General features: G+C 42.8%; 95 protein-coding genes, 1 tRNA gene and 1 pseudogene (1 of these 97 running past the window's edge). 72 read left to right on the forward strand and 25 right to left on the reverse strand.

All coding sequences use genetic code 11. From position 1 onward, the window contains the following. Nucleotides 1-555: 555 nt before the first annotated feature. The 10 genes from RB160_RS12165 (at nucleotide 556) to RB160_RS12210 (ending at nucleotide 13,188) form a co-directional block, all read left to right on the forward strand. The gene (locus RB160_RS12165; RefSeq protein WP_316570629.1) at nucleotides 556-1,287 is read left to right on the forward strand and encodes a DUF421 domain-containing protein; all 732 of its coding nucleotides are present in this window, start codon (nucleotides 556-558) and stop codon (nucleotides 1,285-1,287) included. 90 nt (nucleotides 1,288-1,377) lie between these two features. After that, entirely contained in the window at nucleotides 1,378-1,563 is a 186-nt protein-coding gene (locus RB160_RS12170; RefSeq protein ID WP_316570630.1) for an NETI motif-containing protein, read from the forward strand. A 163-nt stretch (nucleotides 1,564-1,726) separates the two neighbouring features. Continuing rightward, complete coding sequence (gene purB, locus RB160_RS12175) at nucleotides 1,727-3,019, forward strand: adenylosuccinate lyase (RefSeq protein ID WP_316570632.1); 1,293 nt, start codon at nucleotides 1,727-1,729, stop codon at nucleotides 3,017-3,019. Between the two features lie 244 nt (nucleotides 3,020-3,263). After that, on the forward strand, nucleotides 3,264-5,006 hold the full coding sequence (locus RB160_RS12180) for an adenine deaminase C-terminal domain-containing protein (RefSeq protein ID WP_316570634.1): 1,743 nt from the start codon (nucleotides 3,264-3,266) through the stop codon (nucleotides 5,004-5,006). Between the two features lie 135 nt (nucleotides 5,007-5,141). Then, on the forward strand, nucleotides 5,142-6,188 hold the full coding sequence (locus tag RB160_RS12185; protein ID WP_316570636.1) for a DUF3048 domain-containing protein: 1,047 nt from the start codon (nucleotides 5,142-5,144) through the stop codon (nucleotides 6,186-6,188). Between the two features lie 55 nt (nucleotides 6,189-6,243). After that, the gene (locus tag RB160_RS12190; RefSeq protein WP_316570638.1) at nucleotides 6,244-6,558 is read left to right on the forward strand and encodes a YerC/YecD family TrpR-related protein; all 315 of its coding nucleotides are present in this window, start codon (nucleotides 6,244-6,246) and stop codon (nucleotides 6,556-6,558) included. Nucleotides 6,559-6,945: 387 nt separating this feature from the next. Continuing rightward, on the forward strand, nucleotides 6,946-7,638 hold the full coding sequence (gene pcrB / locus RB160_RS12195) for a heptaprenylglyceryl phosphate synthase (RefSeq protein ID WP_316570639.1): 693 nt from the start codon (nucleotides 6,946-6,948) through the stop codon (nucleotides 7,636-7,638). A gap of 67 nt (nucleotides 7,639-7,705) precedes the next feature. Then, the gene (gene pcrA, locus RB160_RS12200; protein ID WP_316570641.1) at nucleotides 7,706-9,961 is read left to right on the forward strand and encodes a DNA helicase PcrA; all 2,256 of its coding nucleotides are present in this window, start codon (nucleotides 7,706-7,708) and stop codon (nucleotides 9,959-9,961) included. A gap of 41 nt (nucleotides 9,962-10,002) precedes the next feature. After that, nucleotides 10,003-12,006, forward strand: a complete 2,004-nt coding sequence (ligA, locus tag RB160_RS12205; RefSeq protein WP_316570642.1) for an NAD-dependent DNA ligase LigA — start codon at nucleotides 10,003-10,005, stop codon at nucleotides 12,004-12,006. A gap of 18 nt (nucleotides 12,007-12,024) precedes the next feature. After that, on the forward strand, nucleotides 12,025-13,188 hold the full coding sequence (locus tag RB160_RS12210) for a CamS family sex pheromone protein (protein ID WP_316570643.1): 1,164 nt from the start codon (nucleotides 12,025-12,027) through the stop codon (nucleotides 13,186-13,188). Nucleotides 13,189-13,253: 65 nt separating this feature from the next. On the opposite strand, the gene RB160_RS12215 is transcribed toward RB160_RS12210, so the two are convergent. Both RB160_RS12215 and RB160_RS12220 read right to left on the reverse strand, forming a co-directional pair. Then, nucleotides 13,254-15,053 (reverse strand): TolB family protein, encoded by a 1,800-nt coding sequence (locus tag RB160_RS12215; RefSeq protein WP_316570644.1) that lies wholly within the window; start codon nucleotides 15,051-15,053, stop codon nucleotides 13,254-13,256. Further along, nucleotides 15,054-15,551 (reverse strand): RNA polymerase sigma factor, encoded by a 498-nt coding sequence (locus tag RB160_RS12220; protein WP_316570645.1) that lies wholly within the window; start codon nucleotides 15,549-15,551, stop codon nucleotides 15,054-15,056. 684 nt (nucleotides 15,552-16,235) lie between these two features. On the opposite strand from RB160_RS12220, the gene RB160_RS12225 reads away from it, so the two are divergent. The 10 genes from RB160_RS12225 (at nucleotide 16,236) to RB160_RS12270 (ending at nucleotide 24,827) form a co-directional block, all read left to right on the forward strand. Then, nucleotides 16,236-16,682: a YueI family protein gene (locus RB160_RS12225; protein WP_316570646.1), complete on the forward strand. Its 447-nt coding sequence runs from the start codon at nucleotides 16,236-16,238 to the stop codon at nucleotides 16,680-16,682. Nucleotides 16,683-16,858: 176 nt separating this feature from the next. Further along, a complete protein-coding gene (locus RB160_RS12230; protein WP_316570647.1) occupies nucleotides 16,859-17,683 on the forward strand; it encodes a VanW family protein in 825 nt (274 codons plus the stop codon). Nucleotides 17,684-17,835: 152 nt separating this feature from the next. Then, nucleotides 17,836-19,791, forward strand: coding sequence for a S8 family peptidase (locus RB160_RS12235; protein ID WP_316570649.1), 1,956 nt, complete (start codon nucleotides 17,836-17,838; stop codon nucleotides 19,789-19,791). Nucleotides 19,792-19,901: 110 nt separating this feature from the next. Then, the gene (locus RB160_RS12240; RefSeq protein WP_316570650.1) at nucleotides 19,902-20,078 is read left to right on the forward strand and encodes a hypothetical protein; all 177 of its coding nucleotides are present in this window, start codon (nucleotides 19,902-19,904) and stop codon (nucleotides 20,076-20,078) included. A 289-nt stretch (nucleotides 20,079-20,367) separates the two neighbouring features. Continuing rightward, nucleotides 20,368-20,703, forward strand: coding sequence for a hypothetical protein (locus RB160_RS12245; protein ID WP_316570651.1), 336 nt, complete (start codon nucleotides 20,368-20,370; stop codon nucleotides 20,701-20,703). Nucleotides 20,704-20,724: 21 nt separating this feature from the next. Then, nucleotides 20,725-21,090: a hypothetical protein gene (locus RB160_RS12250; protein ID WP_316570652.1), complete on the forward strand. Its 366-nt coding sequence runs from the start codon at nucleotides 20,725-20,727 to the stop codon at nucleotides 21,088-21,090. 93 nt (nucleotides 21,091-21,183) lie between these two features. Next, the gene (gene gatC, locus RB160_RS12255) at nucleotides 21,184-21,477 is read left to right on the forward strand and encodes an Asp-tRNA(Asn)/Glu-tRNA(Gln) amidotransferase subunit GatC (RefSeq protein ID WP_316570653.1); all 294 of its coding nucleotides are present in this window, start codon (nucleotides 21,184-21,186) and stop codon (nucleotides 21,475-21,477) included. A 12-nt stretch (nucleotides 21,478-21,489) separates the two neighbouring features. Beyond that, nucleotides 21,490-22,935, forward strand: a complete 1,446-nt coding sequence (gatA, locus tag RB160_RS12260) for an Asp-tRNA(Asn)/Glu-tRNA(Gln) amidotransferase subunit GatA (protein WP_316570654.1) — start codon at nucleotides 21,490-21,492, stop codon at nucleotides 22,933-22,935. Between the two features lie 14 nt (nucleotides 22,936-22,949). Further along, nucleotides 22,950-24,377 carry an Asp-tRNA(Asn)/Glu-tRNA(Gln) amidotransferase subunit GatB gene (gatB, locus tag RB160_RS12265; RefSeq protein ID WP_316570655.1) on the forward strand — a complete coding sequence of 476 codons (1,428 nt, stop codon included), beginning with the start codon at nucleotides 22,950-22,952 and terminating at the stop codon, nucleotides 24,375-24,377. 376 nt (nucleotides 24,378-24,753) lie between these two features. Next, nucleotides 24,754-24,827: transfer RNA gene (locus tag RB160_RS12270), tRNA-Pro, on the forward strand. Nucleotides 24,828-24,927: 100 nt separating this feature from the next. Here the strand turns inward: RB160_RS12270 and RB160_RS12275 are convergent. From RB160_RS12275 to putP, 3 genes are read right to left on the reverse strand one after another with little or no spacing between them, the layout of a single operon-like run. Beyond that, a complete protein-coding gene (locus RB160_RS12275) occupies nucleotides 24,928-25,614 on the reverse strand; it encodes an NAD-dependent epimerase/dehydratase family protein (protein WP_316570657.1) in 687 nt (228 codons plus the stop codon). Nucleotides 25,615-25,662: 48 nt separating this feature from the next. Then, a complete protein-coding gene (locus RB160_RS12280; RefSeq protein WP_316570659.1) occupies nucleotides 25,663-25,803 on the reverse strand; it encodes a hypothetical protein in 141 nt (46 codons plus the stop codon). A gap of 20 nt (nucleotides 25,804-25,823) precedes the next feature. After that, complete coding sequence (putP, locus tag RB160_RS12285; RefSeq protein WP_316570660.1) at nucleotides 25,824-27,317, reverse strand: sodium/proline symporter PutP; 1,494 nt, start codon at nucleotides 27,315-27,317, stop codon at nucleotides 25,824-25,826. A 233-nt stretch (nucleotides 27,318-27,550) separates the two neighbouring features. On the opposite strand from putP, the gene RB160_RS12290 reads away from it, so the two are divergent. Continuing rightward, nucleotides 27,551-28,102, forward strand: a complete 552-nt coding sequence (locus tag RB160_RS12290; protein ID WP_316570661.1) for a thioredoxin family protein — start codon at nucleotides 27,551-27,553, stop codon at nucleotides 28,100-28,102. Between the two features lie 44 nt (nucleotides 28,103-28,146). Here RB160_RS12290 and plsY read toward each other — a convergent pair whose 3' ends face one another. Beyond that, the gene (plsY, locus tag RB160_RS12295) at nucleotides 28,147-28,767 is read right to left on the reverse strand and encodes a glycerol-3-phosphate 1-O-acyltransferase PlsY (protein WP_316570662.1); all 621 of its coding nucleotides are present in this window, start codon (nucleotides 28,765-28,767) and stop codon (nucleotides 28,147-28,149) included. A 425-nt stretch (nucleotides 28,768-29,192) separates the two neighbouring features. Here plsY and RB160_RS12300 point away from each other — a divergent pair, with 425 nt between their 5' ends. From RB160_RS12300 to RB160_RS12320, 5 genes are all read left to right on the forward strand, one after another. Beyond that, a complete protein-coding gene (locus tag RB160_RS12300) occupies nucleotides 29,193-29,405 on the forward strand; it encodes a hypothetical protein (RefSeq protein WP_316570663.1) in 213 nt (70 codons plus the stop codon). A gap of 219 nt (nucleotides 29,406-29,624) precedes the next feature. Next, nucleotides 29,625-30,566: a diacylglycerol kinase gene (locus tag RB160_RS12305; RefSeq protein ID WP_316570664.1), complete on the forward strand. Its 942-nt coding sequence runs from the start codon at nucleotides 29,625-29,627 to the stop codon at nucleotides 30,564-30,566. 189 nt (nucleotides 30,567-30,755) lie between these two features. Beyond that, a complete protein-coding gene (locus RB160_RS12310) occupies nucleotides 30,756-31,307 on the forward strand; it encodes a cysteine hydrolase family protein (protein ID WP_316570666.1) in 552 nt (183 codons plus the stop codon). 27 nt (nucleotides 31,308-31,334) lie between these two features. Then, nucleotides 31,335-32,810, forward strand: a complete 1,476-nt coding sequence (locus RB160_RS12315) for a nicotinate phosphoribosyltransferase (RefSeq protein WP_316570667.1) — start codon at nucleotides 31,335-31,337, stop codon at nucleotides 32,808-32,810. A 390-nt stretch (nucleotides 32,811-33,200) separates the two neighbouring features. After that, nucleotides 33,201-33,749: a GNAT family N-acetyltransferase gene (locus RB160_RS12320; RefSeq protein WP_316570669.1), complete on the forward strand. Its 549-nt coding sequence runs from the start codon at nucleotides 33,201-33,203 to the stop codon at nucleotides 33,747-33,749. A gap of 45 nt (nucleotides 33,750-33,794) precedes the next feature. Here RB160_RS12320 and RB160_RS12325 read toward each other — a convergent pair whose 3' ends face one another. Next, a complete protein-coding gene (locus tag RB160_RS12325) occupies nucleotides 33,795-34,586 on the reverse strand; it encodes a hypothetical protein (RefSeq protein ID WP_316570670.1) in 792 nt (263 codons plus the stop codon). A 135-nt stretch (nucleotides 34,587-34,721) separates the two neighbouring features. Between RB160_RS12325 and RB160_RS12330 the strand changes: the two genes are divergently transcribed. The 5 genes from RB160_RS12330 (at nucleotide 34,722) to RB160_RS12350 (ending at nucleotide 42,771) form a co-directional block, all read left to right on the forward strand. After that, a complete protein-coding gene (locus RB160_RS12330; RefSeq protein ID WP_316570671.1) occupies nucleotides 34,722-35,315 on the forward strand; it encodes a hypothetical protein in 594 nt (197 codons plus the stop codon). A gap of 93 nt (nucleotides 35,316-35,408) precedes the next feature. After that, nucleotides 35,409-36,779 (forward strand): 23S rRNA (uracil(1939)-C(5))-methyltransferase RlmD, encoded by a 1,371-nt coding sequence (rlmD, locus tag RB160_RS12335; RefSeq protein ID WP_316570673.1) that lies wholly within the window; start codon nucleotides 35,409-35,411, stop codon nucleotides 36,777-36,779. A gap of 275 nt (nucleotides 36,780-37,054) precedes the next feature. After that, complete coding sequence (locus RB160_RS12340) at nucleotides 37,055-38,548, forward strand: type I restriction-modification system subunit M (RefSeq protein WP_316570674.1); 1,494 nt, start codon at nucleotides 37,055-37,057, stop codon at nucleotides 38,546-38,548. Then, nucleotides 38,548-39,795, forward strand: a complete 1,248-nt coding sequence (locus tag RB160_RS12345) for a restriction endonuclease subunit S (RefSeq protein ID WP_316570675.1) — start codon at nucleotides 38,548-38,550, stop codon at nucleotides 39,793-39,795. The genes RB160_RS12340 and RB160_RS12345 overlap by 1 nt, the downstream gene beginning before the upstream one ends. Before the next feature lie 30 nt (nucleotides 39,796-39,825). Then, nucleotides 39,826-42,771 carry an HsdR family type I site-specific deoxyribonuclease gene (locus tag RB160_RS12350; RefSeq protein ID WP_316570676.1) on the forward strand — a complete coding sequence of 982 codons (2,946 nt, stop codon included), beginning with the start codon at nucleotides 39,826-39,828 and terminating at the stop codon, nucleotides 42,769-42,771. 29 nt (nucleotides 42,772-42,800) lie between these two features. On the opposite strand, the gene RB160_RS12355 is transcribed toward RB160_RS12350, so the two are convergent. Further along, nucleotides 42,801-43,523 (reverse strand): M48 family metallopeptidase, encoded by a 723-nt coding sequence (locus RB160_RS12355; protein ID WP_316570677.1) that lies wholly within the window; start codon nucleotides 43,521-43,523, stop codon nucleotides 42,801-42,803. 168 nt (nucleotides 43,524-43,691) lie between these two features. On the opposite strand from RB160_RS12355, the gene RB160_RS12360 reads away from it, so the two are divergent. The 9 genes from RB160_RS12360 (at nucleotide 43,692) to RB160_RS12400 (ending at nucleotide 54,150) form a co-directional block, all read left to right on the forward strand. After that, nucleotides 43,692-44,021, forward strand: coding sequence for a hypothetical protein (locus RB160_RS12360; protein ID WP_316570678.1), 330 nt, complete (start codon nucleotides 43,692-43,694; stop codon nucleotides 44,019-44,021). A gap of 314 nt (nucleotides 44,022-44,335) precedes the next feature. Next, a complete protein-coding gene (locus RB160_RS12365) occupies nucleotides 44,336-45,292 on the forward strand; it encodes an AlbA family DNA-binding domain-containing protein (protein WP_316570679.1) in 957 nt (318 codons plus the stop codon). A gap of 647 nt (nucleotides 45,293-45,939) precedes the next feature. Continuing rightward, nucleotides 45,940-46,521 (forward strand): hypothetical protein, encoded by a 582-nt coding sequence (locus tag RB160_RS12370; protein ID WP_316570680.1) that lies wholly within the window; start codon nucleotides 45,940-45,942, stop codon nucleotides 46,519-46,521. Nucleotides 46,522-46,524: 3 nt separating this feature from the next. Further along, complete coding sequence (locus tag RB160_RS12375) at nucleotides 46,525-46,971, forward strand: hypothetical protein (protein ID WP_316570681.1); 447 nt, start codon at nucleotides 46,525-46,527, stop codon at nucleotides 46,969-46,971. Further along, a complete protein-coding gene (locus RB160_RS12380) occupies nucleotides 46,961-47,314 on the forward strand; it encodes a hypothetical protein (protein ID WP_316570682.1) in 354 nt (117 codons plus the stop codon). Before RB160_RS12375 ends, RB160_RS12380 begins: the two co-directional genes overlap by 11 nt. Continuing rightward, nucleotides 47,307-47,594 carry a hypothetical protein gene (locus RB160_RS12385; protein WP_316570683.1) on the forward strand — a complete coding sequence of 96 codons (288 nt, stop codon included), beginning with the start codon at nucleotides 47,307-47,309 and terminating at the stop codon, nucleotides 47,592-47,594. The genes RB160_RS12380 and RB160_RS12385 overlap by 8 nt, the downstream gene beginning before the upstream one ends. Before the next feature lie 804 nt (nucleotides 47,595-48,398). After that, nucleotides 48,399-50,726, forward strand: a complete 2,328-nt coding sequence (locus RB160_RS12390; RefSeq protein ID WP_316570684.1) for an AAA family ATPase — start codon at nucleotides 48,399-48,401, stop codon at nucleotides 50,724-50,726. 389 nt (nucleotides 50,727-51,115) lie between these two features. After that, entirely contained in the window at nucleotides 51,116-52,435 is a 1,320-nt protein-coding gene (locus tag RB160_RS12395) for a hypothetical protein (RefSeq protein WP_316570685.1), read from the forward strand. 728 nt (nucleotides 52,436-53,163) lie between these two features. Further along, the gene (locus RB160_RS12400) at nucleotides 53,164-54,150 is read left to right on the forward strand and encodes a diaminopimelate dehydrogenase (RefSeq protein WP_316570686.1); all 987 of its coding nucleotides are present in this window, start codon (nucleotides 53,164-53,166) and stop codon (nucleotides 54,148-54,150) included. Nucleotides 54,151-54,663: 513 nt separating this feature from the next. Here the strand turns inward: RB160_RS12400 and fdhD are convergent. Next, on the reverse strand, nucleotides 54,664-55,452 hold the full coding sequence (fdhD, locus tag RB160_RS12405) for a formate dehydrogenase accessory sulfurtransferase FdhD (protein ID WP_316570687.1): 789 nt from the start codon (nucleotides 55,450-55,452) through the stop codon (nucleotides 54,664-54,666). Nucleotides 55,453-55,839: 387 nt separating this feature from the next. On the opposite strand from fdhD, the gene RB160_RS12410 reads away from it, so the two are divergent. From RB160_RS12410 to RB160_RS12420, 3 genes are all read left to right on the forward strand, one after another. Then, nucleotides 55,840-57,096: an L-lactate MFS transporter gene (locus tag RB160_RS12410; protein WP_316570688.1), complete on the forward strand. Its 1,257-nt coding sequence runs from the start codon at nucleotides 55,840-55,842 to the stop codon at nucleotides 57,094-57,096. A 70-nt stretch (nucleotides 57,097-57,166) separates the two neighbouring features. Continuing rightward, the gene (locus tag RB160_RS12415; RefSeq protein ID WP_115452114.1) at nucleotides 57,167-57,526 is read left to right on the forward strand and encodes a Na-translocating system protein MpsC family protein; all 360 of its coding nucleotides are present in this window, start codon (nucleotides 57,167-57,169) and stop codon (nucleotides 57,524-57,526) included. Nucleotides 57,527-57,664: 138 nt separating this feature from the next. After that, on the forward strand, nucleotides 57,665-60,028 hold the full coding sequence (locus tag RB160_RS12420; RefSeq protein ID WP_316570689.1) for an FdhF/YdeP family oxidoreductase: 2,364 nt from the start codon (nucleotides 57,665-57,667) through the stop codon (nucleotides 60,026-60,028). Nucleotides 60,029-60,224: 196 nt separating this feature from the next. Here RB160_RS12420 and RB160_RS12425 read toward each other — a convergent pair whose 3' ends face one another. Together RB160_RS12425 and RB160_RS12430 are read right to left on the reverse strand one after the other, a co-directional pair. Continuing rightward, nucleotides 60,225-61,919, reverse strand: coding sequence for a M3 family oligoendopeptidase (locus tag RB160_RS12425; protein WP_316570690.1), 1,695 nt, complete (start codon nucleotides 61,917-61,919; stop codon nucleotides 60,225-60,227). A gap of 359 nt (nucleotides 61,920-62,278) precedes the next feature. Then, entirely contained in the window at nucleotides 62,279-62,947 is a 669-nt protein-coding gene (locus tag RB160_RS12430) for a Type 1 glutamine amidotransferase-like domain-containing protein (RefSeq protein ID WP_316570691.1), read from the reverse strand. 484 nt (nucleotides 62,948-63,431) lie between these two features. Between RB160_RS12430 and RB160_RS12435 the strand changes: the two genes are divergently transcribed. The 6 genes from RB160_RS12435 to RB160_RS12460 all read left to right on the forward strand — a co-directional run bounded on the left by RB160_RS12435 (nucleotide 63,432) and on the right by RB160_RS12460 (nucleotide 69,386). Continuing rightward, entirely contained in the window at nucleotides 63,432-64,022 is a 591-nt protein-coding gene (locus tag RB160_RS12435; protein WP_316570692.1) for a sigma-70 family RNA polymerase sigma factor, read from the forward strand. Continuing rightward, a complete protein-coding gene (locus RB160_RS12440; RefSeq protein ID WP_316570693.1) occupies nucleotides 63,994-65,055 on the forward strand; it encodes a DUF4030 domain-containing protein in 1,062 nt (353 codons plus the stop codon). The genes RB160_RS12435 and RB160_RS12440 overlap by 29 nt, the downstream gene beginning before the upstream one ends. 299 nt (nucleotides 65,056-65,354) lie before the next feature. After that, nucleotides 65,355-65,879 (forward strand): class I SAM-dependent methyltransferase, encoded by a 525-nt coding sequence (locus RB160_RS12445; RefSeq protein ID WP_316570694.1) that lies wholly within the window; start codon nucleotides 65,355-65,357, stop codon nucleotides 65,877-65,879. 130 nt (nucleotides 65,880-66,009) lie between these two features. Further along, nucleotides 66,010-66,675: a hypothetical protein gene (locus RB160_RS12450; RefSeq protein ID WP_316570696.1), complete on the forward strand. Its 666-nt coding sequence runs from the start codon at nucleotides 66,010-66,012 to the stop codon at nucleotides 66,673-66,675. Nucleotides 66,676-66,724: 49 nt separating this feature from the next. Continuing rightward, a complete protein-coding gene (locus RB160_RS12455; protein WP_316570698.1) occupies nucleotides 66,725-68,767 on the forward strand; it encodes a sensor histidine kinase in 2,043 nt (680 codons plus the stop codon). Beyond that, on the forward strand, nucleotides 68,736-69,386 hold the full coding sequence (locus RB160_RS12460; RefSeq protein ID WP_316570699.1) for a response regulator: 651 nt from the start codon (nucleotides 68,736-68,738) through the stop codon (nucleotides 69,384-69,386). The genes RB160_RS12455 and RB160_RS12460 overlap by 32 nt, the downstream gene beginning before the upstream one ends. A 224-nt stretch (nucleotides 69,387-69,610) precedes the next feature. On the opposite strand, the gene RB160_RS12465 is transcribed toward RB160_RS12460, so the two are convergent. Beyond that, entirely contained in the window at nucleotides 69,611-70,195 is a 585-nt protein-coding gene (locus RB160_RS12465; protein WP_316570880.1) for a Crp/Fnr family transcriptional regulator, read from the reverse strand. Between the two features lie 161 nt (nucleotides 70,196-70,356). Between RB160_RS12465 and RB160_RS12470 the strand changes: the two genes are divergently transcribed. The 7 genes and pseudogenes from RB160_RS12470 to RB160_RS12500 all read left to right on the forward strand — a co-directional run bounded on the left by RB160_RS12470 (nucleotide 70,357) and on the right by RB160_RS12500 (nucleotide 79,065). After that, a complete protein-coding gene (locus RB160_RS12470; RefSeq protein WP_316570700.1) occupies nucleotides 70,357-71,319 on the forward strand; it encodes an NAD(P)-dependent alcohol dehydrogenase in 963 nt (320 codons plus the stop codon). A gap of 393 nt (nucleotides 71,320-71,712) precedes the next feature. Then, nucleotides 71,713-72,252, forward strand: coding sequence for a sigma-70 family RNA polymerase sigma factor (locus RB160_RS12475; protein ID WP_316570702.1), 540 nt, complete (start codon nucleotides 71,713-71,715; stop codon nucleotides 72,250-72,252). Continuing rightward, nucleotides 72,245-73,657, forward strand: a complete 1,413-nt coding sequence (locus RB160_RS12480; protein WP_316570703.1) for a DUF4179 domain-containing protein — start codon at nucleotides 72,245-72,247, stop codon at nucleotides 73,655-73,657. Before RB160_RS12475 ends, RB160_RS12480 begins: the two co-directional genes overlap by 8 nt. 387 nt (nucleotides 73,658-74,044) lie before the next feature. Next, nucleotides 74,045-74,677: pseudogene (locus tag RB160_RS12485) on the forward strand (ABC transporter ATP-binding protein); the annotation flags it as partial. Continuing rightward, a complete protein-coding gene (locus tag RB160_RS12490) occupies nucleotides 74,674-75,423 on the forward strand; it encodes an ABC transporter permease (RefSeq protein WP_316570705.1) in 750 nt (249 codons plus the stop codon). The pseudogene RB160_RS12485 and the gene RB160_RS12490, both read left to right, overlap by 4 nt. Nucleotides 75,424-75,528: 105 nt before the next feature. After that, entirely contained in the window at nucleotides 75,529-77,808 is a 2,280-nt protein-coding gene (locus tag RB160_RS12495; RefSeq protein ID WP_316570706.1) for an ATP-binding cassette domain-containing protein, read from the forward strand. Between the two features lie 291 nt (nucleotides 77,809-78,099). Next, on the forward strand, nucleotides 78,100-79,065 hold the full coding sequence (locus RB160_RS12500; protein ID WP_316570881.1) for a tRNA dihydrouridine synthase: 966 nt from the start codon (nucleotides 78,100-78,102) through the stop codon (nucleotides 79,063-79,065). A 113-nt stretch (nucleotides 79,066-79,178) separates the two neighbouring features. Here the strand turns inward: RB160_RS12500 and RB160_RS12505 are convergent, their stop codons facing one another. After that, entirely contained in the window at nucleotides 79,179-80,159 is a 981-nt protein-coding gene (locus tag RB160_RS12505; protein WP_316570707.1) for an ornithine cyclodeaminase family protein, read from the reverse strand. Nucleotides 80,160-80,229: 70 nt separating this feature from the next. After that, nucleotides 80,230-81,516 (reverse strand): MFS transporter, encoded by a 1,287-nt coding sequence (locus RB160_RS12510; protein WP_316570708.1) that lies wholly within the window; start codon nucleotides 81,514-81,516, stop codon nucleotides 80,230-80,232. A 448-nt stretch (nucleotides 81,517-81,964) separates the two neighbouring features. Here RB160_RS12510 and RB160_RS12515 point away from each other — a divergent pair, with 448 nt between their 5' ends. The 3 genes from RB160_RS12515 (at nucleotide 81,965) to RB160_RS12525 (ending at nucleotide 86,399) form a co-directional block, all read left to right on the forward strand. Then, the gene (locus RB160_RS12515) at nucleotides 81,965-83,434 is read left to right on the forward strand and encodes an amidohydrolase family protein (protein WP_316570709.1); all 1,470 of its coding nucleotides are present in this window, start codon (nucleotides 81,965-81,967) and stop codon (nucleotides 83,432-83,434) included. Nucleotides 83,435-83,449: 15 nt separating this feature from the next. Further along, a complete protein-coding gene (locus tag RB160_RS12520; protein ID WP_316570711.1) occupies nucleotides 83,450-84,673 on the forward strand; it encodes an amidohydrolase in 1,224 nt (407 codons plus the stop codon). A gap of 163 nt (nucleotides 84,674-84,836) precedes the next feature. Beyond that, the gene (locus RB160_RS12525) at nucleotides 84,837-86,399 is read left to right on the forward strand and encodes a glutathione ABC transporter substrate-binding protein (protein WP_316570712.1); all 1,563 of its coding nucleotides are present in this window, start codon (nucleotides 84,837-84,839) and stop codon (nucleotides 86,397-86,399) included. A 51-nt stretch (nucleotides 86,400-86,450) separates the two neighbouring features. On the opposite strand, the gene RB160_RS12530 is transcribed toward RB160_RS12525, so the two are convergent. The 7 genes from RB160_RS12530 to RB160_RS12560 all read right to left on the reverse strand — a co-directional run bounded on the left by RB160_RS12530 (nucleotide 86,451) and on the right by RB160_RS12560 (nucleotide 93,134). Beyond that, nucleotides 86,451-87,764, reverse strand: a complete 1,314-nt coding sequence (locus RB160_RS12530; RefSeq protein WP_316570713.1) for a sodium:solute symporter family transporter — start codon at nucleotides 87,762-87,764, stop codon at nucleotides 86,451-86,453. Next, nucleotides 87,761-88,453: a response regulator transcription factor gene (locus tag RB160_RS12535; RefSeq protein ID WP_316570714.1), complete on the reverse strand. Its 693-nt coding sequence runs from the start codon at nucleotides 88,451-88,453 to the stop codon at nucleotides 87,761-87,763. Before RB160_RS12535 ends, RB160_RS12530 begins: the two co-directional genes overlap by 4 nt. Nucleotides 88,454-88,465: 12 nt before the next feature. Beyond that, nucleotides 88,466-89,215: a sensor histidine kinase gene (locus tag RB160_RS12540; protein WP_316570715.1), complete on the reverse strand. Its 750-nt coding sequence runs from the start codon at nucleotides 89,213-89,215 to the stop codon at nucleotides 88,466-88,468. 99 nt (nucleotides 89,216-89,314) lie between these two features. Next, complete coding sequence (locus RB160_RS12545) at nucleotides 89,315-90,307, reverse strand: ABC transporter ATP-binding protein (RefSeq protein ID WP_316570716.1); 993 nt, start codon at nucleotides 90,305-90,307, stop codon at nucleotides 89,315-89,317. Further along, the gene (locus tag RB160_RS12550) at nucleotides 90,307-91,326 is read right to left on the reverse strand and encodes an ABC transporter ATP-binding protein (RefSeq protein WP_316570717.1); all 1,020 of its coding nucleotides are present in this window, start codon (nucleotides 91,324-91,326) and stop codon (nucleotides 90,307-90,309) included. The genes RB160_RS12545 and RB160_RS12550 overlap by 1 nt, the downstream gene beginning before the upstream one ends. Nucleotides 91,327-91,342: 16 nt before the next feature. Next, nucleotides 91,343-92,263 carry a nickel ABC transporter permease gene (gene nikB / locus RB160_RS12555; protein WP_316570718.1) on the reverse strand — a complete coding sequence of 307 codons (921 nt, stop codon included), beginning with the start codon at nucleotides 92,261-92,263 and terminating at the stop codon, nucleotides 91,343-91,345. A 16-nt stretch (nucleotides 92,264-92,279) separates the two neighbouring features. Continuing rightward, nucleotides 92,280-93,134: an ABC transporter permease gene (locus RB160_RS12560; protein ID WP_316570882.1), complete on the reverse strand. Its 855-nt coding sequence runs from the start codon at nucleotides 93,132-93,134 to the stop codon at nucleotides 92,280-92,282. Nucleotides 93,135-93,455: 321 nt separating this feature from the next. On the opposite strand from RB160_RS12560, the gene RB160_RS12565 reads away from it, so the two are divergent. The 4 genes from RB160_RS12565 to RB160_RS12580 all read left to right on the forward strand — a co-directional run bounded on the left by RB160_RS12565 (nucleotide 93,456) and on the right by RB160_RS12580 (nucleotide 99,033). After that, on the forward strand, nucleotides 93,456-95,033 hold the full coding sequence (locus RB160_RS12565) for a glutathione ABC transporter substrate-binding protein (protein ID WP_316570720.1): 1,578 nt from the start codon (nucleotides 93,456-93,458) through the stop codon (nucleotides 95,031-95,033). A gap of 77 nt (nucleotides 95,034-95,110) precedes the next feature. Then, nucleotides 95,111-96,349, forward strand: a complete 1,239-nt coding sequence (locus tag RB160_RS12570) for an amidohydrolase family protein (RefSeq protein WP_316570721.1) — start codon at nucleotides 95,111-95,113, stop codon at nucleotides 96,347-96,349. Between the two features lie 13 nt (nucleotides 96,350-96,362). Further along, nucleotides 96,363-97,583, forward strand: a complete 1,221-nt coding sequence (locus tag RB160_RS12575; RefSeq protein WP_316570722.1) for an amidohydrolase family protein — start codon at nucleotides 96,363-96,365, stop codon at nucleotides 97,581-97,583. A 238-nt stretch (nucleotides 97,584-97,821) separates the two neighbouring features. Beyond that, nucleotides 97,822-99,033, forward strand: a complete 1,212-nt coding sequence (locus RB160_RS12580) for a CAP domain-containing protein (RefSeq protein WP_316570723.1) — start codon at nucleotides 97,822-97,824, stop codon at nucleotides 99,031-99,033. Between the two features lie 243 nt (nucleotides 99,034-99,276). On the opposite strand, the gene RB160_RS12585 is transcribed toward RB160_RS12580, so the two are convergent. Beyond that, a complete protein-coding gene (locus tag RB160_RS12585; RefSeq protein WP_316570724.1) occupies nucleotides 99,277-99,996 on the reverse strand; it encodes a glycosyltransferase family A protein in 720 nt (239 codons plus the stop codon). A gap of 415 nt (nucleotides 99,997-100,411) precedes the next feature. Between RB160_RS12585 and RB160_RS12590 the strand changes: the two genes are divergently transcribed. The 6 genes from RB160_RS12590 to RB160_RS12615 all read left to right on the forward strand — a co-directional run bounded on the left by RB160_RS12590 (nucleotide 100,412) and on the right by RB160_RS12615 (nucleotide 109,086). Continuing rightward, complete coding sequence (locus RB160_RS12590) at nucleotides 100,412-102,481, forward strand: DUF4179 domain-containing protein (protein WP_316570725.1); 2,070 nt, start codon at nucleotides 100,412-100,414, stop codon at nucleotides 102,479-102,481. 540 nt (nucleotides 102,482-103,021) lie between these two features. Continuing rightward, entirely contained in the window at nucleotides 103,022-104,020 is a 999-nt protein-coding gene (locus RB160_RS12595) for a DMT family transporter (protein WP_316570726.1), read from the forward strand. After that, nucleotides 103,992-104,165 carry a hypothetical protein gene (locus RB160_RS12600; protein WP_316570728.1) on the forward strand — a complete coding sequence of 58 codons (174 nt, stop codon included), beginning with the start codon at nucleotides 103,992-103,994 and terminating at the stop codon, nucleotides 104,163-104,165. The genes RB160_RS12595 and RB160_RS12600 overlap by 29 nt, the downstream gene beginning before the upstream one ends. A gap of 234 nt (nucleotides 104,166-104,399) precedes the next feature. Then, complete coding sequence (gene pruA, locus RB160_RS12605; RefSeq protein WP_316570730.1) at nucleotides 104,400-106,031, forward strand: L-glutamate gamma-semialdehyde dehydrogenase; 1,632 nt, start codon at nucleotides 104,400-104,402, stop codon at nucleotides 106,029-106,031. Nucleotides 106,032-106,285: 254 nt separating this feature from the next. Continuing rightward, nucleotides 106,286-107,728: an HD-GYP domain-containing protein gene (locus RB160_RS12610; RefSeq protein WP_316570731.1), complete on the forward strand. Its 1,443-nt coding sequence runs from the start codon at nucleotides 106,286-106,288 to the stop codon at nucleotides 107,726-107,728. A 113-nt stretch (nucleotides 107,729-107,841) separates the two neighbouring features. Then, a complete protein-coding gene (locus RB160_RS12615) occupies nucleotides 107,842-109,086 on the forward strand; it encodes an MFS transporter (RefSeq protein ID WP_316570733.1) in 1,245 nt (414 codons plus the stop codon). Between the two features lie 133 nt (nucleotides 109,087-109,219). On the opposite strand, the gene RB160_RS12620 is transcribed toward RB160_RS12615, so the two are convergent. Further along, complete coding sequence (locus RB160_RS12620) at nucleotides 109,220-109,804, reverse strand: uracil-DNA glycosylase (RefSeq protein WP_316570735.1); 585 nt, start codon at nucleotides 109,802-109,804, stop codon at nucleotides 109,220-109,222. Nucleotides 109,805-110,016: 212 nt separating this feature from the next. Here RB160_RS12620 and RB160_RS12625 point away from each other — a divergent pair, with 212 nt between their 5' ends. Beyond that, nucleotides 110,017-111,066 (forward strand): LLM class flavin-dependent oxidoreductase, encoded by a 1,050-nt coding sequence (locus RB160_RS12625; RefSeq protein WP_316570737.1) that lies wholly within the window; start codon nucleotides 110,017-110,019, stop codon nucleotides 111,064-111,066. Nucleotides 111,067-111,144: 78 nt separating this feature from the next. Here the strand turns inward: RB160_RS12625 and RB160_RS12630 are convergent, their stop codons facing one another. Both RB160_RS12630 and fabG read right to left on the reverse strand, forming a co-directional pair. Then, a complete protein-coding gene (locus tag RB160_RS12630) occupies nucleotides 111,145-111,972 on the reverse strand; it encodes an alpha/beta fold hydrolase (protein ID WP_316570739.1) in 828 nt (275 codons plus the stop codon). A gap of 121 nt (nucleotides 111,973-112,093) precedes the next feature. Continuing rightward, on the reverse strand, nucleotides 112,094-112,834 hold the full coding sequence (gene fabG, locus RB160_RS12635; protein ID WP_316570741.1) for a 3-oxoacyl-ACP reductase FabG: 741 nt from the start codon (nucleotides 112,832-112,834) through the stop codon (nucleotides 112,094-112,096). Nucleotides 112,835-113,046: 212 nt separating this feature from the next. On the opposite strand from fabG, the gene RB160_RS12640 reads away from it, so the two are divergent. Together RB160_RS12640 and RB160_RS12645 are read left to right on the forward strand one after the other, a co-directional pair. Continuing rightward, a complete protein-coding gene (locus RB160_RS12640; protein WP_316570742.1) occupies nucleotides 113,047-114,477 on the forward strand; it encodes a sigma-54 interaction domain-containing protein in 1,431 nt (476 codons plus the stop codon). Nucleotides 114,478-114,719: 242 nt separating this feature from the next. Then, nucleotides 114,720-115,343, forward strand: partial view of a branched-chain amino acid ABC transporter permease gene (locus RB160_RS12645; RefSeq protein WP_059172343.1) — the 5' portion only. It continues 249 nt past the right edge of the window; only the first 624 of its 873 coding nucleotides appear in the window; the start codon lies at nucleotides 114,720-114,722; its stop codon lies beyond the right edge, outside the window.

Genomic DNA, 115,343 nt, shown 5'->3' on the forward strand with positions numbered 1-115,343 from the left:
AGACTGTAGGCAAACCAGGATATCTCCGAGTTTGTCTACAGTCTGAAGGCAACCTTAGATGGTTGCCTTTTTTGGTGTTCCAAAAACTTTAATATGTCGATATTTGGATAAAAAAGAGAACTTACAAAAAATCAAGTCTGTTGGTTGTAGCCCAGAACTGTCACCGCCTAATATTCAGCCGGGTACTAAAAGAAGATTTAAAGCCCGAACGGCAGTGTGAAGGCGGTCATTCGGGAATTAAAAGAGGATTTAAAGCCCGAACGGCAGTGTGAAGGCGGTCATTCGGGAATTAAAAGAGGATTTAAAGCCCGAATGGCATTGTGTAGCAGCTCATTCGGGCATTAAAAGAGGATTTAACGCCCGAACAGCAGTGTGAAGGCGGTCAATTCCCTCTTTTAGTGCAAATATCTTCGCCAAACCCTATCTGAACCCCCAACACTTATTTTTATCACCAGGTATACCTTATAGCTGTATAAGGCTAGTTTAGTTATCACTCCACAACAAAATTTCCATTTTTTAAAAACTAAAGTTGCCTTCCAAAAGGAGGGAACATGAATGCGGAAAAAAGGGGGTATATGGACTGAAAGAGAGAAGGAGGAACTGTTTATGTATGGCACGATAGCGTTAAAACTGATAGTCGGATATTTCGCCCTCGTTGTGGTAACGAGACTACTTGGGAAAAAAGAGATGTCCCAGTTAACTCCATATGATTTTGTTTTCGCCATTTTGTTAGGAGGAATTATTGAGGAATCCATTTATGATGAAAAGGTCAATATTTTTCATGTCCTTTTTGGAGTTGCGTTATGGGGCGGAATAAGTTTTAGTGTGGAAAAACTCGGGGAGAAATTTGAAAAAATCCGAAAGCCGCTGACGGGAACGGTGTCAGTTTTGGTAAGCAACGGTAAAATCAACCACAAAGAAATGAAAAAGAATCAATTGGAAATGGAACAGCTTCGTGCTCTGCTTCGTACGAAAGGTGTGTTTTCATTAAAAGATGTTAGGTATGTTTTTATGGAAACAGGAGGCCAGATAAGTGTAATGAAAAAGGCTTCAACTGATCCGGTTACGCCCGAAATGCTAAAAATAAATGCCGAAGATGTTGATCCGTCCTTGCTATTGGTTGATGAGGGACAAATTGAGGAAGAGGAATTAAGGAAAGCCGGGAAGGATGAAACATGGCTAAGGGAAGAGTTAAAAAAGGAAGGAATCACAAATATAGAAGAGGTATATTACGCCGAATGGTCTCCTCAGCAAGGGTTTTATATAGAGAAATATGATGAAGAATAAAATCATGAAATGCCGGGATAGTCTACCCGGCATTTCTACGTTTTAAAAGCGTTGGGGTATACTAAGAAAAAGCCAAAGGAGAGATTGTTTGTGGGGAAGAAGCAGCTTTTTGAGGTAAAGGAAAATGAAACAATTGATGATTGCCTTGAACGAATGGAGCAACTCGGTTTCGTTCCAGTTAGAAGAATTGAAAAACCAATTTTCAAGGAAGAAGGAAATGAGGTAATCCCTGCGGGGAGGCAAATACTTTTTGAAGGAAAACAAAAACAACAATAAAAAATAACGAACAATAAGATATTACCATCTAAAAATGTTCGTAATTTGGTTTGACAGTCCCTAAGTATGGCTGATAAGATAAGGATGGATTCGCCTGAATCCTGCTTTTACGGAGCTCGGGCTATTGTGGATAGATAACTAACTAATAAACGGGGGATTAATGATGATTGACCGCTATACCAGGCCGGAAATGGCGAAAATTTGGGAAGAGCATAATCGTTTCGCCGCATGGCTGGAAGTTGAAATACTTGCTTGTGAAGCGTGGGCAGAACTCGGGGATATCCCGCATGAGGATGTCCGGAAAATCCGTGAAAATGCCCGATTTGATGTAGAAAGGATTAAAGAAATCGAAGAAGAAACAAGGCATGATGTTGTTGCGTTTACGAGAGCGGTTTCTGAAACGCTCGGTGAGGAGAAGAAATGGGTACATTACGGCCTGACTTCGACTGACGTTGTCGACACAGCGCTTTCTTATCTGGTAAAGCAGGCAAATGAAATAATCAGGGCCGACATTGAACGTTTCATCTCCATTTTAAAAGAAAAGGCACAAGAGCATAAATATACTGTGATGATGGGGCGGACCCACGGAGTCCATGCCGAGCCGACAACATTTGGCCTAAAGCTTGCCCTTTGGCATGAGGAGATGAAACGGAATCTGGACCGTTTTAATGAAGCGGCAAAAGGCATTGAAGTCGGGAAAATTTCCGGGGCAGTCGGTACATATGCAAATATCGACCCGTATGTTGAAAAGTATGTATGTGAAAAGCTTGGGCTCGAGGCGGCCCCGATTTCAACCCAAACACTGCAGAGGGACAGGCATGCCCACTATATGTCGGTATTGTCGCTTATTGCAACGTCGATTGAAAAATTCGCTGTTGAAGTCCGCGGCCTGCAAAAAAGTGAAACTCGTGAAGTGGAGGAGTTTTTTGCAAAAGGCCAGAAAGGTTCATCTGCGATGCCGCATAAACGGAATCCGATCGGTTCTGAGAATATGACAGGCCTTTCAAGGGTTATCCGCGGCCATATGCTGACAGCGTATGAAAATGTCCCTCTTTGGCATGAACGGGATATTTCGCACTCATCGGCTGAACGAATTATTCTTCCGGACGCGACCAGCCTATTGAATTACATGCTTAACCGGTTTGGGAACATTATTAAAAACCTCACGGTGTATCCAGAAAACATGAAACGAAATATGGACAGGACGCTCGGCTTAATTTATTCGCAGCGGGTATTGCTCGCCCTGATTGAGAAAGGCCTATCCCGTGAGGAGGCGTACGATACGGTGCAGCCCCGGGCCATGGAGGCATGGGAGAAGCAAGTGCCGTTCAGGAGCCTGCTTGACCAGGATGAGAAGATTACAAAGTATCTAAGCCCGAAGGAACTTGATGATTGTTTTGACTACAGCTATCATCTGCAGCATGTTGATACGATTTTTCAAAGGCTTGGCCTGTAAATAGGATAGGAAGCATTCATCCATCATGGGGGGATGCTTTTTTAGTTATGGTAAGGAACACATGACTTTTAGAATAAGCGCAGTGTCACTCCCGAAAAGTTGTTCACTTTTTCACAAAAATATAAAACCAAAGTGATATCCACTGCTTCAATAATGGAAAGATTATGGTAGTATAAAATGTAAGTGCTTTCAATGGTAAAAAACATAGTTTAATAGATATCCTTTATAGAAGGGTGGAGATAGAATGGAGCAGCGCTACAGGTGGAAAAACAAGCATTTGCGCGAGCATATTGATGTTTTGGATGGTAAGCTAGCGCCGACGATCCTTTTGAAAAATTGTACCTATTTGAACCAGGTGTTCCGCAGCTGGATGAAGGCGAATATATGGATATATGATGACAGGATTGTCTATGTTGGTGAAAAACTGCCGGAAAACCTTGTGAACTGCAGTACAATAGATTGTTCGGGCCAATTTATCGTACCGGGCTATATCGAGCCGCATGCCCATCCGTTCCAGTTATACAATCCACACTCGTTTGCAGCCTACGCTTCGGGGAGAGGGACTACGACCATCATCAATGATAACATGGCCCTCGTCCTGCATTTAAATAAAAAGAAGGCCTTTTTGCTAATGAAGGATTTGCGGACCATTCCTGCAAGCATGTTCTGGTGGTGCAGGTTCGATCCTCAAACAGAAATAATGAATGAGGAAGAAAAATTTTCACACACCAATATTAAATCATGGCTTGAGCATGATGCTGTCATTCAGGGCGGAGAGCTGACAGGATGGCCGAAACTGCTTGCAGGCGATGACATGATGCTTCACTGGATTCAGGAAGCAAAGCGGATGAGAAAGCAGATAGAGGGGCACTTTCCCGGTGCATCGGAAAAGACACTCGCAAAGATGATGTTGCTTGGCGCAGATTGCGACCATGAGGCAATGACAGGGGAAGAAGTTTTGGATCGCTTAATGCAGGGATATACCGTTTCCCTCAGGCATTCGTCAATTCGACCGGACTTGCCAAGTTTGCTTGATGATTTAAAACGGCTTGGGATTGCCGCTTATGACCATATGATGTTTACCACGGATGGCTCCTCGTCCGGTTTTTACAGGGACGGGGTCATTGACCAAATGATCCGGATTGCAATTAAGAAAGGTGTTCCAATTATTGATGCCTATAACATGGCGACCATCAACCCCGCCAGATATTATAATCTCAGCCATATTCATGGGAAAATCGCTACAGGAAGGGTCGCGAACATCAACATTCTCTCCAGTGTCGAAGAGCCATGCCCAGTTTCCGTCCTTGCAAAAGGAAAATGGGTGAAGCGGGATGGCGAGATTATCCATGAAACATTTCCTAAACTTGACTGGAATGAATACGGGCTTGAGCCGCTCCGGCCTGATTGGGAGCTAACAATGGATGACCTCCAGTTCTCGATGCCATTTGGCATTAAAATGGAAAACGCCGTCATTACAAAGCCCTATTCCGTTTCGCTCGAAGTATCACGAGAACGCCTTTCCGAGGGCCATGATGAGTGCTTTTTCATGCTGATCGACAGGAATGGGAAGTGGCGGGTCAATACCATCCTGAAAGGGTTTGCCAACAGGCTTCAAGGGATGGCGAGTTCATTTTCCAACACGGGGGACATTATTCTTATTGGTAAAAGCAAGCCCGATCTTCTCCGTGCTTTTAACAGAATGAAAGAGATTGGCGGCGGGATTGTCGTTTCAGAGGGCGGGGAAATAGTATGCGAGCTGCCGCTGCAACTTGGGGGATTAATGACGGAGCTTCCGCTTGAGGAATTGATGGAAAAAGAAAAAAGGCTGCTGGACGTTTTGCGTGAACGAGGGTACAGCTATTCAGACCCAATTTACAGCTTGCTCTTCTTTTCTTCGACGCATTTGCCTTATATCCGGATAACTCAGCAAGGAATGTACGATGTTATGAATAAAATGGTACTCTTTCCGTCTATAATGCGTTAAAATAATAAAGGGAACCTTCCAACAAAGGGAGGCTGAACCCCACTTACGGTGAGCGCTTGCTTCTCCTTACGAGTGGGATAAAAGATAGAAAAAAATAAAGCGAAGACAGATAGATGCACAAACAGGGGTGTGAGAATGAGGAAATGGTCTTTGGCGGTGGCGGCGACGTTTCTTTTGCTATCGGCATGCAGTGACAAGGAGACCTCGAAGGAGCCGGCGAAGCCTGTAAAAAAAGCTGCAGCCGCGGAAAAAGTGGTACAAGCGGTACCTGAGCTTCCTTTTTCGTATCCGCTTACGGGAATCGGCTCGCAAACCGAGCCGGATAACAGGGCGTTCGCAGTTGTGGTGAATAATTTTCCAAAAGCCCGCCCGCAATCGGGCCTGAACCAGGCGGATATTGTCTATGAGTTGCTGGCGGAAGGGGATGTTACGAGGTTCCTTGCTGTGTATCAAAGTGAAAAGCCTGAAAGTATCGGGCCTGTCAGAAGTGCAAGGGATTATTATATTGAAATCGCCAAGGGACTCGACAGCATCTTTATTGCCCACGGCTATAGTGTGGAAGCGAAAAAAATGCTGAATTCCGGTTACATCGACCACCTGAATGGCATGGCATATGACGGAACGCTGTTTAAAAGGGCGAGCTTCCGGAAGGCGCCGCATAATTCATATATTCCTTATGAAAACATCGTAAAGGGTGCCGAAAGAAATGGGTTCAAGTTGTCCCCTGCTCCAAAGCCTTTTAAATTCCTGACGGAAAAGGAAGTCGCACATATCGATGGCAGGATTGCGCTTTCGGCGTTTGTCTCATATGGGACTAAAACGTACTCGCCAACTTATAAATACGATCCTTCGATTGGAAAATATAAGCGATATATTAATGGTGAAATGATGGTTGATTTGGAAACAAAACAGCCGATTTTGCTGGACAATATTTTTATCGCGGAAATGTCCCACACTCCAGCCGGGCCTGGCGGGCTTCGTGACATTGATTTGAAAAGCGGAGGCAAGGGGTATCTTTTCCAAAAAGGAAAGGTAATTGAAGTTGATTGGCTCAATAACAATGGAAGGATTATTCCTGTAAAAGACGGGAATGAAGCTGCCTTTGTCCCCGGAAAAACGTGGGTCAATATCATCCCGGCGAATCCCGGCATCGCAAAGAGCATCACCATTGAAGAGAGCTAACCTGAAATTCAGTGAAAATAAAGAAGACAATAAAGAAAAAGGGGGTAAAAACAATATGCAGATCAATAAGCTTAGAGGAAAAGAACTCGACCAGCTTTTCAATGCCATCCTCACGCTAAAAGACCTGGAGGAATGCTACCGGTTTTTCGATGATCTTTGCACGGTGAATGAAATCCAGTCACTGTCCCAGCGCCTTGAAGTTGCGAGGATGCTGCGCGAAGGGAAGACGTACCATAAGATTGAAAGTGAAACAGGCGCGAGTACTGCGACGATTTCAAGGGTTAAGCGCTGCCTAAACTATGGCAATGATGCCTATGAGATGGTTCTTGAGCGGGTTACTGAGCCCGCGGCTTCAGGAACAGAAGAATAGAAGAGATTGAAGGCCGGGGCAATGCTTCGGCTTCTTTTAATCGTCTAACAAGTTATAAAATTCACCTTGTGATAACTCGAAATAAGTTATTGTAATCCAGCTCCACAAGGAAAGCTACGGCAGCATAGCATCGCACGAAGGAAAAGTGTTTTTCTTTTCCGAGGAGCGCCTAGCCCCTCGAGGTCATAAGCCGGTTCCCTCCGGAGGGCGGGCCCGTCCTGCGGGCCCCGTCTTATGCTGGTCGGGGCTGACCAAGGCGCTTTCGCCTTTTGTTCTCCCCCTATAATGGTTATCATTTCTACTATGACTTTTCCCTCGTTTTCTTTTTTTTCCGTTTTGCCAAATGCTATAATGTACTAATGGAATAGTGAATGGAGGATTTTTTTCATGTACGATTTTCGCGAGTGGCGCCATGTGTTCAAGCTTGACCCGGCCCGGGAGATTACCGATTCGGATTTGGAGGCAGTTTGTGAATCCGGTACGGATGCGGTAATTGTCGGCGGGACGGACGGAGTGACACTGGAAGGGGTCCTGGATTTAATGGCGAGGATCCGCCGCTTTACGGTTCCATGCGTACTGGAGGTCTCGAATCTTGAGTCCGTAACCCCGGGTTTCGATCTTTATTTCGTCCCATCCATTATGAACAGCAAGGACCCAAAGTGGATAAATGGCCTCCATTTTGAGGCCGTGAAGGAATTTGGGGATATTATGGACTGGAACGAGTTTGCGATGGAGGGGTATGTAATCCTCAATGAAGAGTGCAAGGCGGCAAAACTGACCGAAGCGGAAACCAGGTTGTCGAAGGAAGACATCAAAGCTTATGCCATGATGGCCGAGAAAATGTTCGGCATGCCGATATTTTACCTTGAATACAGTGGTACATACGGCGATCCCGAGATCGCTGCGGCTGCGAAAAAAGGCCTTGAGAAAGCAGTTCTCTTTTATGGAGGCGGAATTAAAACGAAAGAACAGGCCGTTGAGATGGCAAGACATGCGGATGTTATTGTCGTTGGAAATGGTATATATGAAGACCTCGGGAAAGCGCTGGAAACAGTCAAAGCAGTAAAAACTGAAAAATAGCTGCATTTTTACGATAAACAGCTTACAATAAAAACAGAACATACGTTTTGTTATGGTGGTGGAGAGAATGCAATACCTGAAAGATAAATTGCTTGGGGGGCTGAATCCCCAGCAGCAGGCAGCGGTGAAGGCGACGGACGGGCCGCTGCTCATAATGGCGGGAGCCGGAAGCGGAAAGACCCGGGTGCTGACCCACCGGATTGGGTACCTTATGCTTGAGAAGCTGGTGAATCCCTATAACATCCTTGCGATCACATTTACAAACAAGGCTGCCCGCGAAATGAGGGACAGGATTTCAAAATTGATGGGCGGCGCCGCGGAGGAAATCTGGATTTCGACGTTCCATTCGATGTGCGTGCGGATTTTGCGCCGCGATATTGATCGGATTGGCTTTAACCGGAATTTTACGATTCTTGACACGACCGACCAGCAATCGGTCATTAAGGGAATTCTGAAGGATTTGAACATGGATCCGAAGCAATTCGACCCACGGGCCATGCTCGGTTCCATCTCTTCCGCGAAAAATGAACTGATTGGGCCGGAGGAATACGAAAATACGGCCGGAAGCTACATAGAGCAAAAGGTCGCCAACGTGTACAAGGAGTACCAAAAAAGGCTGCGCAAAAACCAGGCTTTGGATTTTGACGACTTGATCATGATGACCATCCAGCTGTTCAAACAGGTTCCTGAAGTGCTAGAAAAATATCAGAGAAAGTTCCAGTATATCCATGTCGATGAGTACCAGGACACGAACCGTGCCCAGTATATGCTTGTGAAAATGCTTGCGGCTCGGTTCAAAAACCTTTGCGTCGTTGGGGATTCGGATCAGTCGATTTATAAATGGCGCGGGGCGGATATTGCAAATATCCTATCGTTCGAAAAGGACTACCCAAATGCAAAGGTCATTCTGCTTGAGCAAAACTACCGCTCTACGAAAAGGATACTGTTGGCGGCGAATGAAGTAATCGCCAAAAACATGAACCGTAAGCCGAAAAATCTTTGGACGGAGAACCAGGAAGGGAATAAACTCGTCTATTATAGGGCTGACAGCGAGCAGGGAGAGGCACAATTCGTTGCTGGAAAAATTAAAGAGCTAATTGACTCCGGCACGTATACCGCTTCCGACATCGCCATCCTTTACCGGACGAACGCCCAGTCGCGTGTCATGGAGGAAGTTTTGCTGAAGTCGGTCATTGATTACCAGATTGTCGGCGGCATCAAGTTCTATGACAGGAAAGAAATCAAAGACATTCTTGCCTATCTCAGGCTCATTTCCAACCCGGACGATGATATAAGCCTGAACCGGGTAATCAATGTTCCAAAGAGGGCAATCGGGGCGACATCGGTGGATAAAATCATGGACTTCGCCAACCTTCATGACCTGACACTTTTCCAGGCGCTTGAATCTGTGGAGCTGATTGGCCTCAGCCCGAAAACCGCCAAAGCGGCGGCCGAGTTCCGGGACCTGATCGGAAATTACACGCGGATGCAGGAATTCCTTTCAGTGACGGAAATCGTAGAGGACTTGTTGGATAAGTCCGGGTATATGGAGATGCTTCGCGCCGAAAAATCACTCGAGGCGCAAAGCAGGATGGAGAACCTTGAGGAATTGCTCTCCGTTACCAAAAGCTTTGAGGAGACAAGCGAGGATAAGTCGCTTGTCGCGTTTTTAACTGACCTCGCGCTCGTCGCCGATATCGATTCGATGGATGACGAGCCTGAGAAAAATGAGAAAGTAACACTGATGACCCTTCATTCTGCCAAGGGGCTGGAATTTCCGGTCGTTTTCCTGATTGGCCTTGAGGAAGGAGTGTTCCCTCATAGCCGTTCCCTTATGGATGAAGGGGAAATGGAAGAAGAGCGTCGGCTTGCCTATGTCGGCATTACGAGGGCGGAAGAGTATTTGTTTTTAACAAACGCCCAGTGGAGGACGCTGTTTGGGCGGACGAACATGAATCCTCCATCCAGGTTTATTAAGGAAATTCCCGCCGACCTCATTGAAACAGTTGAACCGGCGGAGAAGAAGTTTGCATCTTCGCCATTTGAACCTTCCGGCAACCGGTTTGGGGCGGGCAGCATGAACCGACAATTTGGCGCGCCACAACAGCCAGCCGTTAGAAAACCGGTCACCCGTCCCGCAGCGTCGGGAGGGGAAACCATTGGCTGGAAAGCCGGCGACAAAGCCGAGCATGGCAAATGGGGCATTGGCACCGTTGTAGGCGTAAAAGGAGAGGGAGACGGGTTGGAGCTTGACATTGCGTTCCCAAGCCCGACCGGGATAAAGCGGCTCCTTGCCAAATTTGCACCAATCAAAAAGGTATAAGCAATATAAACGATGATTTTTACGAAAAGAGGGATTGATGGATGGACCTGCAACAAGCCGAAATGAAAGTCAGGGAGCTGCAGACCTTGCTGCATCAATATGGATACGAATATTATGTTCTCGATAAACCGTCAGTCCCGGATGCGGAATATGACCGGCTCCTTCGTGAATTAATTGAACTGGAGGAAAAGTATCCACAGTTCAAAACGCCTGATTCGCCAACGGTAAGGGTTGGCGGCGCCATTCTTGATATGTTTGAAAAGGTCCGGCACAAAAGTCCGATGCTCAGCCTGGCGAATGCGTTCAATGAAGTGGATCTCCGGGATTTTGACCGGCGTGTCCGGCAGGCGGCGGGGAATGATGTCAGCTATGTTTGCGAGCTGAAAATCGACGGCCTGGCCGTTGCCCTGACTTATGAAGAGGGGCGGTTCGTCCTTGGCTCTACTCGGGGCGATGGCACCACCGGCGAGGACATTACCGCGAATTTGCGGACCATTAAATCAATTCCTCTCAGGTTAAGGGAGAGCGCCTCCCTCGAGGTGCGCGGGGAAGCCTTCATGCCGAGAAAGTCTTTTGAAAAGCTGAACAAGCTGAAGGAAGAACGCGGCGAGGAGCCGTTCGCGAATCCAAGGAACGCGGCGGCCGGCTCACTTAGGCAGCTGGATACAAGCATTGCCGCATCCAGGAATCTTGATACTTTCCTCTATGGGATTTCTGATGCGCAGGACCTTGAAATCCGATCGCATAGCGAAGCCCTTGACTATCTCGACAGGCTTGGGTTTAAAACGAACAAGGAACGGCGGAAATGTGCGTCGATTGAGGAAGTTATCGACTATATAGACGGGTGGGTCGAAAAGCGTGCGAATCTTGATTATGACATTGACGGCATCGTTATCAAAGTCGATTCACTCGAGACGCAGGAGCAGCTTGGAACAACGGCTAAAAGTCCGCGCTGGGCGGTTGCCTACAAATTTCCGGCTGAGGAAGTGGTTACGACCCTTTTGGATATTGAGCTGAGCGTTGGACGGACTGGGGTCGTTACACCTACCGCCATCCTCGAGCCGGTAAGGGTCGCAGGAACGACTGTACAGCGCGCATCCCTGCACAACGAAGATCTAATCAGGGAGAAAGATTTGAAAATTGGCGATAAAGTAGTTGTTAAAAAGGCCGGGGATATTATTCCGGAAGTTGTGAACGTCCTTTTGGAGCAGCGTACCGGCAATGAAACAGATTTCCACATGCCGGAACATTGCCCGGAATGCGGCAGCGACCTTGTCAGGCTTGAGGGTGAGGTAGCCTTAAGGTGCCTGAATCCAAAATGCCCGGCGCAAATAAGGGAAGGCTTGATCCATTTTGTATCGAGGAATGCGATGAATATCGATGGCCTAGGCGAAAAGGTGATTGCCCAGCTGTTTGCCCATAAGCTTGTGGAAGATGTGGCGGACTTATACAAATTAACCGCAGAGGAACTGCTTGCCCTAGAACGGATGGGGGAAAAGAGCGTCACTAATTTGCTCCAGGCAATTGACCGTTCGAAGGAGAACTCGCTTGAGCGACTATTGTTTGGCCTGGGCATCCGCCACGTAGGGGAAAAGGCGGCGAGGACGCTTGCCCAGGAATTCGAAACGATGGACCGGCTTGCGTCGGCAACCGAAAGTGACCTTATGTGCATTAACGAAGTTGGAGAAAAGATGGCCAGCTCAATCGCAGCGTTTTTCGAACAGGAAGAAGCCCGGGAACTGATAAATGAGCTAAAGGCTGCCGGTGTGAACATGGAATACTTAGGGCCGAAACGAGCGGCAATTGAGTCGGCGGATTCAATTTTCGCTGGAAAAACGGTCGTCCTGACTGGGAAAATGGAAAGAATGTCCCGGAATGAAGCGAAAGAAAAGCTGGAAGCTCTCGGCGCGAATGTAGCCGGTAGCGTCAGCAAAAAAACAGACATCCTCATTGCCGGAGAAGATGCAGGCTCCAAGCTTACTAAAGCGCAAGAGCTTGGAATCGAAATTTGGGACGAAGAGAGGCTGCTCGAGGAAATCGAATAGTAAGAAGGTGCAGGAAACGTGAGAAAGCTAACAATCGCGCTTCTTTCCTTATCGCTCCTTTTGGTTGCGTGCGCGCCGAACTTCCAAAACCGGGAGGAGGTCGTGGACCAGCCAAAGAATACGAAGGAAGAGGCGATTATTCCAAAATACAAGATATCGGATAAATATTACCAGGTACTCCTGCCATTTAAGCCGAGCGGGGCACGGGGGCAGACGGTCAATAACCTCAATACCCGCTACGATATTAATGAATTTGAAATGGGATTGATGAGGGTTGCCCAGAATACATTCGATCCGGATAAGTATGTGTTCAGGGAAGGCCAAATCCTGAAAAAGAAGACTGTTGAGGCATGGCTCGCGCGCAAGTATACAAAAAAGCAGCTAGATGAATTGAAAATAAAGGAAGAAGACAACCTTGGCCTGAATCCTATTGACGAAGGCGTAGGCGATATTGAGGCACGGAATAAAAAAAGCCCGATCTACTTGGCCCATCTCCTGGAATACGATTTCCTTGTAAAAGGGGATAACGATAAGTATAAGCTTGGCGGAGTCGCGATAGGCCTCGCCCTGAATTCGGTCCACTATTATCAAAAGGAAAGATATGGCGATACATTCCAGGTTAAGATTGACCAGCAGACGATGGAACGGGAAGGAAAAAAGATTGCCCAGGAAGTACTGAAACGGCTTCGCGCCATGGATGAGTTAAGAAATATCCCGATTACCATTGCTTTGTTTGAGCAGGAAAGCATTGAATCGGTTGTACCGGGGAACTTTTTCGCCTATACGACTGTAAAGCAGGGGGCAGACATTGACAAATGGGAAAAGGTAAGTGAAAAATACTATTTGTTCCCTTCCAAAGATGCCCGGGAAAAATACCGTGAAGATGCGCTTGCATTTGATAACTTCAAACAGGACGTCGAGAAATACTTCCCTAACTTCAATGGGGTGGTAGGCAAAGGCCATTATTTAGACGGCCAACTTAAAGAGTTGAGCATTACGATTCCAATCCAATTTTACGGAAAGGCGGAAGGGATCGGATTTACTCAGTATGTAACCGGGAAAGTGATGGAGCATTTTCCAAAATACATCTCGGTTTCGGTCAGCGTTACATCTGTCAATGGGCCAGAATCGCTCATTGTCAGAAAGGCGGACAAGGACGAACCATTTGTGCATATTTATTAATGGTGGAGTCAACACTCCGAGCAAGAAGAGAGGCTGTCCAATGAAGCTTGGGCAGCCTCTTTAAATTAGTAACCACTTATTTGATTCATTTTTGGATTGTACTCATATAGCACTTCCCCATTGTCTTGGATTTTACTGAGCACTAGCTTTTCACCTTGCCAAAATTTAGAATGTGCATGATCGAACTCTGCAAGCTGGCTCTTTTCCTGTAGATCATAGATGAACACGCGCGGCCTTTCCAAACCAGGGAAGACATCAGCGGCCACATATCGGCCAGATGAATCGATGGAAAGCTGTTTGATCGTCATGTCTTTTCCCGGGGATGATAGTCTGGCAAGCGGGCTGAACGATTTTCTTTTTCGGTCAAAGATTAAAAGCTGGACGGTGGAATTTCGGTCCTCCAAATCATATTCCTGAAGGCTGAATATAATGTTTCCGGTACCCGGAACCTCCGCCAGTGAGCTGATCCGGATGTTCTCCGCTGTCATGTATTCCTTCGGTATGTCCCCCATCGAAAACAGAGTTTCTGATTGTTCTTCCTCAATGGACCGTACTTCATTTCCCGTCCCGGTGATTTGCTTGTTGGAAATTTCGTTAACTTCAGTTATCCGGTAATGTCCATCTTTTTTCGCGAGGATGAACTCATAGGTGGAAATCTGGTAATATGCATCGGCGGTATATGTCCACTGAACTTCAGCCTGTATCGTTACATTGTTGTTGCTTTCTTCCGACTTGATGATTCGGTACCCGATTTGATGCGGGTTTGATATGGTTAGAAATTCAGGCGGACTTTCCAAAAAGGTTTTTGCGTAGTCGTCATCCCTGTTGATCAAAGCCTGGAGGTACTGTTCTACCGTTTTTTCCGGGCTTATTTCCTTCTCGCTCAGCGAAATTTTCATGACTTTCATCGGAAATCCTTCCTGCTGCTTTAAAACAAAAACCGTATGCCGCCCCGAACCCCATTGGGGCAAATGATAGCTGTATTTTCCTTTGGTTGGATCATCCAGTCCCGCCGGATTGGCTGTTACCTTCTTCTTCGTATCCAAATCGAGGTCCGCAATCCAGACGTCTTCAAAGCTGGAAGTTTCTTTTATATACGTAATGTATAAGCCATCCATCGACACGGCAGGGTCTTTTCCCTCATCAATAATGTTCTCTTTGCCGTTTTTAAGGTCTTTGACCAGTATTTTTCCACCGCGGCTAAACGCCAATTTGTTTTCCTCTTTGCTGTAGACAGGCGCTGAACCGTCTGTAATGGAGGTTTCTTTTTTCTTTTGCAAATCAATCTTTACAATTGCATTTTTGGAACCTGTTTGTTTAACAGCGAATATCTCATCGCCGTTTTTCCATTCTGGATGTGAATAGTTTGCATTGGAAGCCTTGGCAGCAATGGTTACCTTCTTATTCGTCTTCAAGTCCAGGCTGTAAATGCTTCCTCCATTTGAAAAGAGAAGTTTTTCCCCGTTTTCGGTAAAACGAAGGCTTTTGGCCGTTACATCGGCAGCCAACTGGAAGCCATCCTCCGTCATTTCGAAAATTCCTTTCTGTTTGATCGATACAAAAAGTTTGTCATTGTGGATAGCGTAGGCTTCGATTTCGCCGCTGCCAATGTCAAAGAATGAAATGGCATTTGAAATATTCAGCGAATCGGCCTTAACCACCTTCACCTCTTCTCCCCGGAAGTTGCCAAAGAACAACGCGATGAGTACGCTTGCGGCAAGGAATCCGTTTATCCATGGGTTATTCCAGCGCAGGAATTTTCGTTTTCTTACATAGTTTTTCCTTAATTTTGCTTTAAAGGATTGATCAACATGAATTTGGTCACGCAAGGCATATAAAGAACGTTCAATTTTTTCCTCTTCCATTTAGAATTCCCCCAAACATTTTTTGACGAGGGCGCCGAGTTTTTTTGTGATTCGAGTGGATTTTACTCGAAGGGATTCTTCTGTCTTTTTTAATATGAGGGCGATTTCCTTAAATTTCAAACCAGCAAAGTATCGTAAGTTTGTAACCTCAAGGTCTTCTTTTGACAGGTGGCTAAGGCTTTTTTTTAGACACTCCAATTCCCTCGACTCATCGAACGGATCTTCAAAGGGAATCGGCGTGAAATATGAATCGATTTCTTCGCCCAAGGGAAGGCTCTTTCTTTTTCGGTAAAAATCAATAACAGTGTTCCGTGCAATGGCCAAAATCCATGCTTTTGGATTGGTGGGATTGCTTCGGTGCCCCCAATTTTCATAAGCTTTACGAAAAACTTCGCTCACAATGTCTTCGGCATCCCATTTGTTGCCTGTCTTGACGAACACATAACGATAAACATCATCAAAATAATCATCATATAAATCGATAAAAGTTTTACTCAATTGAACCCCCCCTTCAATAATAAAAACGGATTGGGCTGCAAAATGTAACAGTTCAGGAAGAGATAAATGGAAGAATGTGATGGAGTGCTAGCGCAAGGAAGGGGTTGGCTCCCGGAATAATTTTATATCCGGCGAAAAAACCAATTCCCTTTCTACGATGTATACAATTTGAGAAAATAATTGATGATAAGAACAGATTATACATAAATAGACCCAAGCGTAAGGTATTCGTTGTAAAAATATCCAATTTACCAAACGCAACTGCAGTTTGGACAAAAAAGGCAGGCAAGCCCTAGCGAAGACAGGAGAATGAATCAATTTCCTGGAATAGTACACTCGCCAAATGCTACTATTGATAGACGAGGTTTCAGTAAGGACCCCACCGAATGAATTCAACCGCAACAATTATATTCCACTCGGTGTCGGGATTATCATTTCCAAATGGAACAAACAACCGTGGAAATACTGTCCTATTTACATCCGAATTGTACGAATACAATAACCCCTGTCCTTTATGGATGGGGGTTTATGAATACACTGCAATCAGGTTGCCGTGTTCGGCAGCATTGCCGAAGTGGGTGCTTGGGAATTGACAAGCTGTTTTGCGTGAGTTGGCAAGAAAGCTCTTCCCGCACAGAAAAGAGGGCATAATCATACATAGTAATAGCGAATGGGGGGATTGAGATGAAAAAGCCAACGGTCGATGATGTTCTTAAGCAGGGGATTCACGGGCCAAAGGAGGTAAAGCCTGAAGAGAGGCGCCGGTTTTTAGGAACAATCCGGGAGCGGATCCTGGCCGCGCTCACGAAGAGCCAGGTTTACGAACCAGGCACATATCCTGAAGTTGGACAGCTCATGAAAGAGTTTCCTGATGCCCACTTGTTTGTGAACGGTACAATCGCCTATGAGGAATTTTCCAAGTATCTTAAAAAGGCGAATGAAAATAAAATCGAGTATACAATTGTGGCAAACCAGGTACACGATACGGATATTGGGCTGGTGCTTGCCTGCAGCTACGCAGTTGATAAAGAAGAAATATTTATCAAGAAAAGCAGCGATGAGCCGGAAAAGGCCCCTGTGGCCACAAAAAAGGGCTTTTTTGCAAAATTGGGCAGCTTCCTCGGTAAGTGAGTTTTTTACATTATAAGAAATGGGAATCCGAATGACTGGGTTCCTTTTTTTTATGGAAAAAATAGTCCCGAAAAAATGGGTCTTTCTTTTTTTATAAAAACGGATTACGATATTGGTTGAAGTTAGAATCGGATGGTATTTTTCTGGAAAGTACATCTGAAAGGGAGCCATTTTTTATGAACCCAGTTGCTTTAAGGCCAAAGGAACGTTCATCGCTAAGGATCAAGCTTGGCAAAATGTATTATACATCTAGGCGCTATATGGAGTGGTTGTTGAACAATAATAAATTCGCGAAGACAAGGCAAAGGGTCCTCCTACCATATTCGGCATTCGGACATCAGACCCCGCTGCTCCGGAAATTGCAGGGAGTCGATATGTCTTATCAATATAACAAAATCAAAAACTTGAAGCTTGCGATTGAACGGCTAAATGGCATCATTATTCAGCCAGGCGAGACATTCTCGTATTGGAAGCTCATTGGGAACCCGACAAAGAGCAAGGGATATGTCGAAGGGATGGTTCTCCATTATGGACGCTTCACGAAAGGGATTGGCGGCGGACTTTGCCAGCTGTCCAACCTTATTTACTGGATGACGCTCCATACGCCGTTGACGGTAACGGAACGCCATCGCCACAGCTTCGATGTATTCCCGGATTCCAACAGGACGCAGCCATTCGGAAGCGGGGCGACATGCGCATACAACTATCTCGATCTGCAGATTAAAAACGAGACAGACGTACCGTATCAGCTGCATGTCCGCCTGACTGAAACACATCTTGTCGGCGAGTGGAGATGCGCCGAGCCGCAGCTTTATAAGTACCATATATACGAAAAAGATCATAGCATCACGCCTGCTTACTGGGGAGGCTACATCCGCCACAATGAACTGTGGCGCAAGGTTTACAACAGGAAACACAAGCTTGTTGAAGAAGAATTTATAACCGAAAACAATGCAATTATGATGTATGAGCCGCTGCTGGAGCAGCAATCGATAAAGTAAAGAAGGTTGCTGGTATCCGTTCTATTTGGAACAAACGATTTAAGTGGGCTTTCATAATGAAGGATTCTATAACCTTATTAAACAATCTTGCCGATACTGTAAATATCTGAAACTGCCAACGGTTATTCTTTATATGAAAGAAGGAAAATTAATTGAGGAAAGATCCCATGCATCAGGAAAATAGGCAGCATACTCCACGTTTGTTTCGAATGGCATTTATAGTTGGAATTGTTTCTGCGGTTTTGTTTGGTTCCTATGCGCAATTCGCCGTTCCTGTAAGGGCCAGCGATTTTGCGGAGAAGGAAGTTGTCATTGTTTACAAGAATGAAGATGGGAAGGAAAAAGTCCTCGATACCAGCCTGGAGGTTGATTACGAATTTAAGAATGTCCCGGCTGTCGCTGTGACAATGGCAAATGCGGATGTAAATGATCTGAAGAATGATAGGGATATCGCCTATATAGAACCGAATGTTTCATTCAGGATTGCAGGTGAAGAAGACCAGTACGGATACCAGCAAGTAACAGGAAGGGCGAAAACCCGGACCGATGGCTTGACGGGAGCGGGAGTTAAAGTCGCGGTAATCGATTCCGGGATTTCCGCCCACGAAGAACTCGTTATCGCTGGAGGCGTCTCTACTGTGGATTATACAGCATCGTACGAGGACGACAACGGGCATGGCACTCATGTCGCGGGTATCATCGCTGCGAAAAGTGATGGCAAAGGCATGGTGGGAATTGCCCCTGATGTAAAACTGTATGCCGTTAAAGTGATGGGAGCCGACGGCAACGGAACACTTGCGGATGTAATTGAGGGCCTAGACTGGGCAATCGCGAACGGCATGGATATCGTTAATATGAGCCTTGGGACCCCATCAAATTCCCGGGTTCTTCAAAGCCTGGTCGATACCGCCCGCCAAAAGAACATCATTGTCGTAGCAGCGGCGGGAAATGAAAGCACATCAGTTTCTTATCCTGCAAAGTCGGCTGTTGATTCCGCCAAACAATTCGCTTCGTTTTCCAATTTCGGTACGGAGATTGATTTTGCAGCACCGGGAGTGGGAATCGTCAGCGCGTATCCAAGCAATCGATTCGCCCGGATGAGCGGTACATCCCAGGCTGCGCCCCATGTTGCCGGATTGCTAGCGGGCCTTAAGCAAAAATATCCGGACCAAACAGCGGGAGAGTTGATTGAAACACTGAAGCTGTACACAGAGGATCTTGGATCCCCTGGGGTGGACAACCTGTATGGAAACGGGTTGATCAACTACGGCGTTTATGTGGCCCCGACTCCTGCTACGAAAGTGGAAACTCCAGCAGTGCCGGAACCAGCACCTCAGCCCGTACCGGCACCATCGGAAGCGCAGGAACCAGTACCAGCCCCGGTTGCAGAACCTGCTCCGGCCCCAGCCCCGGTGGCAGAGCCAATTCCGGCACCAGCGCCAATAGCAGTTCCGGCGCCTGCGCCAGTGGCAGAGCCAATTCCGGCCCCTGCTCCTATACCAGCGCCAGTTTCCGAACCAGGTCCGGTAGCAACACCAGCACCAGTACCAGTACCGGTAACTGAACCTGTACCACCGGTTTCTGCCCCGGCTCCGGCACCTTCGCCAACAGTGCCTGTGCCATCCGCAGAACAGCCTAAGCTTGCACCTGTACCTCCCCCTTCAAAGGGAGATTGGGAAAAGAGGATCGTCGACCTGAACAACCGCCTTGCCAGCGCGCAAAAGGCGATGGATTTAAAAATAAACAGCACCCAGCAGGCAACAAAGGAATTGGCTGCCGTGAATAAATCCCTTTTCTCTTATAAAAAAGGTACGGTATCTCAGCAGGCCACTGTGGAGTTCATTGGCAAATACCAGGCAATCATCAATGAATTTAACAAGGCGAGGAAAAAGCCGTCCACCTTGTCCGTTGTATCGGTATCAGTAAAATTGTTCACGGATAAGGGTGCGGACCAAAATTTGGTGAAGGCGTACATTAAACGAACTGTAAAAACGTCCGCCGACGCCCAGAAGGTAATAGATGAAATGGCTAGAAAGAAGTACAACACAACCTTAATGGTGAAAATAAAAGCAGAGCTTGCAGCAGCTGAAAAGGCAAAAAAGAAATAAGTTTGGCCGCACGGTTTGTAACCGTGCGGTTTTTTAGTTGTGTTGATGTTGGTTGGTTTGTCAGAATGAGTGACATTGATTAGGCAAAACCTGCAAAGGAAGTCACTCAAATGGTGATGAGTGACATTGATGGGGCCAAATCCGGAGAGGAAGTCACTCAAATGGTGATGAGTGACATTGATTGGGGTAAATCCAGAAAGGAAGTCACTCAAATCGTGATGAGTGACTTTGTTTGGGTAAAATCCGGAAAGGAACTCACTCAAATCAGTATAAGTGACATTGATTGAGTTAAATCCGAAAAGGAAGTCACTCAAATCAGTATAAGTGACATTGATCGTGCTAAATCCGGAAAGGAAGTCACTCAAATTCGCATGAGTGACATTGATTTGGCAAAATTTGAAAAGGAAGTCACTCAAATCGTGATGAGTGACTTTGATTGGGTAAAATCCGAAAAGGAAGTCACTCAAATCAGTATAAGTGACATTGATTGATGTAAAATCCGAAAAGGAAGTCACTCAAACCCCGATGAGTGACATTGATTGGGGTAAATAGGGAAAGGAAGTCACTCAAATTCGCATGAGTGACATTGATTTGGCAAAATTTGAAAAGGAAGTCACTCAAATCAGTATAAGTGACATTGATTGTGCTAAATCCGGAAAGGAAGTCACTCAAATCAGTATAAGTGACATTGATTGGGTAAAATCCGAAAAGGAAGTCACTCAAATCAGTATAAGTGACATTGATTGGGCAAAATCCGGAAAGGAAGTCACTCAAATCAGTATAAGTGACATTGATTGGGCCAAATCCGGAAAGGAAGTCACTCAAACCAGTATAAGTGACATTGATTGGGCAAAATCCGAAAAGGAAGTCACTCAAATCCGGATGAGCGACAAAGAATGGGCAGAATCCTAAAAAGGTGTCGCACAAATCCGGATGAGCGACAAAGATTTGGGCAAAAGCCGAAAAGGTGTCGCACAAATCCGGATGAGCGACAAAGAATGGGCAGAATTCCAAAAAGGTGTCGCACAAATCCAGATGAGCGACAAAGACTTGGGCAAAAGCCGAAAAGGTGTCGCACAAATCCAGATGAGCGACAAAGACTTGGGCAAAAGCCGAAAAGGTGTCGCACAAATCCAGATGAGCGACAAAGATTTGGGCAAAAGCCGAAAAGGTGTCACTCAAATCCGGTTGAGCGACAAAGATCGCCCAAATCCCAAAGTGGTGTCGCTCAAACCCCGGTTGATAAGCGCACAGTTTTTAAAATGTGATGTTATCTACCAAAGAAAAGACAGTTTTTAACCTCAAGCCTGTTGTTAACACCTCCTTCCATTGCGGAGCACAAGAAATTTCTGTTATTATCAATAGTATTATGGTTGAACGGGAGGAATAGGAATGTCGAGGATATCACTTGATCAGGTGAGGCATGTCGCTCACTTGGCAAGGCTTGAAATAAGCCAGGACGAGGCTGAAAAATTCGCCCAGCAGCTGGATGCAATCATCGGGTTTGCTGAAGAATTAAATGAACTGGACACGGAAGGCGTTGAGCCAACATCGCATGTTTTGCCGATGACCAACGTACTGAGGGAAGATAAAGCGGGGCAGGGCCTACCACGCGAAGAAGTATTAAAAAATGCTCCTGACCATAAAGATGGCTTTTTCCGTGTGCCGTCCATTTTAGGCGAATAAGGGGGAACGAACGTGAGCTTATTTGATCAATCACTTTCAGATTTACATAAACTTTTACAAAAAAAAGAACTAACGTCCCTCGATTTAGTCGAGGAATCGTATAAACGGATTGGCGAAGTCGATGGAAAGGTACAGGCGTTTCTTACCCTTGATGAGGAAAATGCACGCCAAAAGGCGAAAGAACTTGATGCCCAGGGGCCAGGCACCATCCTTTCCGGGGTGCCGATCGGGATTAAGGACAATATTGTCACAAAAGGACTTAAAACAACTTGTGCGAGCAGGATCCTAGAGAACTTTGACCCAATTTACAATGCAACTGTCGTGGACAAACTTAACCAGGCGGGTGCCATTACAATCGGAAAGCTGAACATGGACGAGTTTGCGATGGGTTCCTCCAACGAGAACTCCCATTTCCAGGTAACACGGAACCCTTGGGACCTTGAAAGAGTGCCGGGCGGTTCATCGGGCGGTTCGGCTGCCGCGGTCGCAGCGGGGGAAGTTTTATTCTCGCTTGGCTCTGATACAGGCGGTTCCATCCGCCAACCGGCATCGTATTGTGGTGTCGTCGGCATGAAACCTACATACGGGCGTGTATCGCGCTTCGGGCTTGTTGCATTCGCATCATCATTCGACCAGATTGGGCCGATTACAAGGAATGTAAAGGACAACGCCCATCTTTTAGGCGCGATTTGCGGCCTCGACCCGATGGATTCCACGTCCGCCAACGTCGAAATACCTGATTTCACCGCCGGTTTGACAGGTGATGTAAAAGGAATGAGGATTGGAGTGCCGAAAGAATACATGGGTGAAGGAATTGGCGAAGGGGTTAAAAGCTCCATCCAGTCCGCGCTCGAGGTTCTTGAAAAGCAGGGAGCTGTTATCGAAGAGGTTTCCTTGCCGCATTCGAAATACGCCCTGGCGGCATATTATCTGCTGTCTTCATCAGAGGCATCGGCGAACCTTGCCCGTTTTGACGGAGTCCGGTACGGATACAGGACGGAAAATGCCGAAGACCTGATTGATTTGTATAAAAAAACACGGGCGGAGGGTTTTGGCGATGAAGTAAAGCGCCGAATCATGCTTGGGACATTCGCGCTTAGCTCCGGCTACTACGATGCCTATTACAAAAAGGCACAGAAGGCCAGGACATTAATCAAAAAGGATTTTGACGATGTATTTGAAAAATACGATCTTATCCTTGGCCCAACCGCTCCGACTCCTGCTTTTAAAATCGGGGAGAATGTCGATGATCCACTCACGATGTATGCGAACGATATCCTGACAATTCCGATTAACCTCGCAGGCGTGCCTGCCCTGTCCGTGCCATGCGGATTCGAAAATGGCTTGCCGCTTGGGCTGCAAATCATCGGCCGTCCTTTTGATGAAAGTTCCGTCTACAGGGCCGCCTACGCGTTCGAGCAGGCAACAGACTATCATAAACAGCGGCCGGCGCTTTAGGGAGGTAATGCAAAATGAACTTTGAAACCGTCATTGGACTTGAAGTCCACGTTGAATTAAAAACAGAGTCAAAGATTTTTTCGGACAGCCCGAACCATTTCGGCGCTGAACCAAACTCGAATACATCCGTTATCGACCTTGCCTATCCAGGCGTCCTGCCGGTTCTAAACAAGAAGGCGGTCGAGTATGCCATCAAGGCTGCAATGGCGCTGAATTGCGAAATTGCGCCCGTAACGAAATTCGACCGGAAGAACTATTTTTACCCAGATAACCCGAAGGCTTTCCAGATATCGCAGTTTGATAAGCCAATTGGCGAAAACGGTTGGATTGATATTGAAGTGAATGGCTACAAGAAGAGAATCGGCATTACAAGGCTGCATTTGGAGGAAGATGCCGGCAAGCTAAACCATGTAAAGGGCGCTTCACTCGTGGATTACAACCGACAGGGAACGCCGCTCGTTGAAATCGTGTCTGAGCCGGACATCCGTACCCCTGATGAGGCGTATGCGTATCTTGAAAAACTGAAGTCGATCATCCTTTATACCGGCGTTTCCGATGTGAAAATGGAAGAAGGTTCGCTCCGCTGCGATGCGAACATCTCCATCCGTCCGGTTGGTCAGAAGGAATTCGGGACAAAAACGGAATTAAAGAACCTGAACTCGTTCAATTTCGTCCGAAGAGGCCTTGAGTTTGAAGAAAAGCGCCAGCGCGAGGTTGTCAGCGCGGGAGGGACCATCCAGCAAGAAACCCGCCGCTATGATGAAGCGACCGGAGAAACGATTCTGATGCGTGTCAAAGAAGGATCTGAAGACTACCGCTACTTCCCTGAGCCAGATTTGCTCGATGTTGTAATCGATGAAGAGTGGAAGGCCCGGATTCGCGCGGAAATTCCGGAACTGCCTGACCAGCGTATTGAAAGGTATGTATCGGAGCTCGGCTTGCCGGAGTACGATGCGAAAGTTTTAACAGCGACCAGGGAAATGGCTGATTTCTTTGAAGCATCGGTCAATGCTGGTGTAGACGCAAAGCAGGCATCGAACTGGCTCATGGGCGAAGTTTCCGCATACTTGAAGGCTGAACAGAAGGAGCTCCATGAAACTGGACTTACTCCAGAGAACCTGACTGGCATGATTAAACTGATTGAAAACGGTACGATATCCTCGAAAATCGCCAAGACCGTGTTCAAGGAACTGATTGAGCATGGCGGCGACGCTGAGCAAATAGTGAAGGAAAAAGGGCTTGTACAGATCTCAGACGAAGGTGCCCTTTTGAAAATTGTTAATGAAACACTCGATGCCAATCCGCAGTCCATCGAGGACTTTAAAGGCGGCAAAAGCAAGGCCACTGGCTACCTCGTTGGCCAGATTATGAAAGCGACAAAGGGCCAGGCAAACCCGCAGCTTGTAAATAAAATATTGGCCGAAGAAATTAGAAAACGATAAATCACAGCCGGTGGGGAAGAATCCGCCGGCTTTCTCTTTTTTTAAAAAAAGGTTCCATGAGCCAATAGAGCGGTAAATGGGCGCCTTTCGTACACATAATGATTGTCGAATAATTCCATAAGCAAGGCGACTCATTACGGCAATTTTTTTAGAATAAATTTGGGCGATTCCCATGTAGGATATGGATTTAGCGAAATTCAATCAAACGTTTGATTGAATTTGGTTTTGCCAAAGGGTGTCGGAACTTCGGAATCAATAGTGTGGAAAACAGCTAGGTAAAAAGTTATAATAAAAGTAGGTAATTTGGTACCCGACAAGCAGCTTTAGAGGCGGGGACACAAGTGCAATAAAGGATTTGGAATGCCATATTAAGTATCGGGATGTAGCTCAGCTTGGTAGAGCACTAGCATGGGGTGCTAGGGGTCGCAGGTTCAATTCCTGTCATCCCGATCGAAAAAAGGAAAGCGTTCAACTCATTGGAATTCAATGTGTTGGACGCTTTTTTAGGTGGTGTTATAGAGGCCTGAGGTGTTCTTCGAATTTGATTGCATTAAAGTGAAGGAGGCAAAGGATTAGATTTTTGGATATCCTCCATATCTCCGACTGAATAGGTTCGGATCCCTTTTGATTCTTTCTGGGCAACGAGATACATGGCAGCCGCAACTGTCTTTGCATCTACTCCCATCCGGCTCCTTAATTGGCTGCCAAATATGGAACTTAAACCGCGAACAACACCAATTGCTATTTTTTCAAAAAAGCGAAACTCATCACGTTTCCCCAATAGTAGGGAAGGTTGGAAAATTGACATAGCTTCATAGGGGATTTTTTTAAGTTTCTCCTCGAGTTCTCCTTTCATCCTTTGATACCAAATACGTGAATTCTTATCAGCATTAAAAGAACTGACGATTAGAAAATGCGTGGCGCCTTTCTTTTTTGCCAATTCCGCCATAGCAATAGGGTATTCCACATCAATCCGATACATGGCTTCCTTTGTCTTAGCCTTCTTGATTATCGTTCCCAATGTGCAAAATACATCATCAACAGTAAAGTATTGTTCTACGTCTTCCAGCCGCTCAAAATCACAAATCACCTCAACAAGGTTTGGATGTTTAACTTCAAGAGGCCTTCTTACTAATGCATAGATTTTTTCGTAATTTTGGCTATGGATAAGGTGCTGAAGCAATTCATTCCCTACCAGGCCAGTAGCTCCTGCTATTAGTGCTGATTTTTTATTCATTTCATAGTCTCCTATTAAAATGTTTGCCTTAAAAGGATCTTCTTTTCCTTAAAGAATAGGCTTTAAGTTGAAGAAAGTAAATATTTGCGCAGTGATGCCGTACGTTTCAAAATAGTTTCCAATTTCATCGATGACGAACTTTGGTTGCGTCCCCTGCTTCACTTTGGCAGAAAAAAGCCGGGCGCCCACAATGGGCCCCGGCCTCCTGCCTATTCGTTTTTTAATAAGTGCATGCTTTGGTCAAATTCGGTTTCAATTTGGTCATTTTTCTTGTATGTTATTAGGCTGACGATATAAATCACGACCAGGTTGAGAATGAAGCCTGGAACGATTTCATAAAGCTTTTCGCCAAAAAAGACTTTGCCAAGGTTATAGTTGGACCATACAATGACTGTGACGGCTCCGACGACCATCCCGGCGATGGCTCCCCAGTTGGTCATTTTCCTCCAGAAGAGGCTCATGAGGATAATCGGGCCGAAGGAAGCGCCGAATCCAGCCCACGCATAGGCGACAAGGTCCAGGATGGTGTTGTCCTGGTCGAATGCCAATGCCGCCGCGACAAGTGAGACAACCAAGACAGACATGCGGCCAAGAAAGACAAGATGCTTGTCTGATGCATCTTTTTTGACGAGGATTTTGTAAAGGTCCTCAACAAGTGCGCTTGATGTAACGATTAGCTGTGAAGAGATCGTACTCATGATGGCCGCAAGAACCGCTGCCAGCATAAAGCCTGCCACAATTGGATGGAACAGGATTTGGCCAAGAACGATAAAGACTGCTTCCGGGTTGTCGAGTTTCACGTTTGTGTTTTGTTGGAAGTAGGCGATACCGACAAGTGCGGTGAAAATAGTTCCAACAAGAGAGAAAATCATCCAGCCCATGCCAATCCTGCGGGCATTTTTAATTTCCTTCACATCCGTAATCGCCATGAAACGGACAATAATGTGCGGCTGGCCAAAATAACCAAGTCCCCATGCCGCAGCTGATATGATGCCAATGAGTGTTGTTCCTTTCAGAAGATCCAGGAAGGCTGGGTTTACAGCTCTTACTGTTTCAAATGTTTCAGAAGGGCCGCCTGTCGCAAAAATTCCGATAGCCGGAACGAGCAGCAAAGCAATCAGCATCATCAAGCCCTGAATAAAGTCTGTATAACTTACGGCAAGGAATCCGCCAAATAATGTGTAAGCAACGGTAACTCCGCCAACAATATACAGCCCTGTCAGATAGCTTGTCCCGAAAGAACTCTCGAAGAAAACGGCTCCGGCAACAAATCCGGAAGAAACATAGAAAGTGAAGAAAACAAGAATAACAATGCCGGAAACGATTCTTAATAGCTTTGTTCCATCTTTGAACCTGCTTTCCAAATAACTTGGAATCGTAATCGAATTGTTCGAAACCTCTGTGTATGCGCGGAGGCGCGGCGCAACCAAAAGCCAGTTGATGTAAGCACCGGTTGTAAGGCCAATCGCGATCCATGCATCGGCTAAACCGGATAAATAGATACCCCCAGGCAACCCCATTAACAGCCATCCGCTCATATCGGCAGCACCGGCACTCAATGCCGTTACCGCAGGGCCGAGAGAGCGTCCCCCAAGCATGTAATCGGTAAGGTTGCTGGTCTTACGATAGGAATACCAGCCGATAAAAAGCATGGCACCCATGTATATCCCAATCGATATGAGTTGAAGCACCCCATCCGTCATACTATTTCCCCCTTTGCAAAGTTGGAAAATATTTTTAAAAATATTGCATATTTAAAAAATATTCTCTCATCTTACTGTATAATATAATTATTTTTCAAGTCAACCCGAAAAATTTTGGTACAATAATAATTTACAAATTTCGGAAAGTAATCCCCTTGTGATTGAACAAGGAATTTGTAAACAGGGGAAAGGATTAGTAAGATAAAAGAAAAAGGATTGAAAGGGTGCGCAATATGGATTTGAATAGCTGGTTTGAAAAAGCGATCCTGGTTGATGAGTACATAGACAATATGAAGACCCACAAGGAAGGGATGCTTGAAGTCTACAGGAATTTTGAGCTGTCAGAGCCTCAAAGGGCGAGCCTAGAAGAAGTAAAGGGAAAGAAACTCCGCGTTATAGGCCTTACGGAGGATTGGTGCGGGGATGCGATGTTGAACAACCCCATCCTTTTGAAAATAGCCGAAGCCGCGGATATGGAAGTCCGCTTTTTGCTGCGGGATTCCAATCTTGAGTTGATGGACCAATATCTTACAAACGGTACATCAAGAGCGATTCCGATTTATATTTTTATCGACGCGGAAGGGCAGGAATACGCTGTCTGGGGACCGAGAGCCCCGAAGGTCCAGGACTTTGTGGATCGTGGGCGGGCCGGGCTGCCTGAAAAGGACGCGCCTGACTTCGAGGAAAAACAAAAAGCGTTTTACAGAGATTTAGTTGAATCGTACCGGACAGATAAGGGGTTCTGGCAAACTGTTTCGGAAAGTATTATCCAGAAAATAGTATAATCACTATACTATAAAAGCAGCTTCGATGTAGAAGCTGCTTTTTATCATTTAAATGGGAAAGTTCCGCCGGGTGGGATCCTGTCTTTTTTAATGTTTTTATCATTAATCTTCGGTTCGATTCCCAAAATCAGATTCCGGATATTCGAACGGTGCAGATAGACAAGTAGCAATGTAAAACATCCGAACAGAAGGCTATACCCCGCTTGAGGGAAGATGAATGAATAGATAAACAGGGAGAGGCCCACAGAGATGGAGCCAAAAAAGACATATTTCGTTATGTAAGTTATGAAAATGAACGATACGTATGCGGCCAAAAACATCGGCAAGCTGGTTGCAAGCAGGACTCCGGCCGTTGTGGCAATCGCCTTCCCGCCCCTGAAACCGGCAAAAATGGGGAAGCAATGCCCTACGACGGCAACCATCCCAAGATAAAGAGGATCTCCTTCAATGGGGAGAAAGACGGGGATTGAGGCGGCGAGGGCCCCTTTTCCGGCATCAACGGCAAGCACAAACAAGGCGGCCTTCTTTCCCATAACCCTTAGTGTGTTTGTTGCACCGGGGTTATTGCTGCCGTGTTCGCGGATATCAACTCCATACACAAGCTTGCCCACAATGAGGGCGGTCGGGATTGACCCTATTAAATAGGCGATCAGGATTGCCAGCATACTATCATTCCTTTTATCATTGTACTGGTTGGATATGGAATATATTGTATCATATGGTTTTGAGGGGAAGAAGTAGTTTGAAAAAGAAGAGACCTATGAAGCTAGTATATTCGCCCTGACTGGGTTTATAACGTTTCATTTTAATAGAAGGAAGAATTTTTTGCGATTTTTGTAGAAAATTGCTTATTTGTTTCGTCTACATATATAGGTGGCATCCAGGGACAAGGATATTGGTGCCAGAGCCGCAGAGGGGGACGGCGGAATGAGACCCCACAAAACAGGTGAGGGACCTTTTTGCCGGTTTGAAAAGAAGGGGGATACAAAGATGAAAAGGATAAATTGGACGAAGGTATGGATTGGAGTGGCTATTGCTTCAACAGCACTGCGAGAGCCCTCTCTTAAAAAAATAGGGAAAGCTGCAAGCAATGTTTAAGTATCTTTCAATCGTGGCTGCCTTGCTTTCCATTGTGTTATTTTATGCAAAGCCGTTGCCTTATGCTGGCTGGTTTGCTGCTGCGGCAGCAGTTTTTGGTTTTGGCTACGGATTGATCAGCCTGTTGAAGGAAAAAGATAATTGGGGAAAAGCTTCAATACGGCTGAATTTGCTGGCTATGGTCATATTGCTGTTTGGACAATGAATCAGAGCATTCCTGCAATGGGTGGATGTTCTATTACTGTGGGTCTACCTGTATCAATCGGCGAACCTTTCCGTAACTTTTGCATTAAGCTTGCGCCAAGCTGTATGATAGGTACTGATTCCCCTTAAATTCCATTGCGGAAGCAAATGCGATACGTTATGATGGAAGATGGCGGATGGATTTAAATGGGAATAGCATTTTGAAATAGGGATGATATGTATGAAAAGAGCGCGAATTATTTATAATCCTACTTCTGGAAGGGAAATATTCAAGCGCAACTTACCCGAAGTTCTTGAGAAACTTGAAAAAGCCGGATATGAAACTTCCTGCCATGCGACATCTGGCGCTGGGGACGCAACCAGGGCGGCGAAAATTGCGGTTGAACGCCGTTATGATATTGTAATTGCGGCAGGGGGAGACGGGACGATTCACGAAGTCGTCAACGGGCTTGCGAATCAGGAGTATCGTCCAAAGCTGGGCATAATCCCGATGGGAACGACAAATGACTTTGCCCGTGCGCTTCATATCCCAAGAGATGTAGAAGCAGCTGTTGACATCATTGTCAAAGGGAACCGTATTCCGGTCGATATCGGAAGAATCAATGATAAATATTTTATAAACATTGCTGGCGGCGGACGCCTCACAGAGCTGACTTATGAGGTGCCGAGCAAGCTGAAGACGATGCTCGGCCAGCTAGCTTACTACCTTAAAGGAGTGGAGATGCTCCCGTCTATCAAGGCGAGCCATGTCTGTATTGAATATGACGGAAAGCTTTTTGAAGGGGAGGCAATGTTCTTCCTCGTCGGGCTGACCAATTCAGTAGGCGGTTTTGAAAAGCTTGCCCCGGACGCATCCCTTAATGATGGCATGTTCACGCTGATTATTTTAAAAAAGCTGAACCTGGCCGAGTTTATAAGGGTTGCGACACTTGCTGTTCGAGGCGAGCATATCCACGATGAACACGTCATTTATACAAAAGCAAACAGGATCAAGGTGCATTCAAACGATAAAGTGCAATTGAATCTTGACGGGGAATTCGGTGGGCTGCTTCCTGCGGAATTCGAAAACCTGTACAGGCATTTCGAAGTATTCGCGCCAATCGAGGACTTGCGCCCGGAAGATATCCCGGCCGATTGGATTCCAGGAAAGAAATACAGCTAATGAGTAGTTCCGTTCCTTTTGGGGCGGAACGTTTTTGTTTTGTAGTTGAGGATGAACAATACCATTCTCCCGCCAACTTGTGGTATTCTAATTTGGAATGTTGCCATTCCTGTGAAAAAGGGAAATGGCGAAAAGGAAATTTAATGGTACAATGGGATTGGTTCTTATTTTGCAAAAAGGGGTGGCAAAATGGGTAAAAGAGCTTTGCTCAATATCGACTATACATATGACTTTGTTGATGATGCTGGCGCATTGACGTGCGGGAAGCCGGGACAGGTTATTGAACAGAAAATAGTGGAATTGACCGAAGAGTTCATCGGGAACGGGGACTATACTGTGTTTGCGATTGACGTCCATGACAAGGGCGACGAGTATCATCCGGAGACGAGGCTGTTTCCTCCGCACAACATCCGCGGGACAAACGGGCGTGACTTGTTTGGGGAACTGCAGAAGGTGTATGATGCGAATAAGCATCTCGAAAATGTATACTATATCGATAAAACCAGGTACTCAGCCTTTGCCGGAACCGATTTGGAAATAAAATTGCGTGAGCGCGGGATTACCGAAGTGCATCTTGTAGGGGTGTGCACGGATATTTGCATCCTGCATACAGCCGTGGATGCTTACAATAAAGGCTTTAAGATTGTTGTTCATAAGGAAGGCGTCGCATCATTTAACCAGGCCGGCCATGAGTGGGCGCTCGGCCATTTTGAAGGGGCGCTTGGGGCCGAGGTTAGGTAGCCGACATAACACAAAGGGGTTAGCAGAATGAAACACATCTATAAGGATGACAGCTATGCATTGCATACCGATCTTTACCAAATTAACATGGTCGAAGCATATTGGAGGGACGGCATCCATAACCGGAAAGCCGTATTCGAGCTTTATTTCCGGAAGCTGCCGTTTGGAAACGGCTATGCTGTGTTTGCCGGCCTAGAGCGGATTATTGAATATGTGAACGGCTTACGGTTTACCGAAGAAGATCTGGACTATTTGCGGCATGAAGTTGGTTATGCCGACGATTTCCTTGAATATTTAAAAGGATTGCGTTTTACCGGCACAATCAGGGGGATGAAGGAAGGCGAACTCGTTTTTGGAAACGAGCCGATTCTTCGTGTCGATACAACCCTCGCCGAGGCGCAGCTTCTCGAAACAGCTCTGCTTAACATTGTGAATTACCAAACACTCATCGCCACAAAGGCTTCTCGGATCATGCATGTCATTGGCAAGAATGAAGTAGCAATGGAATTCGGGACAAGGCGCGCCCATGAATTCGATGCTGCAATCTGGGGGACTCGCGCGGCGTACCTGGCAGGTTTTCATGCAACGAGCAACGTCCGCGCTGGCAAAAAGTTTCATATCCCTGTGGCTGGAACGCATGCGCACGCAATGGTCCAGGCTTACCGGGATGATTACACAGCGTTTGTAAAATACGCGGAGACACATAAGGACTGCACATTCCTTGTCGACACGTACGATACGCTTCGTTCCGGGGTACCCGCGGCCATCAGGGTGGCTAAGGAAATGGGCGACAAAATCAACTTCGTCGGCATCCGCCTCGACAGCGGCGACCTTGCCTACCTGTCCAAAGAGGCCCGGAAAATGCTCGACGACGCGGGTTGCAAGGATGCAAAGATTGTGGCGTCCAGCGATTTGGACGAGTATACCATCCTTCATTTAAAGGCCCAGGGTGCGAAAATCGACAGCTGGGGCGTCGGCACAAAGCTGATAACAGCCTTTGAACAGGCGGCGCTTGGGGCAGTGTATAAAATTGTCTCGATCGAAGATGAAAACGGCAAAATGATGGATACCATCAAAATTTCCTCTAATCCCGAAAAGGTGACAACGCCGGGATTGAAGAGGGTTTATCGTATCATAAATAACCGGACAGGCTACTCCGAAGGGGATTACATCACGCTTGAGACAGAAAATCCCCAAGAGGAAAAGCGGATCAAGATGTTCCATCCGACACATACGTACATCAGCAAGTATGTGTCCAACTTCACAGCTAGGGAGCTTCACGAAGATATTTTCGTCGGCGGCGACCTTGTCTACGAAGTACCATGCCTGGAGGAATCCCGCGAGTTTTTGGAGAAAAATCTCTCCGAAATCTGGGATGAATACAAGCGGACAGCCAACCCAGAGGAATATCCGGTCGATTTGAGCCAGAAGTGCTGGAATAACAAAATGCGCAACATTGAAGAAGTAAAGGAAAAGGTTGCCGCAATGTTCGAAAAAGAATAAAGAGGAGGCCCCGGCTTGTGGAGAGTCAGGGTTGTTCCGCGAAAGGCGTCCGGTTTGCCGGGCGCCTTTTTGAGTGGATAAGAACTTGCATCCGGCATATAGCTTTTCAGAATTTCGTGCTTCCTCGAGTCAGAAGTTGCCCATATGATTCTATAGTAACCTTGTAAAATCCAAACTTCCCCCATTTGAAACATAAACGGTTCGCAAAAATATGGCTTTTCCATTAAAATGAAGTCAAATTAATCCAGGGTTAGCTAGCAAATTAGCTAGTACCTGGATAGTAGTGAATTATGGGAAGTTACTTCGCGCAATTTCAAAATTACTCTCTTTTTCTGCTGTCCTTAAAGCTCTGAAAAACTAAATAAGATCCAATCGAATGGGGGATTTCCTATGGCAAAAATAAGCCCGAAACAGATAAACATGAATGATGGCACGGAACTTATCCTTAGGGAGGCAGCCGCGGTAGATGCGGAAGCGGTCCTGAAATACACACAGGAAATCCTCGCTGATTCCCCGTATTTAATGACTACACCCGAAGAATTTACCCAGACGGCAAGCCAGCAGAAGGAGTGGCTCGTCCGGATGGCGGAAGATCCAAATAAGATCGCAATCATTGCGGAATCGAACGGAATGATTATTGGATTTCTTGATTTCCATAACGGAAACAGGGTCCGGAATATGCATCAAGGTGCATTCGGGATGAGCGTGAAACGGGAATACCGGAACAAGGGAGTCGGTAAAGCACTGCTCAATGCCTTGCTAGAATGGGCCGAGCGTAACCCCTTAATTGAAAAGACCACCCTTGAGGTATTTGCCGATAATGCAAATGCCATCGCCTTATATAAAAAAATGGGCTTTGAAATGGAAGGGATCAAGAGAAAAGCGGCCAAGACGGACGCAGGTTACCATAATCTATTCCTGATGGCCAAGTTTGTATAGGCCAAAAACAAAAAACTTCAGACAGGTACTGTCTGAAGCCAAAAATCATTCGGGGTTTTTAACATCATACTGCAGGTGTTCCGACAAATATGGGTTCTGTCCCTGAATAAAAACATTAGCAAGGTAATAATCCTCGGGGATTTCAAACCTGGTAGCCGTTGTAAAGTGAAGGCCTACGATATCTTTAAGCAATCCGGGCTGTTTCCATGGAACTGAATAGTATAAGGACGGGGAAGAGTTCATGTGGAAAAAAGGATCCGCATTGTTTTCGACTGGCCTGGATGAAGGATGGATCTCTTTAACTTCCCGATTGATTTTTTCGGAACCAATGGTTGATGCGGTCCACCACACTTGCTTTGAGTATTTCTCAAACGCTAGAACTTCTGGTGCCAACTGGATTTCAATCCTCATTGGTTTGAGTGGCCCCGAGGCATAATCGAAGTGATGCTCGGTAATGATGGTGAAGTTCCTGTCTCCTTCATGCACAAGCTTCAGGTTAACCTTTTCAAGACTTGAGAACTTTGGCAGAAAAGAAGTTGAATATGATTTTAGTAGAGATTCATATTTCTTTTTTGTGAGGTTATAACTCCGGTCTGAATTATTAATTTTTCTGAAAAAGTCTATCTCAGAGACAATCTCTCCATCAATCCCCAGGAATGCAGTTCGTTCCGTATTTGTCATGTGGCTAATGGCGATTTTGGAAAAGCCAAGCCGCTCCAAATGCCGCAAGTCATGTTCTGAAATCGATGAATCCGGGTTTTCAAATTTTTCACTATCGGTGATAACCACGGCTTGGGATATGTAATCGAGATAGGTGGCTCCTGTATAAATGAACAAAAGAATCGTCAGGGCGCTTGCAATACGAAGAAAAGATAGTTTATTTTTCAGTTCTGCCCCTCCTTTACACCTATTAATAGTATACTATTACAATATTATACATGTGGAACGGATAGTGCGATAGGGGGAATAAGCGTGGGCTTCGGGACAATGGCGGTTGGTTTCTTCTTCATATTCTTTAATTTCAATATTGGGCCGGTGAATCTCTTTCCGGATATAATTGGTCATATTCTTCTTTTTATAGGCGGGTATCGGCTTGCAGGGCATATGGATAATAAACGGTTTCAAGTACTGGGAAAGACAGCTCTGTTGTTAATTGCGATGTCGGTGCTTGAGCTTTTTGTAAAAAACTCATCCATCCTAAATGGGGCTATAAATGCTACAGATACAATTGAAGGAAGACTGTTTATTGGGATAACCACTCTCCTTTCAGTAGCCCTGGCGGTTTTCTTTTTCCACAATCTTTCAACGGGAATCAGCGAGGAAGCATTGGAAAAAGGAAACTCTGATTTGGCTGAGAGGGCTGCAAACACGAATAAGCTTTTTATCATTTTCCAGGCAGTCGGAGCTTTCGTTTTATTAGGAGGATTAATCTTTGCGGGTGAGGTTGTCCAGTTACAGTTTGGTGGGATAGGCATCCTCCTTATGGTAGGCTTGATTGCCATTATTCTTTATTTATTCATTAGGGTCAGAAAAATGCTGAAGCTAGCCTCGGAAACATTCGAATGAGACAAACAGAAAAGCTGGTGAAAACCGGCTTTTTTCGCATTCGCTTAGCGATTATGATAAAATCCTTTTATTACTAAGAGCGAGGTCGAAACAATGACAAAATCAATTCCAGTCCGGAAAAATGACTATATAGATGTACGATTTGAAGACTTGACCCATGACGGTGCCGGGGTTGCCAAGGTAGAAGGATTTCCGGTCTTCGTCTCAGGCGCCCTACCGGAAGAATCGGGAAAAATAAAAATCATTAAAACACAAAAAAACTATGCAATCGGGAAATTGATTGAAATCAATGAAAAAAGCCCGTACCGGGTTGACATCCCGGCTCGGGACAAACATAAATATGGAGGCTGCCAGCTGCAGCATATGTCTTATGAAGGCCAGTTGAAATATAAGGAAAACCAGGTAAGGCAGGTGCTCGCGCGGATCGGCAAACTTGAAGATGTGGTTGTCCATCCGGTGCTTGGCATGGGAGAGCCATGGCATTACAGGAACAAGGCCCAGGTCCCGGTCGGTGAAAAGGACGGAAAGCTGATTGCGGGCTTTTTTAAACCTAGAAGCCACGAGATTGTCGACACGGATGAGAGCCTGATTCAGCTTCCCGAGGTCAATGAAGCGATCAATGTGGTAAAGGAAACTTGCAGTCGGCTTGGTATCGAAGCCTATGATGAGCAGACCCATAAAGGTGTCCTCCGCCATATCATGGCCCGCTATGGCAAGCAAACTGGCGAACTGATGGTTGTCCTAATTACAAGGACACTGGAGCTCCCTCATAAAAACAAGATTACCGAAGAAATTACCGCCAGGCTTCCGAAGGTAAAATCGATTGTCCATAACGTCAATTCAATGCGCACAAATGTCATCATGGGGCCGCAAACAACGGTTATTTGGGGAAATGAATTCATCTATGACTTTATTGGCGATGTGAAATTCGCCATTTCGGCTATGTCGTTTTACCAGGTCAATCCCGACCAGACAAAGGTGCTGTATGAAAAGGCTTTGGAATATGCGGGGCTGACCGGCGGCGAAACAGTTATTGACGCCTACTGCGGAATCGGAACCATCTCACTGTTCCTCGCACAAAAAGCAGGCCGTGTTTTCGGAGTGGAAGTAGTACCCCAGGCCATTGAAGACGCCAAGCGGAATGCGGAGTTGAACGGCATTTCGAATGCTGAATTCGAAGCAGGGGAAGCGGAAGTTGTAATCCCGAAGTGGTATAAGGATGGCAACAGGGCCGACGTCCTTGTCGTCGACCCGCCGCGCAAAGGCTGCGACGAAGCGCTCCTTCAGACGATCATTGACATGAAGCCAGCAAAAGTCGTCTACGTATCCTGCAATCCTGGAACACTCGCACGAGACCTCCGGATCCTTGAGGACGGGGGATACAAGACCGTGGAAGTACAGCCTGTTGACATGTTTCCGCAGACGACACATGTGGAGTGCTGTGTGTTGCTAAAATTACGTTAAAAATAATAGCAGAAGAAAGCGAGAATCTGTAAAAAATTCTCGCTGTTCCATCTGTCTTTATTTCAATTCGTTCAACAAGACGATGATGTAATTCCGGACTCAAGGTAACGATATTAACGAAGTGATGGAGCTCTCTTTTTAGTTTGTTAATCTGTTCCCTTGCCCAACCTAAAAGTTGGGCATTATATTTTGGTATGCGCTGGATTCCATTAATATGGTAATATAAAAATATTAGCAATAAAGTAACTTTCGGTTTAAAAAGGGAGAGAAACTGGTTGAATAAATTAACACTTCAAGAATTAGAATCTCATTTATGGAAGTCAGCCGATATTCTTCGCGGCTCTGTTGATTCCAGTGACTATAAGAACTACATATTCGGATTACTTTTTTTGAAAAGGCTTAGTGATGTTTTTGAAGAACATAAGCAAGAATTGGTTGAGGAGCATGGGGAAGAAATAGGCCAGTTGCTAGCTGAAGATCCAGAACAGTTTCAGTTTTATGTACCTGAGGCTGCCAGATGGGCAGAAATCCGTAAGCATGCATCTGATATCGGCACAGTTATTAACGTGGCCTTTGAGGCTCTAGAAAATGAAAATGCAACGCTCGAAGGCGTGTTAACTCCAATAGACTTTAACCGCAAAGAGGTACTAACCGATGGGATATTGCAGCGCTTACTCCAACATTTCTCATTGCTTGATTTATCAAATAAAAACCTTTCTGAACCAGATATGCTAGGACGGGCTTACGAATACTTGATAAAAATGTTTGCGGACGATGCGGGTAAAAAGGGCGGAGAGTTTTATACGCCGTCCAAAGTCGTTGAGCTCATTGTGGAGCTAATCAAGCCAGAAGAAGGCATGCGAGTATATGACCCGACATGCGGATCGGGCGGTATGCTTATTCAATCGGTGGACTATGTGAAGAGGCATGGCGGGAATCCTCAATCCTTGTCTTTGTTTGGACAGGAAAAGAACCTAGGTACATGGTCCATTGCGAAAATGAATCTTCTCTTGCATGGTTTGCCGGATCATCGGATTGAAAAAGGAGATACGATTAGGCAGCCTAAACTTCTTGAAGACGGAGAAATCATGCTGTTTGACCGGGTTATCGCCAACCCTCCGTTCTCTTTGAAAGAATGGGGTCGGGAAGAAGCTGAAAATGATCCCTACGGACGTTTCCAATACGGGATTCCCCCGAAAAACGCTGGGGATTACGCTTTTGTACAGCATATGGTAGCTTCGTTAAAATCTAATGGGATGGCAGGAGTAGTCATGCCTCACGGTGTCTTGTTCCGTGGCGGCGCGGAAGGGAGAATTCGTCAGGGATTAATAGAAGCGGATCTACTGGAAGCTGTTATTGGACTTCCTTCAAATCTCTTTTATGGTACTGGGATTCCGGCTTGTATTCTAATCTTTAATCGTAATAAACCGGAGGAACGTAAAGGGAAGGTCTTATTTATTGCAGCTGAAAGCGATTATCAGGAAGGCAAGAATCAAAATACATTACGAGATATTGATATTAAAAAAATTGTAGCCGCGTTTGACACATATGCAGATGTTGAAAAGTATGCTCGTACTGTTGCATTAAGGGAAATAAAAGAAAACGATTATAACTTAAATATTACACGGTATATAGATAAATCAGAAGAAGAAGAGCAATTGGATTTATTAGCTGTAGTAAATGAGATTAAAGACCTTGAAAACAACCAAGCTGCTATAAAAGCGAAGTTAAATGGGTATTTAAGGGATCTTGGGATTGGTGAAGTGTAATGACCATGGTAGCTAACAAAGTAACTAAAGGTTATAGGATGACAGAATTAGGAGAAATCCCCATGGAATGGGAAATTCAAACTCTTGATGATATATCGATAAAAATTTTAGATGGGGTACATTCAACTCCCTCTTATACTAAAGAAGGAATTAAGTTTTTGAGTGTTGAGAATATTACCAATGAAAATTTCACAGCAACAAAATATATCTCTTTAGAAGATCATCTTGAGTACTCTAAACGTTGCAATGTGGAGAAAAACGATATATTAATGACCAGAATTGGTACTCTTGGTATACCAAGATTGGTGGATTGGGACTTTGAATCCAGTATATATGTTAGCTTAGCTTTAATTAAGCTTAAAAACAAGAGACAAGCTAAATTTCTTGCCCAATATATGAGGTCTGATATTTTCTTGAAAGAAGTAATGAAACGGTCGTTGTTAAATGCTACGCCCCAAAAAATTAATTTGGGGGATATAGGGAAAATCCCCGTTATTCTACCTAGTTTTAATGAGCAGCAACAAATAGCGGAAATCCTGTCAGCACTAGACCAGCAAATCGAGATTACCAACCAGCTGATTGAAAAAATAAAAGAACTCAAAAAAGGCTTAATGCAACAATTACTAACCAAAGGAATTGGTCATAGTGAGTTTAAACAGACCGAACTTGGGGAGATACCTGTTGTTTGGGAGTTGAAAACATTAGGACAGTCATGTCATGTGATAATGGGACAGTCACCTAAAGGAGATTCTTATAATACGAACGGGACCGGTATACCATTACTAAATGGTCCCACTGAATTTGGAGATAGGCATCCAAAAGTAATACAATGGACCACTTCTCCAACAAAATTTTGTGAGGCAAACGACATTTTATTCTGTGTTCGTGGTAGTTCAATAGGTCGAATGAATATTGCTAATCAACGTTATTGTATTGGAAGGGGATTGGCAGCTATACGACAAGGTAAGGATACCATCACAAAATATATAGGCTATATTCTAGAACATAAAATTGAACAGGTTTTAAAAAACACATCAGGTTCAACTTTTCCCAATATTACGAAGGATGAACTAAATGGGGTAAGTTTACCAATTCCTTCGATTGAAGAACAGAATAAAATAGTCGATATTCTTTCAACTGTGGACGAACAAATCAAATCCTATGAACAAGAAAAAGAAAAATATACGAAACTCAAAAAAGGTTTAATGCAACAGCTGTTTACAGGTAAACTGCGGGTGACGGTTTAATCTGTCTCCCGCTTCTTATAGGAGGTGAGAATGATGGAACCTTTGGAATATACAGAAGTGGAACTGCCGTTTATTGAACAGCTTCAAAACTACGGTTATGCCTATATAAAAGGCTTGGATTTGGACCCTGAACGGAAGGGACGTGGCAGTTTTGTTTTGGAAGGTCGCTTAACAATAACTATAAGGAAGCTGAATCCCTGGATTAGCGAGGCAAACATTAAAAAGGTCGTAAAGCAACTTGTCTCTTTCCAAGCCGAGGATTTGCTTGACGCCAATAGGACATTGTATAACTGGCTGTTTGGTCAAGGGATATCAGTACTGCAAGATTTGGGCGGCGGCAAGAAGAACCAGACTGTCAGGTTGATTGATTTTGAAAAAATAGCCAACAATGATTTCCTAGTGGTGAACCAGATTTCGTATACCAATGCGAATGGAACAATTCGCCCGGATATCGTCATCTATGTCAACGGCCTGCCATTAATCATAGTGGAGTGTAAAAGCCCCAAGTTGAAATGGGACCAGCAATTACCGGAAGGGGTTCGTCAGTTTGACCGGTATCAGGAGACCCATGAAAAACTGTTCTGGTATAACCAAATCCTCATTGTAACAAGTAGAGACAGGACGCGTATAGGAACAATAATGGCCCACCCGCAACATTATGGTCTTTGGAAGGATCCTTATCCTCTCACCTTGGAGGAAGTGGGAAGTAGCCGCGCTCAAGATATCCTTGTTGCCGGAACACTGAGAAAGGAAGCAGTTCTAGATTTGATGAGGAATTTTATTGTTTTTGACGGGAAGGTAAAAAAGCTAGCCCGTTACCAGCAATATCGAGCTGTCAATAAAGCGCTCGAACGAATCAAGACTGAGGACAAACCTTCGCTTCGAGGCGGGGTTGTTTGGCATACGCAGGGGTCTGGGAAGTCTTTAACCATGGTTTATTTGTCTATGAAACTTCGCCGGGTCGAAAGCCTACAAAACCCGATGCTAGTCATTGTAACTGACCGCCAGGATCTCGATGACCAGATAACGAAGACGTTCCAGAATTGCGGTTTCCCGAATCCGACTCAGGCAATTTCTGTTGCCGACTTGAAACTTCTTTTATCAAAAGGACCTGGAACCACGGTTATGACGTTGATTCAAAAGTTCCAGGGTGCGGAGGATGAAGAAGGTAACGTTATTTTCCCTATCATCTCTGAAGCCGAAAATATTATCGTAATGACGGATGAATCGCACCGGTCTCAATACAAAGGCCTCGCTATGAACATGAGGAAGGCACTTCCAAATGCAACCTTCATTGGCTTTACCGGAACGCCAATTGATAAAAAGACACGTTCGACAACGAAGAAATTTGGTTCCTATATTGATAAATACACGATTGAACAGGCGGTAGAGGATGGGGCCACAGTTCAGATTTTTTATGAATCACGCCTGCCGAAAGTCCATGTAAAAGGCGATTCTCTAGACGAAATTTTCAACCGGGTGTTTTTTGAATACGATGAAGATACACGCGAGAAAATTAAGCAGAAACATGTTAATGAAGAGTTAATCCTAACAGCGCCTGAACGGATGCGGGAAATTGCCCTTGATATTGTCCGCCACTTCGAATCCCATATTCTTGTAAATGGCTATAAGGCCCAGGTGGTAGCGGTGTCCAGGGCTGCAGCTGTGAGATATAAGGAACTGATTGATGAATTTGCTGCCGGGCAGTTTGAGACAGCCGTCATTATTTCTGCTGGCCCCAATGATAAAGAAAAACTCAGAAAGCACCATATTACGAAGGAAGAAGAAAAGGCTTTGATTGAGCGGTTCAAACGGCCTTTTACCGAAGACAAGCTTGCGATGCTCATTATCTGTGATAAGCTGCTGACCGGATTCGATGCACCTATTGAGCAGGTCATGTATTTAGACAAACCGCTTCGCGAGCACAATTTGCTACAGGCCATTGCAAGGACCAACCGGAGGTATGATGAAAACAAAACATACGGGCTGATTGTTGATTACTTTGGGGTTTCTCGATTCCTGGATCAGGCGCTTGAAATTTTTAGTTCGAACGATGTTAAAGGGGCGCTGCAGTCAATTGATGAAGAACTTCCCCGCCTAGAGCAAAGGCATAGGTCCGCGATGCGCTTTTTTGACGGGCTCCAGAGGTCCCAGCGTGAGGAGAGTGTGCTTCGGCTTGCGGACGAGGGTGTAAGAGCTGAGTTTGAAATTTCCTTTAAACGATTTGCACAAAGCATGGATAAAGTGATGCCAAGCCCTAAAGCTGAACCGTTTGTTTCTGACCTGAAACACTTAGGAGTCATTCGTCAGTTGGCTAAGTCGCGGTTTATCGTAGATGACGGTATGGACATTTCCGATTGTGGTGAAAAGGTGCGTAATATCATTTATACCAGCTTGAAGGCGGAAGGCATTGAAGTACGCGAACCCGTTTCGATTCTTTATGCCTCGTTTAAAGAGGAAGTAGAAAAGAACGAATTGCCAGAAACAAAGGCTGCCCAGATTGAGCATGCAATCAAACGTGAGATTTCCGTACGGATGGATGAGGACGAGGTTTTCTATACGTCTTTGAAACAAAAGGTAGAGGACTTGATTGCCAGGTTTAAAGAGCGGCAAATGGATATTTATGAGCTTTTGAATAAGTTTTATGATGCTAGGGAAGAGCTTGTTACCAAGGTTCAAGGGAAAACTTCTAGCGGCTTAAGCTCATATGAGGAACCGTACTACAACAAGTTCCTTGAAGTGTATGAAGGTGCCAGACCTGTTGATGAACTGAAGGACTATGCAGTCGAGGTCCACAAGTTTATTGAGGAACGAGTAACAAAGATTCCTGATTGGACAAGCAAGAACGACTTCAAACGCAGATTGAACGCTGATTTGAAAATTCTCCTTTTGAAGAAAAAGATGTCTATGAGTGATGCCTCCATGCTTGTAGGTTATTTTTCGGCTTTGGCCGAAGTACAATACAGTAACAAATAAGGACCAGTCTCCCTTAGGATTCTGGTCCTTTATATGTCTAACGTTCCTCCGTTCATCCGTAACCATTCTTTCCGTTTCTCATAGTCAGGGAGCAGCATCCTTAACGTTTCCCAATACTCCTTTGAGTGGTTCATGATTTTGAGATGTACAAGTTCATGCGCCAAGACGTAATCAATAGCAGATGCGGGTGCCAGGAAAATCCTCCAATTTAAAAGGATATTTCCAGCAGGGGTACAACTGCCCCATCGTTGTTCCTGGTCTTTAATGGTTATTCCTATTGGTTCGGCCTGAAGCTTTATAGTGAATCTTTTTATCCTCTCTCTTGTATACAGCAAAGCTCGTTCTTTTATCCAATTAATATAAAGCGGTAGTAAAACCTCCCGATGATTTTGAACGGATATTTCCTTAGGAAGTTCAGCTAGAAATTGACCTTGGTAAAACCGAAAGCTAGATGTATAAGTATCGGCCTTTATTACTTTAAGCCGATAATTACGTCCTAGATAAGGCAGTTTTTCCCCTGATACAAAACGCCTCACCTGAACAGCAGTCTTCATTTCATCGAGATCCGTAAGCTGACGAACAATCCATCCAGCTTTTTTATACAAAGTAGATTCGATTTTATCAAAAGGAACATTGGGAGGTGAAACAACCGACACCCCATACTGGCCGACGGAAATACCTAAGGTCTTACGACGATTACTTCTTGTTAGTGTATATGGTATTTCTTGATTACCAAATCGTATAAAAAGCATTTTCATCTTCCCTTCGTTGACAATTATACAAGAAAGCTGACCTCAATACATAACTATCAAAGATTTCAATAAAATAATTAGTTTATTTATGTAATTTATCTTTTTAAGGAAAACATTTAAGAGGATAGTAGCCCTTTTTGCCGAATTAATAGGAAGAAAGGAGGGTTAATGCGAAATTATATTCCAATCATAAGCGTGACAATAACAGCAATAGTTGCTGTCATAACTTTGTTCTTGTCACCAGTATTAGCGAACCTAAAAGATAAGAAAGAATTCAAAAGAAAACACAATTATGAGCAGTTAAAGGAACTTTATTTTGAGGTCTATGGGATTGTTATTCAATCTGAATACTTTAGATACTATTTTCGGACCTTTAAGGATTTTAATATAGGAATAATCGAAGCCCCGTTCTTAGAGATACACTTAAAAAGAGTAACAATGATTAACCTTCACTCGATTGAAGAGGAAGTCATGAATGATTTTAGCGAAAATAATTAAGAAAAGATTGTTAAAACAATTATTGAAAAACAAATATTTGCATCGCAAAGGCTTTTGAAATTGGCAGTTGCCTACAGATATATCCATAAAAAATATTAAAAACCAGATATAAGTAACCGGGATAAAGAAGTTCTTCAAAAGGAAGAAATCAAACTCTTATACCTTTTAATTACAACCATTGTAAAGGAAACTAATGAGCTTCTAGCCGAATGCAATATGCCTTTCGACGGAAAAGAAATTTCATATGAATACATCAACCATGATTTGTATGCAGAAGCGGATAAAACCTATAAGGAGTTGGGAGGCGATTAACATTGAGTAAAAACCCTTGGGAATGGACCACTGTAGATGATATACAAGAGTTGATTGATAATCAAGTTAAAGAGAGTATAAGCCTGGACTATAAACAAAGTGGTGCACTTCAGAAAAATGAAGAAAGCAAAAAAGGAATTAGCAAACACGTTTCAGCATTTGCCAATTCAGCTGGAGGCACATTAATTTATGGGGTTAAAGAGGATAAATGCTACCCTACAGATATTGATAATGGCAGTGACCCGAAAGTAATAACCAAAGAATGGCTTGAAGATGTAATTTCAGGAACAATAGAAAGACGCATACCAAATATATTAATTAATCAGATTCCATTACCTAATGGAAATGTGATTTATGTAGTATATATCCCACAGAGTACACTCGCACCTCATATGGCCAACATTGAAAAAAAATACTTCAAACGCTATAATTTTAAGTCAGAACCCATGGAAGAATATGAAGTTAGGGATGTAATGAATCGACATACGTCAGCCAACCTTAAACTCAATATTAAGTTGGATTGTCAAGACCCACTCTTTCCGGAGCTAGGATCTTTTTCTAATCCAGTTAGCGTACAAATACTTATGAGTAACGACTCCATTATTCCTGCTGAATATACGTCAATTAGAATGTTCTTTGACTCAAGGCTTAATCTTCCTAGCGGTTTTTCGAGCTTTACTGAAAAACCGGAAACTCAATTACCCCTTGAGGGGCAAACTGTAACCATGAAAACATTTGACAGATACCTTTGTGCACCCAGAGATGTTCCACTTCTTAAAGGGATTTGCTTTCCCTTCTTCGGTGGGATTGGCCAAATGATAAAGGTTCCAAAACAAACTGGTTCTTTTTATATTGTAGTTAATTTACATACTGCTAGGGCTGAACCTAAGAGAATTGTTTTCATACTTTCCCACGATGGCAAGAGTTTAACTGTTATGGAGTTTACAGAAATACTTTAGGAAAAAAACAAAAGAAATGATATTTTTAATCAAGCCTATAAAGCCTTTTAGGTGGCAAGTTTACTCTCTTTTAGTATATCAATATAATACTCCGACTGAAGACACAGACAATTATGTTTGTGTCCTTTTTTGGTTATCCAGTTTCATTACTCAAAAGTTTTGAAACTGTTTAGTACATCCTCTTTAGCTTAGGTTTAATTCGGTGTAATATTATAGAACCAAAAAAGGTGGACAGAGGCTGTGGAAATGAAATTCGGATATGCACTCGTATCAACTACCGGTCAGGACTTACAAGTGTATATGGAAGCCTTACACCCAGAATAATGAGTGGGTTTGCTTTTGAATTTGTAAGGTCCCTATAAAATACATTTAATGCCCAAGATGATGAAGCTACCTTGCTTTTAGCTTCTTTGGCTTCTCTTCTTCTCCCTATTCTGCATCTTCTGTGGCTTCATAAAATGTGATAACTGAATTTAGGGATGGCTTTTGTCGTAAATTGTCGACAAAAAGTCAAGTCTGTATGAAAGGATTTCAACATTAAAATGTGGAATGTTGTTACAATTAATGGTGTTATTCCGAATGGATATTATTTTATAACATTGAGTTAAATACAACAAATGAAAAAATTTAGGATTGGAGAAAGAAAATTGGAAACTTTAGAAAAACAAGTTTTAGAGGCCCTAGATGTATTAAGACAAAAAAAAGGATCATTATCTCTACTTACTGAGATATTGGAATTACATCTAAAATACAATGTTACTCGTGACTTTCATCTGAATCAACTTCATAGCCATTTGAGGGATGTCTTCAAAATCGACACTAACCCATTATTAAATTATTTGGCTGATGACAATTCATTTTTACATTCAGATGATAAATTTATCAAGGAAATAAATATTTTAAAAATGAAGTATGGCTACTTCTTGAAAAACAACATCCAAAAAATGAAAAATCCTTTTATGCTTAATTTTGCTGAGACTAATATTGAACCGGGAGGTGCTGAACATAAGCTATCCTTTCAAAGGGCTGATGGCAAAAGACTAGATGTTATGTTCACTCCTGGAACACTGCTACCCATTATATCCCTTTTATCTACTGCAGCAATAAAATCCATAAACGAAGGTGTCTACCAGCTAAATGAAGAAATAATTGATTTTTACTTAAACGAATCTGATAAATTAATATCCATCTTAACTGCCATAAAATTAGGACACATTGAAGAGGATTAAGTAATGATTTTAATTTTAGCGGCAGCAAATACAGTTCAATCTACTCCATGGTACGATTCAAAAATTGTTCATACTCTGTTCGGAGCACTTATAACTGTAATAGTGTTGGTGGTAAATCAGATTTTAACTGAGAAAAGAGAAAGAATTAAGTACAGGCAATCGGTTCTAAGCTGGTTAACACTAAACAATTCAAGCTTATTTGTACTTATTTATGAATATTCTTTAGATGAAAATAATATTAATTACGAGAAGCTGCGCTCTGAATTACAAAGGGTAGGAAGTTTTATATATGTTTTACCGGAAGACCTTAAATCTGATTTTCAAGAATTAGTAAGGATCCACCAAAGAGAACCAAAGGGGTACGATGAAGAGCGTAACAAAATTTATCCCTTGTTAGTATCAGTTGTAACCAAATTGAATAAATATGGGGTAGATGCGTTTGGCTACTGACAAATTTGACCATTTTGATAAAAAAATGGATTTCCACCAAAACTTGGGTAATTATAATGTATATAGTAGTGGTTTAGCAAAACTGGGGGAAAAGACTAAAGTATTTTCAAATATTAGTTACATGAGAAAAGAATTTAGTGACCTAAAAGCATCCGGGCGAATATCAAAAGACGACTTTAAACATGATATTCTTGAGAAATACATAAATGATGCGACCGGCTATTTGTACATAAAATCCCCAAGTATACATGATGTCTCCCTCCATTATGCATGTTGCGAAGATTTCAATACCTTGGTTAACGAAATAAAAGGTGAAGGAAAAGGAGATGGTGGAAATGTTTAAGGAACAACTTTCATTCACTCCCAAATCAATATATATAGATTTAAATTTTGAAGATGTAAAGGAAGAACTCAAAAATAAATATTCAAACCTTCAAGATTTAGGAGGTTTGGTTATTACACAAAGTAATGATTATGTCATTACAATCAATAAAATTGGAAAAGTTGTAATCCTATACAACCACCTGCCTGATATTGAGTTGTATGAGTTAGTAAGACAAATTGAGCAGAGTTTTCGGACTACCGTGGATACTTTTTCTTTAGAAAAATCCATAATTAATTAATTGCGAAAGCCCTTTCCCTTTTTGGAGGGCTTTCGCATTTTGTCCTATCTGAAATAGTATTTCAGTCTTGGTTGGTTATATTTGGGCTTTTTTGTTAAAGGAGATTTTTCCTTTTTATGGTCATGCCTTTTGTATTCCTTTTTACCACTGTGTGTCCACAAAGCATATAGAACCATGCATTAGGGGTTTTTCATTAATTAAAGAAAAGTCAGTAAAAACAGGCTCTTCATGGATGTTTTTGCTCCTGATAGTTCTCGAAGGGATTAAGACATTATGCGACCGGTAGGTGAGTTTCAATCTCTTGTTTTTGTCCTCCTCCTCTTTAAAAACCATTAGAGTCCATTTCATGAACAAACCATAAAAGCCATATGATAAAAGAGAATTTTAATCGAATTTTTTCCTGTTTTAAGCCAAAATGAATGGGCGGCATGATGTAATAAGGGTGAACACGGCTACATCAATCCATTAAGTTTTTTCTACAATCAGCAGTCCAGACATGTCGAGTGCGTTTCAAGGTTAAGTTTAAAAGGTAAATAAACTGATTGGTGCATGACAACAGTGTTAGAAAGGATTGCTACACTAGTTGCCATGCATTTTTTGTGTTTGTGGAACATTCTTTGAAAGAAGAAAACTCGGGGAGTGCCAGGCCCACTTTTTTTTCTGTGGTAAGTTTGAGGAAATACAAATAAAGGATACCGTCCCGGCTCTTAAAATCGAGTTCATGTTCCTTTTAACCCCAGCCTTTCGTAACCCCGTGTCTGATATGGTACGATAGTAAAAAACAGTAAACAGAAGTGAGGAACTATGCAGGAGCAAACAAAATGGAAAAATGAACTGGACCAAAAAGGGTACATCGATGACGAGGTAGAAATCCTCGCTTATATAATGGAGCATGAGCAAACACTAAGCGCAAAGGAAATTGGCCGGCTGCTCGTGATGGCTGCGAAGTCGCGCTTCCAAAAAGACAAAAGGGAACGGCTTGGAATGGTCTGGATGAAGCATGCTGCTGAGCTTGACCCAGCTAATCCTGAAGCACAGGAATTTTTGAACAAATCTACCTGGCGGACGGCAGCACCATTTTTGGACTCATTGGATTTTCCACTTATCAGGGAAACGGATAATCGGACGACAAAGAAGAAAATCGCTGAGGAATATATAATGATCTGCCGTAATTTCCTTGAACAGGCTGATGATCAGCTTGATCAACTGGACAACTGGCATCATGGCGTAGTGGACCCAATACAGGCAAAGCTTTATAACTTGATGCTGGATGCAATCAAATCAACTAGCCAACTTTTAAAAGCTGCTGAGGAATACGACCAATCGATTACAGGGGTTTTTCACACAGCGGCATATATGGAAGAACTGTCCGCTAGACTTGAGCAGGTAGAGGCAATAAAAAAAGAATGGGCCAGCCTATTCGCTGAAACGTCAGAGCAAGAAAATGAAGCTAAAGTAAATGCGATTGATGAATTAAATCAGATGATAGGCCTTGAAACTGTCAAAGGCCGCGTCAAGGATTATTATCAGTACCTTAAGTTTCAAAAAAAGCGTAAGGACATGGGCTTCCAGATGAAAGATGAGCTTAGCCTGAATTTTGTCCTAACCGGGAACCCGGGTACGGGAAAAACAACCTTGTCCAGGCTTTTGGCAAGAATTTTCCATGAGCTTGGCATTTTGCCAAGGGAAGAGGTCATTGAAACAAATAGATCACAGCTGGTAGGATCATATGTTGGCCAAACGGAGGAAAATGTTCGTGCAATTGTCAGTAAGGCTGTTGGAGGAGTGTTGTTCATTGATGAAGCCTATAGCCTTAAACGGGAGGGCCAAACCGGCAATGATTATGGACAAGCCGCAATTGATACACTCGTTACATTGATGACCGGTGAGGAATTTGGTGGAAAGTTCGCAGTTATCCTGGCCGGATATCCTGAAGAAATGAGGATTTTCCTTGATGCGAATCCGGGCCTTCGAAGCCGATTCCCCCAATCAAACCATATTTTTCTTCGCGATTATACAAATAAGGAACTTGTTACAATTGGTGAGAAAATTGCTGAGGACAATGACTATCTTTTAACAAGATCCGCAAAGAACGCATTAGAGGAACGGCTTGAACGTGAAAGAGTAGACGAAACATTCGGGAACGCAAGAACTGTTCATAACCTCGTTCTAGAGGCGATTTTTCGAAAAGGAGCAGCGAAAGATGACAATGTGTTAGACATTCTTCGTTTCTCTATTCTAGACGGAAACGACTTCAAGCTGCCAGTCCAGGAAAACCGCAACCGGCCTCTTGAAAAACTGGACCGCCTGATTGGGTTGGATTCCTTAAAGGGTGAAATGAAAACCCTGGCAGCCTTCGTCAAGCTCCAGCAAATGAGGAGGGACAGCGGCCTGCCCACGGTCCCCGTACAGCTGCATTCAGTGTTTACCGGAAACCCTGGTACAGGAAAGACAACGGTAGCAAAAATATATGCGGAAATTTTAAAAGAAAACGGCTTTCTAAAGCGCGGCCATTTGGTGATTGCCAGCAGAGCGGACCTTGTCGCCAGCTATGTCGGCCAGACAGCTGAGAAAACGAGAAAGAAAGTCCGCGATGCACTCGGAGGGGTCCTGTTCATTGATGAAGCCTATTCATTGCTTAGCACATCTGGAGGGGACTTCGGCAAGGAGGCTATTGAAACACTAGTCGATGAAATGACTAGGCATAATGAAAATCTCGTTATTGTCCTTGCAGGATACCCGAAACAAATGGAAGCACTGCTTGAATTTAACCCTGGGTTAAGGTCCCGCTTTAAAAAATTCTTCCATTTTCCTGATTACAATCCAGAGGAACTCCTTCAAATAATGATTAACTATGCAGAAACTTATCAGTACAGGCTTTCACCGGACTCTGGGAACTATATCCTTGAATCTCTTCAGGATAAGCAGGTTTCAGGAAATGGCAGGTTTGCGGCGAATCTAATTGAAGAGGCAATCCAGGCCCAGTCATTGAGGCTCTCCATGATGGAGGATATTACTCTGGCCGATGACGATACGCTATCAAAACTTGAACTGGCTGATATAAAGAAGGCTCTGCAGAAAATACGAAATGGAGAAAAAGAAAGCAAAGGCAAATCAGAATTTGGAGTCTGATATGTGGTAACGCTTGTGATTATGTTAATAAAAAAATTGAATTGGATAAATAACAAAGAAGGCAACTAACCATTATGGCAGTTGCCTTCTTTGATGAAATTTTCCTGTTCATTTGCCAAACATATAGTAAAGAAGAAATAATTACACCGGAACTAAAAGCCGATGGAACCGTCCCTTTGGTCTCATTTTGATCGTCCGTCCCTAAAGTACCTTTAACATCTTATTGGGTTAACTTGGCTTCAACGACTAGGGGAATAGAGTCTTGAATTAAAATAATTTTATCACCCAATAGCGTATCGAATTTTACAAAAAAGCCCTAATTTTGACACTAAACCCATAACTCCCCTTTAGAAAAACAATTACACTAAACGTAGAAGGGGAGGAAAGAGATGAGCAGAAAACTGTTCGTAATTGTAGCACTGTTCCTTTTGTTGTCAGGATGCAGTCAAGGGAAAGTCGTTGAGGAAGCAGAAGATGGCATTAGCAAGGCTGAGAAGTTGAATGAAAAGCTGAAGGTCGAATTGGACTATAACAAACGTGTCGAAACCTTGAGTGAAAAAGCCTACTCCGTACCTGACGAGATACTGTTCAGCGAGGTACAAACCGCTTATGAAAAAGGCGGGAAATTAATTAAAGAAGTAAAAGATAAGGATAAGGTTGCCGAGTTCCAGAAACGCCTTGATAAAGTTAATATTGTCCTAACGGAAGCGGAAACCATCCTCTTGGCTGTGAAAGAAGGATACAAGCTGAACCAATCAGCTGACGAGTTCCGTTCCTTCCTAACTGCCAATCCACTATCAATGGATTTGGAAAGTAAGTTCGTAGAGTTCAAATCACTGACGGAGAAAAAAGCAACGGTCATGTCATCCCTGCCTACTGGCTGGAAAGAAGGCTTTGGTAAGAATGTTATTAAAGATGACGTTACTCTTATTGGAGGTGTAGAAAATTCCCTCACGTTAAACGAGGAAATCTCTACTCTTGCTAACCTTATCGGCAAGAAAGCAACTTCCAAAGAAATCGATGTGAAAATTAAGGAGATCGAACAGATTTTATCCGCAATTTCGATAAAAGAAGTCAACACAGCCCTAACAAATAACCTGAATGCTGTGAAAAAACCTTATCTTGATCGTTTAGCCGAAGAAAAACGTGTTGCTGAAGCAAAGGCTAAATCCGAAGCAAAAGCAAAAGCAGAAGCGGAAGTGGAAGCAAAACTAGTGGCTAGCAACTCTACTGGCACAGGTTCTAAATCGGCGACTGGTACTGGTAGCAAACCTTCCAGTGGAAGCAAAACCCCGTCAACACCAGCATCGAAGCCTACTTCGGGTTCAACAACTAGCGGTGGCTCAGGCGGTTCATCAGGCGGAATAACACCGTCTAATCCTTGGGGAAACAACGCTCTGTACCAAAAGGTAGCCCCTGTTTGTTCTAAATATGGATATAATGTCGAAATGCCCGCACCTACAGTAGCAGCTTGTTCCAATGGTGGTCGTTTCCCTGTTGATATCGCTATGGCAGGAACGGTTTCAAGTGAAGTAAGCGGCGAATACAAGGTTGTTGTGGATGTTGCCATCGCTCTAGGGGTTCCTCTTAGCAGGAATGAACTTATGGCTATGGCGGAGGATGCCTTATCAAAACCCCGAAATGGGTCCAACAAAAATGGAGTAAGAGTCTACGGTGATAAAGGACACCATCTAAGTATAACTTGGTAGGTTCTTCATCCCCCCTCACTCTTTTGGTAACGGGTTCGGTTTTCGAGTTCAAAAACTTAATTCGCACACAAGTTAGCAGTCCAATTCACAACTGAATTAGACTGCCTTTTTTTGTTTTTTTCCTTATTTCTCAATCATTACTCCTCTCCACTATCCTTTTCCTGGTTTCTCTACTCTCCTATGTCGAAGACGTTAACTTCCAAAAAAATATGAAGAAATACGGAAAAATAAACGGTCATTCTTGAAACGAGTAAGGTATAAAGTGGGGGTTCAATTGAAAATCTGGTTCTTCACCGTAAGTGCTGGTTTAGGATTAAATGCCTCAATTATATGTTGATTGGAGCGGAAGGCGCGCAGACTCCTGCGGGAAAAGCTGGCCAGGGGAGACCCCGCAGGCGTGGGTTTGGCCGAGGAGGCTCCCGGACTGCCCGCGGAAAGCGAAGCGCCTGTAGTGTAAATCAACATATTTGCGAAAACCACTTTTTGTGGTGAAGAACCGAAAATCTTTATTTAATTCGAACGGAAGAATGCTGGTTTGAGGTGGATGTTTTGAGAAGAGTTGATTTATGTTATACAAAAATAAATAACTATTTTTCCAATAATTTAGTGAATTTACTAGGACGATACGATTGAAAAGTATATTAAAATAGAATAAGATTCTACTTATTAGATGTTAGAAAGTGAACCTATAATAACAAATAAAGAAAAGATAGAAATGGAGAAAGAGTATGAGCAATCAAATTAAAGTAGGAATTGTAGGCTATGGTAATCTTGGCAGAGGAACGATTGAAGCAATCAAGCTGTGTTCAGATATGGAGCTTGTGGCTATTTTTACAAGAAGAGCACCTGAAACCCTTTCAGTAAATGAACCAAATGTAGAGGTTTTGCCTATTTCGAGTGCAGAGGAATATAAGGACAAAATCGATGTGATGATCTTATGTGGTGGTTCAGCAACGGATCTTCCAGACCAAGGTCCATATTTTGCTAGAATGTTTAACACAATCGATAGCTATGATACACATGCAAAGATTCCTGAATATTTTAGTGTAGTTAATGAAGCGGCTAAGGAAAGCGGAAAGACTAGCATTATTTCTGTTGGCTGGGATCCAGGTTTATTTTCACTGAATCGTTTAATGGCTGAAGCCATTTTGCCAAATGGTGAAACGTACACGTTCTGGGGGAAAGGACTGAGCCAAGGGCATTCTGACGCTATTCGCAGAGTTGAGGGTGTAGCAGGTGGTGTTCAGTATACAGTACCGATTGATGAAGCGATCATGAAGGTCAAAAGTGGAGTTAATCCTCATTTATCTACAGGTGAAAAACACCGACGTGTCTGTTATGTCGTAGCACTAGAAGGATATGACAAGGCAAAAATTGAACACGATATTAAAACAATGCCGAACTACTTTGCTGACTATGAGACAGAAGTAAACTTTATTACAGCAGAAGAATTAAAAGAAAATCACTCAAAATTACCACATGGCGGTTTTGTGATTCGAAGCGGAAAAACAGGAAACGACAATAATCAAATTATCGAATACTTCCTTAACTTAGATAGTAACCCTGAATTTACAGCTAGTGTACTAGTGGCATATGCTAGAGCCGCTTATCGATTAAATAAAGAAGGACAAACTGGTGCAAAAACTGTTTTTGATGTTGCACCCGGTTATCTGTCTCCAAGGTCCGCGGAGGATTTGAGAAGAGACCTCTTGTAATAGAGGTTCCTGTCCCCCCAGACGTTAATGATTTGGTTTAATGCCTCGGGGGTCCAGCTCCATAGATATAGATTGATAATTTTAATGAAAAAAATCACCAAAATGCCCCGAGGGTTGTCACATACACTCGGGGCATTTTTAAGAAGTTGATTTAATGTTAAATGTAACTCTAATAAGTTTTGAATAGATAAAATTGTAGATCTATCGAAAAAAATACTATATTAGAATACAAAAAGACGGAAAGAAAATTAATTGACGAGAACTATATTGGTTGAAATAAATACTTTACAAATTTAGTTTGGAATGTAAGTTGATTGGAGCGGAGGGCACCGACTCCTGCGGGATGCAGCGGCAAGGTGGAGACCCCACAGGCGCTAGCGCCGAGGAGGCTCCACTGACGCCCCGCGGAAAGCGTGTGCCTGGAGCGGAAATCAACCGCAAGGTTACTGTAAGTTTAAATTTTTGATTCAACCTATATAGTTGCTATAAAAAAGATGATCCACCAAGATTAAATTAATCTACTATTCTTTCCGGACAGGAATAGACATTGAATGACTCGCCACGAATGAAGCCAACAGCTGTAATGTTTAAATCCTGGGCAAGCTTGATTGCCAAATCAGTCGGCGCTGATTTGGATAATACGATTCCTACCCCAATTTTCGCTGCTTTCAATAACACTTCAGAAGAGATTCTTCCGCTGAATACAATAATTTTATCCCTTACAGAAATATTGTTTAAAATACTATATCCGAATAATTTATCCAGTGCGTTATGCCTGCCAATATCGGTACGAACAGCAATGATCTCATCCGGTGTGCACAGTGCGGCATTATGGACTCCTCCGGTTTCTTGAAACACCTCTGAGCTGTTTTGCATTTCATTCATGAGATAAATACTTTGGGATGCACTTATTTTTGTTTTTGACATGGACGTTCTAGCTGTCCGGGCGTCATTGTGGAAATAGAACTGGCGGCTTTTCCCGCAGCAAGAGCCAATGAACCGCTTAGAATAATACTGCTGATTCGTAGTTGAATTCACCTTCAATTCAACATAGGCATATCCACGATCTTCATCAATGTTGAGCGATAGTATGTCACTGTAAGTGCGTATCACCCCTTCCGATGCAAGAAAACCGATAACCATTTCTTCAAAATGGGTAGGAGTAACGACCATTGTGGCAAACTCGACTTCATTGACGAACACTGTCAAAGGGAATTCGTTTACGATCACATCTTCAACATTTAGAAAACGTCCATCGGCATATTTGGTTATTTGATATTTTTGGCTCATACTTTCCAGCATTATCATCACCCCAATCTATGACAAATTTTTGAATTATTAAAATCTAATCACATTCTATTCATTTTCACAAGAAAAATAATTACTATGCACATAGTGATAAATCAATAGCATAAGAGTTGCGCTTGACTTTGTGAAATGGTAATATTTTTGTAAAGTTCACAAAAATGTCACATTTTGATTCGGAATAGCGACCCTGTTCTCGGTTAAGGTGTGAACATTTGAAAGCGATTACTGTTAGTCTGAAAGTAGCGAACCTGCTGGAACCTAACCGTCAGTCTTTTTCTGCATGCGACCTCTCGCATGCATGACAGATTGGCGGTTTTTTTGCTGCAATTTGCCCTAAAGACAAACAGTCCATACAGAAAAAAATCAACGAGGAGGTAAGAAATGAAAACGAAAAACCGATGGCTCATTGCTGCATCGGCTGTGGGAATTCATATTTCCATTGGCTCTGTCTATGCTTGGAGCAACTTTACAAATCCCTTAATGGAGCAATTTGGCTGGAATTCAAAGCAAGTCCAATTCACCTTCAGCCTAGCGATCTTGTTCCTTGGCTTGTCTGCTGCTTTCCTTGGCCACTTTGTCGAGAAGCATGGACCGAGAAAGGCTGGGCTTCTTGCAGCCGCGTTCTTCGGCGCAGGCATTATAGGTTCAGGAATCGCAGTAAATCTTGGTTCCCTGCCGTTACTGTACATAACCTATGGAGTACTGGGAGGCATTGGCCTGGGAGTCGGTTATATCGCTCCGGTTTCGACTCTTGTAAAATGGTTTCCTGACAGGCGCGGCCTTGCAACAGGACTTGCGATCATGGGATTTGGTTTCGCGGCTGCAATCAGTAGTCCAATCATGGATTCATTGATTAAATCTGTTGGCACTGCTAATACCTTTTTTATCTTGGGAGTTGCTTATCTTGCAATTATGACATTATCTTCTCTTTATTTGGAAAAGCCTCCAGTGAATTGGCTTCCTGAAGGATTCAAGGAAAAGGTCGAGTCCGGAAAAGCCAAAGTTAAGCAGGATCTATCTCAGTTAACGGCTAATGAAGCTGTCAAAACGAAGCGTTTTTATTATCTATGGATGATGCTATTCATTAACGTAACGTGCGGAATTGCAATCCTGTCTGCTGCAAAGCCACTGTCGCAAGAAAGTATTGGATTGACAACCGCCGGAGCAGCTGCGCTTGTCGGAGTAATGGGGCTATTCAACGGTTTCGGCCGCCTTGGCTGGGCATCCATTTCTGATTATATCGGCCGTCCTAATACGTATACCATTTTCTTTGCAACTCAAATTGTTTTGTTTGCGTTGTTGCCACATACAACAAATGCATTGTTGTTCCAAATCATGCTGGCGATTGTCTACACGATGTACGGTGGCGGTTTCGCTTCCATTCCTGCCTACATAGGAGATTTGTTTGGAACGAAACAGCTTGGTGCGATTCATGGTTATATTCTTACAGCATGGGCGGCGGCAGGGTTGGCTGGCCCGATGTTTGCAGCATGGATGTTTGATAAAACGCAAAGCTATGCAGCGAGCCTTACCTATTTCGCAGGGCTGTTTGTCGTTGCACTTGTCGTATCAATCGTGATCCGCTTTGACATACGCAAGTTGCGTAAACAAATCGAGCAAAAGAAGCTTGCATCTTGATTTCTTTTTTAATCGAGCTCCGTATGGTAAAATACCAATCATTATGAGCCTCTGGGAGTAGGGGGAAATTATGAATAAATACGAAGCTGAGTTTAGTAATCTGGTCCGTTCCTTTCGGAAGAAGCATATGGGAAAAGGACCAAGCAGAATTACCACGACATTTTGCAAAAATTGGGCAATTTGTGAAATGGAGGGGAATCTTTCGCCGGTAGAGAAATTCATCGCTTCTGCAAACGAGGGTAAACAGGCATTGCGGGCAGCCAGGACCGAAATGGTAAAGGAAATGTACCGAAAAAACCCTCCTGTGGAAATGGAAGAATTTCTTGGCTGTAAGTTTGTTGAGGTTTTCGTCGATATTGATATCGACCGTGACTTTGGAATGTCAGTTTTTGTTTTTGATCAAGACATAGAAAAAAAGTTTTGTAATTAACTTGAAGGTATGGCACTTGGCAGCGTTCCTGCTAAAGACTAACCACCGTTTACCCGGAATTCTTTGTAATTCCAGTGTTTGCGGTGGTTTTTTCTTTACAGAAAGCTTTTATTTATGATTTAAATAGGAGTGTTTTAAATGGGAAAAACGAAGCATCCAGGACCTCAGAAAAAAGCGGCTATGCCAGCTCCGGAACATTGGGTCAGTCCAATTCCTTTCGGGCTTGGCAAGGTAAAGCCGAAACATATACGTGATACTGTTAAAACACTATGGGAGAACCGCGACAATTTCGGGTATGCCACCAATATCCTGACAAAGGGTGTGTGTGACGGCTGTGCACTCGGAGTGTCGGGGCTTCAGGATCAGACATTGACAGGCCCTCACATTTGCACGACTAGATTGAACGTTCTCCGCTTGAATACAGTCGGAGCAATTAAACCTGAAATCCTTCATGCCGATATTGATGAACTAAGGAAATACAGCAGTTCGGAGCTCCGCAAGCTCGGCAGGATTCCTTATCCGATGATTCGGAGGAAAGGTGAGCGTAGGTTCTCACGGATAACCTGGGACGATGCGATGAATATGATTGCTGGGAAGATGAAGAAGCTGGATCCGAAACAATTTGCGTTTTACATGACCGCGCGCGGAATTACGAATGAAACCTATTATGTCGCGGGGAAGGTATCTCGTTTCCTCGGCACGAACAATATCGACAATGCCAGCCGGATTTGCCATTCCCCTTCAAAGACGGCAATGAAGCGTTCTATTGGTGTCGGAGCTTCGACCGCCAACTACCTTGACTGGATTGGTACGGATGTACTTCTGTTCTGGGGAAGCGTTGCGTCCAACAGTTCGCCAGTTTCCTCAAAATACATGCTCGAAGCAAAGAAAAAAGGCACAAAAATAATCGTCGTTAATCCATATCGGGAACCGGCCATGGATAAATACTGGATCCCTTCGAACATAGAATCTGCTTTGTTCGGAACAAAGCTTGCCGATGATTTTTACCAAGTGAATATCGGGGGCGACATCGCCTTTATGCATGGAATTATGAAGCATTGGTTTGAAATGGAGGAAATCAGGCAAGGTTCGGCAATTAACCACGAATTCGTCAAAGAGCACGTAAATGGCTACTCCGAGTTAGTGGCACATGTCCAGCAACAATCATGGGAAGAAATTGAAAAGTCTTCGGGAGTTACAAAGGAGCGGATCGTTGAATTGGCCGTGTTGCTTGCGAATAGCAAAAACGCTGTTTATGCATGGGCTATGGGTTTAACGATGCATTCCTTTGCCACGGATAATATCTCCCAGGTAGTCAACCTTGCTTTATTGCGTGGGCATCTAGGTAGAAAACATACGGGTTTAATGCCTTTCCGGGGCCATTCTTCTGTACAAGGCTCGGGAGAAATGGGTGCAGACCCCTTTGTGTTGCCAGGGGGAGATTTCTATGGTGAAAATATAGAACGGATTGAAAAACTGTGGGGATTCAAGCTGCCTGAATGGCAAGGAGATATAGTTGGTGTCACCCTGGAAAATATAGTTCTCCCAGAAAATCATGAGCGGAAAATTAAACTTTACTATATGTCAGGCGGCAATTTCCTGGAGACGATGCCGGATCCCGAGTTTGTGGAAAAAGCACTGTCCGAACTTGAAGTTCGTGTCCACCAAGATATCATCCTCAACACGTCTACCCTGCTCGATGCCAAGGAGGCTGTCATAGTCCTTCCGGCGAAGACACGTTACGAGCAGGAAGGCGGAGGTACATCCACTTCAACTGAACGTATGGTTTATTTCAGCCCGGAAATTCCGGGAAACAAGAATCAGATCGAGGAAGCGCGTGAAGAATGGAAAATTTACCTCGATCTTGCTAAGCGAGTGAAACCGGAAACTGCAGATGCAGTCGATTTCAAAAACGCCCAGGAAATCCGCAACGAAATTGCGTTAGCCAACCCTAACTATGACGGTATCCAGCACTTAAAAAATGCAGGCGATGTATTTCAGTGGGGCGGCGCCTGGTTGTGCGAGGATGGTATTTGCCCTACCCCGGATGGACGAGGAAATCTCATTCCTGTTGATATCCCTGACATCGGTAGTAAAAAGGAAGGCCAATTCGTTGTTACATCCCGACGTGGCAAGCAGTTCAACTCCATGGTTTATAATGAAGTGGATCCATTGACGGGCGCTGGCCGCTATGATGTATTAATGAACGCTGAAGATGCCCGGGAACTGAGCATAGCTGAAGGTGAAGGAGTCGTTCTTTACAATGGATTCGGTGTTTTCCAGGGAAGGGCAAAGTTTGTTGAGATCTCGCGCGGCAATGTTCAAGTTCACTTCCCGGAAGGCAACTTCCTCTTGCCACGCGGCCGTTATGAAAAATATGCCGGCATACCGGATTACAATATCATTGTCACCCTTGAAAAGGCAGACCGCTTTAACGCGAGGAAAGACGTTCAATATGTAGAAAAACGCATTGAAGAAGACGAAATAGACGCGCCAGCATAAACAGTTTAAAAAATAGCGGTTCCCTAAAATTCACCTTTGGTAACAAAGTGGAGCTGGGGCGAGAAACACACGGCCCAAATCCCCATCTTTTTACTAAAATACAAAAGGTACAACTAGAAAACCGCCTAGTGGTACCTTTTTGTGTTGAAAACTTCGGATTGTCTTCTACTAAGCTCGGTCTCCGTGCTCCACTTTGTTAAATATCCTGAATCGTATTTTCCAGGAATTCACCCATACGCTTAACAGCCGGCTCTGAAAAATCAAATCTGACTCCAGTTTCTTCAAAAACGGATGCAATGGATAGATTGTAGTCCGCACTTGCCCCTTTTTTATAGGATTCGACAGCTTGATCTGGATTTTTCTGATAGTTTTCAAGTAATTGAAGAGCCCCCAGCATAGCGATGGCGTATTCAATAGTATAAAAAGGATAATGGAAATAGTGAATGGTGTCTGCCCAGCTCATCCCAATTTCCTCCTCAAACCCAGAAGTATCCACAGGGTTTAAGCCATAACGTTTTGAGATTTCAAAGTACTTCTCATCACGCTCTTTGGCAGTGTGCGCAGGATTCGTATACATCCAATGCTGGAATATATCTCCGGTTAATGGTTTTAATAACATTGAAAATGCCCATCTTAGCTCTTCACGCTGTGCGCTCTTAAATTCCTCTTTTTCTGGGTAAAAATGATCTAACTTATCCAATAAGAGTAATTCCATCCCAAAAGAATACAGTTCAGCAACTTCCGCTCGTAGTTGATATTCTTCAAAAGGCCCGTGTTCTGAAAACCCTAGATACCCATTCACCGCATGGCCCATTTCATGAATCAATCCGCTTAGTGAATCAAAGGATGGACTGAAATTCGCGAAGACAAAGGTATCACCGGAAACAGGTAAGAATGTACAGAAAGCACCTGGCCCTTTTCCTTTCCGATCTCCAAGATCTAGTAACCCATGCTTCCTCATGTATTCGAAACGCTCTCCAAAATAGGGGTCGGCCTTCCCTAACATTTCGGAAACGCCATCCAAAAGAGTCGATACTTCGGAGTATGGTGGGTTTTTCAATAATTTAGCGGTATTATCCCAAGGGCGATACGTATCAACATCAAGTTTGGTCTTAAAGACATCTGCTAACCTATTCCAAGCTGGGACAATATGCTTTTCTACATTATCATGAAAGTCATAACAATCTTGAACAGTATACTCGCGATTTTTGACCACAAACATATAATCACGATAATTTTCAAATCCTGCATTCAAGGCAATTTGATGGCGCAGTTGAACAAGTTCATCCATAATGGCATCTATATCGGGCTTAATCCCTCGATGGGCTGACATCATGGCGTGATAAGCCTTTTCTCGTACCCCTCTGTCAAGCAGATCGAGCTTGGATTGGATGGTCGGATAAGGCTTTTCCTCTCCTTCCCATTCAACTGTTAATCCTCCCATAATTTCACTATACTTCGTACAGAGCTCTTGTTCTTTTACCATTAAGGAAATGTTTTCTTCTCTGAACAATTTTACTTTGGATTCGCGAAAGCGTCGCATTAAGCCGTAACGGTTTTCATCTAATTGAAAAAAGTAAGGAGATTCACAGCATTTCTCATTCATTTTTGCTTCATATTTCATTAAGATTGGCTGGATGACTTGCTGATCATGAAGATAAGTTGACTTGATATCCGCATCTTCTGTGTTTCGGTAAAAATCAACTTGGTGGCCTGTCATCGCCTCCGTGATTTTCATTATTAAATCCTTTTCATCTTTTAACCACTTTTCCAGGTCAGAAATGGATTCAATCGGAACCTCAAGCAAACTTCGAAATTGAGCTTCGACCCCTTCTGCATCTTGTAAATTAATTAATTCTTTATAATATTTATGTCCTATATCTTGTGTCATGGATAACTCTCCTTCCCCCTTGAATTATTTTGATTATCCCAATATTCATATTGTAAATTTCTTAAATTAAAACTAGCTTTTTCAAAAATATCAACATCGGATGTTTTCATGGAAGATGATAGAATCTGTTTTTCAACGAGATAAAGTTTTAGAAAACGAGTGTAGACACACCTACACCCTATGAGTTGACCCTAATATTAACGAAGTCAAAGTTGTTGTGAAAAAAACTTTTAAAAAGGCAACCACCCCGGTTGTAAGTGGGGCGTTGCCATATTGCGTTTCTTGTAATGGATTTACAAAGCTGTGATTATAAACAGTTCCTCCGAGACCGCACCCAAGAAGCTAGCTGCATAGTAAGATTATGGCGTAAACAGTTTCCATTTCCCTTCGGATACAACTTCGACCTCTCCATAGATTACTTTCATGGCAGTTTGATCATCAATTGCGTACGCCGGCCCCTGCATCCCGGTGGCCCATTTCTCTGCATTAGCCATCGTGTTATACGGCAGCATCTCGTGATCCAGATGCGGGAACATTGCAAAATCGACCAGACCAAGCGTTTCATCACCACCATTGGGTGGAGTCCAGCCCACGAAAAATTCCCCGATGCTAGGTGCCATCACCATGCTCCCAGCACTCATTCCCACATAAACTGCGTTCAGCGACGGCAAGAGGTCTGCCAGCCCGGATTGCCGCATCCAGTGGCATAGGTAAAGGGCGTCACCTCCCGATACCAGCAGGACGTCTGTCTCCCGGACCAGCGGCACCCAGCGGGCTTCATCGATGCTTGGCAGCGCTGTGAGCTCTAGCACGCCGACGGACTTCCAACCCAGATTTACCATGGGACTCTGTTCTTTCCCGCTGATGAACTCCCAGGTTTTAACGCCTGGGCCGACCCAAGGATGTCCGTACATCGCGGTGGGGATGCACAGTGCGCTAGACTCGGCGATCGGTTTGCCCAGCATGTCAACCAGTGCGTCGTGTATGCTTTTGTTAGTGACACCTCCGGATGTAAGCAGTAGTTTCATAACTCAACTCCTCGTCTTTGTATAAGTTTGACGTTCTCAGACTTCCCAATGCGGTTGCGGGTGTCTATTGGGACAGCTTATGCTGGTATAGCTAAACTGACCCATATTGTTGTCGATCAAATTAGAACCTTTATCTTTATGGCTATGTAGTTACATGCTGTAGTTAAATGTTAAAATCAGGGTGTAGGAGAGTCAAGATAGAAGTCTAAATATTTTGTAATTTTTATAGGGGAAAATAAGACTATTACGTTATCCTTCCTGCTCTTGATATTCGGAACTACATTGTTATGGGTTTTTAAAATAGCAAATATGCATGTTAGGCAATTTTGAAAGAAGGCAACTACCCCTTAAGGCGCTGCCTTTTTTGTGTTTTTAACCAATCGGATTTTTGCGGGAAATCAAATGTTTTAAAAGTGATGAAATAAAAATGAAACCAATGAAACGCTTCCGATGTCTAAAAGGTGAAGAGAAAGGAGGTTCCATATTGGAAAGCAAAGAAGTGCATTCAATTTACCGAAACAACATTGATTGCCTGGATACAGCAAAACTGTTCAAGCAGTTAATGGGTCTCTATACCGAGAAGGTCTACCTACTTGCTTATTCTTTTGTTAAGGATAGAGGGCTGGCCGAGGATATTTCGCAGGAAGTTTTCCTGAAAGTTTATAAGTATTTGGATCGGTATAGGGGAGAGGCGGAGCTTGGTACATGGATATACCGAATCACTGTTAATACGTCCAAAGACTTTTTAAAGAAGAAAAGCTTGAAGCAGCTGTTATTACAGAACAGCTTTTTTGAAGGTTTGAAAAGAACAGAGAGCACGAAAACCTCGTTCTTTAAGGCTGACCAAAATGAACAACTCTTACAAACTGTTTTAACGTTGCCGGTGAAGTATCGTGAAGTAATCGTCCTCTTTTATTTTTATGATGTAACAATCCATGAGCTTGCCGAGACGCTTGATTTGAATACAAATACTGTGAAAACTAGGCTTTCCAGAGGCCGGGATACGCTGAAACGGAAATTAAAAGCTAAGGGAGGGGTTGAATTTTATGGAGAAAGAGTTGAAAAAGGTCTATGAGCATTACCGGAAACATTACATCAATGACCAAATAACAACAAGGATTCAAAATAAAGTTCATCAAGAAATGGAAAATAATAATATGAGCCAGTTTAAGAAGCAGCGCCCCGGTTTTGTAAAAAAAGTATTCTATACCGCTGCTTTTTGTGTAGTGGTAATGGGTTTATTTATTGGTTCCGCATTCTTTTCACCAGCGATGGCGGAAGTAGCTTCTAAAATTCCGTTTTTAAGCAAAATTTTTGAGCAAAAACCGATTAGTGAATTGGTGCGGGAAAGCCTGATGGATAAAGGCTATAAAGTCAGCGGGGTAGGATATAGTGTCCAAGGGAAGATTTTTCATGTAACGGTAGAAGGGCCAGAGGACTATTATAACCAAGTAAATAAAGAAATTAAAGAAATCACCGAAGAAGTCATTGCTTCGAAGGGATATGATGATTTTAAGGTTGAAGTAGGCCAGGAGCGGAGAATTGAACATAAGGATGATCCCCGTAATCGGGATGTTGAGCTCGTGTTGGATATAGTAAATGAGATTGTCCCGAAATTACAGCAACAAGGCTATAAAATCCATACCTATGGTTCTGGCTATACGGGTCCGGATGCAAAAATGATTAGTGTCCATCTTGATATTGAGGATACGGAAAAACGATCTGATGACATCGAGCAAGCGATCCTTGAAGGCATTCAAAAACTGGATATTAAAAAAGAAGTAAAGGTCAAATTCTATAAATTCAATGTTCTAAAAAGAGAAATCGAGACTAAGTGGGCCAGTAAGGTACTGCCAGTTATTGGGGAAGGCCTGCTGGGCAAAAAAGAGTACAAAACAAAAGGCTTCGGTTACTCCTATAAGAAGGGCATTATGAACATTTATATTACGACCAAAATAGATAAGTCCGACAGCGAAGCGCCTGAACTAGCCAACAAAATTGAAACTGAGATTCACCAATTCCTTCAATCGGATGACCTTAAGGATATCGTTGCCGACACCCCTTATAAAATTGTCGTAAGGGATAAAGAAGGAAAAGATATAAATTAAAGCAAGGCGGTTAACTGATTTACAAAGCAAAATGGCGCTATCCCCTCAGCATGGATAGCGCTTATTTTAATTTTACGGTAGATTGTTTTAAAAAATGTTTATAATTATGAAGGAAAGTCCTTAGGCCAACAGGTTAGCCGAAGAAGGAATTTCCACATTTTGCTTGAATATATCTGTGTAAAGACTAAGATGAAAGGCTATTTAAGCTATTGGTTTCAAACATACTGGCTGGAGATTTTTCTAATTTGAGGGTTCAGGCAAGGCTTTGATTCAAAAAGAAATGTTATTAGGAGGAAGGTATGGGCATTCCAGTTGCGGACAGACTGCGATGGGCAGTGGAACAGCTGGCGGTTGGCCCATCCGATCGGCTTCTTGAAATCGGTTGTGGGAACGGAGCAGCGGTTTCTTTGATTTGCAGCAGCTTGGAGGATGGAACCATTTTGGCCATTGATCAATCGGAAAAGAGGATACTTTCTGCGATGAAAAGGAACACTTCGTATATTTCGGAGGGGAAGGCGAGTTTTCTTGCCTCAGCGTTTGGCGAGGCCGATTTGGGCCAATATATTTTCGATAAAATCTTTGCGGTGAATGTAAATTTGTTCTGGATGGAAGCTGCGCGTGAGCTCGAAATCATAAAAGAGCGATTGTTGCCGGGCGGTACAGTATATTTGTTCAATCAACCGCCCAATTCGAACAAGGTTCGGGATATTACGGAAAGAACCACCTGCAATTTACAGAATGCCGGTTTTGCGGTCAGATCAGTCATAATAGGGGATCAGAAACCGGTGCCTGTCCTATGTGTAATTGGGAATCACAATGGTTAGAACAAAGGTTTGAAATGTCCCTCTCCCAGGACCAAATATAGGACTGTTTATAGTTGTTGCTCCCTTGTGGCGGTACTGTCCTTTTCACTAAACTTATAGTGAAAAACAGTAAAACAAAGGAGTGGTTATTGTGAAGGAGAACATTCAACGGAATTTCGCAAGTACGATAGGAGGAATCTTTTTCATTCTGTCCGCGGTGGTTCAGATCGTGGCTTTATTCGGTCCCCCTTTAGCTGGAGATATTAAATTCCTGGACTGGGTTCTTGAAAGGCCGGGTTATACACTGTTTTTTACATTCGTTGTGTTGGCATTTACACTTTTTAATGTACCGGCACTGATAGGTGCAACCCACCGGGTGATCGGGCGCGGAAAGTGGCTTGCATACATCGGATCCACTTTGGCATTGATTGGAAACTTTTTCTTCATTATACTGGTAACAGAAGCTCTCTCTTACCGGGGGATGGCGACCCTTGATCGCGAACCAATGGTTGAGCTTATGCAATGGACCTTCGATGCACCAATCTACTTTGTACCACATCTCCTCTACCTTTTGATGTTCTATCTTGGAATGATCATCCTCACAATTGGGCTCTACAAAGCAAGACTGGCTTCCTTTTGGCTAGTTGCCGCAGCTATATTCCAAATCGTGGCCGGCATTCTCGAGTTGGGTGCAGCCCAGGAATACGTACAGGCAATCGTCATTCTGGCTGTCTTTGGCGGAATTGGCCACACATTGATAAAGAATCCTCAAAAAGAGAATGTTTCAGCAGAAAGTACAATAAATAATGCGCAATAAATCCCTAGGAACCGCCTTAATCGAATCCTTTTAGTATGGGGGTGCTGCCGTGCAAGTGAACTTGCTTAAAGTATGTAGAATACTTGCTGTCCCTATAATCGCTGCTGCGGCAGCACTCTATATCCTGAATTTCCCTATTGTCTATTCGGAACTTCAACAAATTTGTGATACATGTTCAATGACGATTAGAATGAAAGAGGATTTGTCCTCACTGGGATGGACCTCAAACGGGTATGGACTGTATCTGCTTATGCTGTCTATGTTTTTTTCCATAGGCAGTGTTTTTCTTGGGGGATTGATATTCTTAAAACGCCCCAATGATCCGATGGCCCTTCTTGTGGCCGTCACTCTTGCTGTTTTCGGCCTGGTGTTGACAATCACAGATAGTTTTTATGAAGCTTACCCGGCATTTACCATTCTTGGCAGATTAACAAGTTTTTTTGCAACAGCTCTTTTTGGTGCTATGATTTGTTATTTTCCCGATTTCAAAACTACGCCAAAATGGAGTTACTTTCTTGTCATCCCTTTATTTCTTCTTGAGCTGCTGCGTAATTTTCTTCCTTTTCCTATAGAGGATTTGTTCTGGCAGGATTGGCTGTATCATGTTGAATGGGTATTGCTACTCGCCATGGGAGGCACACAAATCTATAGGTATCGGAAGCTTACCACCCCCCTTCAAAGAGAACAAATTAAACTTCCAGTTATCGCTTTCTTGCTTGCCGTCGTATTAATTATCATATCTGTGCAATTTCCCACCAGCCTCTTATGGGGCAATCTCGTTGGTGAGACTTTGTACTTTGCTGCGCTATCTTTAATTCCTCTTTCATTCTTTTTAGCAATTATTCGTTATCGACTTTGGTTCATTAAGCCACTTATAAACAGGACAATTCTCTATGTGTCGCTTTCAATGGTTTTACTTGGGATTTATGGAGGAGTGGTTTTTGTTCTTAGTTCTGCCCTCCATGTTAGGGGGTCTTCTTTTATATCGCTGATTGGGGCTGTCGCCGTTGCAGTTTTGGTCCAGCCTTTGCATCACAGGCTGCACTGGTTTATTAATAAGCTTATGTATGGAGACCGCCATGACCCCTATGCTGCACTTGTTAAGCTCGGCAACCGTCTGGAGGAGACTTCATCACCTGAGCTTGTTTTGAATGCAATTGTTCATTCGGTGAGGGATGCACTCAGGCTGCCATACGTATCGTTGGTTTGGCCAAATGGGCAAATTGCCGCGGAATCCGGGGTACCCCTGCTTCAATTAAAGGTTGTTGAGGTGGTATACAAGGGGGAACGGGTTGCCGACCTGGTCTATGAGCCTTCCGAAAGAGAGGATGATTTGCCAAAGGAGGACCGTAATATATTGAAGCAACTCGCTCGCCAGGGAGGGGCGGCAATTCATGCAATCCGTCTAACCCAGGAATTGCAGCAATTCAGGCAAACTCTTGTCACGACGCGTGAAGATGAGAGGCGCAGGCTCAGGAGGGATCTCCATGATGGGCTGGGGCCTGAGATTGCTGCCTTTTCCTTTAAAATTGCGACAGCAAGGCATCTTTTAAGGAAAGACCCCAATGAGGCGGACTTGATTTTAAAAGCCTTGCAGGGTGACATTCGAAACGCAGTCGATTTAGTTCGGAGTCTGGTCCATAATTTAAGGCCGCCGGTACTTGATGAGTATGGACTCGGTGGTGCAATAGCAGAAATTGTAAGGGCATATGAAAACAGGGATCTCGTTATAAAATGTGATATCCCTTTTCCCCTTCAAGATTTGGATGCCGCAGTTGAAGTAGCAGCATACAGGCTTATTCAGGAAGGTTTTGCAAATGTTGCCCGGCATTCACATGCTTCCGAAGTTCATCTCCTATTATCTTTACAGAATGAACGACTGATTGTGACTATTGAAGATAATGGGATAGGAATGCCGTCAATAAGGCGACCGGGGGTTGGGCTCACATCTATGAGGGAGCGGGTCGAAGAACTTGGAGGGGCTTTTTCAATTGCAGGGGGAGCGGAAGGCGGAACAGTCATTCGGGCAGAATTGCCAAATCGGAACGGGGGAGAGGAAAATGCGGCAATTGCGGGTATTGCTGGCCGATGATCATCCAACATTCAGGGGAGGGCTTTTGTCTCTGCTAAAAACAGATCCTGATATAATCGTAGTTGGCGAGGTAGGTTCTGGAGATGAAGTCATTCAAATGGCGGATGAGTTGAAACCTGACTTGATCATCATGGATATCAAAATGCCAAACTGCAACGGAGTCGAAGCTACCAGGCGAATATTGGAGAATAACCCTCAGGTTCGGATTCTAATGATGACAATGTTTGAGGATGACCAAACCGTAGCAGCCGCAATGCGGGCAGGTGCAAAAGGCTATATTTTGAAAGGGGCTCTCCCGGACGAAATTATGCGGGCAATCAGGGTGGCAGCGGATGGCGGAGCCATTTTCAGCCCGGATATTGCTATTCGTTTTATAGACTATTTTGACCAAATTCGGCCTGGAGTCCAGGAGGGAGGACTTTCGAATCTAACACCCCGGGAACTGGAAATTCTCAGTTTGATTGCAAATGGCAGCCGGAATGGAGAAATAGCCGAGAAATTATATTTAAGCCCAAGTACCGTACGCAATCATATTACGAATATCTTAAGCAAACTCCAGGTGGCGAACCGGGCAGAGGCAATCCGCAAGGCGAAAGATGCAGGTTTGGGTGATCATTAATTAAAAAGGATAGCTCCAACTGTACAGTAATTATTGATTGATAAATAATCGGGAACACCTAAACCCTATTTCAAAAATCATAACTCAAGGCATACGCAGGTTCCCCAATTTCCAGGCTCGTCTCTTGACTTAAGTCAATGCATGTAAATATCCCCCTAGTTATAATGTAATCATTACATATACTTAGGGGGTTTTTTTATGGTTATTTGAAGATAGGTTATCGATCAGCGAAGGTCTTGGTGGATTCTTTTCTTAATTCTGCTTAGTGACTCAGGAGTAATGCCGAGATAACTGGCCAATTGATGTTGGGGTACCCGATCGATGAGAGATGGACGTTTCATTTGCAGCGTCTTGAAGCGTTCTTCAGGCGAAGAAGCGATAAAAGTGGCGAATTCCTCTTGGACCTGACTAAAGTTCTCCTCTATCATCCTGCGAGTCATCCTCTCCAATTGAGGGTGTTTGTCGTACATGTCTTTTTCCATATCTAGGTCGCCAACGACCATTACGGAGTCTTCAATGCATGTGTAAGTGTAATCGGACGACTTGTCTGGTTTGTGATGATTGAAAATGGCGATGGCTTGCTCTTCGGTGTAGAAATTGGATGTGACCTCTCTCCCCTCCTCATCGATAGAATACTGCCTTACGCAACCTTTCAAGATGAAATAACATTTTGTAGGGGCATCTCCTTGTTTAAAAAGAACGGTTCCCTTTTTAAATTCTTCTACACGAATCTCGTCCACTATGGCTTGCTGATCTTCCTTGTTAAGGGAAGTCCATCTTGACATATACTTGTATAAAATATCTTTCATTACCACGTTCCTTCATCTCCTTCCCTTCCGTTCTGCTCATATTCATTATCTAACGTTAGGGAGACTTTTGTATAGGACCGTTGCAGTGGATAAAAAAAATTTAAGTTACTTGTGATGATATTTTCTATATAGAACGCACTAAAGAATAGGAGGGGAAACCCATGAGAGCCATGGTCCAAATGTCGTATGGCCCACCGGAAGTGATTGTCGCGCAAGAAATCGCCAAACCTTCGCCTGGAAACAAGGAAATACTCATACGTATCCACGCTGCCACAGTAGGGCCGTCGGACTGCGCTTTTCGCAAGGGCGATCCGCTTATGATTAAATTGATATACGGACTGTCCAGACCGAAATTTGCAATTGGAGGATGCGAATTAGCCGGGGAGATCGAAGCGGTCGGCAAAGAAGTAAAACATTTTAAAGCGGGGGATCGTGTTTTGGGGATGAGCGTCAAAAACTTCGGTGCTTATGCCGAATATAAGTGTCTTTCCGAAGAGAGCCCACTTGCAGTTATACCGGACAACATCGCCTTTGAAGAAGCAGTAGGCGTCTGTGACGGGGGTGCCACCGCATTGACGTTTCTAAGAGATAAGGCAAAGTTGCGGAAGGGACAGAAAGTGCTGATAAATGGAGCCTCGGGGGCTGTCGGCATCTACGCTGTGCAATTAGCCAAATACTATGGCGCTGAAGTAACCGGTGTTTGCTCTGCCGGCAACGAAGGTCTGGTAAGAAAAGCAGGGGCAGATTTTATTATTGATTATACCCAGGAGGATTTCACGAAGGCGGACAAAGCCTATGATGTCGTATTTGATGCTGTAGGCAAACGATCCTTCTCGGCATGCAAGGGTGTACTTACGACCAAGGGAATTTATTTAACTACCGTACCCAAGCTCTCTATCATTACACAGATGATGTGGACTTCCCTGTTTAAAGGCAAACGGGCTATTTTTGCAACAGCCGGCCTAATGCAAAACAAAGCGAATTTGGCGTTTCTTATGGAACTCGTAAAAAATGGAACGCTGAATGCCATGATCGATCGGCGATATCCTCTGGAACTCCTGCCGGATGCCCACAAATATGTTGAGACCGAGCGTAAAAAAGGTAACGTGATTATTAATTTCTAAAGTCAGGCGTGACCGTTTCGCTCAGTAACTGTTACTTATGATACGGTTCCCCGTAATTTATCCTACAACTGTTATCAAATGTTCGGTCGGATCAGTGGACAGTTGTCCGATGCCAAATAGAAGTTAGTTGATCTACTTAAGGGACAAGAAACTAACTCCGACAGATATCGCATAGCTCACCTCGTTTGAAAAGTTGGATTGTGAATTGTTGCTCATGTTAGTTATACGTATCATGCAAAATTAGTTTTAAAATAAACAGAGGCCATAATGGTTTCTGTTTCTTTTTTTGGCCGCAGGAGTTTAACTGCATGTTATGCTTTTTAAAAATAATAATAAATTTTTGAAACTTTTCATGAGCATAGATTCCACTAATTAGTAAAGGGGGTCAAAAAGTTGGAGAATGAACACCACCGGCTTGTTAAAAAGGCAATCAAAGGCAATAAGAGAGCCTTTGAAAAGTTGCTTCAACAGCATTATGAGCAAATTTACCGAACTGCCTATCTTTATGTACATAACGAAGAAGATGCGCTGGACGTTGTACAGGAGGCAGCCTATCAAGCGTTAACTTCTATCCATTCGTTAAAGAATCCGGAGTATTTCATGACCTGGCTCACCAGGATTGTTATACGCTGCTCGGGGCAGTTGCTAAAAAGAAAAAGCAATGTTGTACCGCTAAGCGACGAAATAGTAACAAATCTGCCGGACCAGGGAAATCCAAACATCGACGAATCACTGCAGCTGCTTACTGCAATTCAGCAGCTGAAAGAGAATTACCGTACTGTGATTATCTTATTTTATTATTACGATTACTCAATAAAGATGATTAGCAGTTTCATGGAAATTCCCGAGGGTTCCGTAAAAACTTACTTAAGTAGAGCCAAAGTGGAGTTGAAAAAGTCATATAAAAATGAGGAGGGCAAATGCCATGGATAGCAGGGAATTCAAAACAACAATAGAGCAAATACCTGTACCGAAAGAAAAAGTATTTAGCGCCATTTCAAAAGGGATAAACAAGGAAGAGAACAAGGGAAAGGCAAAGAAAAAGAAGGTTCTTGTAGGTGCGGCGACTGCTGCTGCTCTTCTTGGAATCACCGTTTCCTCGGGATTTGTTAACCCCACAATGAATAAAGTTTTAGCGAATACCCCTTTAATAGGCGGTATTTTTCAAGAATTCAATGATTCGACAGGTGTGCAATTGGCTCACCAAGATGCAGTTACAGAATTAAACCAATCACTCACAGAAAATGGGGTGACTGTAAAACTGACAAGCGCCTACTTTGATGGCAGTGTCGTATCCGTTACCGGATTTGTCGATGAAGATGTTGAAAAGGGTGGTAACGAAAACGGGGAAGTAAGCTTTGATCTGAACTTCGAACACTATAAAGGGGATTCAGACCCTTGGCTGCGAGGAAAATCAAATAACATTAAAAAAGTCGAAAATGGCTATAATTTTCAATGGAAAATGGACTATCCATATAAAACATTTAAGGAGAATTCTACTCTTCCTATAACCATTCATAATATCAACGGTATTAAAGGCGAATGGAAATTTGATATTCCAATCCAACAAGAAAAAAATCTTACGTTTGTTATTAATCAGGAACAAGGATACCCGAAAGATGGGGTCAAAATCCATATAAAAGAGATTCTTACCGCAAAAGCGTCATCCTCGCTAACTTACGAAACGGTGCAGAAATACAAAGGTGATTATATATATTTAAAAGCAGTTGATAATAAAGGAAAAGTATATACGTTGGGAAATGAAACGACGCTTGAAGAATCGAAACATGAGGATGGATATCATAGTACCCAGAGAAGGGAAATGCCCAAGCTCGATTCAGGTATCACTTCACTTACCTTTTATCCAACGTTATCCGCGGCAGATCCGAAGGTACAACAGCTCTTGGACAGTAAAACATTTACAATGAAAAGTACACGGTTCAATGTAGGTTTGCAAGTAAATAATGTTACTCAAAAAGACGGGAAATTGGTATTAGATTATCAGCTAACAGGGCTTCCGGAGAATATGATTAAAGGCAAACTTGAGACAATTAACCACAATTTGCAGTATTTTATCTGGTTAGTTGATAAGGATTATTTAACCAGGATTGACCCTGAAAATCCATGGCCACCTAAAAACCACGGTATTCCATTTAATAAAGTAAAAATGATAGATAAGGCAACAGCACACTTCCAATCCACTTTTGACTTAAATGGAGAAGAAAGGATTGAGAATTTTAAGCTGGAAAATACCATGATGCTAGTTGATTTTTCAAGCCTTGTCCCAGCTAAAGATTTAAAACCATTTACTGTTGAAATTCCAGTGGAAAATGAATAATCCCACCAGCATCTCATGTGTTACCACATAAGGCATAGCCGCTTCCCATTTTTGAGGGAGCGGTTTTTGCGTTTTCCATTCTGAAAGGCCTATTCCTTTCAAACTATTGAAATCTGTTTCCGTACCGTATAGCTAATAATCGGAGAATACTATTATTTAAGTAAATTTACTAATTTGATTTTAAACGAAAAGTCTTGTACACCTATAGTGAACGATTATTAAAATACATCCACCTTTTTTAGGTGTCCTGCCTCGTAGGGGAAAACTACATTGAAAGAGGAATAGCATATGAATGCATCAACAGAAAAGGCTATCGAACTTGATCATATCCATTATTCAGTCGAGCCGGTTAAGATTATAAAAGATATTACTGGTTCCATTTCAAAAGGGAAAATTACGGCGCTAGTCGGCCCTTCTGGCGCGGGTAAAACAACATTATTCCGCCTGATTAATGGATTGATTTCACCAACCAAGGGGGAAATCCGTATATATGGGAAAAATATTGATGAGTACGAGCCGACTGAACTTAGAAGAAATGTCGGCCTTGCACTTCAAGATGCAACGATGCTCAGCGGCACTATTTATAAAAACCTGGAATTGCCGCGAATACTGAAAAAGGAAACACTTTCGGAGGATGAAGCTGCTGAACTTATCACATCCGTAGGTTTGGAAAAAGATTTATTGAAAAGGGACGTAAAAGATCTTTCCGGCGGCCAGAGGCAAAAGGTATCCATAGCGAGGACCCTCGTCAACCGGCCAAACATTTTATTGCTCGATGAAATCACCTCCTCCCTTGACCGTGTATCAAAGCAAGATATCGAGGAGCTCATCGTTCGAATCAACAAAGAATTTCACGTAACCATTATGTGGATTACTCATAATTTGGAGCAGGCCATCCAAATCGGGGATGAGGCATGGGTGATGATGGACGGGGAGCTTTTGGAATCTGGTGATAGCAGTTTACTTCTCCAGCCGAAAACTGACCTCGTAAAACAGTTTGTCAAGGGGGACATCAAATGAGCTACCTGGCATTATCCTTGAGCCTTGTCTTCGTTCTCATCCCACTCTTATTGTCGAAGGCATTAAAACTTGAACTTGAAAAAGATATATTGATTGCGACTATACGTTCAATTATTCAACTGCTTATTGTCGGATATATTCTGACGTTTGTATTTGAGTCGGACCATATAATCTATACGGTACTCATGGTTGCGCTCATGATTGGAGCCGCAACTCAAAATGCCAGAAAAAAGGGGGCATCCATTCAAGGGATTACTTGGAAGCTCATCCTCACTTTTGTTTTTGTCGAGCTGCTCACGCAAGGTATTCTGCTAGGATTAAATATTACTCCTGCAGAGCCGCAATATATCATTCCGATAAGCGGGATGGTTGTTGGGAACTCGATGGTTCTTGCCATTTTATTCTTAAACCGTTTTACCGCGGAAATTGAGGCAAGACATGATGAAACAGAGTTGATTTTAACTCTTGGAGGTACACCGAAGCAAGCTATTCATATCCCTTTAATTACGTCCATAAAGGCAAGTTTGATTCCCACAATCGAAAGCCAGAAAACAATCGGGCTCGTCCAGCTTCCAGGTATGATGAGCGGCCAAATTATTGCCGGTGCAGACCCCGTCCAAGCGGTACAATTCCAGTTGTTGGTTCTATTTCTATTACTGGTAACTGCCGCTGTTACTAGCATCCTGCTTGGTTTTCTTTCCTATCCGACATTATTCAATAAACGGATGCAAATGCTCCGGTTTTAAAAGGCGATAAAGCATATGTCTTTTTCTCTGTTTTTTTGTAACCAATTTCATTGGTATACTGGACGATTCAGCAAAATGTATTAACTCCACAGAAAGGAGAATTAGATGTCAGGAATAAGAGACGAAATCATTTTAAGAGGGCTTAAAGAAAATAATCTTAAAAATATAGATTTAAACATTCCGAAAGAAAAAATCATCGTCTTTACTGGTCTTTCGGGTTCAGGGAAGAGCTCAGTGGTTTTCGATACATTGGCAACAGAAAGCAGAAGGCAAATGACGTTGAACTATCCTCACTATGTGAGATATCAAATGCCAAGATACGAAAGGCCCCATGCCGACCTTATGCAAAATTTAAGCCCGGTTGTAGTAGTAGAACAAAGGCCTGCAGGCGGCAATTCTCGTTCAACAGTAGGCACCTATATGGATATTGATCCATTAATCAGGCTTTTGTTCTCGAGAATAGGGAATCCGCCCATAGGTTCTGCTACCGAATTCTCGAGCCAAAGTTCCTTTGGCAGATGCCCTGAATGTGGCGGATATGGGGAAGTCATTACGCCCGATATAAATAAGCTTGTCGATTTCGATAAATCCCTTCGCGAGTATGCTGTCAGATTTAAGCCATTATCTCCTTCAGGCTGGCAAGGCCACTGGATGATGACGTGCGGATTATTTGATCCGGATAAACCCTTGAAGGACTACCCGGAAGAAACACTCCGCTTGTTCCTATATGGTCCCCGGGAAGGCGAAAGAGCCTATGCGCCGTTCCACACAAAAAATGGACCCCATAATGCCGAGTGGGATGGGTTATTGCCGAGATTTACGCGTGTCTATATAAATAGGGATATCTCAAAATTAAAACAAATATCCCAGGAAGATGTATTGGCAGTGTCTTCCCATTCACTGTGTCCGACATGCCTTGGTTCAGGGCTGAACCCAAAGGTGCTGGAATGCAAAATAAATGGGCTGAATATCGCCGAATACGATCAGCTGGAACTTCCAGAATTACTGGATGAACTAAAGAAAATAAAAGACCCTATGGGAGAGTCGATAGGTAAACAGGCAATCCCATATGTAAAACAATTAGTCGACATGGGACTGGGATATTTGAGTCTTTCAAGAAAAATGGGTACCCTTTCCGGTGGTGAAGCACAAAGGGTAAAAATCGCCCGTCACTTGGGGAGCAGTCTAAACAATATTACTTACATTTTTGACGAACCAAGTGCAGGACTACATCCGGAAGAAGTAGATATGTTAATCCAGATGCTAAAAAGGATAAAAGACCAGCATAATACCGTAATCGTAATCGAACACAATTTATCCATCATTAAAGTAGCGGATGAAATCATTGAAATGGGACCGGGAGCAGGGACAAACGGAGGAAATGTTGTCTACCAAGGAAAGATAGAAGGACTAAAAAACTCTCCAACCGCAAAAGCGTTAAATCAGAAGCCGAAAATAAACACAAGTCCAAGGGATATAAAAAGTTACTTTGCAATAAGAAGAGCAAATAACAATAACTTAAAAAATGTGAATATCGATATTCCTAAAAATGTCTTGGTTTCTGTATGCGGAGTATCCGGTTCTGGTAAAAGCTCATTGCTATTGGAAGCATTCACGCAAAAATATCCAGAATCGATAACGGTAGGGCAGGGTGGCATCGGAATCTCCAGCCGTTCAACCATGGCTACATATATGGGAATCATGGATGATATTCGCGCAATATTTTCAAAAGCAACAGGACAACCGCCAGGATTATTCAGTTTTAACTCTTTAGGGGCATGCCCTGTCTGCAAAGGAAAAGGAGTTCTAACGCCGGAAGTAGCATTTGCGGATCCAGTGACAATTCCTTGTGAAGCATGTGGAGGTACGAGATACTCAGACGAAGCACTGTCCTATCGATATCAAGATAAAAATATCGTAGAGATTTTAGATCTAACAATAGATGAATCGATTAACTATTTTAAAACGCCAAAAATCCTAAAAAGGGTGAATGTGCTAAAAGAGGTAGGGTTGGGGTATCTAACCTTGGGGCAGACGACAAGTTCCTTAAGCGGAGGAGAGATCCAGCGGCTAAAACTTGCAAGCCATTTACAAAAGGAAGGCCAAATCTACCTGTTAGACGAACCATCCTTAGGGTTGCACACAGAAGATGTTGAAAAACTCCTGGATGTATTTTATAACCTTGTAAATAGAGGTAACTCTGTCATCATAATCGAACACAATCTAGACTTTATAGCGGCTAGTGACTGGATAATAGAAATGGGCCCTGGCGGTGGAAAACAAGGCGGGCAAATTGTATTTGAAGGCACACCTGTAGAGATGCTAAGCGCAGAGACATTGACAGCGAAATGGTTAAAGGATGGAGTTAGAAAAGATCTCACTTAAGATGTGGGGTTATGTTAGAAAGTTAAAATGGAGCCGGTGTCAGTGATACACTTAATACAGGTTGAAGGTGTGGCGAAAAGTAAGCAGAAACCAAAATGGTTTCTGTTTTTTTTTGCGTGACCAGGAAAGACTTATGAGGGAAAAACTCCTTTTCTCTACTCTACACATCGACAGTTTGATAAAAAGTGGCTAAGCGTGGTATAAGTGTAAAAGAGGCAGGACATCTTGCTCTATGATTTTGGGATAATGGATTGACTTCGTATCCCATACTGAAAGGAAATGAATTTGAACATGAAAGAAAATTTTTGGCGTGATTTACCACGGCCTTTTTTTATACTGGCACCAATGGAAGAAGTGACGGATGTTGTTTTCCGGCATGTAGTGAGTGAAGCAGCAAGGCCTGATGTGTTTTTCACAGAGTTTACAAACAGTGAGAGTTATTGCCACCCAGAGGGGATTCGCAGTGTGCGTGGGCGTTTGACTTTTACAGAGGATGAACAGCCAATTGTTGCTCATATTTGGGGAGACAAGCCTGAAAACTTTCGGCAAATGAGTATTGGTATGGCGGAACTGGGCTTTCGGGGTATAGATATCAATATGGGCTGTCCCGTCCCAAATGTGACACAGCACGGCAAGGGAAGCGGCCTAATCCGTCGCCCGGAAGTTGCAGCTGAATTAATACAAGCGGCAAAAGCAGGAGGATTACCCGTAAGTGTAAAGACAAGGCTTGGTTTTACGGATATAGATGAATGGAGAGCGTGGCTGACACACATATTCGAACAAGACATCGCTAATCTTTCCATTCATCTGCGTACAAGGGAGGAAATGAGCAAAGTACCTGCTCATTGGGAGCTGATCCCGGAGATTAAGAAACTTCGTGACAAGACGGCACCCGATACACTCTTGACGATCAATGGGGATATTCCTGACCGTCAAACCGGTCTTAAGCTTGCTCAACAATATGGTGTGGATGGTGTTATGATTGGGCGTGGTATTTTCCATAATCCATTTGCCTTTGAAAAGGAGCCAAAAGAACATAGCAGTGAGGAATTGCTTGATCTCTTAAGGCTGCATATGGATCTTCATGATAAGTATTCACATTTAGAGCTGCGACCGTTCACGGCTCTTCATCGCTTTTTTAAGATATATGTTAAAGGATTCCGCGGGGCAAGTGAATTAAGAAATCAATTAATGAGCACAAAGTCAACAGATGAAGTGCGCGCAATGCTCCATGAATTTTTATCAAAAGAATCTTGATGGTATGAGGTAACGAAAGAAGTCCAATTCTGGCCTCCAGGCAATTTGTCCATGTGGCGGCAAATTGCCTAGAGGCCTTTCTTTTTCATTCGGTTTACTTTCCGTGAACTGTTTTAAAGGTCAACTTCCGTTCCAATCCCGAGTTCTACTGCTTTTTTATAGACAGCAGCAGCTACTGCCAAGTCGAAGTAGGCTATCCCCACCGATTTAAAGAAGGTTATTTCCCCATCGTTCTCCCGGCCTAGGAGTTTGCCTGTAACCAGCTCGCCCAATTCACCGTGAAGCTTTGAAAAACTCCAACTTCCTTTTTTGGCCGGTATGATAAAATCACCTGCTTCTTCTTCCACTCCCTCAAGGGTATCGGCAACAATCTTTGATGCTCTTTTAATTGTTGTTTCATCAACCTCCTGCATATGGGGAAGATAGGAGCCTACTCCATTTATGTGTGTGCCGGGCTTTACTAATTCTCCTGAAAATACCGGGGTTTCAGAGCGGGTGCTGCAAATGATAATGTCCGCAACGTTGACCCCTTCATTCACATCATCAACGATTGTGATTGATCCACTAAATCCATCTTTAAATTTTTCCTTAAATGCTTCCGCCTTGGCTCTTGTTCGATTGAACAATACGATTTTTTTGATCTGGCGGACTTCCAGCACCCCGGAAAGCTGCTCCTCCGCCATTGCTCCACACCCAATTACCAGGACAGTGGATGCATCTTCCTTTGCCAAATATTTTGTGGCGATTGCACTTGCGGCGCCAGTCCTAAGCCTTGTCAAATAGGAAGCATTCAAAAGTGCCAGGTGCGAGCCGTTTTCCGTATCGGTAAGCAGAATAACTCCTTGGGTTGTCTTCATTCCCCTCGACGGATTTTCAGGAAAAATGGTTACCACCTTTACAGCCGCGGTTGCCGCTGTTTCAATGGCAGAAGGCATGTACAAAGCCGACGCCTTTTTATCAGGGAAATCGAGGACTGTCCTTGAAGGGTTCAGGATCTTTCCTTCGACATAAGCATGAAGGGCATCTTCCATATCCTTAATGGCTAGCTTCATAGGATACAGGCTTCGTATTTGGTTCTCATTCAGGATAAGCATGGGATAACTTCCTTTCTCTTGGTGATGTAAAAAGAACCGCATAAAACCGCGGTCCTCTTTTGCATTGTGATTAAGCTACTTCCGAATCAAGATGCTGATTCTTACGCTCACGGACTGCTGAAACTGCTATCAGTGAAATAACGGATGTAAGGATGATATAAAGAGCTACCGGGACATAGGAATTGTCATACGCTCTCAAAAGGGCAGTCGCAACGAGAGGAGCTGTTCCGCCTGCTAGCGCGGCGCCTATCTGGTAACCAAGTGATACACCTGTGTAACGGACATTGGATTTAAAGATTTCAGAGAACATTGTTCCGAGCACGGCAGTAATCGGCGCCCAGATAATTCCCAGACCCAGCACTGTCGCAGAAATGAGCAGGAATACAGATTCTTGGTGAATCAGCCAAAAATACGGGAATGCGTATAGCATCATTAGAATTGTGCCGCCTACATAAAGCTTCTTGCGCCCAATTTTATCAGATAAATTGCCCATGATTGGGATTAAGATGGTGGTAACGATCGTAGCGATGGTTACCGCATTCAAAGTGGCAGTCCGTGAAAAATCGAGCTGTGTTGTCGCATAGGATACGATAAATGTAGAAAAAATATAGAATGGCGCTGTCTCGACAACTTTTGCCCCGACTGCAATAAGTACTTCCTTCCAATGTGTGCGGATTGTTTCTAAAAATGGGATTTTTGCAATCTCGCCTTTTTCCTGGGCCTGCTTAAAGGATGGCGTTTCGTCAATTCCCTTCCGAATCCACAGCCCAAAAAAGACAAGAAGCGCACTCAATATGAAAGGCACCCGCCAGCCCCATGACAAAAATGCTCCTTCAGGCAAAAGCGTCATCACGGATAATGCGAGCGTGCCGAGCAGCATCCCGATTGTTACACCCATCTGCGGGACGCTTCCAAATAATCCACGCTTTTCCTTTGGCGCATATTCCACTGCCAGGAGAAGCGCACCACCCCACTCGCCCCCAAGGCCGATACCCTGAACTAAACGAAGAGTAACTAACAATATTGGCGCTGCAATTCCGATTGCTTCATATGTAGGAAGCAATCCCATTAAAACTGTCGCTCCTCCCATAATCGATAACGTTAAGACAAGAGTCTTTTTCCTGCCTATCCGGTCACCGATATGGCTGAAAATGATTCCTCCCAATGGCCGTATAAAGAATGCCAATGCAAATGAAGCATACGCAATCATTAATCCTACCGTTGGGTCTTCGTTTCGAAAGAACAACTGGTTAAATACGAGTGCCGACACAGTACCGTACAGGAAATAGTCAAACCACTCAATTGAACTACCTACAAGACTAGCGATAAGGACTCTTTTGTTCAATTTATTATCCATAGTTTTCCCTCCTTGCACATACTATATCAATATGACAATATAGTATTCAAATGAAATGTCAATAAATTCTGTATCTTTGAAAAACAACCTATTATTGGAAATTTATGAAGAGAACTCTAAAAAGACAGAGTAAACCACGCGTAATTTGTAAATTAATGTTATTTTTAAATAGTTATCCAGCGTAGTGAAATAGATTTTTTACAAAATAAAAGTAATGCCCTGGATGGTTCGATGTGGGTCCGATGCAAAAGCCGAAAGATCAAAGCATTAAAATTCCACCGACTGTTCTTTCGTTGAAACTTATCCAAAAGAGTATATTCGGTTAATTACAAGAGAGAGAAGAAGTAGAAATACTTTAAAAAAGAGTAATATTTCTGAAAATAATAACAACTTTTGTTTTTTATAATTAAGCTACCAATATATAACGAGATTAAAAGGAGAATACATAATGAAAACAAAGATAGCGGGAAGATATGTAATTGGCTTCGATGGTGATGATCATGTCATTCTTGAAAATGCAGAAGTTGTCTATGAAAACGATACGATTATATATGTAGGAAAAAATTTTCCGGGGGAAGTTGATGAAGTCATCGATGCTGGGAACGCCGTTATCAGCCCGGGATTTATTGATTTAAATGCATTGGGTGATATTGACCATGATATTTTACATTTAGAAGCCGGTAGTGATAGACAGAAAAACCTGCTCTGGTCAGAGCAATATGTAAAAAACGGATATCATGAAGTCATGACAGCGGAGGAAGAAGCTTTTAAATCACTCTATGCGTATTCTCAATTGATTCTTCATGGTGTTACTACCGCGATGCCGATTACATCTGTTTTTTATAAAAAGTGGGCAGAAACTTATGATGAACTGGCCGCAGCGGCCAACCATGCCGGCAAATTAGGATTGAGGATTTATTTAGGGCCAAGTTATCAATCCGGGATTAGAGTGGTGGAACCGGATGGCAAGATCAAACTTTATTGGGATGAAGACGCTGGGAGAGCGGGTCTCGATAGAGCCGTAAAATTTGTTGAAGAATTTGATGGTGCTTATGATGGATTAATCAAAGGAATGCTGGCGCCAGAACGAGTTGAATGCCAAACGAAAGAAAGCCTAAAGCAGACGAAATATTATAGTGAACAATTAGGTGTACCCATAAAACTGCATGCAGCCCAAGGAAGCTTTGAATATCAAACGATTTTGAAAGAACATGGGGTAACCCCAATCCGGTATCTGTATAATCTCGGTTTTTTAGGGTCAAAAACCGGAATTCCTCACGCTCACTTCATTGCAGGATATAGTGAAGCTCATATAGGGGATGGAGATGATTTAGCACTTCTTAAAGAAACGAATACAACGGTTATACATTGTCCCTTGATTATTGGAAGACATGGGTCTGCATTGGAGTCATTTGCCAAATATAAAAGGACTGGAATCAATCTGGCACTTGGAACTGATACATTTCCACCCGATATGTTCCAAAACATTCGAACAGGCAGCATGCTATCGCGCTTAATGGAAAAGGATGTTGAAGACTCAACCTATGCAGACTTATTTCGGGCGGCAACGATTGGCGGTGCCGACTTCCTGGGCAGAAAAGACTTGGGGAGAATTGCTCCAGGTGCAAAAGCCGACATCATTGCGATCGATTTAGATGGGTTTCATATGGGAGTGCTGGATGATCCAATCCGGACTATGATTGTCAGCGGCAGTGGAAGGGATGTTAAATTGTCCATTATTAATGGGCGCATTGTTATGAAGGACCGACTAATACCAGGCCTAGATTTAGAGGAAACCAAAATCAGAGGGCAAAAGTATTTTAATAAGATGAGAAACGGTTACTTGGAAAGGGATTATCAGCAACTTCCAGAGGAGGATTTGTTTAAACCTTCTTTTAGGACCGTTCACTCTATATAAAGGGGGAAATTGAATATGAATCAAAGTTATTGGTTAAAGAATGTGCGTTTGGAAACAGGATTTAATAAAGAAAATGATAGAGTGGTTGGCACTATTACAGAGAGTGTAAATCTATTTATATCAGATGGAAGGATAACTGAATTGGTAAACTCTAACGATGCTCCAAGCGGGGATTTTCCCGTTATAGATGCAAAAGGGTTGCTTTTAATTCCGTCTTTTATTGAAAAACATGTACACCTGGACAAGACCTATATGGGTGGGGCATGGAGAGCCTGTATTCCAGCATCAGGTGTGATTGAACGATGCGAAATCGAAAAAAATATCCTGGCATCCATATCAACCAGCACACAGGAGCGTGCGGAAGCTTTGCTGGAAATTTTACTATCACATGGGTCCACACACGTGAGGACCCATGTGGACATCTACCCGGAAGTGGGGTTGCAAAACTTGGAAGGTGTCAAGCGGGCACTCGAAACTTACTCGAATAAAATAAGTTCAGAAATGGTTGCCTTTGCTCAGCATGGATTGCTGCGTCCCGGAACGGTGCAGCTTATTAGAGAAGCTGTACGAAATGGTGCGGGAATAGTAGGTGCGGTTGATCCTGCAACAGTTGATAATAATATCGAAGCGTCATTGGTTCAATTAATGGATTTGGCTGTTGAAGGCAATGCAGATATTGATTTGCACTTACATGATCCCGGACATTTAGGAACTTTCACGATGAAACGGCTGGCCTATTTAACAAAGCAGGCTGGATGGGAAGGAAGAGTAGCTGTTAGCCATGCCTTTGGACTTGGTGACGTTTCAAAGGAAGAAGCGATTGAAATGGCACAAATTTTAAGAGATGCCGGTATCTCGATTGTGACCAGTCTCCCAGGCGGCAGATCGATCCCCCCAGTTGACCTGCTTACGGAATGGGGAGTAAACATCGCTATCGGGAATGATAATATTTATGATTCTTGGTGGCCGACAGGTAACGGCGATGTCCTTGAAAGAGCCGGGCGCCTTCTTGAACGATACAGATGGACGGATGAGGTTTCACTTGGGCAATCTCTTAAATATATCACAGGTGGTATCACTCCACTGGATAGGGAGGGGAACCAGACTTGGCCGAAACCTGGAGACACAGCAAATATGATATTGGTAGATGCTAGCTGCTCCGCGGAAGTCATGGCAAGAAGGTCAGCCCGCAAAGCAGTCTTTTATAAAGGAAACATTGTTTCAGGGGCTATTAATTAAATATAGATATAGAGAGGGTGGATAGTCACCCTCTCTTTTTTTGAAAATTAAAAAAGTAGATTTATTGTAAAACATAGTAAAGATATCGAAAACAAAGATACTGAATATTTCTTATAATTAGAAAAACGTCAATCCATTAAAACACTACAGGAGGATATAAGGAATGAGATTACAATCAGGGATAGGGAAATTATTCGCAATTATGTTTATAATCCTCGTCATTACTGGCTGTTCAACCGGCCAGGGTACTAGTAGTACCGCCACTGGAAAAGGGAAGACAGATAATGGCGGAACTCTAGTAATTGCACGGTTATCAGACGCCGAGAACTTAGATCATCAGTTTATGTCGACCATCAATTCAGCTAGCGTTACCCACGGCAAAATTTATGAAGGATTAGTCGGGAGAGATAAAAATGCCGAGATTAAACCTTTGTTAGCGGAAGAGTGGAACCAGCTTGATGATGTAACATGGGAGTTTAAGTTAAGAAAAGGGGTTACTTTTCACGACGGCACCGAATTTAAAGCAGATGCGGTGAAGGCGACCTTCGACCGTCTATTAGATCCAAATGTCGGATCACCAAGAGCGATTGTATTTAAAATGGTAAAAGAAGTGAAAGTTATTGACGACTATACTGTTCAATTTATCTTAGACGAGCCGTTTTCACCATTACTTTCGATTTTGGCAAGCCATGAAGGCGGAATCATTGGTTCAAAAACGATTGAGAAATTTGGAAAAAATATCATCAATGAACCAAATGGTACAGGTCCGTTTGTTTTTGAATCCTGGGCATCAGGTAAAGAAATTGTTTTTAAAAAGAATGACGACTACTGGGGCAAAAAAGCGAACGTAGATAAGGTTATATTTAAAGTTGTCCCTGAAGAGACAACGAGAATCTCAATGCTCGAAACAGGAGAGGCGCATATCGCCGAACCACTATCTGTTCCAATGATGGACACTGTGGAATCATCCCAAGCAAGCAAAGTTTATCGAAGTGAGGGATATGGAACAGAGTTTATCGGTTTTAATGTACAAAAGGCACCATTTAATGATGTTCGTGTTCGGAAAGCCATTTCCCATGCTGTTGAAATGGATTCGATTATAAAAGGTGTATTCAATAACGTTGGAAAAAAAGCCAATTCAACAATGGGTTCACAAGTTTTCGGATATCACCCGGACCTGAAAGCCTATGAGTATAACCTTAACGAAGCGAAAAAATTACTCGCCGAAGCAGGTTATCCAAATGGCCTTGAAATAAGCTTATTAACAATGGATAGTAAAGAAAGAATCAATATGGCGGAAGTCCTTCAATCGCAATTAAAAGGAATTGGGGTCAATATTAAGATTGAGGTTATGGAATATGGCGCATTTGTCCAAAAATTATATGGCGCAGATACCCAAATGTTTTTATTAAGCTGGAGAAATGCTACTGGAGATGGTGATTATAACCAGTACAATCAATTTCACTCGTCCTCTCACGGGGCATCCGGAAATGCATTTTTCTACAGTAATAAAGAGGTTGACAGCTTAATAGAAGCTGCACGCCGAGAAAAAGATCAGGAAAAACGTAAAGAGCTTTATGCTAAGTCACAGGAATTGCAAATGGAAGATGCGGTTTACATTCCAGTCCGTGTAATTGAAAACCTCGCAGCAATTGGTAAAAACGTTAAAGGCTTCTCAATGAGCCCTTCAGGATATTTGGAAATAAATGAGGTTGAAATTAAATAATCTATGATAAAAGGGATACCCATGCTTGGATATCCCTTTTATCATTTCTATTTACTGACTTGCAATTCTTTTATTTATTAGTGATTGATAAAGCAAGACAATCAAACAAATGATGGCCGAAATGGCAAAGCTCAACAAAATCGCTGTAAAATCATCTAGTACCAATAAAAATAGGGATCCACCGGATGCCCCGATAATAGCTGAAAAAGGGACAATGAACGGCTGTACGTTTTTACTAAGAATGATCGTAAGCATGGGACTTATAATAGCCGCATAAATATTCCCAAAGAAAAACAATAATTTAACCGGAGCAGGAGACTGGATGCTGACAATGATAAGTAATAATAAACAGATTGCACCTGAGAATAGAATGGTATATTTCCATTTTTCCTCATTCGTAGGTTTATGAAAAACGCCCACGATATTTTTTACAAATAGGCTTGTCGTTGCGGTTAGCTCCGCGCTAATAGCTGAGGCGATAGCGCTAAAGCAAAATACGACAAATAAGAGAATTAAGACAGTTGATTGTATTTTGTTTACTAGTTCAGGAAATAAAGAATAAATATCCTCGAAGCCTTTTCCAAATAAAACAATCATTAATAAAGAAGAAAATGCCAGAGGAATGGTAGCCCAAATTAATCCTGTTAAGGCAAAGGTTAAGCGAATCTTGCTTTTTTTGAGAATAAATACTCTCTGCCAAGTGGCCGGGTCTATCAAAATTTGACCAAAAAAAACGAATATGGCAATAAAAATAAACCAAAAAGCATCGGTGTTTTTTATATAAAATAAGTAGGGATGATATAATTTTATCCCGTCATATACAGGGTAAATACCTTCCTGGATAAAAAAGTAGACAGGAATAATCAGAACTGCTGCAAATATGACGGTAACATTTATACCTGCCAGCTGATGCAGTCTCTGCATTCCGCCAATTCCTCCGATAAAAAAACAAAAAGTTAAAAAAACTAACATCCCCAGAAAGACTGGAATTGGAAAAATCATGTGGATCACAATTCCTGCTCCTACTGCCTGTATGAATAAGGAGTAGAGACTTGTAATCAACAGCACAGTCACCATGCACCAATAGCCGTTAGCTGTTAATTTTTGCTGCAATACATCCCCAATTGTTTGCTGATTCGGAAAATCCCCATTAATCTTTTTTGCCAACAGGCCGAATAAAATAAGGCAAAAGGCTCCAACTAAAGAATAGCCTATACCACCAATCAATCCATATTGGATCAATGTTTCGGGCGAAGAAAGAATCGTATTTCCTGTTACCCAACGGGCTAACAAACTAACAACCCCGAAACTCACCCCAAGTTTAATCGTACCGCTAATATAATGATGATAATCAATTTTATTCAATGAAAAGACTCCCTTAGGCGATAATCCCTGGGTGATTGTCCAGTGGCTTTCCGGAAAATTTGGCTAAAATAATGCTGGCTGTTAAATCCGCATTTTTCGGCTATCGTACTGATACTTAAATCGGGGTATTCAATAAGCATTTTTTGCGCTTCCCTTAATCGATGTTCATTTAAATATTCAGAGAAGCCCATCCCGACTTCTTCGTGAAATTTTCTGCTTAAATACGCTGGGTTTATATGAATCTTAGAAGCTAAATAATTCAACGATAATTTTTCACTATACTCCTGGTGGATAATTTTTAATGCGTTTACTATTTGTTCTGAATAGCGTCCCAATCTCTCGTATTTGCCTAACACAGAGAGTAGTTCTTCTTCAATAATTGGCTTTGTAATGTAATCGACAACGCCAAGTCTGATGGATGTTTGGGCATATTGAAAATTTTGAAATGCCGTTACGATAATAATGTCCATGGAGTAGGAACCCATTAACTCCTCCGCCAATTCCAAGCCGGTTTTACCTGGCATTTGGATATCAAGGAAGGCAAGAAAAATGTCATACTGCTTAACGATTTGCATTGCGATCGATGCATCTTGAGCCTTGAAGATTTTCCAATTTGGAAATTTCTTTTGTATTAAGTATTCCAGTTGCTCCAATTCCAATGGTTCATCATCTACAAGCAGGATATTCATCGAATCACCTCCTTAAATTTCCAAATTTAACATAAAAGGAAAAATAGCTAAAACCCTTGTCCCATCGGCTTCGTTAATTAATTGTACAGATGTTTCACTGTTTGGGAATAATAGATCAAGCCTTTTCGTAATGTTCTCTAAACCTAATCCGCTTTTGTAAGAAAACTCTTCATGATTTTCAACAGAGTTGTTCCACACCGTTATATGGATTTCTTGATGCTTTTTCTCGATGGATATTTTTAAAAAAGCTTCCCCAATCACTTTTTCAAAGGCATGTTTAAAAGCATTTTCGACAATCGTTTGTATTAAAAAAGGTATCGTTATCGCTTGTGTTATGTTTGCATCGAATGACAAATCATAATGGAGTCTTTCCCTAAAACGGATTTTTTGTATTTCTAAATAATAATTGACGTAGTTAAGTTCATCTTCGATGGTAATATAGGTATTGTTTGTTTGATACTTAAACTTAAGTAACTTTGAAAGTGTTTCAATCGAACGGATTAATTCTGTTTTTCGCTCCAGCCTTGCAAGACTAAGGATCGAATTTAACGTATTAAAAAGGAAATGGGGCTGAATTTCTTGGTTTAATTGATTATAAAGAGCCTTTTGCAGCTCACGTTCTAAAGCAATTTCCCGTTTTTGCTTTTCTAGCAAATCAATTCGCTTTTCAAAAATAAACAAAAATAGTAAGGTGAATGCCCCGAGCAAAGGTGCCAGAACAGCAATCATGATACTAAGGGAGAAGACTTCCACAGTTAACATATACGAGGATCTCCTTTAAATGCAGAAAAGGGAGGCTCGTTCTGCTCCCTTTTTTAATATAATATTTTATAACACTTTTGTATTTTTTGAAAATAATTTTTATACAAACTTTTCTGCATAGTGGCAGCTAACTAGATGATTTTCACCCATTGCCCTTAATGCCGGTTCTTCGTTTCTACACATTTCCGTTGCAAATGGGCAGCGTGTATGGAAGCGACAGCCGCTTGGCGGGTTGATAGGCGAAGGGACATCTCCTTTTAACATAATCCGCTCTCTTTTGATTTTTGGATTTGGGACAGGAATGGACGAAAGCAATGCCTGCGTATAAGGATGGAGTGGCGAATCCAACAAATCTTTTTTGTCCGCAATTTCAACCACTTTACCTAAGTACATGACCATGATGCGATCCGAAATATGTCTTACTACACTTAAATCATGTGAAATGAAAAGAAAAGTTAAGCCAAACTGCTTTTGGAGCTTTTTTAATAGATTAAGAATTTGCGCCTGGATCGATACATCCAAGGCAGAAACAGCTTCGTCACAAATGATTAATTTCGGATTAACGGCCAGGGCTCTGGCAATGCCGATTCTCTGTCGCTGGCCACCGCTGAATTCATGGGGATAGCGGTCAAGCGCTTCTGGCGGCAGACCTACATAGCCAAGCAATTCAAGCATTCTCTCCATCCTTTTAGGTTTTGCAACTACATTCTGAATTGCCATTGCTTCATTTAAAATTTGTTTTACGGTTTGGCGAGGGTTGAGGGAGGCAAAAGGGTCCTGGAAGATGACCTGCAAATCGCCCCTAAGTTTTCTCATTTCAATTTTATTTAAATCGAGAATGTTTTTTCCGGAATAATAGACTTTTCCGCCAGTTGGCTCATCAAGCCTCAAAATTGCCCTGCCAGTCGTTGATTTGCCACAGCCTGATTCACCTACAATACTTAATGTTTCACCCTCGAATAAATGGAAGGATACATCGTCAACTGCTTTTACATATGCCTTTGGCTTAAAGATGGAGTCTGTTTTCACAGAGAAATATTGTTTTAAATGTTCCACCTGCAATAATACTTTTTTTTCCGTGGCAGTCTGCATTATTTAACAGCCTCCATTTCTTCTGCTTGGCCTGTCCATTGATCTGTATACATCCAGCAGCGAACTTTAACTCCATCAGGTTGTTCAATCAACTCAGGCTGTTTCTCCAAACAGATAGGTTGTTGGAAAGGGCACCTGGATGCAAAACGGCAGCCCGCTGGCAGGTTATAGGGACTTGGGACACTGCCTTCAATTGTTTGCAATTCTTCCTGATCCTCATGGATTTTAGGTAATGATGCCAGTAGCCCGCGTGTATAGGGATGCCTTGGGTTTTCAAAAATTTTCTCAGTCGGTGCATGTTCAATGATATTGCCGGAGTACATGACTGCAACCGTGTCACATGTTTCAGCAACAACACCTAAATCGTGAGTGATTAATATGACGCCCATTCCTAATTTGTTTTGCAAGTCTTTAATTAACTCCAGTATTTGTGCTTGAATGGTTACATCAAGCGCTGTTGTTGGTTCATCCGCAATTAAGACTTCGGGCGTACAGGCAAGGGCTATCGCAATCATAACGCGCTGGCGCATTCCGCCGCTTAACTGGAAAGGTTCTTGTTTAGCTCTTTTTTCAGGAGATGGGATCCCCACGAGTTTAAGCATTTCGACTGCTTTTTCCCAGGCTGCTTTCTTACCCAATTTTTGATGCAATCTCAATGCCTCTGCTATTTGCTCTCCAACCGGAATAACAGGGTTTAAAGATGTCATCGGTTCTTGGAAAATCATTGAAATTTCGTTTCCGCGGATTTTTCTCATCTCATCTTCAGACAATGTCACTAAATCCTTGCCTTTAAAAAGAACTTGTCCGCCAGCGATTTTCCCGGGAGGAGTGGGAATTAAGCGCAGAATGGAAAGAGAGGTTATACTTTTTCCGCAGCCGGATTCCCCAACAATTCCTAATGTTTCACCTTGATGCAGCGAAAAATCAATACCATCGACCGCTTTACTCACACCGCGTTTTGTAGAAAAATGTGTTTTTAAACCTTTTACTTCTAAAATAAGTTTGTTTTCCGCACTCATTAGCACTCACCACCTATTAATTTAATTCAATCCGTTTATTAAAAATACGATAAAGAACATCAACAGCTAAATTCACAACCACGAAAACGAGCGAGGCAACTAAAACGCCGCCTTGGACCATAGGAAGGTCACGCATCCGGATTGAGTCAACAATCATTCTTCCTAATCCATTGATTGCAAAAATCGATTCAACTAAAACCGTTCCGCCAAGTAAAGCGCCAAACTGCAAGCCGACTACAGTTATTACCGGGATTAATGCATTGCGCAAGGCGTGCTTATATACAATGACGCGTTCACGGAGTCCTTTAGCACGGGCGGTTCGTATGTAATCCTGTCGAATCACTTCAAGCATACTCGATCGTGTCATCCTGGCAACTATGGCCGCGCCGCCGGCTCCTAATGTAAGAGAGGGAAGGATGACATGAAGGAGGCTATCCCATCCTGCTACCGGAAGGATTTGTAACTTTACAGAAAAGAAATACATCATCATCAACCCAAACCAAAAGCTTGGTAATGAAATCCCTAATAAGGCAACAAGCATGACACTTGTGTCGGTAAGGGAATATGGTTTTATGGCAGAAATGATGCCAGCAGCCATCCCTAAGACAATGGTAATGATGATGCTAAAGAAGGCAAGTTCTATTGTGATAGGCAAACGTACCAGTATTTCATCAAGGACTGGTTGGTTATTTTTTAGGGAAACGCCAAAATCTCCACGAAAAACGTTTATCAAGTAATCAAAATATTGTAGAAAAAGCGGCCTGTTTAATCCCAGTTGCTCCCTAAGTTGTTCAATCGTTTCTTTTGAAGCACCTTCTCCAGCGAGCAATACGGCTGGGTCACCTGGTACAAGCTGCATAATAAAAAACACAACGAACGTTACCCCGATTATGACTGGGATGGTTTGCATTAATCTTCGCACTATAAACATGAACATGGTGGTCAACCTCCCTCTATTTTTTCATTCTTGGATCAAATGCATCTCGTAATCCATCGCCAAAAATATTAAAACCTAAAACTAGTACCGAAATGGCCAGCCCTGGGAAAATAGCAATATAGGGTGCAGAGAATAAAAAATCCCTGCCGCTGCTTAACATCGTCCCCCATTCCGGAGACGGCGGCTGGGCTCCAAGTCCAAGGAAGGAGAGGCCTGCCGCTGAGAGTATGACGGTTGCAAGCCTAAGTGTACCTTGCACAATGATTGGTGAAAGAATATTAGGTAAGATATGTTTGAAAATAATCGTAAAATCATTTGCCCCAAGTGAGCGGATGGCATCAATGTATTCAAGCCGTTTAACTTCCAAAGTAGAGCCGCGGACAATTCGTGCAAATAACGGAATGGAGTATGCACCCACAGCAATCGTTACATTGATTAATCCTGGCCCAAGGGCGCTGATAATGGCCAATGCAAGCAATATTCCAGGGAATGCTAATAAAATATCCATAATCCGCATAATGGTCGAATCAATCCATTTTCCGTAGTAACCTGAAATCAACCCAAAAATAATTCCGAAAAATGCTCCAAAGATTACCGCTGTTATTCCGATACCCATTGAAAGCCTCGACCCATAGAGAATCCTACTTAAAATATCTCTTCCTTTATCGTCGGTTCCCATCCAGTGATCAGCTGATGGAGGCATTAATTTATTTTCCAATTTAATTTCATACGGATCATAAGGAGCAAGTATTGGTGCGAATAGGGCAACAACTATATAAAAAAGAATGATGATAGCCCCGACCATTGCAGCCTTATTTTGAATTAAAATAGATATGGAATCTTTCAATTTAGATTCTTTTGGATGATTCATTGTTTGTGCAACTACTACTGGTTGATCAGTTTTGGATTCCAGTTCCATATAAAACCCTCCTTGTGTTTTTTTTTTGAAAAAATACGCGATAGTCCTTCTCCGCATAAAATTATTTCAATTGAGTTATGTACAAAATTATCAAAATTTAAGTGAAAGTAAATATTTTTCAAATGAGTTGTCAATATACTTTAAAATCTTGTAAATATTCTGTAAATAATCCGAAGAATCTTCTTCTATAATGCAGATAGGGATGTGAAAGATTCATTTTCTTTTAATCCACTACAGTAGGAAAATAACAACATAAAGAAAGGCGAGGCAAAAATGGGGAAAAAAAGACGAACTGTAAAAAAAGGCATACTGTTAGTATTAATTGGTTTAATGTTAGTGATTGCGTCAGCATGTTCAACTAAACCTACTTCTTCAAATGTAGGAGTTGCTAAAAAGGGAGAGGGGAAGCAAGGCGCTACCTTAACGGTTGTTCGGCTCTCTGATGCAACGAAATTGGATCCACATTTTATTACTGATATTCCATCAGCAAATATCATCTACCAAAAAGTCTATCAGGGACTAGTGGTTCCCGATAAGGATTTTAAAATTCAACCTCTTCTAGCAAAAGAATGGACAGTAGTCAATGATACAACATGGGAATTTAAGTTAAGAGATGACGTTACGTTCCATGATGGGGCGCCATTTAATGCTGAAGCTGTTAAAGCAACGTTTGATCGGTTATTAGATCCAAATACAGGATCGCCACAGCGTGAGAAGTTTTCAATGATTACCGAAGTAAAAGTAGTCGATGAGTATACTGTACAATTATTGCTGGCTTACCCTTATGCACCATTGTTATCGATTCTGGCCAGCCAGGAAGGAAGCATTCTCAGTCCAAAAGCTTTAGCTGAAAATCCAGAAGGATTAGCCGATCACCCTGTTGGAACTGGGCCATTTGTATTCGAACAATGGAAGAGCGGCCAGGAAATATCATTAAAGAAAAATGAAAACTATTGGGGCAAGAAGCCTACTATTGATCGTGTCGTATTTAAGGTAGTACCTGAAGATGCTACTCGCCTCGCAATGATTGAAACAGGGGAAGCACACATAAATGACCAAGTTCCTGTCACTGAAATTGAACGAATTGACGCGTCCGATAAGATGGCTCTTTACCGTACAGAAGGACTTGCTGTAGAATATGTTGGTTTTAACACAAAGAAAAAACCACTCGACGATGTAAAAGTACGGAAAGCAATCAGCCATGCAATTGAAAGAGAAGCAATTATTAAAGGTGTCTATAATAACGTTGGAACTCTTGCTAACGTAGCAATGAGCCCTAAGGTGAATGGGCATAGTGATAAGGTTCAGCCATACGGTTATGATTTAAATGAAGCTAAGAAATTACTAAAAGAAGCGGGTTATGAAAAGGGGCTCAAGATTTCATTGCTGACAAGCGATCGGAAAGAACGTATAAACATGGCCGAGGTAATTCAGTCTCAATTAAAAGGAATTGGCGTGACGGTCGATATTCAAGTAATGGAATATGGTGCATATATTGAAATGCTCAATAATGGAGAACACGATTTATTTATTAGCGGCTGGGGGAATGCAACAGGGGATGGAGACTACAATCAGTATAATTTATTCCACTCTGCATCACAGGGCCCTGCAGGAAACCATTTCTACTATAGTAATCCAGAAGTAGACGAAATGATTGAAGCAGCTCGTAAGGAAACAGATGAAACCAAACGTCTAGACATTTATGAAAAAGTTATGCAAAAGGAAATAGACGATGCTGTTTATATTCCAATCCGTAACTATGAACATATGGCTGTACATAGTAAAAACGTAAGTGGTTATTGGTTGAATGCAGCAAATTATCTAATGATTGATGATGTAGTAATTAAGTAAATGATAGATAAATAATCAGTTGGAGGAGTACTTTTGTAAAAAAGTACTTTTCCTATTTCAACAATAGGAGGAGTTTCATGACTACTTTTTGGCTGAAAAATGTCCGCTTAGAAAAAGGCTACAAATATGACCAGAATCGTATTGCAGGAACCGAGACGGAAATTACTCATTTGAAAATTGAGGATGGAATTATAGCTGAAATTACAGATGTTTTGCCGTCCTCAGATGAGAACCAATTCGATGCTAATACTCATCTACTGCTTCCGTCATTGCAAGATATGCATATTCACATCGATAAAACTTATTACGGTGGTCCTTGGAAAGCCTGCACCCCCCCTACAAAAGGAATTTTTACTAGATTGGAAGAGGAAAAGGAATTACTTCCAAAGCTTTTGCCTACAGCCCAAGAAAGGGCAGAGAAAATGATTGAATTGTACTTGAAGAATGGACATACCCATATTCGGACTCATTGTAATGTTGATCCTATAATTGGCCTTAAAAATTTGGAAGCAACAGTAAATGCGTTGAAAAAGTATGAAGATGTGCTTACCTATGAAATTGTGGCCTTCCCGCAGCATGGCTTGTTAAAAAGTGACTCTGTCCAGTTAATTCGCGATGCAATGAAGAATGGAGCAACTTTAGTTGGCGGTGTCGACCCTGCTACCGTTGATCGAAATATTGAAAAATCCTTATATACGATTTTTGAAATTGCAGTTGAAAACAATACAGGCGTCGATATTCATTTACATGACCCTAATACTTTAGGCGCCTTTACTTTTGAACGAATGGCACATTATACGGAAGAGGCTGGGCTGAAGGGAAGAGCCACCATCAGCCATGGAATTGCTTTAGCCGATCTTCAAGGTGAGGCGCTGTGTGAAATGGCGGCTATGCTAAGAGAACTGGAGATTGATGTCACCACCACTGTTCCAGTAAATCGTACAACTATACCAATTCCTGCTCTTGATAAATTAGGTGTTAAAGTTTCCGTCGGACATGACAGTATTACAGACCACTGGTCACCATTTGGGACAGGAAATACGATTCAAAAGCTGGGAACCCTTGCAGAACGCTTCCGTTTATCTGATGAATATTCCTTATCCAAAACACTAAAGCATGGAACTGGGGGAGTTACCCCGCTAAATGAGAACGGAGAGCGTATTTGGCCAAAGATTGGCGATGAAGCAACGATGATGCTTGTGGACGCCTCCTGTTCTGCTGAAGCAGTTGCAAGAAGAGCTTCCGTCCAATCGTTATTTTTTAAAGGGAAAAAGGTTGAAAGTAAGTTAACGGAATCCAACCCGTTGGAGGTATAAAGGAGGTAATAAAATGGCCACTCCCTATTGGTTAACAAATGTAAAACTTGAAACTGGATATATACAGGATGAAAAAGGGGCTTATGAAACAAAAACAGACCTTTTTCACTTGAAAATTGAGAACGGAAGAATTGTTGAGAAGAAGAGTAATGGATTTGCAATTCCACAAGCTGAAAAAATAAAGGATGGAAAAGGATTATTAGCTTTGCCATCATTTAAAGAAATGCACAACCATTTGGATAAAACATATCTTTCACTTGATTGGAAGGCACCTATACCTGCTAAAAATTTGGAGGAACGGCTGCGGCTCGAAGCCAAGGAGCTTGGAGAATTAGCGCCAACAACAAAACAGAGGGCACGTGCCATGATTGACTTAATCCTCTCACATGGTTCAACACATATCCGCACGCATGTAAATATCGACCCTTATATAGGCTTAAAAAATCTTGAGGGGGTTAAAGCTGCTCTAGAGGATTACTCTGATAAGCTTACATATGAAATTGTCGCTTTCCCACAGCATGGGTTATTAAGAGATCAAGTGATTCCTTTAATGAAGGAAGCGATGAGATCAGGTGCAACCCTTGTAGGCGGATTAGATCCGGCGGGGATTGATCGAAACATTGAAAAATCATTGTATGAAGTAATGAATCTAGCGACTGAATTCGATGCGGATATCGATATCCATTTACATGATGGCGGGCATGTTGGCTTTTATACTGTAGATAAACTTGCAGAATTTGTAGAAGAGGCAGGATGGCACAATCGTGCAGCAGTTAGCCATGCTTTTAGCTTAGGGGACGTACCAGTACCTCAGCAAGAAGAAATTGCCGAAAGATTAAGCGGGCTTGGAATGTCTATCATGTCTACCATTCCGATTTCGAGAACCCTGCCTCCAATCGAGATCTTGGATCGCAAGGGCGTCCATGTTTATTTAGGCTGTGATGGATTCTATGATTCCTGGGGGCCATTCGGAACAGGTGATGTATTAGAAAAAGTAACACGTTATGGTGAATTGTACCGTAAGAGCGATGAACGCTCATTAGCACAGTCGCTTAAATGGGCAACGGGAGGCCCAACGCCTTTATCGAAGGATGGCGAAGTTGCCTGGCCGCTTGAAGGGGATGATGCAAGCCTTGTACTTGTCAATGCATCTTGTTCCGCAGAAGCAGTGGCAAGAACACCAAAACGGGAGGCAGTCATTTTTAAAGGAAAAGTGGTTTCTGGACAGCTATAATATGAAAAAAGTTAACGGGTCCTTTTGTTTTCACAATCCTTGAAGGTATCGGTAAGAATCTATAATTTTTAAATTACACCGCATATAATTGCGGTGTTTTTGTTTGTAAAAGAAGGAGGGGACTGCTGTTTACACCTAAAATATTTGGTTAATTTGGATTTTTTTACTACCGTTTTAAGGTATAATATCCTAGAAAAATAGTCTTATAGTAAAGGGAAAATGACAAAAGGGGCGTAACATGAAGAAATTACTATCACTGGGTTTGGCGCTTTCGTTAATCTTTGGGGGGATAACCCCATTAAAGCCAGCCGAACCAATAAAAGCCGCAGCAGCAGATATCACTTTCACCAAAGAGCAACAAGATGCTCTGAATCATATTAACGCAATAAGGAAGAAAGTAGGAGTAAAAGAAGTTAAACTGAATCCTTTTCTAACCAAGTCATCAGAGGATCATGCAAAATACTTAACATTGAATAATGTGCAAGGGCATGACCAGTCCCCTGATAAGAAAGGATTCACCGGTTACGGGCCTCATGAACGGCGTCTGGCAGTTGGATTTGATGTTCTTTTATCCTACATGACCAGCGAAGGGATTGCTTATGGCTGCGACTCCATTGCTGATGGAATTGATCGATTCATGAACTCTGCTTACCATAGACATCCTGTTATTTCTCCGGCATTGACCGAGGTGGGAATGGCAATTAACGATGGAAACGTGGTCGTGCAATTTTTAACAAATGGTGATGAAATGGATGATGCGGCGTATCCATACGATGGAATGACGGATGTCGAATTATCGTTTATTGGAGCGTCCGAAAGACCCAACCCTTTAGAACAGTTTAAAATAAAAAAATCGGGTTACATCATATCTTATACTCTTCCAAGTGCCATATCGGTTGATAATTATACGGTAAAAGTAACGAATAGCAAGGGCGAAGAAATACCTGTCTTCACGGAACATAAAAAATCTATTTTCATCTTCCCGAAATACGAATTGGCGCCATCTGAAACATATACGGTGCATATAGATTATGATGGGTTACATCTTATAATTCCAAAAGGAAGTCTTGATTTTCCAAAAATGAACGGCTCAAAGACGTGGTCTTTCACAACAAAGAGTTTAGCTCCTTCCCAACCATCAGCACCTGCAGCACCGAAGCCACCTGTCTACACTTGCCCGCCGGGAAAAGTATACTGGAACGGTTCGCACCTCAAACCGGGGCAGCTTGGCCGGCTGACTGTTCTCAAGAACACCCCGCTTTACAAACTGGAAGGAACAAAGAAAACTTTCTCTCGCATCCTAAAAGCCGGTGAGAGATACAATATCTACACCTTTAAAACTGGAGCGCTTGGTCTTGGCGGTGGTTACTATGTCGATCGGGATGAGCGGGTCAAGTACGAAACTCCTTCCAAGGAGAAGCTGGCACAAGCCAACTGCAAACGTCCTTAATGGGGGAACCGATAGAACCAAGCAGTAAGGAATTACTTGATCTAAATATCAAGCTGTTCATTCGAAAGAAAAGGGCTGAATCCAAAAAAATTAATGTCTTTTTGGGTCAGCCTCTTTTGTTGGGTTCTTTTACTAAAATCAGTTATTTTTCGAAAGCTTATTATGGAAGAGGACTCCTTCTTTGACCTGGAAAGAGTCGTCATCGCAAATATCAGAATTATAATCAAAACATAAGACTATTATTCACATAAATTCATTCAGTATTTTATCAACTTTAGAAGGGTCGGTTTCAACATCATCACCATCATAGTTATTAATAGTTTTTCTTGCATTAAATTTGGTTAAAACATTTTTGGAGTGAACAACTATAACAAAATTTCTGCCAGGGAGTATTTCGTGTTTTAAATCTATTAAGCCTGTATGCCCATTTTTTGTTACGATGATTTTTCCATTTAAGAAATCTTCTGTTTTATAAACTAAGGCACAAAAAGGAGGCGATTTCCTATATGTGGTTGTTATCTGGTGTTTAGTTGAATCATAAATATAGCCGTTTTGACACAACAGTACTTCTGTCTCCTTTTTCGGATTATATTTATACAACTGGTCAATAAACGTTTTATGATACATATCATCTGAATCGAGACGGACAATATATAAATGTTCAAAACCAGAACAAAGCTGCTTAAGGGTATTGCTATATTCGGAGGATTTAACGAATCGTATGTTATTTGGAAGTTTTTTGTATGCCTTTAGTTCATCTTTAATAGTCTCTTCAGATTTTGGGTCGTATTGAATTAATGTGATAAAATTTTGGTTTGTTTGTTTTTTCAAGCTATTTAGGGTGTACTTCATAAAAACTGACATTCTATAATTAATCCATTCTTTACTTAATCTCTCTTCCGATGTTGAAGAATTTGCCCAACTATTAAACTTTATTGAAATAATGATTTGTTTATTATTCAAGATACTCTCACTCCTTTCCTACATTGTATGTAAAATAATAATCGAGAGATTGTTTCTAAGCCTAGAAAACCTAATTATCAACATGGGCGAATATCTCCTGGTTAAAGCCGCCAAGAACAGTCCTTTTTACTGAAGGGAATAATCACTTCAAAAACTTGAATTGAAACTGGGAATAATCCTCTGCCTCTTCAACAACGACATGTTTTATCGAGCTGTTCGTCTAAAAGCACAGAATAGAGATTTTCGACCGTAAGACGGTGCTCGGATAATCTTCACGATTTGGTCTGGCTTTTTTAAAAGATTTTTACTCAGTATGCCGTATACACTCCGCAAATGCTCTTGTCTAATCGCTATTGCGAATAACTGGCTCTCCTTATATGATTAAGTAAAGAGGATAATCTAGGGGGAACACTTTATGATCCCAGCAAAAATAGAGCCCATTTCAATTACTCCAATAAGAGAAAAAAGCGTCGAATCCATCTTCAATTGGTTCGAGCTGCATAAACAATCGTTTTATATTTTGGGTTGCTCCTATCTTAGGGATCAGCGGCAATTGGAAGATCTTTTTTACCAAACCATCCTAAAAATACACAAGCAGCTGTCTCGATTCAAAAAGGAAACATCATTCGAAACGTGGGTTACGTCCATTTTTATACAAACGTGCCGGGAACTTTCTATCGATGGAAGGCTAAAAGCTTCGGATGAAGGTGAACCGCGCCCGGATTTGTTTCAAAAACTTGACCAGCTGAACGAGGATGAGAGGGAAGCGGTGGTCCTTACATACATAAAAGGTGTCTCCCGGGAGGAAGCGGCACTTCTTCTTAACGTTTCAGAGGAAAAGCTGAAAGAGCATTTGTTTTCCGGAATCCAGACGCTTAAAAAAGAGCTGGGCTATGGGCAGTGCGTCAATGGCTGTAAAGAGTATCATAAGCATTACATCGATTACTTGGACAGAACGATGGACCGGCCGAAAAAGGTCGATTTCGAAATACATATATATCATTGCCACAACTGTCAGGAAGATTTGGCTGCCTTTCAGGACGTCATGTTATCCTTGCGGGATCTTACTAAAAGGGTTGAGGATTTTCATCTGCCACCCAATTTTATGGAGAACGTCAAAGCCAGGCTGACAGAAAGGGAAAATCACAGGAGACTGAAGAACAAGAAACGGAAAAGAATGGGGATTGTTTTTGCAAGCATTTTTGCATTATTAATTGGTTTAGAAGTTTTTACAGGGACTTTTACCAACCTCTACTATGCATATACAGAAGAGGATGAGCAATTACGTCCTTTTCTGCAACAGGGCCTTGGGGAAATGCTGAACCTGGAGGCAGAAAGTGACGGGGTGAAAATCAGAATCAAGAGTGCGATTGCGGATGATGTACAGACGCTCATTTTTTATGAAGTAGAAGATACAACTGATGATAATCAATATGCGATCAATAACTTTGAAGGCGTTTTTGTGAAGAACGAACGTGAAATCATGAATCATTCAACACAGCCAAGATTCTATCCCCCTGACCTTAATTCAACTTTTAACACGGAAAAAAAGAACGTGTATCAAGGAAAGATGAGTCTGCGGCCACTCTCAAAGGATGAAGGGATAATCGAGCTTAGGATTACAAAGCTTCTGAAATTGATTCAAGATTCCTCTGGCAGGAATTTCAATCCTTTTGACAACACCGGAAATGAAAGAGGGGAGTGGAACTTTGAGATTCCCGTAACAAAACAGCCCTCTGTTGAATTTGCATTGAATAGAGAAACTGAAGTCGAAGGAATCCCGGTTCGATTTGATAAACTAACCATTGCTCCGACAACGACGATTCTGCAATTTGCGATTAATACAGAACAGCCGGATAAGCGGATAGATCAATTGAATTTTGACAATCTAAAAGTGAACAATAAAAAGGTGATAGCGGATATGTATGGGAGTCTTTACTTAGACTCACAACCTGAAGTTAATTGGAATTCTTTACAAACATACTTTGACCCGCTTTTTGAAAAAAAGCCAAAAGAGGTCAACGTTCAATTCAAATCTGCCAGTTTAACAATTCAAGACCAGAGGACCTTCGAACTGAATGCTTTACAGGAATTTCCTCAAACCTTTGAATATGCAGGCAGTACAATCTCCATCGACAAGCCTGAAGTTGGACAGGAAACGAAGTTTATAATAAGCAATCATGAAATTAAAAATAGGGCATATGAATCGCTTCACTTAGATTTTGTTGATGAAAATGGGTATGGAATTGGTAATATGATGGATTCTGAAGGAGTACTTGTTGATAAAAACGGGGTTGAATACGATATTCATAAAACTCCTGTCGCATATGAGAAAATTGAACAGCCACGATATTTCACTACTGTTCAAAGTATAATGGTTGATACTCTCAACGCCCCAGAGAATAAGATTCCTAAAAGTCTCAGAATTCATAGTTACAATACAACCAAATATTTGGACGAGGTTGTAAAGATTTCCGTAAAATAACATTCTTAATTTTAAAAATACCAAAGCTATCGCCAAACTGAAATGCCCCGTAATTGTTAAGAAAAACTAACAATTACGGGGTTTTTTCTATCAAATCGGCATTTCCCCTACTACGTGTTTGACCATCAAGGGACTTAACAGAAAAGTTGGGAAAATGTAGAGTAACGCAGTTGTTTTTAAGGGTTCTGAATCAAATTCTCTCCCTTGCTTTTTCTTTATTTTCGGAATAGGTAAGGTCTCAGCTGTTCTCTTTGGGAGAAGTATTGGAGCTTTGTTTTGTATTGCCTGAAGAAGTATAAATTTAATTCTTGATAGACAAATTAACTGTATATTGCCAGATGGTTCAAATAAGTGCCAAGAGGTGGCGACGTGCGAAAATGCTTATTCGCAAATTTGCATGGTATGGCAAAGTGATATTCTCTTTCCTCACCATCACCATACGATTAATTAATGTTGAGAGAAATGATTCATCAGAACAAAAGTTGATTCTTACTTTAGCTGGCTTCCGGTGAAATATTTTTTAGAGAAAAGGTTGATTTGATGAATGTGAAAAGTAGGAAACAAGCCAGAATAGGCATTGGCCTTGGAGCTACATCAGCAATTGCATGGGGGGTAGATACGGTAATCATCGGCCTGATTATAACAAGTACTCCTTTTAAAGAAGCCATTGTACTTGCACCCATTATAGCCGCTTTCATGCATGACTTTTTCTCTGCTATTTGGATTTCCTTACTAATGATTGCAAAAGGTGAATTTGTTAACGTTTTAAAGCTAATTAGAACAAAAAGCGGCTTCATATTGATTTTAGGGGGATTGTGCGGCGGGCCATTGGCCATGACTTTTTACTTTCTTGGAATCCAACATGCGGGGGTAACGTATGCAGCAAGTATTGCTTCCATCTTCCCTGGGATAGGTGCTGTGCTTGCTTTCTTTTTTTTGAAGGAAAAAATGGTCGGAAGAACCTGGCTTGGCGTAATTTTAAGCATCATTGGCGTCATAACATTGGCATATGTTCCTTCAAAATTTGATGTCGAGAGTAACTTTTTCATCGGGATATTGTTTTCTTTAGGTGCCGCTTTGTTCTGGGGACTTGAAGGGGTAATCAGTGCATGGGGAATGAGAGGGAAAAATGTGGTTCCGTTCTATGCAATTAATATAAGACAGTTAACATCGGCGCTAATTTTTGGGATAGTCATTATCCCGTTTGTTCAAGGTTATCCTTTAGTTTTTGATGCAGCGTCATCCAATATAGTGTGGTTGCTTGCTATAGCAGGTTTATTAGGAACCATGAATTATTCTTTATATTACGCATCCATTGATATTATCGGTGCTGCAAGGGGTCAATCACTGAACAATACGTATGTTTTTTGGGCTATAGCAACCGAAATTCTGTTTATTGGTACCCCTATCAGCTGGCAATTTGTCATTGGAACGGCAATCGTACTTTTAGGTTCTGTCCTTGTGTCAGGAAACATAAAAAGCTTAAAGGCTGATGGCGAGCCTAGATTAAATGAAGGCGGAAGCGCCAATCCGGTTTAAAAAACTGGAGACGGCATACGTTTTCTTGAAGATTGCTTTTCAAAGGGCCCGGGAATTGTATGAAAAGGCTCTGGCAATTGCTAAAGATAAAGAGGATATCGCAGCAGTAAAAGAGAGGCTTGAAGACCTGCCAGAAGGAATATAATAAGATCTTACCGGGGTTAAAAACCCCAATATGTAAGAAGCTCTTCAAAAATGGAAGCGCTTCTTTTTCATTGTTTCATGTTAGCTATTCATGTCAGGAGTGGATACCAATCCCTGTTCATGATGAGGGAAAGAGAGCGCAAGAATCGCGAAAGTATGATATACTACTGAGGGTGTAAATAAATATAGTTATATAATAGTGAAACAGTATTTTAACAGGAAGGAAAGTGAGACTATGAGTAACGGAATTTTTAAAATCCCTGCAGTTAAAAACGAGCCCGGCAATACGTATGCTCCTGGCACGAAAGAAAGGGAAACGTTAAAAGCGGAATTAAAGCGCCAGTCTGAAACAGTCATTGAAATTCCTGTCATTATTAACGGAGAAGATGTAAAGACAGATACAGTAAAGCAAGTTGTTATGCCGCATGCTCACCAGCATGTTCTCGCAAACTATTCGCAAGCGGGCGAAAAAGAACTTCGCGATGCTGTCGAAGCGGCGATGGCTGCAAAAGAAGCATGGGCAAATATGCCTTGGGAACATCGAGCATCCATTTTCCTGAAAGCGGCTGATTTGATCTCCGGTCCATACCGTGATGTCATGAACGCGGCTACAATGCTCGGCCAATCCAAAACAGCTTTCCAATCCGAAATTGATGCGGCCCAGGAATTAATCGACTTCCTGCGTTTTGGCGTTGAGTGTGCCAACCAAATCTATCAAATCCAGCCTGATAGCATGAAGAATATTTGGAACCGTACGGACTACCGTCCATTGGATGGTTTTGTATTGGCGATTTCTCCATTTAACTTCACGGCAATCGGCGGGAACCTGCCGGCAGCTCCTGCGATGATGGGGAACGTAGTTGTTTGGAAGCCAGCAACAACTTCCATTCTTGCAAACTACTATTTCATGCGTATCCTTGAAGAAGCTGGTTTGCCAAAAGGCGTCATCAACTTCGTACCTTCACGCGGTTCTCAAGTATCCGAGGTTGTATTGACAGACCCTCGCATGGCTGGATTCCATTTCACTGGTTCAACAGATACATTCAACACAATTTGGAAAACAGTCGGTGAAAACATTTCCAAGTACCAATCCTATCCTCGCCTAATTGGGGAAACTGGCGGTAAAGACTTTGTATTTGCCCACGAAACAGCACAAGCGGATAAAGTTGCTGCTGCCCTTGTTCGAGGGGCATTTGAATACCAAGGCCAAAAATGTTCGGCAGCCTCACGTGCTTACATCCCTGCCAGCATGTGGGAAGCAGTAAAAGGAAAGCTGCTTGAAGAAACCGCAAAGCTCAAAGTTGGTGATGTCCGCGACTTTAGGAACTTCATGGGCGCGGTTATCGATAAGCCTGCTTTTGATTCAATCACAGGCTATATCGACTATGCGGCTAATTCCGAAGATGCGGAAATTATCGCGGGCGGTACGTACGATGATTCTGTCGGGTATTTCATTCAGCCGACAATTATTGTAACAACCAATCCAAACTTCAAGACAATGGTAGAAGAAATTTTCGGACCAGTCTTGACTATCTATGTTTACGAAAATGATAAATTGGAAGAAACTTTAGATGCGGTTAATACAGCGTCTATCTATGCATTAACTGGTGCAATCTTTGCCCAGGATCGCAATGCAATCATTCACCTGGAGCGCCGTTTGTCCGAAGCAGCCGGAAACTTCTACATCAATGACAAGCCAACTGGCGCAATGGTGAACCAGCAGCCATTCGGCGGTTCCCGCGGATCCGGCACGAACGACAAGGCTGGTTCCATCTTCAACATGATTCGCTGGACTAGCCCTCGTGTCATCAAAGAAAACTTTGTGCCAACAACGGATATCGCATATCCATTCATGGACGAAGAATAAGATACGATTCAAAAAAGCGGTTGAAACGAATTGTTTCAGCCGCTTTTTAATTTTGCCTTGTTTTTTAAAAATTGGCCCATTCATTAAAAATGGTGGGCTTTTCTTCTTGAATTTTTCGGACAGTGGTGCAACCAATTCGTAAAAACTACTTTTGCAGTGAAGAACCAAAAATTTATTATATTTACATATTCTTACCATGTTAAAATAGAAAGGGATTCACAAAATTCGTACTGTTATTCAGCCCGGAGGATAAGATGAAAAAAATAGTGACTTTACTTCCTTTCCTAGCAATAATTTTCCCGTATGTTGTATTTGAATTGATTCATTTGGGGATTTTCATGAATCCTGCATTGGTACATCCGCATGGCCATTTTTATATTGTTTCGATTGTGTCCATTCTTGCTTCAGGGATTGCGATTTTGGTAGGGATAGCTGGCAGCAGGCTGAGGAATATAAAAGTCAGTATCCTTTCGCTGGCATTTATATCATTGTCTATTATGTTTTCAGTCCATGGCCTTTCTACACCATCCTTTATTTTTGGAATTACAAGCTTGCCTGGTGTAGCGGCGCAATTAAGCATGTTGCTCGTAACAGTTTGGCTATGGCTCTCTTCTTTCTCCTCTAATAATAAATTTATAGTTTTCCTAGCATCCCAGCAAAAAATCCTGGTTCCTTCCTGGACAATTGCCCTAAGCATTTTTTGCACAATCGGCCTTCTGAATCCAGGGATTGTTGACATTGTTCCTCTTAACATGAATCCGTTAAAGAATATCATTACCATCCTTGTTCTTTTGCTTAATGGGCTGACAATACACAGGTATTTCCAGTCGTATCGTTTTACGCGGTTTCCATTGCAGCTGGCAATTGTTTATAGCTCTGGCTGGATCATGGTGTCCCAGATTATTATGGTAAGAGGATTATTGTGGAGCCTGAGCTGGTGGATTTATCATTTCCTTCTTCTTGGTTCGATGGTGGTAATGATCATTGGCCTTTACAAGCAATATGCCGTAAAAGGGACAGTAACAGAGTCACTGCGATCGCTGTTTATCACTGATCCTTTTGAGCGGGTAACAAATAGCATGCCGTCTAGTATCAGGGCACTTGTGGCTGCTACAGAGGAGAAGGACAGTTATACTGCAGGGCATACTTTCAGGGTAACGCTATATGCATTGAAACTAGCAGAAGAGATGGGACTCAAACCAGAAGAACTGCGGATTATTCTACAAGGTTCCCTTCTTCATGATGTCGGGAAGATACGCATTCCAGATCATATCCTGAATAAACCAGGAAGACTGACGAAGGAAGAAAGATTGTTGATTGAGGAACATCCTATAACAGGATTTAATATGTGCAAAGGGCTTGGATTTTTAAAAGAAGAATTAAGCATCATCCGGTCCCATCATGAAAAGTGGGATGGTACAGGATATCCGGATAGGCTTTCTGGAGAAAGCATACCATTATATGCAAGAATCGTAGCCGTGGCAGATGTATATGACGCACTCACCTCGGAAAGGTCGTACCGGAAAGCATGGACTCACGGCCAGGCAATGGAATTTTTAAAAGAAAATATAGGAACCCACTTTGATCCTGTCTGTGTTGCGGCCTGGGAAGCGGTATGTATAAAGGATCCATTTGTTTATCAATATCCTTCAGAATTCATAAAGGATGGGAAAATCGTTAAGAGGGCTTTAGCTTAAAGAAATTTACATATTGTCATACATGTGTTGAAGCTGTCGCAAAAACGGGTACAAGAAGTGTAACTTTGGGTATACTGCTGTTAAACAGAAATGAAGGAATGAGTTGTTACGTAATGATTGTAGAAACGAATGATCATAAGGAGAATTGGTTCAGGAATATCATTCTCTTTTTAACCAGCCAGACGATATCGCTCTTTGGATCATCCCTAGTTCAATATGCGATGATGTGGTACATCACGTTAACGACAAAATCGGGATTAATGATGATGTTGTATATCATTTGCGGCTTCATCCCAACGTTTATTTTATCGCCGGTTGCTGGGGTTTGGGCCGATCGCTACAACCGGAAAATGCTAATTGTATTAGCAGACGCGCTTATTGCAGTGGCTACATTAATTCTCGCTATCCTTTTTTTAATGGGGTTTGATTCGATTTGGCTGCTTTTTGTGATGGCTGCGATCCGTGCCTTTGGTACGGGAATTCAGACGCCGGCTGTCGGGGCTATTTTGCCGCAAATCGTTCCGAAGGATAAGCTGACAAAGGTAAACGGAATTAATGGAAGTATCCAAGCTATCATCATGTTTGTGTCTCCAATGGTCAGTGCGGCGTTACTGGCATTGGCTTCAATTGAATTTATTTTCTTCATTGATGTCATTACAGCAGCGATAGCCATTGTGACATTACTTGCTTTCTTAAAAATTTCCGCGCATAAAAAGGCAACGGTAAAGCAAACAACGAGCTACTTGAGTGACTTCAAACAAGGCTTGCACTATATAAATAGCCATTCTTATCTAAAGCAATTTTTCCTTTTCTTTGCGGTCTTTTTTGTATTGATGGCGCCAGCGGCATTTTTGACGCCACTGCAGGTTGCCCGGAGCTTTGGCGATGATGTATGGAGGTTAACTGCAATTGAGATTGCCTTTTCAATCGGGATGATGGCTGGCGGCGGAATTATTGCCGCCTGGGGAGGCTTCCAAAATAAAGTCAAAACGATGGCATTTGCGAGTGTGGTCATGGGAGTTTGCACATTCGCGCTTGGAATCGTTCCAATCTTTTGGATTTATTTAATCTTCATGGGCATTTTCGGAGTTACAATGCCAATTTTCAACACTCCGACGACCGTTCTTTTGCAGGAAAAAACCGAAGAGGACTATTTAGGAAGAGTTTTTGGAGTCATGGGGATGATTGCAACCTCGATGATGCCAATCGGAATGCTTATATTTGGCCCAATCGCCGATATAATCAAAATCGAATGGCTGCTGATAGGAACGGGTGTGTTCATTATTGTATTGGCTATCTTGTTAGGACGGAACAAAGTATTAATCGAGGCTGGAAAACCGGCTTTAGAAGAATCTTAAATTATGGAACGAACTTCAAAGAGGAATTTTTAACCGCCTTTTTTGTTCCAGCCATAAAATAATCCCTAGGAGCAAGCAGAACTGATTTTTCAGACTGCCAGCTTTTAGGGATGTTTTTATCCATGATGATAGTTTAACTTACAGGCCTTTTGTTAAAGAAATGCGCTGCGGCTAATTTGAAGTCCGCTAATAATAACGGCCATAGATTTGGGCGGCGCCGGACAGCCAGTGGATGGTACGCCGCGATAGTTTTGTAACCATGAACCTCATGGATTTTACCCCTTAATGATTTTACGTCAGTATCGTTATTCTCGAAGAAGGATTGGACAGCGATGTTGCCGAGGCAGACAATAAGCTGAGGGTGCTTTAATTCAAGCTGCTGTTTCAAATGATTCATGCAGATTTGCCTTGTTCGCTCTTTATCGTATTTTCTAACAGGTTTCCTCTTTAAAACATACGTTACATATAAATCCTCGGCTTGAAAACCTGCTTCAAAGGCAGCTTTTTGAAGCGTTTGCCTTGTTCCGCATAAAAAGGGTTTACCTTCCCGGTCCTCCCGCGCACCCGGATTGTCCAGGAGAATTAGGAGAGGTGCATGCGGATTCCCTTCACCCCAAACCATCCTTGAGCCATGTTTGTCCAGGCCGCATTCGCTGCAATTTATCAGGTTTTCAGGAGTTGGTTCCTCGTTCCACAATGAGGCACAAAAATTAGCCATTTTCCTTCTCCTTAACGTATGTTTACTTTCTTACTATGCCCAATGGTTTCCTCTAAATTATAATTAGTCATTTTGCTGAAAGGGGAAAGGTTTTTGATCGCCAATCGTTTTGTCTTTTGAAAAAAACCGGGTATGAGCGGTATTCAATCAAAACTCACAAAAAAAGGGTACAATAAAGGACATATAGCTCCAGAGGTAAGGGGGAAAAAAGAATGGAATTAGGTATTAGTACGTTTGTGGAAACGACGCCGGATCCGGAGACCGGGAAAGTTGTCAGCCATGCACAGCGTTTGCGTGAAGTAGCAGAGGAAATTATTTTAGCGGATCAGGTGGGGCTTGATGTTTTTGGGGTTGGTGAACATCATCGGGAGGATTTCGCCGCTTCCTCACCGGCAGTATTGCTGGCGGCCGCCGCAACGCAGACAAAGAGAATACGGCTAACAAGTGCTGTTACGGTCCTTTCATCGGATGACCCGGTCCGGGTTTTCCAAGATTTCGCGACGCTTGACGGATTATCAAATGGCCGGGCGGAAATCATGGCGGGCAGGGGATCATTTATCGAGTCGTTTCCGCTCTTTGGCTATGATTTGAAGGATTATGATGAGCTTTTTGAGGAGAAACTGGACTTGCTGTTGGCGCTGCAAAAGTCCGAAAAAGTTACCTGGAGCGGGAAGTACCGTCCTGGCATTCAAAATATCGGGATATACCCGCGGCCGGTTCAGGATCCATTGCCGATTTGGATCGGAAGCGGGGGTAACCAGGAATCAGTCGTCCGTGCTGGCCTTCTCGGATTGCCGCTTGTACTCGCCATTATCGGGGGAAGCCCGCTTCACTTTGCTCCTTTAGTACAGCTGTACTGGAAAGCCGCGGAGCATGCGGGACACGACCTTTCAAAATTGAAGGTGGCGTCCCATTCACATGGCTTTGTTGCCGAAACTACCGAGACAGCCGCAGATAAATTTTACCCGTCAACCCAGCAGGTTATGACTAAACTGGGACGGGAGCGGGGCTGGGGTCCATATAGCCGGCGGGCTTATGACTCCGCGAGGTCTCTTGAGGGAGCGCTTTATGTAGGGGATCCTGATACAGTCGCGGAAAAAATTATCTTTTTACGAAAAAATGTAGGAATAACCCGATTCATGCTTCATTGCCCGGTTGGCTCAATGCCGCATGAGGATGTCATGAGGGCGATTGAACTATTTGGCACAAAAGTGGCGCCACGGGTCAGGGAAGAAGTCGCTCGCTGGGAAGCGACAAAGTAATTTTCAATGGGTAAATCAATTGTCTTGAAAAGTGATAAGTACCGTTTTGGTACTAATCACTTTTCAAGGCTTACCACACTAACTCCTCACACACTCACTATTTTTCAAAACAAACCCCACCATCGCAGTCAACAAGCTACCAGGCTGTTCGAAAATGGCCACATGGCCACACTCTGGAATGATGAGATATTCCGTATCCGGCATGTACTGTACCAAAATGTCGGAAAAACGGCGGGGGGTCAGCAGATCATTTTCCCCAACTATAACGAGAGTCGGACACTTCACTTTGCAAAGCTCATCGGTTACATCCGAATCATTGATATACGTGTCATACAGGTTGACCTGCCCTTTGAAATAATCCTCTCCAATATCATTCATTAGCTTTGCCCGCTCGGCGAGAAATTCTTTATTTTTCTCAATAAAGGAATTGTAGTAGAGGGAAGGGACCGCTCCCCAGAAAAAAGCTTCTCCTTGAGGGCCTATAGCCAGCTGTTTCCAGCCCTCCAAAAATAGCCGAGTCGTTTCATCAATTTCACTGGCAACATCAATCAAAGTCAGGCTAACCGCAATTTCAGGGTAATCAATCGCAAACCTTAATGCGACTGCCCCGCCGTACGAGGTACCGACCAAGTGCACCTTTTCAATTCCTAACTCATCCAGCAAAACCTTCGCATCTTCTGCATGCTCCCTAAAGGTATAAGGTCCATCAGGCTTGGCGGATTTCATTTGTCCTTTAAAGTCATGAAGGACAATCCGATAGCCGAGTTTTTCAAAAAGGGGGTAGTATAAGGCCCACGAAGATGTCGTCGTCATCACTCCATTAAAAAACATAACCGTTTCGGGCGCTTCAGAATCCCCCAACACCTCGTAAAACAATTCATTTCCGTTAGTATTCATCATTGCCATGCCAACGCCTCCTATCATAGGCAAAAAGGCTGAATCCTATAAGAATCAGCCCAATTCAACCTCGAATATCGGACAAAACCAAACTAGTTTTAAAGAGCCATGTCCGATAACCCCGCATGAATTAAAGCACAACCCCGCCATCGACGCTCAATACAGTCCCGGTAATATATCTGGCTTCTTCAGATGCAAGGAATGTATACGCATTGGCAATGTCTTCCGGCTGGCCGAGCATGCCGAGTGGAGATTTTCCTTTCATCATTTCAAGAACCTTTTCAGGCATTTTTTCGACCATCGGCGTCATGATGAACCCAGGGGCAACCGCATTTACACGGATACCAAATCGGCCAAGCTCCTTCGCCCATGTTTTTGTCATGCCGATGACGCCCCATTTGGTTGCTGCGTAGTTGGTTTGACCGAAGTTTCCATATAAGCCAACAACCGAGGAGGCATTCAAAATGACGCCGCGCCCCTGCTCCTTCATTTGTTTTGCTGCGGTCTGGGCGACGTTGAAGACTCCTTTTAAGTTAACATCAATGACCCTGTCCCACTGGGCTTCTTCCATTTTAATCAACTGGGCGTCAGCGGTGATTCCGGCGTTATTCACCACAATGTCAACGCTTCCAAAATGCTGCACCGTATCAGAAACCATTTTTTCTACCTGGCCGAAATCAGTTACATCAACGACCATGCCAACCGCCTTGCCGCCGTCTTCAGTAATAACGGCAACAGTCCGGTCAACGTCCTCGCTGTTTACATCGGCAACGATGACTTTTGCACCTTCTTTTGCGTATTTAATCGCAGTTGCTTCCCCGATCCCTCTTCCAGCTCCCGTAACAATCGCCACTTTGTCTTTTAATCTCATTTCTCGTTACCTCCCAAGATATAGTCAATTAAATAGTATGCAAGAATCTTGCCAACCTGAAAAATCACTATTTTAAAGTAAAATCGCCACCCGGAATGTAGCCAACAGCAAACACTGTCCGAATTTCCTACATTTTTTATAAAAAAAGTTCCCTTTCATAATGTTAATTATATACAATAAAGGAAAGGAGATGAAAAAGGGGAGGGGAATTTGTGGGGTTGGATGTTACTAACGTAATCACCACTGTAGACTTGGAAGTCCTTGGCTCAGAGGCTTTTCTGAATACAATGGAAAAGCTGTTTGATCCTATTTCAGTTCCAATCATTTTGGTGGATAAAGATACGAAAATCCGGATGATTAATCAAATTTTTGCCGATTACTTAGGTTTCCCGAAGGAAGAAATTATCGGAAAACCGGTATTGGAAGTAGATGAATTTTCAAGGTTCCCATATGTGCTATCAAGCAAAAAACCGGAAATAGCCTGGAAGCATAAATTCAAGAACGGAAAAACAGCGATTGTCCACAGAATACCTGTACTGGATATAAATCAAGAAGTGGCCTACGGGTTTGGGTTGCTGCTCTTCCAGGATGTGAAAGAGTTCAAGGACATTATTGAAAAAAATAAACTCCTCGAAACAGCGTTAAACTATGCAGAGGAACAGTTAAAGCACATCCATGGTGCGAAATATAGCTGGGAAAACATCTTAGGGACAAGCGAGAAAATGGTGTTGGCGATTTATATGGGAAGAAGGGCATCCCAGACAAAATCGAATGTTTTATTGCTGGGGGAAAGCGGGACAGGCAAGGAATTATTTGCTCATGCAATTCACCACTCCAGCAACAGACAGCATGAGAGATTTATCAAGGTCAACTGTGCCGCAGTCCCGGCGGAGCTGCTTGAGTCGGAACTATTCGGCTATGAGGAAGGAGCGTTTACAGGCGCTAAAAAGGGAGGCAAGCCCGGAAAGTTTGAACTGGCAAGCGGCGGCAGTATTTTTCTTGATGAAATTGGCGACATGCCGCTCAGCATGCAGGCCAAGCTCCTTCGCGTCCTGCAGGAAAAAGAGATTGAAAGAGTTGGCGGTACGAAGACGATTCCGGTCGATGTTCGCGTTATTGCGGCCACCAATAAAAACCTCGAAAAAATGGTGGTGGAAGGGTCATTCCGTGAAGATCTTTTTTACCGCCTGAATGTCATGTCAATTGAAATCCCGCCGTTGCGCGAACGGGAAACCGATATAGAGGACTTGGCGATGAAGCTGCTTGAGAAGCTTTCAAGCCAGTTAGGGGTTTACGTCCGCACTATTTCCAAAAATGCAATGGAGCATCTGCTGAACTACCATTGGCCTGGTAACGTCAGGGAACTAGAGAACGTACTGGAGCGTGCCATCAATCTCACGGATACTGACACGATTCATTCTGTCCATCTTCCATTCACGATAACAAGAAACAAGAAGCTTCATAAGCTATCAAAAGGGCAAACGTTAAAAAGTATCCTGGAGGAAACGGAAAAAGAGATTATTAAAAATTATCTGGACGAGCTAAATCATAATAAAGTAAAGGTTGCGGATATCCTCGATATTAGCCGTTCAAGCCTCTATGACAAAATTGAAAAATACGAATTAAAGCCGCCTTTGTCGTGAAACCATACACCTGTCGGAATATCGGACACTAAAAAGTAAGCGTTTACAAAACAAAATGACTTTGAGAAAAAATCAAAGTCATTTTTTATTTGTTCGAAAAATTTTTACAAGTTAAAAAACCCTTTAAGATAAAAGGTTTTTCGTAACTTCACACAATCAGCATAACCATTTTATTAAAAATTGGCACGGTATTTGCATTGTAAGAAAGTATAGCTGCACTAAAAAGAAAAGGAGGGCTTGTTATGGTTGAATTTTTCCAAAATGTCATAGCTGGATTGGAAACAGGCAGTTTGTATGCTTTGGCTGCCCTGGGTTTAGTTCTGATTTACCGGACCTCTGACGTCATTAACTTTGCTCAAGGTGAAATGGCTATGTTCAGCAGCTTTATCGCCTTTACAATATTCCAGCAAACGATGTCTTATCCCGTTGCATTCATCGGAGCCATTTTATTTGCGGTCTTTCTCGGTTTTCTCGTTGAGAGAGTCTTCATACGGCCTGCATCAAAGGCTAACCTGGTAAGTAAAATGATCATTACCCTTGGACTTATTATGATTTTTAACGGAGTAGCTTCCGCATTGTTCGGAATTGATATGCACCCATTCAGAAAAGCGTTGACCATGGACAATATCAACATCGGGGAAGTCATTATCCAGCCTAACGCTATTTTTATCATCTCTATTACACTCGTAATCATGGCGATTTTATTCTACTTGATAAAAAATACATTAATTGGCATTGCCATCCGTGCCACTGCCCAAAATGAGACAACCGCAAAATTGATGGGAGTGCCCGTTTCAAAGGTGTATTCGTTGTCATGGATCATCGCCACCGTACTCGGAGCGATTGCGGGAATCCTGATTGCCCCG

The organism is Neobacillus sp. YIM B06451 (genome assembly GCF_032667185.1).
Lineage (GTDB): Bacteria > Bacillota > Bacilli > Bacillales > Cytobacillaceae > Bacillus_D.

Excerpts from the sequence above, each read along its gene's own strand:
- RB160_RS12165 (WP_316570629.1), top strand. The coding sequence starts at position 556 with ATGCGGAAAAAAGGGGGTATATGGACTGAAAGAGAGAAGGAGGAACTG.
- purB (WP_316570632.1), top strand. The coding sequence starts at position 1,727 with ATGATTGACCGCTATACCAGGCCGGAAATGGCGAAAATTTGGGAAGAG.
- RB160_RS12180 (WP_316570634.1), top strand. The coding sequence starts at position 3,264 with ATGGAGCAGCGCTACAGGTGGAAAAACAAGCATTTGCGCGAGCATATT.
- RB160_RS12185 (WP_316570636.1), top strand. The coding sequence starts at position 5,142 with ATGAGGAAATGGTCTTTGGCGGTGGCGGCGACGTTTCTTTTGCTATCG.
- RB160_RS12190 (WP_316570638.1), top strand. The coding sequence starts at position 6,244 with ATGCAGATCAATAAGCTTAGAGGAAAAGAACTCGACCAGCTTTTCAAT.
- pcrB (WP_316570639.1), top strand. The coding sequence starts at position 6,946 with ATGTACGATTTTCGCGAGTGGCGCCATGTGTTCAAGCTTGACCCGGCC.
- pcrA (WP_316570641.1), top strand. The coding sequence starts at position 7,706 with ATGCAATACCTGAAAGATAAATTGCTTGGGGGGCTGAATCCCCAGCAG.
- ligA (WP_316570642.1), top strand. The coding sequence starts at position 10,003 with ATGGACCTGCAACAAGCCGAAATGAAAGTCAGGGAGCTGCAGACCTTG.
- RB160_RS12215 (WP_316570644.1), bottom strand. The coding sequence starts at position 15,053 with ATGGAAGAGGAAAAAATTGAACGTTCTTTATATGCCTTGCGTGACCAA.
- RB160_RS12225 (WP_316570646.1), top strand. The coding sequence starts at position 16,236 with ATGAAAAAGCCAACGGTCGATGATGTTCTTAAGCAGGGGATTCACGGG.
- RB160_RS12230 (WP_316570647.1), top strand. The coding sequence starts at position 16,859 with ATGAACCCAGTTGCTTTAAGGCCAAAGGAACGTTCATCGCTAAGGATC.
- RB160_RS12240 (WP_316570650.1), top strand. The coding sequence starts at position 19,902 with ATGGTGATGAGTGACATTGATGGGGCCAAATCCGGAGAGGAAGTCACT.
- RB160_RS12245 (WP_316570651.1), top strand. The coding sequence starts at position 20,368 with ATGAGTGACATTGATTTGGCAAAATTTGAAAAGGAAGTCACTCAAATC.
- RB160_RS12250 (WP_316570652.1), top strand. The coding sequence starts at position 20,725 with ATGAGCGACAAAGATTTGGGCAAAAGCCGAAAAGGTGTCGCACAAATC.
- gatC (WP_316570653.1), top strand. The coding sequence starts at position 21,184 with ATGTCGAGGATATCACTTGATCAGGTGAGGCATGTCGCTCACTTGGCA.
- gatB (WP_316570655.1), top strand. The coding sequence starts at position 22,950 with ATGAACTTTGAAACCGTCATTGGACTTGAAGTCCACGTTGAATTAAAA.
- RB160_RS12275 (WP_316570657.1), bottom strand. The coding sequence starts at position 25,614 with ATGAATAAAAAATCAGCACTAATAGCAGGAGCTACTGGCCTGGTAGGG.
- putP (WP_316570660.1), bottom strand. The coding sequence starts at position 27,317 with ATGACGGATGGGGTGCTTCAACTCATATCGATTGGGATATACATGGGT.
- RB160_RS12290 (WP_316570661.1), top strand. The coding sequence starts at position 27,551 with ATGGATTTGAATAGCTGGTTTGAAAAAGCGATCCTGGTTGATGAGTAC.
- plsY (WP_316570662.1), bottom strand. The coding sequence starts at position 28,767 with ATGCTGGCAATCCTGATCGCCTATTTAATAGGGTCAATCCCGACCGCC.
- RB160_RS12300 (WP_316570663.1), top strand. The coding sequence starts at position 29,193 with ATGTTTAAGTATCTTTCAATCGTGGCTGCCTTGCTTTCCATTGTGTTA.
- RB160_RS12305 (WP_316570664.1), top strand. The coding sequence starts at position 29,625 with ATGAAAAGAGCGCGAATTATTTATAATCCTACTTCTGGAAGGGAAATA.
- RB160_RS12310 (WP_316570666.1), top strand. The coding sequence starts at position 30,756 with ATGGGTAAAAGAGCTTTGCTCAATATCGACTATACATATGACTTTGTT.
- RB160_RS12315 (WP_316570667.1), top strand. The coding sequence starts at position 31,335 with ATGAAACACATCTATAAGGATGACAGCTATGCATTGCATACCGATCTT.
- RB160_RS12320 (WP_316570669.1), top strand. The coding sequence starts at position 33,201 with ATGGCAAAAATAAGCCCGAAACAGATAAACATGAATGATGGCACGGAA.
- rlmD (WP_316570673.1), top strand. The coding sequence starts at position 35,409 with ATGACAAAATCAATTCCAGTCCGGAAAAATGACTATATAGATGTACGA.
- RB160_RS12345 (WP_316570675.1), top strand. The coding sequence starts at position 38,548 with ATGACCATGGTAGCTAACAAAGTAACTAAAGGTTATAGGATGACAGAA.
- RB160_RS12350 (WP_316570676.1), top strand. The coding sequence starts at position 39,826 with ATGATGGAACCTTTGGAATATACAGAAGTGGAACTGCCGTTTATTGAA.
- RB160_RS12355 (WP_316570677.1), bottom strand. The coding sequence starts at position 43,523 with ATGCTTTTTATACGATTTGGTAATCAAGAAATACCATATACACTAACA.
- RB160_RS12360 (WP_316570678.1), top strand. The coding sequence starts at position 43,692 with ATGCGAAATTATATTCCAATCATAAGCGTGACAATAACAGCAATAGTT.
- RB160_RS12375 (WP_316570681.1), top strand. The coding sequence starts at position 46,525 with ATGATTTTAATTTTAGCGGCAGCAAATACAGTTCAATCTACTCCATGG.
- RB160_RS12385 (WP_316570683.1), top strand. The coding sequence starts at position 47,307 with ATGTTTAAGGAACAACTTTCATTCACTCCCAAATCAATATATATAGAT.
- RB160_RS12390 (WP_316570684.1), top strand. The coding sequence starts at position 48,399 with ATGCAGGAGCAAACAAAATGGAAAAATGAACTGGACCAAAAAGGGTAC.
- RB160_RS12395 (WP_316570685.1), top strand. The coding sequence starts at position 51,116 with ATGAGCAGAAAACTGTTCGTAATTGTAGCACTGTTCCTTTTGTTGTCA.
- RB160_RS12400 (WP_316570686.1), top strand. The coding sequence starts at position 53,164 with ATGAGCAATCAAATTAAAGTAGGAATTGTAGGCTATGGTAATCTTGGC.
- fdhD (WP_316570687.1), bottom strand. The coding sequence starts at position 55,452 with ATGCTGGAAAGTATGAGCCAAAAATATCAAATAACCAAATATGCCGAT.
- RB160_RS12410 (WP_316570688.1), top strand. The coding sequence starts at position 55,840 with ATGAAAACGAAAAACCGATGGCTCATTGCTGCATCGGCTGTGGGAATT.
- RB160_RS12415 (WP_115452114.1), top strand. The coding sequence starts at position 57,167 with ATGAATAAATACGAAGCTGAGTTTAGTAATCTGGTCCGTTCCTTTCGG.
- RB160_RS12420 (WP_316570689.1), top strand. The coding sequence starts at position 57,665 with ATGGGAAAAACGAAGCATCCAGGACCTCAGAAAAAAGCGGCTATGCCA.
- RB160_RS12425 (WP_316570690.1), bottom strand. The coding sequence starts at position 61,919 with ATGACACAAGATATAGGACATAAATATTATAAAGAATTAATTAATTTA.
- RB160_RS12430 (WP_316570691.1), bottom strand. The coding sequence starts at position 62,947 with ATGAAACTACTGCTTACATCCGGAGGTGTCACTAACAAAAGCATACAC.
- RB160_RS12440 (WP_316570693.1), top strand. The coding sequence starts at position 63,994 with ATGGAGAAAGAGTTGAAAAAGGTCTATGAGCATTACCGGAAACATTAC.
- RB160_RS12445 (WP_316570694.1), top strand. The coding sequence starts at position 65,355 with ATGGGCATTCCAGTTGCGGACAGACTGCGATGGGCAGTGGAACAGCTG.
- RB160_RS12460 (WP_316570699.1), top strand. The coding sequence starts at position 68,736 with ATGCGGCAATTGCGGGTATTGCTGGCCGATGATCATCCAACATTCAGG.
- RB160_RS12465 (WP_316570880.1), bottom strand. The coding sequence starts at position 70,195 with ATGAAAGATATTTTATACAAGTATATGTCAAGATGGACTTCCCTTAAC.
- RB160_RS12470 (WP_316570700.1), top strand. The coding sequence starts at position 70,357 with ATGAGAGCCATGGTCCAAATGTCGTATGGCCCACCGGAAGTGATTGTC.
- RB160_RS12480 (WP_316570703.1), top strand. The coding sequence starts at position 72,245 with ATGGATAGCAGGGAATTCAAAACAACAATAGAGCAAATACCTGTACCG.
- RB160_RS12490 (WP_316570705.1), top strand. The coding sequence starts at position 74,674 with ATGAGCTACCTGGCATTATCCTTGAGCCTTGTCTTCGTTCTCATCCCA.
- RB160_RS12495 (WP_316570706.1), top strand. The coding sequence starts at position 75,529 with ATGTCAGGAATAAGAGACGAAATCATTTTAAGAGGGCTTAAAGAAAAT.
- RB160_RS12500 (WP_316570881.1), top strand. The coding sequence starts at position 78,100 with ATGAAAGAAAATTTTTGGCGTGATTTACCACGGCCTTTTTTTATACTG.
- RB160_RS12505 (WP_316570707.1), bottom strand. The coding sequence starts at position 80,159 with ATGCTTATCCTGAATGAGAACCAAATACGAAGCCTGTATCCTATGAAG.
- RB160_RS12510 (WP_316570708.1), bottom strand. The coding sequence starts at position 81,516 with ATGGATAATAAATTGAACAAAAGAGTCCTTATCGCTAGTCTTGTAGGT.
- RB160_RS12515 (WP_316570709.1), top strand. The coding sequence starts at position 81,965 with ATGAAAACAAAGATAGCGGGAAGATATGTAATTGGCTTCGATGGTGAT.
- RB160_RS12520 (WP_316570711.1), top strand. The coding sequence starts at position 83,450 with ATGAATCAAAGTTATTGGTTAAAGAATGTGCGTTTGGAAACAGGATTT.
- RB160_RS12525 (WP_316570712.1), top strand. The coding sequence starts at position 84,837 with ATGAGATTACAATCAGGGATAGGGAAATTATTCGCAATTATGTTTATA.
- RB160_RS12535 (WP_316570714.1), bottom strand. The coding sequence starts at position 88,453 with ATGAATATCCTGCTTGTAGATGATGAACCATTGGAATTGGAGCAACTG.
- RB160_RS12540 (WP_316570715.1), bottom strand. The coding sequence starts at position 89,215 with ATGTTAACTGTGGAAGTCTTCTCCCTTAGTATCATGATTGCTGTTCTG.
- RB160_RS12545 (WP_316570716.1), bottom strand. The coding sequence starts at position 90,307 with ATGCAGACTGCCACGGAAAAAAAAGTATTATTGCAGGTGGAACATTTA.
- RB160_RS12550 (WP_316570717.1), bottom strand. The coding sequence starts at position 91,326 with ATGAGTGCGGAAAACAAACTTATTTTAGAAGTAAAAGGTTTAAAAACA.
- nikB (WP_316570718.1), bottom strand. The coding sequence starts at position 92,263 with ATGTTCATGTTTATAGTGCGAAGATTAATGCAAACCATCCCAGTCATA.
- RB160_RS12560 (WP_316570882.1), bottom strand. The coding sequence starts at position 93,134 with ATGAATCATCCAAAAGAATCTAAATTGAAAGATTCCATATCTATTTTA.
- RB160_RS12565 (WP_316570720.1), top strand. The coding sequence starts at position 93,456 with ATGGGGAAAAAAAGACGAACTGTAAAAAAAGGCATACTGTTAGTATTA.
- RB160_RS12570 (WP_316570721.1), top strand. The coding sequence starts at position 95,111 with ATGACTACTTTTTGGCTGAAAAATGTCCGCTTAGAAAAAGGCTACAAA.
- RB160_RS12575 (WP_316570722.1), top strand. The coding sequence starts at position 96,363 with ATGGCCACTCCCTATTGGTTAACAAATGTAAAACTTGAAACTGGATAT.
- RB160_RS12580 (WP_316570723.1), top strand. The coding sequence starts at position 97,822 with ATGAAGAAATTACTATCACTGGGTTTGGCGCTTTCGTTAATCTTTGGG.
- RB160_RS12590 (WP_316570725.1), top strand. The coding sequence starts at position 100,412 with ATGATCCCAGCAAAAATAGAGCCCATTTCAATTACTCCAATAAGAGAA.
- RB160_RS12595 (WP_316570726.1), top strand. The coding sequence starts at position 103,022 with ATGAATGTGAAAAGTAGGAAACAAGCCAGAATAGGCATTGGCCTTGGA.
- RB160_RS12600 (WP_316570728.1), top strand. The coding sequence starts at position 103,992 with ATGAAGGCGGAAGCGCCAATCCGGTTTAAAAAACTGGAGACGGCATAC.
- pruA (WP_316570730.1), top strand. The coding sequence starts at position 104,400 with ATGAGTAACGGAATTTTTAAAATCCCTGCAGTTAAAAACGAGCCCGGC.
- RB160_RS12610 (WP_316570731.1), top strand. The coding sequence starts at position 106,286 with ATGAAAAAAATAGTGACTTTACTTCCTTTCCTAGCAATAATTTTCCCG.
- RB160_RS12615 (WP_316570733.1), top strand. The coding sequence starts at position 107,842 with ATGATTGTAGAAACGAATGATCATAAGGAGAATTGGTTCAGGAATATC.
- RB160_RS12620 (WP_316570735.1), bottom strand. The coding sequence starts at position 109,804 with ATGGCTAATTTTTGTGCCTCATTGTGGAACGAGGAACCAACTCCTGAA.
- RB160_RS12625 (WP_316570737.1), top strand. The coding sequence starts at position 110,017 with ATGGAATTAGGTATTAGTACGTTTGTGGAAACGACGCCGGATCCGGAG.
- RB160_RS12630 (WP_316570739.1), bottom strand. The coding sequence starts at position 111,972 with ATGGCAATGATGAATACTAACGGAAATGAATTGTTTTACGAGGTGTTG.
- fabG (WP_316570741.1), bottom strand. The coding sequence starts at position 112,834 with ATGAGATTAAAAGACAAAGTGGCGATTGTTACGGGAGCTGGAAGAGGG.